Genomic DNA, 111,992 nt, shown 5'->3' on the forward strand with positions numbered 1-111,992 from the left:
GGCGGACAGCAGCAGCGCGTGGCGATCGCCCGCTGTCTCGGCATGCGCCCCAAGATCATGCTGTTCGACGAGCCGACATCCGCGCTCGACCCCGAGATGATTTCGGAAGTGCTCGACGTCATGGTCGCGGTTGCCGAGGAAGGCATGACCATGATGGTGGTGACGCATGAGATGGGCTTTGCCCGCAAGGTCGCCCAGCGCGTGGTGTTCATGGATGCCGGCGCCATCGTCGAAAGCGGCACGCCCGACGAGTTCTTCTCGCACCCCAGGACCGATCGCAGCCGCGCCTTCCTGAGCAAGATCCTGCGGCACTGACCGGCGCCGCCGCCTTCAAGTGACCGCCAGCACCTTGCCTGTATCGTGCTGGCGCACGAAATCCACGCGGCGGCCGTCCCAGTGGTAGCTGTAGTGCCTCCCCTGGACGGGAACGGTGATTGCATCCGGCCAGAAGATGCCGATGCACTGCCCGCTTGGCATGCGCACGCTGTTCCACACCAGCCCGTCGCTGCCGGCCGCACGCAAGGCGCGGCCTTCGGCCTGCGAGGCGGTGTAGTCGTCCGGGTCGAGCGCGCCGGGCACCGCGTTGACGTCATCGAGGTCGCGATCGACGCTGCCGATCAGCACGCGGAAATCCGCGGTCCAGCCCGGCTCCTCCTTGGTGGCGCGCATAAAATTCTGGTGGTGGTGGATGGTTTCGGCCAGCGCCACCTCCTCGCTGTCGCCGGCATAGTAGATGCCGTAGCTGCCATCGGAAAACCGCCCGGGCCGCAAGGTCGAGCAATGCACGAAGGGCGCCATCACGAAACTTGCGCCGGGTCCGGACACCCGCCTTTCGGCAGGAACCTTGCCGAGGTCGCCGAGTTCCAGCCGGATGCGCGGATTGGTCTTCTCCTCGACGGCGGCCAGCGCTTCCCAATCGCGCGGGTCGGCAATGTCCTCGAAGAGGTCGATAGGCGGATGGATGGAGCGGATGATGCGGAAGGTCTGGGGCCAGTGGACGCGGCGCCGGACCGCGAGCCCACTCACCATCCACCACGCTCCGCGTCGAGCCATTCGCGCATCGCGGCAAGGTCGGAGATTTCGCCGCGCAGCATCAGGTCGAGCGCCGATTGGCCGCCGAACGTGGCATTGGGCTTGCGGATCCAGGCATAGCCGCGCGCCGGCTCGGTGAAGAGATAGCGCAAACCCTTGTGGATGCCCATCAGATGCGCCATGCGGGTGCGCAGGTCACGGTCGATCCGGCCGATGCCGCCTTCCTTCCAGCGCGCCCAGGTGCGCGCCGACATGCCGCCGAGCAGGATGCAGGCCTCGAGGTCGGTGAGGCCCCACGCCTTGAACAGATTGACCGTGGTGCGCGCCAGGGCGCCCGCCTCTTCATCCGAGATGGCGCTGCCGACCGCGGCCGGCGTGGTGACGATGGACTGAAGCTGCATTTTCTGCTCCCGCTATTGGCAGACATATAGCATGTATTTGCCAATTGGCAAGGAAACAGGACCAGAGCGGCCACCTAAAAAGGTGGCGCGGCATAACAGACCAGGGTTCCTCGCCCCCACAAAGGTGGGGGAGAGGTGGCTCGGCGAAGCCGAGACGGAGCGGGGGAATGGCGCGGCGTGGATATGCCGTGAAAACCTTCCAGCGCCGCAGCCCCCTCTCCGACCGCTTCGCCGCCACCTCTCCCCCGCTTTGCGGGGCCGAGGAACCCACGTTCTGTAAGGGCGGCTCTTGTCCGCCTACTCCGCCGCCTCATACCCCGCGATACCCTTGATCTCCAGAAAATCCTCCAGCCCGTATTCGGCGTATTCGCGGCCGTTGCCGGATTGCTTGTAGCCGCCGAAGGGCAGGCCGGCGTCCCATTGGGGATAGTTGATGTAGACGTTGCCGGAGCGCATGCGCGCCGCGACGTCGCGCGCCTTCTGGATATCCTTGGCCTGGATATAGGAGGCAAGGCCGTAGACGGTGTCGTTGGCCTGCTCGACCGCCTGCTCGACCGTGTCGTAGGGCATGATGGCCAGCACCGGCCCGAAAATCTCCTCGCGCGCGATGCGCATGTCGTGGGTGACATCGGCGAACACGGTCGGCCTGACATAGTAGCCACGGTTGAGTTCGGCCGGACGGCCGGGGCCGCCCGTGACCAGCGTGGCGCCCTCGTCGATGCCGCTCTGGATCATGTCCTGGATCTTGTCGAACTGGGCCTGGCTGACGACAGGGCCGAGCTTGGTGCCGGGAGCGTCGGCCGGGCCGACCACGAACTTTTCCGCCGCCGCCTTGGCGTAGGAAGTCGCCTCGTCATGACGGTCGCGTGGCACGAACATACGGGTTGGCGCGTTGCAGGACTGGCCGCTGTTGCTGAAGCAGCCGGCGACGCCCTTGGTCACGGCGGTGGCGAGGTCGACATCCGGGAACAGGATGTTGGCCGACTTGCCGCCAAGTTCCTGATGCACGCGCTTGACGGTGTCGGCGGCGGCCTTGGCCACCAATATGCCGGCCCGGGTGGAGCCGGTGAACGACATCATGTCGATATCGGGATGGCTGGACAGCGCCTGGCCGACGCCGGGGCCGTCGCCATTGACGAGGTTGAACACGCCCTTCGGCACGCCGGCCTCGTCGAAGATCTCGGCGAAGATGATGGCGTCGAGCGGCGCGATCTCGGATGGCTTCAGCACCATGGTGCAACCGGCGGCAAGCGCCGGACCCACCTTGCAGGTGATCTGGTTCAGCGGCCAGTTCCATGGCGTGATCAGGCCGACGACGCCGATCGGCTCCTTGACGATCAGCGAGGAGCCCTTGACCTGCCGGAACTGGAAGCTCTTCAGCACTTCCGCCATCTTGGCCAGATGCGCGAGCCCGATGCCGACCTGGCTGTCGAGCGCCATCCGGCGCGGCGCGCCCATCTCGCGTGACACGGCGAGCGCAAGGTCCTGGCTGCGCTTCTTGTAGACCTCGATGACGCGGTTGAGGATGTCGAGCCGTTCCTCGACCGAGGTGAAGCCGAATGTGCCGAAGGCCCGCTTCGCGGCGGCCACCGCCTTGTCGACGTCGGCCTTGGAACCAAGCGAAATCTGCGCGAAGCTATCTTCGTTCGACGGATCGATGACATCGATCGTGTTGGGCACGACAGGATCGACCCACGCGCCATCGATGTAGAACTGCAGATTGTGTGACATGATTTCTCCTGAGGGGCGCCGCACAGCCGTCCGGCGTGATATCTGGTTAGAAATAACGATGCGCGAATGGCGGTGTCAAACGCAACCCCGAACTGGTGAGCGAGCCGCGAGCGGTTGAACCAGCCGGGCGGGCGATAGCTGGAATAGAACGAGTTAAAGCAGAGTATGCCCGGCTTCGCCCAGAAGCCGTGTCGCCGCGACCCGATCGGCGGCTTTCACCAGCAGGTGATCGCCGTCGAAAGTCGACACCACGAAAATGCCCAGCTCGTTTTCCGACAGTGGTCTGATGACCGACAACACGATGCCGGTTTCATCGAAAGCGAAAGGTCCTTGGAGCTTGAAGGCGACCCACTCGTCATCCCGCTTGACGCCATCTGGAACGCGATCCTGCAGACAGACGATCGAAAGTTCATCCTCGGTTCTGGTGATGCTGACGAAGCCTGGCCCGTCCGCCCAACCGGGAACGCTCGCTCCAGGCTCGAGCCGCGAAATCGCGTACAGCCCGGGCAGTTGCTTCAGCCTGATTTTGGCAGCCATTGTCGAACTCCGATTGCGGTCTATCCAGCGAGCCTCTTGCTCATATAGACAGTCGTACCGTTCATGAACGGCTCCTCCCGGTCGATCCTATAGCCGTGCCTCTTGTAAAGCGACACATTGGCCGCGAAGGCGCCATTGGTCAGCAGGCGAAGTTCGTTGCGGCCCGCTTCGGCCGCCTTGCGTTCAGCCCGCTCCAGCAACAGCCGGCCGATCCCCCTTCCCTGCGCATGCGGTGCCACGCAGACATTCTCGATCCAGACATGATCGTCGGCTGGCATGGTTTCGATCGCGCCGACGATTTCGCCCTGGTCGGTCGCAAGGTCGAACTCATGCTCTGCAACCGCTATGTCGTAGTCGGCGCGCATGGGCAGCGGTTCGCGGCCGATCAGCGGCACCCATTTGGCATAGGCCAAGCGCACGATGTCCCGGATGGCTGCGGCGTCCGCCGGCCCGGCCTGCCGGAACTGGATGGAAGGATTGATGCTCATCGAGGGCTCCAGACATGAACAGCCCGCCGACGGTTGCGCGGGCGGGGCTGGGAAGAACGAACCGGAATTAACGGGCCACTCCTCGTCGTCGCGCAATCATGCCGCCTCGCAGTGTACAGGTTCGGCGTCGCATGACATTGGCGCGGGGAAGAACGAACATGGCGCCAAGCTGGCGCAGCATGAGTGGCCCGTCAAGCCGACGCCAAGCCACCTTCTGACGGTGCCCCAGCCTCTTTACCGCGCTGCCTCACCAACCCTGATTAGAGGCATGCCGTATCGGCCCTTGGCCGACGACCGCATTTTGGTCACGTAAGCCGGAAAACCGTCCTGGAAAATCGATCATTCTAACGAAAATAATTCATTGGAAAGATTAGTTGGGGAATGGCATTCCCCGGGCGAAGTCGCCTGGAGCATGACGTTGTCTTCCTTATCCCACATTGCGAACGATATTCCAAAAAGCCTGACTTCCGCCGAACCCGCGCAGCGCCGCAAGGCGCTCGACTCGACCAAGGCCGGACCCGTGCCCGGTATGATATTGGTCGCGATGATCACTGCGGTGGCCTTCTCGGCTCGCAACGTCTCCGGCTTTGCCCTGTTCAGCCCGATGATAATAGCCGTCGTCGCCGGCATGATCTACTCCAACGTGCTCGGCACGCCGACGCACGCCAAGGCCGGCATCGCGTTTTCGCAGCGCCGGCTGCTGCGCTTCGCCATAGTGCTGCTCGGTTTCCAGCTGACGCTCGGCCAGGTGGTGTCGATCGGCGCCGGCGGTGTCGGCATCGTGGCAGCCACCCTTGGTGCCACCTTCGTCTTCACCATCACGCTCGGCCGGCTGATCGGCGTCGACGCGAAACTGGCGCAGCTGATCGCCGCCGGCACCTCGATCTGCGGTGCCTCGGCAATCGTGGCCACCAACATCGTCACCGACGCGCGCGACGAGGACGTCACCTACGCCGTCGCCTCGATCACCTTGTTCGGCACCGTCGCCATGCTCGGCTTCCCGCTGCTGTCGCCGCTGCTCGGCCTCGACCAGCATGCTTTCGGCCTGTGGGCGGGCGCCTCGATCCATGAGGTGGCGCAGGTCATCGGCGCCGGCTTCCAGAACGGCACCCAATCGGGCGAGATCGCCACCGTCGCCAAGCTCACCCGCGTCGCCATGCTGGCGCCGATGATCATCGCGCTGGGCCTGATGGCGCGCCGCAAGAGCAGCAGCGACCAGCAGGCGGCGCGCCCGCCCATGCCATGGTTCGTCGCCGCCTTCGTCGCCGTCGTGGCTCTGAACAGCCTTGTCGCGATACCCGCCGAAGTGAAATCGGCGATGGCGCTCGCCACCACCATCATGCTGACCATGGGGCTGGCCGCCATGGGCCTGCAGGCCGATATCTCGCAGCTGCGCTCGCGCGGCCTGCGCCCGCTCGCGCTCGCCTTCTCGGCCTTCCTGTTCATCGGCGGCTTCAGTCTGATGCTGGTGAAGTTCGCCTAGGCCCCAAAGGTAGCGCTCTACGGCGCCCCTGTCCTGCCGGACAGAGGGGGCGAAGGAACTCGACGGCCGACCGTCGGTCTTTTTGCTGAGCGCCTAATCCTCGAACGAACTGGCCGCGACATAGATCGCGGCCAGCGTTTCGATGCCGGCCTGGTCCGCCTTGTCGAAGCGGCCGGGCAGCGGGCTGTCGAGATCGAGCACGCCGAAGACGCCTTCATCGTCTTCGAGAAGCACGACCAGTTCCGAACGCGAATCGGCGTCGCAGGCGATGTGGCCGGGGAAATCGTGCACGTCCTTGATAAGCATCGAGGTGCCGAGTTCGACCGCCGTGCCGCATACGCCCTTGCCTACGGCGATGCGCACGCAGGCCGGCTTGCCCTGGAACGGACCCAGCACCAATTCCTCGTCCGAGGCCAGGAAATAGAAGCCCGCCCAGTTGAGATCGGGCACCATCTGGAGGATCAGCGCCGCGGTGTTGGCGGCATTGGCGATCGAGTCGCCCTCGCCCTCGAGCAGCGCCTTCAGTTGCGCGGCAAGATCGCGGTAGAACGCGGCCTTGTCCGAAGTGTCGATGGCCTTGGCTGCGAACATGGCTTGTCTCCGAACTGAGAATCGCGGTTCCGTTTTCCGCAGGCGCTCTGCACCAAACGACCACCGGAACAGTCTACCGTGAATCCTACCCGCCACGAAAGCCGCAAGATCAGGATCGCTGCCGGCGTCATCGCGGATGCGTCGGGCCGGCTGCTTTTGGTGCGCAAGCGCGGCACCAGCGCCTTCATGCAGCCCGGCGGCAAGATCGAGCCGCGCGAGGCCCCGCTCGACACCCTGATGCGCGAACTGCGCGAGGAACTCGGATTGGTGATCGACCCCGCCACCACCTCCTGGCTCGGCCTGTTCTCGGCCACGGCCGCCAACGAGCCGGACAGCACGGTCGAGGCGGAATTGTTCGCGCTCTCCATCGACGGCCAGCCGATAGCCGCCGCCGAGATCGAGGAGATCATCTGGCTGGAGCCCGGCTCGACCAATTCCGTCGAACTTGCGCCGCTGACGCGCGATGTGGTGCTGAGGTTGAGCGGAATGTAGCGGCGGCGGCGCCGCTATTACATCGGACGCTTGGGTTCGCCCTTTTGTGGCGTTGCCGGATCGGGCTCGGATTTCTTGTGCTTGTCGGCGGCAATCCTGCGGATGCGGTCGAAGCGGCTTTCCTCTGTCGTTTCGGTCGTGACGACCGTCTGTGGCTTCTGCACGAACACGATCATGGATCGATCTCCTGGGCCAGAGGCCTGCGCGCCGGGGGAGAATCCCCCGGCGGTAGTCGTCTCGCCTGCGGCAAAGACCGGTTTGGCGAGATACGGATCAGGTCTGAAAGATGGCTTTTATGAAACCACCTTCGCGAGCCGGCCGAATCCTAGTAGCCGCCCATGCCGCCACCGCCGCCCGCAGGCGCGGCATCCTTGGCCGGAATGTCCGAGATCATCGCTTCGGCGGTGATCAAAAGCGCGGCGATCGAGCCGGCATCTTGCAACGCGGTGCGCACCACTTTCGCCGGATCGACGATGCCCGCCTTGATCATGTCGACATACGCCTCGTTCTGGGCATCGAAACCCTGGTTGTGGTCCTTGCTGTCGGAGAGCTTGCCGACGACAACAGAGCCTTCAACGCCCGAATTCTCGGCGATCTGGCGGAGCGGCGCTTCGAGTGCCCTGAGCACGATCGAGATGCCGGCGGTGACATCGGCGTTGGCGCCGCCCAAGCCGGCAAGCGCCGTCCTGGCACGCAGCAGAGCCACGCCGCCGCCTGGCACGATGCCTTCCTCGACCGCCGCGCGCGTGGCGTTCAGCGCGTCGTCGATGCGATCCTTCTTTTCCTTGACTTCCGACTCGGTGGCGCCGCCGACGCGGATGACGGCAACGCCGCCGGAGAGCTTGGCCAGCCGCTCCTGCAGCTTCTCCTTGTCATAGTCGGAGGTGGTTTCCTCGATCTGGCCCTTGATCTGGGCGACGCGCGCCTGGATGGTCGCCTTGGTGCCGGCGCCGTCGATGATCGTGGTGGTGTCCTTTTCGATCAGCACGCGCTTGGCGCGACCGAGCATCTCGATGGTGACGTTCTCCAGCTTGATGCCGAGATCCTCGGAGATCATCTGGCCGGATGTGAGCACCGCGATGTCTTCCAGCATCGCCTTGCGGCGGTCACCGAAGCCCGGCGCCTTGACGGCCGCGACCTTGAGGCCGCCGCGCAGCTTGTTGACGACCAGCGTCGCCAGAGCCTCGCCTTCGACGTCCTCGGAGATGATCAGCAGCGGCTTGCCGCTCTGCACCACCGCTTCCAGGATCGGCAGCATTGCCTGCAGATTGCCGAGCTTCTTCTCGTGGATGAGAATATAGGGCTCTTCCAGCTCCGCGCGCATCTTGTCGGCATTGGTGACGAAATAGGGCGAGAGATAGCCGCGGTCGAACTGCATGCCTTCGACGACGTCGAGCTCGGTGTTGGCGGTCTTGGCTTCCTCGACGGTGATGACGCCGTCATTTCCGACCTTGTCCATCGCCTTGGCGATCATCTCGCCGACGCTGGCATCGCCATTGGCGGCGATTGTGCCGACCTGCGCGATCTCGGCCGACGACTTGACCTTCTTGGCCTTCGCCTTGATTTCCACGACGACGGCCGCGACGGCCTGGTCGATGCCGCGCTTGAGGTCCATCGGGTTCATGCCGGCGGCAACCAGCTTGGCGCCTTCGCGCAGGATCGAGGCGGCCAGCACCGTGGCAGTGGTGGTGCCGTCGCCGGCGAGGTCGTTGGTCTTCGAGGCCACTTCGCGCACCATCTGCGCGCCCATGTTCTCGAACTTGTCGGCAAGCTCGATTTCCTTGGCGACGGTGACGCCGTCCTTGGTGATGCGCGGCGCCCCATAGGCCTTGTCGATGATGACGTTGCGGCCCTTGGGGCCGAGCGTGACCTTGACCGCATTGGTGAGGATCTCGACGCCGCGCAGCATACGGTCGCGCGCATCGGTGGAGAATTTGATTTCCTTGGCAGACATGATTTTATCCAGTTCGCATTTGGAGTGGAGCCGTCACCGCGCAGAGGCGCGGCGCTTCAGTCAGGCGGCCTTCTTGGCTTCGATGCTCTTTTCGATAACGCCGATGATGTCGGCTTCCTTCATGATCAGAAGATCCTCGCCGTCGATCTTGACCTCCGTGCCCGACCATTTGCCGAACAGGATCAAGTCGCCGGCCTTGACGTCGAGCGGAACAAGTGCGCCGTTTTCGTCGCGGGCGCCGGGACCAACCGCGATCACTTCGCCTTCCTGCGGCTTTTCCTTGGCATTGTCGGGAATGATGATGCCGCCCTTGGATTTGATATCGCCTTCGGCGCGCCGGATGACGACGCGGTCGTGGAGTGGCCGAAATTTCATGAGAACTTCTTTCTGGGGCCGGCATAGGCGGCCGCCCCCTTCTATAGGCTCTTTGGCACTCGATAGATAGGAGTGCCAAAATTTATTCCGAGCGGATATTGAATAATCATAGTATTATTTCGGCGCCTGGGTTCATCGGGTCGGAAAAACGACCAAATATTTCAAAAATTTGAATTTTCCCGGCAGAGTACCTATTTATCGGACAAGTTCATTTTCACGATTTCAGACTCAAGGGAGATTTCCTCGATGGCCGACGGCAACCAGACGATCATGGAAAAAGCTGAAGCGCGCTTTGTCGACAAGCAGAAGAAGACGGCGGAGCGCAACAAGGCAACAGCCGAATATATGTCCGAAGCGAGGGCCAGGGAGATCAAGACGGCAAGGCTGAGGCAATTGCGGCTGGCCAAGGAAGAAGCCGACCGCGTGGCCGAGGCCCTGAACCCGACGCCGAAGAAGAAACGCGCGGTGAAGAAAACGACGGAGGCAAAATCATGAGCCTGACCTTCCCCAACCGCAGCCGCAGCTACGACGAGGCCGGCAAGCGCATCCGGTTCGTCGGCTATGACGGCATGTTCCAGATTTCCTTCTCGGTCGCCGCCGATGCCATGACGAGGATGCAGCCGGCGACGGCAGCCAATGAAGCCGGCTATCTCGCCACCTTCGACACCGAGAGCAGTGTTATCCGCGACGTAGCGTCAAAGGCCTATGACCGCACGCGCAAGAGCATGTATGTGCTGACGGCCGACGACTTCCGCTGAGACGACAGGCGAACGGCGCTGGATCAGGATTTACGCTCCGCCTTCTCCCGGCGCTTGACGTCCCGGACATTCATCTGATCGACCATGGCGTTGGCGTCGCGCGGGCTCATGCCGACCATCGCCCTTTGCCTGACGACGACGGGCTGGCCGGTGAAGACGTCGATGATGGCCCAGCTTTGGGGCAAGTCCATGCGCAGTGCGTAGCGGTTGGCCATTTGCCTCAGCCCTGCAACATGAAGAAGACCATGCCCAGGACCGATATCGTCCAGGCGACGACCGACAGCTTCAGCACCATGCCGCCATGGGCGGCCAGGGCCTCCCGCAGCCGTGGGGCGATACCTGCCGACGGGACCGGTTCCACCGCGACGACACGGGGTCCCTTGGCGCCAAGTTTTCCAAAGACGGGCAACAGCGACGGTTCACGCACGAAAATGGCCTCGAATGTCGGGGAAAGTCGGAGCGGGCAAGCTCTCGCCCTTCCATAGCACTCTTTTGGCGAGTGCCCTGCATGCCAAATGCAAATAGGCTGCTTTAACGCCGGCCGCATGCCACGTGACCCCGATCGTCAGATGCTGAAAGCGCGCAAGTCGGCTGGGTAGCAGTCTTCTTGCCGGCGCGTCAGCGTCACAACGAAGACGAGGACCTGTCCGGCCCAGGCCGCAAATGCAAGCTGGCAAGACCCATCGCCCTTGATGGTCCGACGCAGGCTCTACGTCATATGATTTTTGGAGGCCTCGCCTCGGGATCGAACCGAGGCTTCAGAGATTTGCCGTCTCCAGCGTAGCCGCTCCGCCACGAGGCCATGACTAGCGAACTAACCGATAATATTTGCGCAAGCGTTAAGACCGAAGAGTCGTTTGTAGACATGTCGCCGATTGCTGCTTTGGCCGGCTCGCGCCGTGGGCAGCACTGACGGCTGCCGATCAGCGCCTGATGAACTCGCCGGGCGCCGAGCCCGTGAGCCCGCCCTCCGGCGGCCACTTCGCACCACCGGAGGACCAGCCACTTTTCCTCTTGAACAGCCTCTGGATCTGGCCTAGTTTGGGTTGAGAAAAGGTTTTTCCAAACATTTCCGAGCGGGCTCGGCCATTGGCCGGGTCATTCCGGCCTGTAAGAGAAAACCTTTTCCCAATCGGGATTTTCGCCGCAATGGCATTGGACGATCAGCCAGCCTTTCCCAAGCCCGTCACCTTGCGTGACGTGGCGGCCGAGGCTGGCGTCAGCGTCGCCACCGCCTCGAAGGCGCTCAACGACCAGGGCCGCATGACCGCCGAGACCCGCGAGCGCATCCGCGAGACCGCGCAGCGCCTCGGCTTCCGGCCCAACAGCCTGGCACAGAGCCTGCTGCGGCGACGCTCCTTCACCGTCGGCCTGCTCACCAACGATACCTATGGCCGCTTCTCGCTGCCGCTGATGTCGGGCATTTCCGACGCGCTGGTCGACGCCGGCGTTTCGGTGTTCCTGTGCAATGTCGAGGAGGATCCGCGTCTCGGCCAGCTCCATGTCGAGGCCATGCTCGACAAGCGCGTCGACGGCATCATCGCCACCGGCAAGCGCATCGACCGTCTTCTGCCGGTCGATCTGTCCAATCTGCGCATTCCGGTGATCTATGCCTTCACCCAGCCCGATCCCGACGCCGTCGCCTTCGTCTCCGACGACGCTGGCGGCGCGCGGCTGGCAGTGGAGCATTTCTGTCGGCTCGGCCGCAGGCGCATCGCCCATGTCTCGGGACCGGCGAGCTTTGCCGTGGTGCACGCCAGGGCCCAGGCCTATCGCGATGTTCTGACCGAGAACGGCCTGTCGGTCACCGAGCCGCTGCTCGGCTCGTGGTCGGAGGCCTGGGGACACGAAGCCGTGGCGAGGCTGTTCGACAGCGCGGCCGAGGACGCAAGCGAAAGACCGGACGCCGTCTTCTGCGGCAACGACCAGATCGCGCGCGGCGTCATCGATGCCTTGCGCGAACGCGGTCTCGACGTGCCCGGCGATGTCGGCGTCATCGGTTTCGACAATTGGGAGATCGTGGCCGAAGCGACGCGCCCGCCGCTGACCTCGGTCGACATGAACCTAGCTGCGCTCGGCCGCGAAGCGGGGCTGACCTTGCTTTCCCTGGTCGGCGGCAAGCCCGCCGCGCCAGGCATCCGGAAACTGCCGTGCCGGCTGGTGGTGCGTCAGTCCTGCGGCCGCCTGCCGGACGGCTGAAGAACCAAACGCCGCAATCGGCGGCAAGCCGCGCGTCGCGGCCAAAACGTGGAGGAGGAGAATATGAGGACTTTGATTGCCAGGCTGGCCTTGACGGCCGCCGTATTCGGCTGCGGGCTGCAATTTGCCGCCGCCGAGACCGCCAACATCTGGGTGCGCGCCGACGGCTCGAACTTCATGCCGCGCATCGTCGATGCCTACAATAAGGGCCACACCAACCAGATCAAGCTCGACATCATCCCCAACGCCGAGATCATTCCGAAATACGGTGCTGCCGCCGCCGGCGGCACGGCGCCCGACGCGCTATCGCTCGACCTGATCTACACGCCCTCCTTTGCTGCCGCCGGTCAGTTGGAGGACATCACCGACTGGGCCAAGTCGCTCCCCTATTTCGCCAGCCTGTCGCCGGCTCATGTGAAGACCGGCACGTACAAGGACCGCATCTACGGCCTGCCCTTCTCCGCCGACGCCTCGGTGCTGATCTGGAACAAGAAGCTGTTCAAGCAGGCCGGCCTCGACCCCGAAAAGGGCCCAGCCAATTGGGCCGAGATCGAAGCCGACGCCGAAAAAGTCAACGCGCTCGGCGGCAACATCAAGGGCTTCTACTTCTCCGGCAATTGCGGCGGCTGCAACATCTTCACCTTCACGCCGCTGGTCTGGGCCTCGGGCGGCGACATCCTCTCGCAGGACGGCTCCAAGGCGACGCTGGACAGCCCGCAGCTGCGCGGCGCCATCGATCTCTATCGTTCGATGGTCAAGAAGGGCCTGGTGCCGGAAGGCGCCCAGACCGACACCGGCGCCAATTTCTTCGCCGCCTTCGCCGGCGGCAACATCGGCATCTCGCCGTCGGGTGCCTTCGCTATCGGCGCGCTCAACACCCAGTATCCCGATATCGACTACGGCATCACCTTCCTGCCGGGCAAGGATGGCGGCTGGTCGTCCTTTGCCGGCGGCGACAATTTCGTCGTCACCAAGGGCACCAAGAAGATCGATGTGGTGAAGGAGTTCCTCGACTTCGCCTATTCGCTGGAAGGCCAGACGATCCTGGCCAAATATGGCAGCCTGCCGGTGCGCGGCGACATCGCCAAGGACGCGCTGAAGGACCTCGACCCGCGCTACCAGGTCGCAGCCGAGGCCATGGCCAAGGGCAAGACGCCCTATTCGGTGGTCTTCAACGACCTGATCAACTCCGCCAACGGCCCGTGGACGCAGATGGTCAACGAGGTGTTCTTCGGCGACGACGTCGACGGCGCCATCGCCAATGCGCAGGAGACTATGCAGTCGATCATCGACCAGGCGCCGCAGAAATAGGCGCCTGCCGGCCGGCCGGCCGTCTCCCTGAGCGGGTGGCTGGATATTGTTTGGTTCAGATACAGGGCTATCGCGTTGAGAAGACTCACTAGCATCGACAGCTTGGGACCTAGCGCACTTCGCCTCCCCTTCTCCCCTTGTGGGGTGAGAAGCAGTCCGCGCAGGGGACGAAAAGCCAACTGCTTGGCTTTTCGAGCTTCGAACGCCCTGAGCCTGCGAAGGGCCGGGTGGTGGCCGATCCACTCTGCCGGGTCCCCGCTGCTTCGCAGCCTCCCGGTGTTCGCCGGCCTTTCATCGTGCCACTGGCACGATGAATTCGCCTCCGGCGAACCGGCCGCTCACCCCACAAGGGGAGAAGGAAAAGCGGGCCAGCCATGACCACCATCACAGCAACCACCGCCCCGCCCCGCGCCCGAAAACTCGTCGGTGCCGGTCGCCGGCAATGGATCGGTCTCATCTACGTCGCGCCGGCCGTGGCGCTGGTCATGGTGTTCTTCGTCATCCCGCTCGGCATGACGGCGTGGATGTCGCTGCACAACTGGCCCCTGATGGGCGGGCACTCCTTCATCGGCCTCGACAATTACGTCGCGATCCTGCGCGACACCAGGTTCTGGAATGCGCTGAAATTCACCGGCTACTACACTGTGATCGTCACCATCGCGATCTTCGCCGTCGCCTTCCCGCTGGCCATCTTCATCGAGCGGCCGCGCCCGCTGACCAATCTCTACCGCACCGCCTTCTTCATGCCGGCGGTGGTCGGTTTCGCCTCGGCGAGCCTGCTCTGGTCATGGCTGCTCAACGTCGATTCCGGCCTGTTCAGCCCGGCCGCCTACAACCTCGGCCTGATCGACAGGAAATTCAATCTTCTGGCCACCTTCCAGCCGGCCTTCTGGTCGATCATCGCGATGGTGGTGTGGAAGGTCGCCGGCTTCACCATGATCATCCTGATGACCGGCCTGCAATCGATCCCGCAGGATTTGCAGGAAGCGGCCGTCATCGACGGCGCCGGCCCGTTCGCAAGATTCCGGGCCATTACCTTGCCGCTGATGCGCCGCACCCTGGCGCTGGCCCTGATCCTGTCGGTGGCCGGCTCGGTCCTCGCCTTCGACCAGTTCTACATCATCCTGCGCGGCGGCCCGCGCAACCAGACGCTGACGGCGGTGTACTGGATTTTCAACCAGTCCTTCGTGTCGTTCAAGCTCGGCTATGGCGCGGCGCTCTCCATGGTGCTGCTGGTGATCCTGGTGGCGCTCAGCCTCGTGCAGCTCTGGCTGCTGAGGAAGCCCGAGGGCCTCGACTGATGGCGCAGGCAATGTCCGCTCAAGGCAAGCTCGCCGCCAGCGTCGTCAGGCACTCCACCGGCATCGTCGCCTCGGTGCTGTTCGTGGCGCCGATCGTGTGGGCCGCGCTGTCGGCCTTCAAGCCGGCGCAGGAGGCGCGCCAGCCGCCGCTGCCGCCCTGGCCGACGACAGGCTTCTCGCTGGAGAACTACGCCACGCTCAACACGTTCGGCGACGGGCTCTGGGTCTCGGCGCAGAACAGCATCTACGTCTCTGTCATGACGGTGCTGGTCTCGGTCGTCGTCTCCGTGCTCGCCGGCTACGGTTTCTCGCGTTTCCGATTTCCGCTCAAGGACCTGTTCTTCGTCCTCATCCTGTCGACGATCATGATCCCGTTCCAGTCGATCCTGACGCCGATCTTCCTGGTGCTCACCAAGCTTGGCCTGCACAACACGCTGACCGGGCTGGTCGGCGTCTATGTGACGCTGCAACTGCCGTTCTCGATCTTCATGATGCGCAACGCCTTCGACGCGGTGCCGCGCGAGATCGAGGAGGCCGCGCGCATGGACGGCGCCGGAAACGCCACCATGCTGTTGAAGGTGATGCTGCCGCTGGTCTGGCCGGGCGTCGTCACCATCGCGCTGTTCGCCTTTCTCGGCGCCTGGAACGAGTTTCTCGCCGCTTTGGTGCTGATGACCGACCAGTCCAAGTTCACGCTGCCGGTGATGATGACCGCACTCCAGTCCGGCCGCTTCGGCGCCATCGACTGGGGCGCGGTGCAGGCGGGCGTCACCGTGATGATGGTGCCGTGCCTGATCCTGTTCCTGGCTTTGCAGCGCTTCTACATCCGCGGCCTGATGGCCGGGGCCGTCAAGTGATCGATCGAATGGAGTAAGTTCATGACCGCATCGTCTTCTGCCAGGCCTGCCAGCGCCTCCAGGCCCAAACTCGCCTTCCGGCCGCTACCGGTGCCGCAGGTCGACGTGCACGGCTTCTGGGGCGACCGTGCCGATGCCGTCGCCGCGCGCACCGCCAATATCCTCTACGACCGCTGCGTCGAGGCGGGCATGCTGGAGCAGATCGATCCGGACCGGCCCTCGCCCGGCGTCGTCATCCCGTTCCATTCCCCTTCGCCCGACGAGGCGGCTTCCCCCGGCTTCACCGGCTCGACGGTGACGACGCAGATGTTCTGGGACTCCGACTGGGGCAAGACGATCGAGACGGCGGCCTATTCGCTCTACCGCGCCAAGAACCCGGAGCTGGAGAAGAAGATCGACGCCGTCATCGACCTCTACGAAAAGCTGCAGCAGCCGGACGGCTATCTCTCGAGCTGGTACCAGCGCATCCAGCCCGGCCTGCGCTGGACCAATCTGCGCGATTGCCACGAGCTCTATTGCGCCGGCCACCTGATCGAGGGCGCCGTCGCCTATTACCAGGCGACCGGCAAGCGCAAGCTGCTCGACGTCATGTGCCGCTATGCCGACCATATCGCCTCGGTGCTCGGGCCCGAGCCGGGCAAGAAGAAAGGCTATTGCGGCCATGAGGAGATCGAGCTGGCGCTGGTGAAGCTCGCGCGCGTGACTGGCGAGAACAAATACATGGAGCTGGCGAAATACTTCATCGACCAGCGCGGCCAGCAACCGCATTATTTCGACGAGGAGGCGCGCGCCCGCGGCACCGATCCCAAGGCCTATCATTTCAAGACCTATGAATACAGCCAGTCGCACATTCCGGTGCGCGAGCAGGACAAGGTCGTCGGTCATGCGGTCAGGGCGATGTATCTCTATTCCGGCATGGCCGACATCGCCACCGAATATGGCGACGACAGCTTGCGGGTGGCGCTCGACCGGCTGTGGGACGATCTCACCAGCAAGAACCTCTACATCACCGGCGGGCTCGGGCCGTCGGCGCACAATGAGGGCTTTACCAGCGATTTCGACCTGCCCAATGAGAGCGCCTACGCCGAGACCTGTGCCGCCGTCGGCCTGGTGTTCTGGGCCAGCCGCATGCTCGGCATGGGGCCGAACGCCCGCTACGCCGATATCATGGAGCGGGCGCTCTACAACGGCTCGATCTCGGGCCTGTCGCTCGACGGCTCGCTGTTCTTCTACGAAAACCCGCTGGAAAGCCGGGGCCGGCACAACAGATGGAAATGGCACCGCTGCCCGTGCTGCCCGCCCAATATCGGGCGCATGGTGGCCTCCATCGGCAGCTATTTCTACAGCCTGGCGGACGACGCGCTTGCCGTCCATCTCTATGGCGATTCCACCGCTCGTTTCGACATAGCGGGCGTGCCGGTGGCACTGACGCAGGCGAGCCGCTACCCCTGGGACGGTGCGGTCGCCATCACCATCGAGCCGCAGGCGCCGGTCGCGTTCACCCTGCATCTGCGCGTGCCGGCATGGAGCGCCGGCGCGGCGCTCAAGGTCAATGGCGAGACGGTGAAGCTCGAGGACGTCACCAGCGATGGCTACGCGGCGATCCGGCGCACATGGAAGAAGGGCGATAGCGTCCGCCTCGATCTCGAAATGCCGATCGAACGGCTCTACGCCAACCCGCAGGTGCGTCAGGACGCCGGCCGCGTGGCGCTCTCGCGCGGCCCGCTGATCTACTGCGTCGAGGCGACCGACAATGACGGCAGCCTGCACCGCATCGCATTGCCGCGCACCGCAAGCATCGAGGCGCATGACGAGCCGGACCTGCTGGGCGGCGTGGTGGCGCTTTCGACCACAGCGCTGGCCGACACCGATGAGGGCTGGCAAAACGGGCTTTACCGCACCGACCCGCCCGCTGCCAGACAGACGCGGCTGACCGCCATCCCCTATTTCGCCTGGGACAACCGCGAGCCCGGCGAGATGCTGGTATGGCTGAGGGACGGATGAGGCCAGAAGGGCGCGAAGGAGCGCGACAGGCTTAGTTCTGCCCGCCGCGTTCTTCGGCGCCAGTCACACGGAGCTTATCGCCGGGCCTTTGACTTGTTCAGAGCCACGGCGGCGCGGATAAGCGCCTTGAACGCTTCCTCGTCGACCTCCTCGCCCTCTTGGAAATCGATGGCGCGCCTGGTGTTTCCTTCCAGGCTGGAGTTGAACAGGCGCGACGGATCGGGCAGCGCCGCACCCTTGGCAAAGGTCAGCTTGACGACGTTCTTGTAGGTCTCGCCGGTGCAGATCATTCCGGCATGCTCCCACACCGGGACCCCGCGCCATTTCCACTCCTCCACGATCTCGGGGTCGGCCTGCCGGATCAGGCCGCGCAGCCGGCTCAGCATCTCGCCGCGCCAGTCGCCGAGTTCCTCGATCCTGCCGTCTATGAGCTGCGAAGGAGACCTGCCTTCTGGCGACCCGCTCTTCGTCATGTCCGTTCTCCTTCAGCCTTGAGGGCGATCACCGCCCCGTCCGCCCGATCATAGGCGCTCTGTCGCGCGCGGCAAATCCGGGCCCGGCGCGCAAATCTCACATCCGTTCGCCGGGCAGTCGGCTCGCCTGCTTCACCCACTCGGTGAACTGGGCCTCGTCGAACTCGTCGTCCTCATGAATGTCAAGGTAACGCGTGTCCTTGCTTTTGGACTGGCCAGGCGGCACCGGGTCCAGCGAGATGCCGCGGAAGAAGGCCACCTTTATGTATTTCGTGAAGCAATGAAAGCTGAGGAACCAGCCCTCGCCTTCCACGCCATAGAAGGGCGAGTTCCATTTGACGGCCTTGCGCACATCAGGCACGGCACGCTCGATGAGCGCGTCGAGACGGCCGCCGACCTCGCTCTTCCAGTCCGGCATGGCTGCGATATAGGCCTGCACGGGGGCGTTGCCTTCGCCCTTGGCGATCTGCGGGTTGCCGCCAGAAAGCAGGACCGGACCGGCGGTTGCTGGCCTGGCGGCGCCTTTAGCTGATTGCCCCTGCCTCTTCGCCATCCATCCCGTCCTTACTGGCTCGCGCGCTGCCGCCCGTTAAGCCGCTTGGCGGCGTATGGCAGCACGAACATGTAGAGGCCGCTGAACAGCAGCAGGAAAAGCGGCAGCAGCGGCGAATAGACCACCCAGGCAGGCGGCTGCCCCAAGCCCATGGCGACGAAGTTGGCGAGGACAGTCCCCGTGAAGATGATCGATAGCCAGCGATGCGTTTGCCGGACCCATTTGTTCCAATCCATGCTATCTCCTCTTGAAAAATGAACGAAACGCCGCTTACCAGCGCGCCAGCTGCGTGATCTGGATGAGGTTGCCGCAGCTATCGTTGAGCTGCGCTATGGTCGAGCCGGTCACTTCGGTCGGCGCCATGGCGAAGGCCGCGCCCCGCGCCTTGATGCGCTCGTGATCGGCCTTGATGTCGTCGGTGAAGAGCATCAGCGCCGGCTGGCCCTGCTTAAACAAGGCCTGCCGGTAGGCCTTGGCCGCGGGGTTGTCGTTCAGCGCAAGCTGCAGCTCGGTTCCCTCAGGCTCGTCCGGCGAGGCCACTGTCAGCCAGCGAAACGGACCGTTGCTGAAATCGGCCTTCTTGGTGAAGCCCAACACGTCGGTGTAGAAGGCAAGCGCCTTCTCCTGGTCGTCCACATAGACGCGGGTCAATTTGATCTTCATCGCATATCCTCCATAGGTTCGTTTGCTCCGGGCTGCCCTCGAACAGTCTTGCTATGACCGTGCCGACCGACCTCAGTCCGTCCGTGCCAGGAGCTCTTCCAGCTTCTCCAGGAATTTCGGCCATCCCATCTTGGCGCCGCCATAGGCCCGCCTCTGCTCGGGCCGGAAACCGGACTGCTCCATGCGCAGATGGGTCCCGGCAGGCGTCGGGGTGAGCGTAAAGGTCACCACGCTCCTGAGATCGAAGGCCGGGTCCTGGTGCGCGAGGTTCCAGGTGTAGGACAGCGTCTTGTGCGGCTCGACGGCAAGCACCTCGCAATCCAGCACGCCGCCCCAGGCGGTGCTGAGGTTGAAGCGATGGCCCACGACCGGATTTAAATCGTTCTTCATCAGCCACTCCTCGATCAGATGCGGTTGCGTCAGTGCGCGCCAGAGTTTTTCCGGCGGATGCGAAATCTGCCGCTCGACGACGACAGTGCGGGTGTCGGCGGCAGTGTCGTTCACTGGTCCATCCTTTTGAGCAGATCCTCGAGATCGTCGAACCGGCTTTCCCAGAACCCGGCCATCTCACGCGTCCAGTCCATCAGCGGCGCCAGCGCGCCGAGCTGCGCGCTGTAATGCGTCTGGCGGCCTTCATGGCGGTCGCGCACCAGCCCGGCCTGCTTCAGCACGCCCAGATGCTTCGACACGGCCGGCTGCGAGACCCCCGACTGGATCGTCAGCGCTCCCACCGTCTGCTCTCCCTGGCGGCACAGCCGTTCGAAGATGGCGCGCCGCGTCGGGTCGGCGAGCGTCCTGAAGAGCGCATCATGAGCATCCGGCATTTAATCGATAACCCGTTGGCTATTGATCAACGTATAACCGTCGGGATATGTATTCGTCAAGCGGAAGATTTGGAGTGGCGGGAAAGCGTCCGGAACTTCCGGGTCGCGCTGCGCTGGAAACGCCGATCGCTAAACCGGGGCGTGGACGCGGTTGATCTCCTCGGCCACCAATGCCTGCAACTGCCACAGGTTGCGATCGCGAATGCCGCAGGCGTCGAGGTGGCGGATGGTCTCGAACAGATATTGCGCGCCCGAGCCCCAATGGCCGGCGGCCCGGGCCAGCGTCGCCGCGATCGCCCGTTTGTCCAGCCTGCCGACATAGCGCGCATTGGCGGGATCGACGACGAAGCCGAGCGCGCGGCACATGCCGCCCTCGGTCCTGACCCGCAGCCAGCGCGGCACGTTGACGGCGGGCAGGATGGTCATCTCGCGGCGCAGCAGCGCCTCGAGATTGTCGGCAACCGGCTCCGCGATCTCGAACACCATGCCCTGGCATTGGCCACCACGGTCGAGCGCCATCATCAGGCCGGGCTGCTCGATCGTGCCGCGAAACCGCTGCACGGTGAAGCAGAAAGAGCGGTGCCAGCCAGTCGCCACCGCGCGCTCGCCTCCCCTCACCTCGCCCGCCGGCTTCCATAGCAGCGAGCCATAGGCGAACAGTTTCAGCGGCCCGGCCGGCGCATCGGCCAGTATTTCATCGCTGAAACGCGCATAGTCGGCGTCGGTCATGTAGACCATGCCCGGCGTCGGCCCGGCATCCTCGACCGTGCGCAAGGTGCGGGCGACCAGCGCCTCCGTCAGCGCCATCGCCGCGCTTCGCGACGTAGATTGTGATCGTGCGGCGGATATCGGCCTGTTCATTTTCGTACTCCAGCCTCGCCGCCATGTTGCCCAAGGCAAAGGGATTCTCAAGAGCCAGAGCCACTCGGACGCGGACTCAGAAGCTGAGCGAACCTGCCCAAGCGTTTGAAAAGCCTCGGCGCACCGCCGTCGCGACAGAAGTGGCCGAAAGTCCGCCTGGGTCGGCGCCATCCGCCGCCGGCGGAACGAGATCGCGTTCGACGCGTTTCATTGGGTTGGGAGGGAACTATGAACGATGCGCCGGCAACGCCCATCGGCAGGACGCTTTCGCCCAGCGAAATGGTCACCGTGATGTCGCATTTCCATCGCGCCGAGATTGCGCGCATGGCGGGATGGCGCGACCGTATCGACAGGACCAGCAATTGGGCGATCACCGTCGTGGCCGCGATGCTGTCGGTGTCGCTGTCGACGGCCAGTGCCCATCACGGCGTGCTGCTGTTCGCCATGCTGCTGGTGCTGCTGTTGCTGTGGATCGAGGCACGGCGCTACCGCTTCTTCGACGTCTACCGCGCCCGCGTGCGCCAGTTCGAGCGCCACTATTTCGCGCAGATCTTCTCGCCGCAGCCGGACTTCGCCTCGGACTGGCTGCTGATCGTCGGCGAAAGCCTGCGCACGCCGAAATTTCTGGTCTCGCAGCGGGTGGCGCTGGCGCGCCGTTTGCGCCGCAACTACATCCATATGATGCTGATCCTGCTGCTCGCCTGGATCCTCAAACTATCGACGCCGAGCCTGCTCGATCGGGCCGCGCCGGTGGGTTTCGTCGGCACATTGCGCGAGGCCGTCAGCGCCGCCGCCCTGGGTCCCGTGCCCGGCCTGGTCATCGTCACGCTGGTCGCCATCCTCTTTGCCGGCCTGCTGGCCGTCGCCTTACTGACGCCCGACGACAACGGCGAACTCTCCTTCGGAGACGTGCATGTCTAGTCCGCGATGGACAAAAACGCTTTGCGAACAACCGGGTGAGGCGCCATCCTGAATCAAACCGCGAATGAGCGCCTGTGTGCCGGCTTGGAAAATAGCCGCATGGATGCCATCTAGAGGGAGAGAGCCGGCCTCTGGGCGGTCGGCCACGGAGCATCGAAACAAGTGACGCAGCGAAGCGGCAGCGCCGACCTGCCGCTGCATGGCGGACGGGTCCCGAAATGGCTGGGCGACCGCATGACGCGGCTCGGCGCGGTGCTGTGCCAGGCGATCATCCACCATTATGGCCGCGACGAGCTGCTGCGCCGGCTGGCGCATCCCTTCTGGTTCCAGTCCTTCGGTGCGGTGATGGGCATGGACTGGCATTCGTCCGGCATCACCACCAGCGTCATTGGCGCGCTGAAGCGCGGGCTGACGCCGCTGTCGGGCGAGCTCGGCATTCATGTCTGCGGCGGTCGTGGCGCTCATTCGCGCAAGACGCCGCACGAGCTGGAGATGATCGGCGAACGTGTCGGCTTCGACGGCGCGGCCCTTGCCACCGCCAGCCGCCTGGTCGCCAAGGTCGACAGCGCCGCCGTGCAGGACGGTTTCGATCTCTATCTGCATGGCTTCATCGTCACTGACGACAGCCGCTGGGTGGTCGTCCAGCAAGGCATGAACGGCGACAGAAGGCAGGCGCGCCGTTACCACTGGCTGTCGGAAGGGCTGAAGAGTTTCGTCGACCAGCCGCACGCGGCCATCGAGGGCGAGCGGCAGGGCGAGATCGTCAACCTCACCGACCATCGCGCCGAGGCCTCGCGCAGCGGCCAGCTCGATCTTCTGCGCCAGCTCGGTCCCGACCGGATCGTGCACGAATTCGCCGCCATCGAGCCCGCGACGGCTTCGGCAAAGCGCGACAACGCACAGCCAATGCTGCCCAATCTGGTCATGCCGGCGCACCATGACGTGCGCGAAAGCGACATCGTCATGCGCCGGCTGCACGGCAACATCTCCGCCGCCATCGAGAGCGGCCCGACAGATTTTCCCGAATTGCTGCTGGTGCCGGGCGTCGGCGCCCGTACGGTGCGGGCGCTGGCAATGGTGGCGGAGGTGGTGCATGGCGCGCCGTGCCGCTTTTCCGACCCGGCGCGCTTCTCGCTGGCGCATGGCGGCAAGGACCGGCATCCCTTTCCGGTGCCGCTGAAGGTCTATGACGAAACCATCGCCGTCATGAAGTCGGCGGTCGCCAAGGCCAAGCTCGGCCGCGAGGAGGAGCTTGCCGCCTTGCAGCGGCTCGACGGCCAGGCGCGGCGACTGGAGCGCTACGTCACCGGCCCGAGCCTGAAGGAGATCGTCGCCGGCGAGTTCGACCAGTCGCACCTGCTCGGCGGCCGCAGCGTCTTCGGCCCGGAGCCGCCGCCTGAAGGTGCTTTGCCGGGCGGCGCCAAGAAGTCGGGCTAGATCGCCGATCGCGGCCAGCGACGGCGACGGCGACGATTGGCGAAGCAATCTGCGGAGGCGTCCAGCCGGTAGATGGGCCTTTCTCCCCGTCCTATACGGGGAGAAATGTCCGGCAGGACAATGAGGGGCGGCGCCAAGGTTTCGGCAAATAGCATCTGGATCCTGTATTTCTCCCATGTCGGCGCTGCCCCTCATCCGCCTGCCGGCACCTTCTCCCCGTATAGAGACGGGGAGAAGAGGGCTGTCTTTTATGTCGGCACTTACCCAACAGATCGGCCGGAACAGATTGGCCCGACCCGCCGCAACCTTGCGCGGCATTGCACGTTTATGGGCAGCGGACTTGATCCGCGTTGAGGGGTTGGATGACTAGGCACTGGCCGCAAACGGGATTTCTTCCTGCCATTCTCATCCTTTTCGCCGCCTTTACCTCGCCGTGCCCGGCCTGGGCAGCCCAGGCAAGCAGCCACGCCGCGGGCATGGGCGGCTCGGCGGAGGGCGTTTTCGTCGCCGAGATCGTGCTTCTGCTTCTGGTCGGGCGCGGCCTGGGCGAAATCTTCCAGCGCTACGGCCAGCCGGCGATCATGGGCCAGTTGATCGGCGGCATCCTGCTCGGGCCTTCGCTGTTCGGCTGGCTCTGGCCCGATGCGCAGCAGCTGATCTTCTCGACCGACCCGGCGCAGAAGAGCATGATCGAGGCGGTCTCCCAGCTCGGCGTCCTGCTGCTTCTGCTGCTCACCGGCATGGAGACGGACCTGCGCCTGGTGCGCCGGGTGGGCGCTGCGTGTTTTTCGATCTCTGTCACCGGCGTCGTCGTGCCCTTCGCCTGCGGTTTCGCGCTGGCGCAAGTCCTGCCCGGCACGCTGCTGCCCGACCCCAGCGAGCGCGTCGTCGTCGGGCTCTTCCTCGGCACGGCCCTGTCGATCTCCTCGGTCAAGATCGTCGCCATGGTCGTGCGCGAGATGAACTTCATGCGCCGCAATCTCGGCCAGGTCATCATCTCCTCGGCCATCATCGAGGACACGATCGGCTGGCTGATCATCGCCGTCACCTTCGGCATCGCCACCAACGGCAGCCTCCAAATCGTGCCGCTGGTGGTAACGGTGGCCGAAGTGGCGCTGTTCATGGTGTTCTCCTTCACCATTGGCCGCCGGCTGGTGTTCACGCTGATCCGCTGGAGCAACGACTCCTTCCGCAGCGAATACGCCGTCATATCGGTCATCCTGATCATCATGGGCGTGATGGCGCTGATCACCAATCTGATCGGCGTCCACACCGTGCTTGGCGCCTTCGTCGCCGGCATACTGGTCGGCGAATCGCCGATCCTGTCCAGCCACATCGAGAGCCAGTTGCGCGGCGTCATCACGGCGCTCTTCATGCCGATCTTCTTCGGCATGGCCGGGCTTTCGGCCGACCTAACCGTGCTTGCCGACCCGACGCTGGCGCTGCTGACGCTGGCGCTGGTGCTCATCGCCAGCATCGGCAAGTTCGGCGGCGCCTTCATCGGCGGCCGCTTCGCCGGCATGACGCTGAAGGAGGCGACCGCCGTCGGTAGCGCCATGAACGCGCGCGGCTCGACCGAGGTCATCGTCGCCTCGATCGGCCTGTCGATGAACATCCTCTCCCACAACCTGTTCACCATGATCGTCACCATGGCGGTCATCACCACCCTCGCCATGCCGCCGATGCTGCGCTGGGCGCTCGGCCGGCTGCCCGTCGAAGACGCCGAGAAGCAGCGCGTCGACCGCGAGCTGCTCGACGAGCGCGGCTTCGTCTCCAAGCTGGAGCGGCTGCTGCTGCTGGTCGACGACAGCCCGGTCGGCAAGTTCACCGCCTATCTCGCCGGCTTGGTCGGCGGCGGCAGCGGCATGCCGACCACGCTTCTCCACCTCAAGGACGGCAGGCTTGCCGGCCCGGCCCGCGACAAGGGCCCGGAGCGTGCCTTGAAGGAGGTCAAGAAGGGCGCCGCCAGAAGCGCCAAAGCGGTCAGCAAGGCCGAGGACACGCCGGTCGAGAAGGTGCATCTCACCGCCCGCAGCGAACGCGAAGCGACCGCGCGGACGATCGCCGAGGAGGCGCGCAAGGGCTATGGCCTGCTGCTGGTCGGGCTCGAGGCCATGCTGACCGAGAAGGGCTCGTTCACCGAAGCACTCAACGACATGACGAGCGGCTTCGACGGTCCGCTCTGCCTGGTGCTGAACGGGGCCGGCGCCGGGGGCAAGATGCCGGTGCTGCGCGCCGGCACCACCATCCTCGTTCCCGTCAACGGCACGGAAGTATCGCGCCGCGCCGCCGATTTCGCCCTGGCGCTGGCAAGGCCGCACCGGGCGCGGGTCAAGGTGCTCTATGTTTCGCAGGCGCGCAAAGGCGCCCGGCAAGGCACCGTTTCGCATCGTCGCGAGGAGGCGGTGCTCAAGGACGTCGTCGATCTCGCCGACCGCTACGGCGTCGCCGTCGATACCGCCATCCGCGCCCGCGCCACGCCCGACAAGGCGATCGCCAGGGAAGTGGCCAAGGGGGCGGCGATGGTGGTGATGGGCGTCACGCAGCGGCCGGGCGAGGAACTGTTCTTCGGCGACACCGCCATGGCGGTGCTGGCCGCCGTCCCCTGCCCGGTCGTGCTCGTGGCAAGCGACCGCATCCGCGCCGAAGCAAGGCCCGAAGCCGCGGCCGAAACCGGTGCCTGATGGCCGAGCCTATAGGCCGAAGAACTGCCTGCCAATCACATAGCCCAGCGCCACCACGGCCAGCGGAAACAAGGCCGGCGCGACCTTGCCGAGGACCGAGCCTTGCTGCTCCTTTGGCGGCACATAGCGTGCATTGCCGAGATTCTTGGTCATTGCGTACCCCCGCGCGAACCGGTTCATTAGCAGATGCTTATTAACAACACGGCCGAATTAACGGTTCGCGAAGAAATTCGCTCGAAAGCCGGCCATTTGAGTGGATGGCGGGTGAATGCGGTTTGGCTCAGTCTCGATCTCGGAATCGGGTTTGCCTGCGGCCTCGCGCAACGCCGCGGCTTCGGCCGTCGCGGCGGAGCGCTAAATCCGGCAGACCGCCATGACGAAGAACTCGCGGTAGCAGAAGTCCGGATCGTCGAGCAGGCGATCCGGCCGCTGCTTCAGGTCCTGCCAATAGGCCTGGTCGGCATCAGGCAGGGCATAGCTCGGCGCGACGCTGGCAAAATAGGCCAGCAGGTCGCGAACATAGTCGCGCGTGAAGCGAGGCGCGGGCGCCCAGCGCTCGACCAACCAGCCCTTGCGGCTGACGACCTCCAGGCCAGCCTGGCGCAGGCGCGCCGGAAGCGTCGAACCGCAATCGGTGCCGAGCACGCCCCGGTCGCGGAAACCCTGGAGCCTGGCCGCCATGAAGCGCGCCAGCAGCGCCCGGTCCATGGGCAGGATCTGCAGGATGGTCGAATCGAAATCCTTGACGGCGAAGATGCCGCCCGGCTTCAGCACGCGCCTGGCCTCGCCGACGGCAAGCTCGAACTCGGCCGGCGTCAGATACTGCATGACATTGCCGGACCAGACGCAATCGAACGAGGCGTCGGCGAAGGGCAGCGACAGGATGCTGCCGACATACGTGGCGATTTCCTGCGGCTCGGACAACGTGCCCGCGAGCGCCTCGACCCGGGCGATGTTTTCGGGCGCGAGGTCGAGTGCGGCGATGAAGCCGGAGGGGCCGACGGCGCTGGAGATGAGCGGCAGGAAGCCGCCGCTGCCGCAACCGGCATCGAGCACGCGCCAGCCCGGGCGGATGCCGGCATCGAGCAAGGCCGCCACATATTCGGGGCGCGATGATTCAAAATGAAGATCGAGCCACCCGGCCTCGCTCGCTTCGTGACCGGTGGACGTTTGGTTCTTGGCAGACAAATGATTACCCCCCAATGACGCGGCACGGATAGAAGCGTACCGAGCGGCATCACGCAATGCCCTGCGAAGCTGAGTGAATTAGCGCCGGTGATTGCCCTCGTCAGGCCGCGCCAGAGGTTGGTCGTGTTCGGGTGGATGAGGATGCTAAAGCCGCCATGGTTCAGCATCAGCCACGGAACCAGCGGAGCGAAACCTTGTTGGCGAACAAGACCGCCGCCGAAACCTGCGCCTGACGGCGGCGCCTAGAGGCCGAAGAATTGCCTGCCGATCACATAGCCCAACGCCACCACGGCCAGCGGGAACAAGGCCGGCGCGACCTTGCCGAAGACAGAGCTTTGCTGCTCCTTTGGCGGCACGTAGCGTGCATTGCTGAGATTCTTGGTCATTGCGTACCCCTCGCCGACCAGTTCATTAGCAGATGCTTATTAACAGCACTGCCGAATTAACGGTTCGCGAAGAAATTCGCTCAAATAGCGGGGTATTTGGGGTAGATCGCTGGTGGGGGCTGCGGCTTGCTTGTCTAATGACTGCCCCCCACGCGCTCGCACTTAGAGCTCCAGCTCCAATCGTTCCAACCTGAGGGGCCTAGAGATACGATGAGGTTCAGATCGTCCCCGGCGGCGAAATTGGGTGCGGCGAGATCGACACGAAGATGTGCGCCAACCGGATTGGGAGGGCGGACGGAGCACGCATATGCAGTGAGTCGAAGCTGGCGGTTGCTGGCGCGAGTGTCGACGGTGCGATCCGGTGCATTCCGTTCTCGATCTGGCACTTGAGAGGCTCCAGATGACTGTCGATGATCGCTTCGACATGCGTAGCGGTTTCGGAGGAGCCTGGTCGCAAGAAGGCCCACATGGCGCCCTCGGCGGACCGCGGACCATATCTTCCATCCACAAATCGGATCATGCCATCGGTCACATAGGCTTTTGCTGGCCGTCCGTTGCCTATTACCTTGCACTCGATGACGAAGTTCGGCGATCCCGACAACCGCCATTCGATATCTGAGCGGCCGATGATCGCGCGCTTGCCGTCGGACCGGAGATCATAGCGTTTGAGCTCAGCGAAGAATTCGCCATGAAACGGCTGCTTGCCTTCCTGGTATCGGGCATCGAGATAGGCGGCGAGGCCTTCGGTGAGCGCCGGTTCGTCACGGCTCGCAAAGGGCTCGCCGATGCCCGAATACAGAGCTTCATATTCCTGCCATTTGGCGACGAGATAATTGAGAATCTCGGCCGCCGGCGGGCGTCGGACCAAATAGATCCAATCAGAATCGGCCTCCAGTCCCGCTATTTGCATCACGCGCGCGCCCGCTCCTTCGACAAGCTTTGTAGCTGCAACGCTAGGCGGTTGGCGTCCTCGACTGCACAGCGGCGCATCCAAAAGCGCGACACCAACGGTTTGACAAGGAAAATGCGATTGCCGTCCACGACCGCCATATCAGGTATTGTCAGTAGATCCTCGCCGGGACGCTCCATCACCCGCTTGAGCGCGCTTGCGAGTATCTCGATTACGCTGTCATCGCCGAACCGATCAGCGGTGGCGCCGTGGCCAAGCGTCAGAACCGCCGCGCCTACGGGAACGCTGCGGCCGGTCCAGGCCGCGACCCGGATTTCACCGATGCCGCCGGTGGCATTACGCCATTCACAAAGCCTCTTGCACAGGGCTTCGGTATAGCTCTGCATCAGCTGCATCGAGGGCGCCTGGCGCAACGGTTTCATTAGCGATTTGTGTCGCAGACTGGTCGGCTGCAGTGCTGCGCCGGCTAGCGTGGACAACTCCTCGATCATCGCGATCTCATCGGCGGTCAGTCGAAAATAGGCGTAGACCAGCTTGTTGGCGCGGTACTGGATTGCACTCCAGCGGTGTGGTTGGAGAAGCTCTTCCTCGGCTTCCACCGCCGCAAGAAGCTGGTGGACTTCGGTCATAATCGATTTCGCTTCATCAGGTGCGGGATGTCGGTCGATAGGCCAGAACGGCCAATCCAGCGCTTCACGCACGTGAAGCTTCGGCCGTTCGGACGCGACACTACTGCTCAGCAGGAGGAGCAGCCACAAGCCCATTGGGGAGCGCAGGTAGACGGTCAGGAATCGCGCAGTAAGCCGAGCTTGTTCGGTATCTGGCGCAGACAAAACCGCGAGCGAATGCTGAAATGAAAACGACGCTTCGGCATAGACTGCTTTGACGCCGTCTTCCGGATGGGCGCCGTCGGTCCACAACACGCGCGGCCCCCTGAACAGTCGCTCCTCGGGAGCGCGCGCGATCTGGTGGAGCGGGAAGGGGCGCAGACTCTTCTGCGGCACAAACGGAAGATCCCTGGGCAGCGCGGTCGCCGGCAGGAACTTCTCAAGTGCCATCCAGCTCGGTACTTCTTGGTACCAGGATTCTTGCGGCCTGCGGACGTCCTCGTCTTTCGCATGAAAGCCTTTGGCGTCATGCCAGCCCGCCGCCATCAGATCGCGGATGCTGCCGCGGCGCCTTAGCCGCTGTAACAGCGCGATATCCGCATCAGAGCCCCAATAACGGATGGCAAGCTGGGAATCGTCACTGAGGAGTGACGTCGCCGACAAGTCCGCCCGGTCGCCGCCGTGGACGGCCAGCCGTCCAAAGGCGAGCGAGATGTCCGTCTTGGGCGTCCAATATTCGAAACTCTCCTGCTCAACGCTCGCGAACCGTTCGTCGCGAGCGCGGGCCGAGGCGATCAGCACCACAAACGGATGTACCGCATCGGCGAAGATCAGGCGACGCATATCCGAGAAATTGACGATCTTCTCGATTCGGTAGCGGCCGAGAAGATGCGCGCGAAAATCGCGCTGCGTCGCGTCTCCCGATACGAACAATGTGACCGGAAGGATAAGGGCCACCCGTCCATCAGGCTTCAACGTGTCGGCCGCGCCCAAGGCGAAGGCAGCCGCGATCTGCCGCTTGGGTACATGCGGGGTCGGCGCATCCTGACGCTGCTGCCACGCGTCCACCGACTTGGCAGCGGTCTCATTTGCGCGCAGCTCGCGCCACGGCGGATTGGACAGGAAGATCCCGTAGCGCGCGCCGTTTGCCTCTTCGCTCGCCTTGCCGAAAAAGTCGCCCTGGTCCCCGCGCCGGATATTGCGGGCAAGCGTCGGCAGCTTGTGGCCACCCTTACGGAGTTCAGCGAGGTCCCGGGGATTGAGGTCGGAAAGCAGCGCCAGGTAGAGGCTGAACGCCGTCAGTTGGCAGGCATCTTCATCGATATCGCCGCCGAAAATGTGATCGAGGAGCAGCTTTCGCCGTGTTGCAAAATCGGCGTCGGCCGGCTGGCCCTGTCGGGCGTTGCGCGCCTCCAGCGCCCGAATCAGCCGGCGGAAAGCCGCAGTCAGCAACATTCCCGAGCCGCAGGCGCCATCAAAAATCTTCTCCTTGAGGATATCGCGATCCGCGGTCGCCAGCTCGACAACCCAGTCGGCGAGCAGCCGCGGGGTATAATAGGCGCCCTGCTTGCGCTTTGCTTTGTCAGCTCCGGCCTCCTCTGCGCCTGTGTCCTTGGAGGCAAGGAAGGTCTCGTAGACACTGGCAATAAGCTCGATCGGAATCTGACTGAAGTCGTAGCGCCAGAACCCGGCCTGGCCGGTGCGCAGCGTCGTGCGATCGAGGAACTGCAGGATCCAGCCAAAGGCCTGTTCGGACAGGTTTTCCCATCCCGTCTCACTGTCCGCGCTGGTCAGGAAGTCGCCGTTGAAATCGGTACGCAGCTTCTGGATCAGCTTGCGCAAGCCCGCGCGATCGCCCTCGCTCACTAGGTCGTAAAGGGGGCGCACGTCACGCAGCGCGCGATAGGTTTCGCCAACGATCTCGCGGTCCTCGAGATAGGTTATGAAAATCAGCCGCGCGACCAAGCGCCGCGCCGCTGGAGCATTCAGCCCGCATCCGGTAAGCTTTTCGACCAGCACGAGGATGTTGTCGAGCAGCACTTTGTCAACGCGCTTTTGCGGATCGAACCAGCTGTCTCGGTCGCGCAATGCCTCTCCGCCCAGCAATCCGCTCACCGACCAAGCGCGCCGGGCCTCCTCTCGCTCGGTGATCGAATAGCGCTGTGGCGGTGCGTCAGGGTTGTCGACTGACCAAGCCTCAATCCATTGTGCGGCGGCTACGAGCACCACCCTCGCGAGATTCTGGTTCCAGAGCCGCTCGCAAAAGGCTCGCATCTCCTCACGACGCTCACCCGCATGCGGGCTGAGCTGGCGTTGGTCGAGCAGGCAGACTGTCGGGACGCGGTCTATGCAAAATACTGCAACACCGGCAGTGCCACGGTCCGAACTGAAGATTGCGCGCAGCTCGGGGGCGAAGGGATGAACATCGACCGCATCGCTACCGTTCAGAACCAATGCACCCGCCACCCGGTCATAGCCGAGATCGTCTACCCATGGGCCGGCCAGATCGGTGCGTTCGCTCATCTTACCTACTCTGTCGGATATGGGTTCACCCGGCTAGCCCCTATTAAAAAAAAGATAGACTTTTTATTCTAGATTGTCATTTTAAATAGCATGGGCCGCGAACTTTTGTCAGACCGCATTCGGATGCCCGGCAAGCGCGGACGCCCTCGAAAGGCAGCTGGAGCGGAGCCGTCGGCGGACCAGATGCGCAGATTACTGTTCATCGAGAGAGCCGTGCTGTGGACCGGCCAAGTCGGCAGGCGTGCAGTCGCGACGACATTCGATGTCAGCATCAGCCACGTCACGTCGGATTTTCACCGCTACCGGGAGATGGCGCCGCGCAATCTGAGTTACGATGTAGCGGAAAAATGCTTCCGGCCGACCGATGCTTTCAAGCCGCTATTCGAAGCCGAAGATCCGGCGAGCATCCTGAGCATGATCGCCGCCTCGGTGACCTTGCCAAGCCAGGACCGCGGCCGGCTGCTCGGCTTCACGCCGTCGGTGGATGTGGTCCAAGCGCTTCCGGCGGCAATCGATCAGCCGCTGCTCGTGACAGTCTGCCGCGCAATAACCGCCGGCACTGCCCTTGACATCAACTATCAATCGATGGTGACGCCGGAGGCCACCGAGCGATTCTTCGCGCCGCACGCATTGATCTTCACCGGGCAGCGCTGGCTTGTCCGGGGATGGGATGGGCGACATCAGGCGTATCGCGACTTGGCCTTGGCGCGCATTCTCAGTGCCGCCTCGCGCGAGGCCGGGCAACGCTTGCCCCGCGACGATCAATGGCATGATCGGGCAGCGTTGGAGATCAGCTTGATCGACGGTCTGTCACCTGGGCAAATGGAGGTCACCGCGCGCGAATTCGGCATGAGCCGCAAGCCCGACAGGAGCTTTGCGGTGCGGATCGAGCCGCGTCAGGCGATGATCCCCTATGTACTCGATCATCTGCGGCTGCGTCCGGCGGACCATGCCGGCCAAGCGGTCCCCATCCGGCTGCGCAATTATGACACCGTCCGGGAATTTGACCGCCCTGGCGCGGTGGGCTGAGCGATCGAAATCATCTGCTGTTGGCAGACAGCGAATTCTAGGGCGCCCTTCATAAACTAGGTGTTCAGTCCCGGCATTTGATGGATGGGATCGAGTCGAGCCGGTCGAGCTCTTTTTTCCAGACTTTGCAGATGAGCTCATGGGACGTGAGGCCTTTGAGGGTCTTGAGCCAGCAGGTGAAGTTGTAGGCTGAGAGAAAGAGTAAGCCATTTGCCGTATCGGCAAGCGAACGGCAACTAACGTGGTCATGCCGCCAAACAGTTATGGAAGCTCCGTAACTGGCGGTGATCTAGGCGTTGTGCCCTCACCCCCCAGCCAACCTCGGCAACAAAAAAATCTCCGCCCCCTGCGGCAGCTTCTTCCCCCACGTATCCCGGTAAATCACCCCGTCGATCGCCACCGCGATCCCCCGATCGATCAGCGGTTCAAGCCCGGGATACTGTTCAGCCAGTTTCCTGAACAGCTCCCTTATGTCCTTGGCCTCGACCTCGACCTTGCTCTGGCCTCCGGCGGTCGCGGCAAGCGCCCCCCAGAGCGTCACTTGCACCATCAGCCTTCCCGTTCCGCCTCGATCGCCGCCAGGATGCGCGGCGGCGACATCGGGATGTGGGTCATGCGCACGCCGGCCGCGTTCGAGACCGCGTTGGCGATTGCTGCCAGCGGCGGTACGATCGAGGTTTCGCCGACGCCGCGCACGCCATAGGGGTGGTTGGGGTTGGGGATTTCCAGGATCTGCGTGTCGATCATCGGCAGGTCGGAGCAGACCGGGATGCGGTAGTCGAGGAAGCCGGCGTTCTGCAGCCGCCCGTCCTTGCCGTAAATATACTCCTCGTTGAGCGCCCAGCCGATGCCTTGCGCGGCACCGCCCTGGTACTGACCCTCGACATAGGTCGGATGCACCGCCTTGCCGGCATCCTGCACCACGGTGTAGCGGATCACCCTGGTCGAGCCGGTGTCGGGGTCGACCTCGATGTCGCATATATGGGTGGCGAAGGAAACGCCGGCGCCGTCGGCGACGAGCTCGCTATGGCCGGCGATCGGCCCGCCGGTCTTGCCGGATTGCGCCGCGATCTCCTTCAGCGACAGCTTGCCGAGATTGCCGTGCTTCTCGCCCTTGGCCACCGCATGGCCCTGTTCCCAGACCACGTGGTCGACGGAAATGTCCCACATCTGCGCGGCGCGCTCGCGCAGCACCTTGATGGCGTTGCGGGCAGCCGAGATGGTCGCCATGGAGGAGGAGAAGGTGCCGCGGCTGCCGTCGGTCATGTCGTTGTAGCCGAGGCTGGACGTGTCGGCGACGACGGCCTTGACCTGCGAATAATCGATGCCGAGCTCCTCCGCCGCCACCAGCGATAGCGACGCGCGCGAACCGCCGACATCCACCGTGCCGACGGCAAGCGAGACCGAGCCGTCCATGCCGATGTTGAGGTCGGTACAGGTCTGGCCGCCGAAATTGAACCAGAAGCCGCAGGCCATGCCCCTGCCCTGGTTCTTACCAAGCGGCGCCTTCATGTGCGCATGGTTCTTCACCGCCTCCAGCGTCGGGCCGATGCCGATGGGGCCATAGACCGGGCCGTAGGACGATCGCGTGCCTTCCTGCGCCGCGTTCCTGATGCGGAAGTCGACCGGGTCCATGCCGATCTCCTTGGCGAGCTCGTCGACGGCGCTTTCCACCGCGAAGGCCGCCATCGGCGCCGACGGCGCGCGGTAAGCCGCGGTCTTCGGCCGGTTGACCAGCACTTCGAAGCCGACGGTCTTGACGTTCTCCAGCCTGTAGCAGGCAAACGCCGTCATGGCGCCGATCTCGGCCCAGGTGCCGGCATAGGGGCCGCTTGTGTAGCGCAGCGTCGCTTCCGCCGCGGTGATCGTGCCGTCCTTGCGGGCGCCGATCTTGACGTCGATCGAGGTGGCGCTGGTCGGGCCCGAGGCGCGGAACACCTCGTCGCGGGTCATCACCAGCTTCACCGGCCGGCCGGCCTTGCGCGACAGAGCGAGCGCCACCGGCTCGGCCCAGACATGGGTCTTGCCGCCGAAGCCGCCGCCGATCTCGGAGGAGGTGACGCGCAGCTTCGAGGCCTCCATGCCCAGCAGCTGGGCGCAGTGCTGGCGGTAGACGAAATGGCCTTGAGTGCAGACCCACAGGTCCGCCGTGCCGTCGGAGCTGACATTGGCCACGCAGGCATGCGGCTCGATATAGCCCTGGTGCGTCTGCTCGGTCTTGAAGGAGCGCTCGACGATGAAGTCGGCCTGGCCAAAGCCCTGATGCACGTCGCCATGGCCGAACTGGCTGCGCTTGGTGACATTGGACGGCTTGACCGGCTTTTCCTCAAGCCCCTCGGTGAAAACGGTCTCGTTGATCAGCGGGGCGTGGTGCTGCATCGCCTCGTCGACATCGGTGACATGCGGCAGCACCTCGTAGTCGACCTCGATCAGCTTCAGCGCTTGCCTGGCGGTGCGAGCGTCGATCGCGGCGACAGCGGCCACCGCATGGCCGTCATAGAGTGCCTTGGTGCGCGCCATGCAATTGTCGAGGATGTCGTACATGGCGGCATCGCCGTCGGTGAGGTCCGGCAGGTCGGCCGCGGTGATCACCGCCTTCACGCCGGCGAGCTTTTCCGCCTTCGAAGTGTCGATCTTCCTGATCTTGGCGTGCGCGTGCGGGCTGCGCAGCACACGCCCGACCAACTGGCCGGCCATGTTGAAGTCGGCACCGTAGCGGGCGCGGCCGGTCACCTTGTCGACGCCGTCGGGACGGATGGGACGCGTGCCGACCGAAGCGAAATTGCGATTGGAAAAACGCGGATCGAAATTCATCGTCAGGCTCCCTTCATCACGCTTGCGGCGTCCTGGACGGCGCGCACGATCTTGTCATAGCCGGTGCAGCGGCAGAGATTCCCGGCCAGCCCGAAGCGGATCTCCTCCTCGGTCGGGTCGGGGTTCTTGGCCAGAAGATCCTTCGCCGCGATCAGGAAGCCCGGCGTGCAGACGCCGCATTGCAGCGCGGCGTGCTCCAGGAACTTCTGCTGCAGCGGATGCAACCGGTCGCCATGCGCCATGCCCTCGACGGTCTCCACGCGGCGCCCTTGCGCCTCCGCGCCCAGCACCAGGCACGAGCACACCAGCCGGTCGTCGAGGATGACGCTGCAGGCGCCGCAATCGCCGGTGCCGCAGCCTTCCTTGGCGCCGGTCAGCCCGAGCCGGTCGCGCAGCACGTCGAGCAGTGTCTCGTCGGGCTGGCAGAGATACTCGACACTGTCGCCGTTGATCGTGGTTGAAACTGCTACACCGGCCATCACTTGCCTCCTGCACGCTTGTAGGCTGACGTGGCGGCCCGCCTGGCCAGCACGCCCGCGACTTTCCGTCTGAACTCGATCGTGCCCCGCTTGTCGTCGATGGGCCGGCAGGCCCCGGAGCAGACCTTGGCGAGCCGCTCGAGGGCTGCTTCGTCCAGCGTCCTGCCGATGAGGGCCTCGGCGGCCTCCTGCACCAGAAGCACCGTGGGCGCGGCGGCGCCCAGCGCCACGCGGGCCGCCTTGACGACACCTTGCTCGTCGAGCGTCAGATTCACGCCGGCGCTGACCACCGCGATATCCATCTCGGTGCGGGGAATGAACCTGAGATACGCGTCGCCCGAGCGCGGGGCTTGGCTGTCGAGCAGGATCGCCTCGATGATCTCGCCCTTGGCGAGCGACGTCTTGCCCGGTCCGGTCGGCACGGCTTCCACGGCGATGGTGCGCCGGCCCGCGGGCCCGACGATCACCGCCCTGGCTCCGGCCGCCACCAGCGCCGGCACGCTGTCGGCCGCCGGCGAGGCGTTGCACAGATTGCCAACGATGGTGCAGCGTCCCTGCACCTGCTTCGAGCCGATCAGCTTGGCCGCCTCGACGACGCCGGGCCAGGCCTTCTTCAGGGCCGCGTTCTCTCCCAGCACCGCGCAAGGAACCGCCGCACCGATGCTGAAGCCGTCGGGCGTCTCCCTGATTTCGCTCAAGGCCGCGATCGCCTTGATGTCGACGATCAGTTCGGGTTCGATGAAGCCGCCCTTCATCCTCACCAGCAGGTCGCTGCCTCCGGCGAGAATGGCCGCCGTTCCGGCCGATCCGGCCAAGTGGCCAACGGCATCTTCGATTGAAAGTGGACGTATGTAGCGCATCGTCTCCCCTTGGTCACAGCGATCTCAGCGACCGTTATAAACAGTCTCCTCATAATGGCTATCCGGTTCGTCATTTTCGACGATTGGGCCAGCCGCCGCAAAATCGAGTCCCAACCCAGGCTGAACTGGCGTAAGCCAATCGCGCAGGCCACGGCCGAGGCTCTGAAAAAATTCCGGGAGCCGGTGTCGGACTGGCCGGGCCCCGCTCGTCCTTGGGGCATCGAACAGGCATTATGAAAGGATATGATATGCCCGGCACCGTACGTTTGCACCGTGTTCTCACCACCAGCCCGGAAAAAGTCTATCGCGCCTTCGTCGAGGCCGACGCGCTGGCGAAGTGGCTGCCGCCGAACGGCTTCACCTGCACGGTTCATCACTTCGAGGGCAAGGTGGGCGGCACGTTCAAGATGTCGTTCCGCAACTTCACCACCGGCGACAGCCATGCCTTCGGCGGCGAGTATCTCGAACTCGTTCCCGGTGAGCGCCTGCGCTACACCGACAGGTTCGACGATCCCAATCTGCCGGGCGAGATCCAGGTGACCGTAACCCTGAAAAAAGTATCTGTCGGCACCGAGATCGACATCACCCAGGCCGGCATTCCCGACGTCATCCCGGTCGAGGCCTGCTATCTCGGCTGGCAGGAGTCGCTGCGGAACCTGGCAAAGCTCGTCGAGCCCGAGATAAATCAATAGGCCAGACGGTGGCGGTTTCAGCCATTTGCCGCTAGCTATCCTTCCGACGCGCCCGGTCGATCGGGCGCGTCGTGAGCGATACAGCGGAGGCCAAAATCATGACTCTCACCAACCGGGACATCGTCGAGCTGACCGAATGGCGGCGCAAGTTGCACCAGCAGCCGGAAATCTCGAACGAGGAGGAAAAGACGGCGAAAGCCGTCGTCGACTTCCTCGCCGATACCAATCCCGACAAGGTGCTGACCGGATTGGGCGGACATGGTGTCGCGGCCGTCTACGACAGCGGCAAAAACGGACCAACCGTCCTGTTTCGTTCGGAACTCGACGCGCTGCCCATCGAGGAACTGTCCGGCGTGCCGCATGCCTCGCGCGTGCCGGGCAAGTCGCATATGTGCGGCCATGACGGACACACCGCGATCCTGGCGGCGCTCGGACGCCAGCTCGGGCGCGAGCGGCCTGCAAGCGGTCGCATCGTGCTGATGTTCCAGCCGGCGGAAGAGACCGGCAATGGCGCCGCCGGGGTGGTGGCCGATCCCCGCTTCGGCGAGATCGCGCCCGATTTCGCCTTCTCGCTGCACAATCTGCCCGGCGTGCCGTTCGGCGAGGTGCGGCTCAAGCCCGGCGTGGTCAACTGCGCCTCGCGCGGCATGCGCATCGTGCTGGAGGGCAAGACCGCGCATTCCTCCATGCCCGAGACCGGAATTTCGCCGATGCCGGCGATCAGCGCGTTGATGCCTGCCCTGCCCGCGCTCGGGCACGGAACGTTCGCCGACGACGATTTCGGCATGGTCACCGTGACCCACGCCGAGATGGGCGAGGCCGTGTTCGGCATCGCGCCCGCCCACGCCGAGGTCTGGGCGACGCTGCGCACCAGGCGCGACGAGCGCATGGCGGATCTGTGCGCCGCCGCGGAAGCGCTGGTCACGAAGATCGCCGGCCAGCATCGCCTGTCCACAAGCTGGGATTATCACGAGATCTTCGTCGCCAGCGTCAACGCGCCGGACGCGGTGGAGCATCTCCAGCGAGCCCTCCAGGAAGAGGGCGTCGCGCACACGCAAGAAGCCCTGCCGATGCGCGCCTCGGAGGATTTCGGCCTGTTCGGCCACAGCGCGACGTCGGCCATGTTCTTCCTCGGCGCCGGCGAGCGCCACCCTGCCCTGCACAATCCCGACTATGATTTCCCCGACGATTTGATCCCGATCGGGTCGAAGATCTTCATGCGCACGGCGCGCAACTTGCTGGGGTGAGGCAGGCCGGATGGCCGATCGGGGCGAGCCGGCACGCCACGCCCGGGCTGTGGTGGCATGGCTCGCTAAACGTCGAGAACGACCGTCATTCCACGGACCTCGGCCATCTCGAGCAGCAGGTCCTGCAGGCTGTCCTCGGTCACCGTCTCGCCGGTTCGCTCCAGCAATTCGTCAATGCTTTCCTTCATTGAAAGGGCGGCAACCCCGGTTTTTTCGGAGAGCAGCCGCCCTATGGCAGCGCGGATTAGGGCATTCTGGTCAGGCATGATCCCCCTTTCATGCTGGGGCGGCGGCATGAGTTTTCTTCAATGCATGCTTCTGCCGCAACTTCTGCGAGCTTCAGCTTAAGCTTGCAAGTCGCCTTGAGGGACGGATATTCACTATTTGGCGAATAGTTGCCCAAGGACTACACCAGAGGCGCAACTCCTCGTTGCCGGATCCGGACCTCGCCGCTCCAGAAGGCACCTGACGCGCCGTCTCTATTAGAGGTTGCATCGGTCAGCCGCTTTTTGCCAACCGGGATATGCAACCGCGGCACCGCGCCCGACCCGCGCCAGGACCACCGTCAATCGCAATTGGCCCTTGCCGAAGCCGGCGGCCTCGCTCATCCATGCCTGGAAACGATCGCCAGGGGCCAGAAGATGACCGATGCCAGCCTTCACATCGTCGAAGCGACGATCGAACAGTTGCGGCGCGCGCTCGACGACGGCACGGTGAGCAGCGTCGAACTTGTCGGCGCTTATCTCAGGCGCATCGCGCATTTCGACCGGCACGGCATCAGCCTCAATGCGGTCCCGGTTCTCAATCCTGATATGTTCGAGGACGCCGCGGCTTCGGACCGGCGCCGCAGCCAGGGCAAGACGCTCGGCCCGCTCGATGGCATCCCCTACACCGCCAAGGACAGTTACAAAGTGTCCGGCTTGACTGTTGCCGCCGGCTCGCCGGCCTTCGAGCATCTCATCGCCAACGAGGACGCCTTCACCGTCGCCCGGCTGCGCGCCGGCGGCGCGGTGCTGATCGGCCTCACCAACATGCCGCCCATGGCCAATGGCGGCATGCAGCGCGGAGTCTATGGCCGCGCCGAAAGCCCCTACAATGCCGATTACCTGACCGCCGCCTTCGCGTCCGGCTCCTCGAATGGCTCGGGCACCGCGACAGCGGCGAGCTTCTGCGCTTTCGGGCTTGGCGAAGAAACCTGGTCGTCCGGGCGTGCGCCGGCCACCAACAACGCGCTGGTAGCCTATACGCCCTCGCGCGGTGTCATTTCGGTGCGCGGCAACTGGCCCCTTGTGCCGACCATGGATGTCGTCGTGCCGCACACGCGCAGCGCGCCCGACATGCTCGAATTGCTGGATGTGATCGTCGCCGACGATCCCGAGACGCGGGGCGATTTCTGGCGCGCGCAGCCCTGGATCGCGCTGCCGAAGAGTTCCGAAATCCGACCGCCGCGCTATACCGATCTGGCGCTAGCGGGGTCGCTGAAAGGCATGCGGCTTGGCGTACCCAGAATGTATATCGGCCGCGACAGCGGCGCCGACCGGCGGATCGAAACCCGCGCCTCCGTGCTTGATCTCTGGGAGCAAGCGGCGGCGGACCTGAGACGGCTTGGAGCCGAGGTGATGGAGGTTGATTTTCCTGTCGTCTCCAACCACGAGCGCGATCGCCCCGGCGCGCGCACGATGGTCGACCGCGCTCTGGTGCCGCCGGACTTCGCCGATCGCGAGATCTGGGACCTCTGCATCTCAGCCTGGGATGATTTTTTGCGCGCGAACGATGATCTGAACATTCCCGATCTCGTTTCGGTCGACGGCCCGAAAATCTTTCCGCAGCCACCGGGCACGCTGCCCGACCGTTATGAAGGCGGTTTCGACTTGGCACAGTATGTCGAGCGCGCGAAATCAGGCGTCACGCCGTTCCGGGCCATTCCGACGATGGAGGACGGGCTGAAAGGGCTGGAAGCGACGCGGCGGCTCGATTTCGAGGACTGGCTGGACGCGAACAGGCTTGATGCCGTCGTGCTGCCTGCCGTCGCCGATGTCGGGCCCGCCGATGCCGACATCACTGAGGCCTCCGCGGCGCTTGCCTGGCGCAACGGCACCTGGGTCGCCAACGGCAATCTGGTGTGGCGGCATTTCGGCATCCCGACCGTTACCGTGCCGATGGGCACCATGGCCGACATCGGCATGCCGGTCGGCCTGACCTTCGCCGGCAAGGCCTATGACGATGAAAGGCTGTTGCGCATAGCCGGCGATTACGAGCGCTCCACGCGGCGCCGCACACGCCCGCCGCGCACGCCCGAACTGGCCGATGACGTGTTTTCGCGCCGGCCCACTCAAGCCGGCAATGGCGAGGCGCCCGCGCTCGCAATCAAGCTTGCGGCCGAGACGCGCGACAGCGGCGATCAGGACGAGATCGTCATCACGCTCGACCTCCCCGTCGACGCAACCGAGACGGAGCACGCTTGCATCAAGGTGCATGTCAACGGAGAGGCCGTAGCGATGCGGCGAGCCGGCGCGCGTTTGACCGGCCGGGCGTTTGTCCCGGCCGCGGAGCATCAACGGATCCACAGCGTCTGGCGCGGCCCCTACGGCTCGATCGTCACGGCGGTGATGCGGCTGCGGGATGGACGCAGCGCGGGCGCCTATGTGGTCACCGGCGGGATTGAATGACGATGAGCCCACGCGGGCCAATTTCGCGCCGGGCTATGTGAACCTGCGAAATTATGAGGAGCCAGCCATGATCAAGGTCAAACAACTCGCCCATGTCTGCATCTTCGCCAATGATCTGGACGAGACACGGCGCTTCTACGAGGATGTCCTGGGCATTGATATCCAGTTCAATTTCCTGCGCGACGGAAAGATTTTCGGTTTCTACCTTAATTGCGGCGGCCGCAGCCATATCGAGGTTTTTCACAAAGAGGGTGCGCGGTTCAGCGAGACGAACCAGATCAACCATTTCTGCTTGGAGGTGGAGGATATCGACGCCGCGATCACGCATATCGCGTCCAGGGGCGTGGAGGTCACCGCGAAAAAACTCGCCTGCGACGACACCTATCAGGCTTGGCTGCGCGACCCCGACGGCGTGAAGATCGAACTGTTCGAATACACCGGCAAGAGCGCGCAATTCACAGGCGGCGATCGCGTCGCCGATTGGTAGGCTGTCGCGGTTTCAGTGGGCAGCTACCCCCGCGCGGCCCAGAGCAAACCACGCTCGACGATGACAGCCATTTCCGGCATCGCGAACTCATCCGCCGTGTGTCCGAGCGAACTGTAGAAGACCTTGCCTGCGCCATATCTTCGCTTCCAGACAACCGGCATGTCGACGCCGCCGATGCCCGGGAAATGCTCGTCGGTGAAGGTGGTCGTCGCCAGCACCTCGTTGCTCGGGTCGACATGCATGTAGTACTGCTCCGACCGGTAGGCGAAGTCGCTAATGCCTCTCGTGATCGGATCGTCCGGTTTGGTGATGACCACGCGATAGTCGATGATGTCGCCGGGATGCGCGACCCATTGGCCACCGGTCATGAACTGATAGTCCGGCTCGTTGCGGAAACTGTCGCCCATCGTGCCGTGGAAACCGCCGAGTCCCGTTCCCTGTCGAACCGCGCGCGTCAGATTCTGCAGCTCGGACTTTTCGATCTTCGACATGGTGATGACGGGCACGATGAGATCGAATGAGTTCAGCTCCGGATCGGCAAACATCCCCGTGCCCTCGCCGAGCGTGACCGTGTATCCATTGCGCTCCAGCATGTCGCGCACCACAGTGGCGCTGCGCTGGGGCGTATGGCCTTCCCACCCACCCCAGGCAATCAAGGCCTTCTTTGCCATGCAGTGAACCTCCTGAACTGTCCGCAGCAGCGATGGTTACACGGCTCGGCTGTCAGCGCCAACCCAGCGCCGGCGCGACATGGGTCAGGATCGCCTCGATGGCATGGGCGTTGTAGTCGACGCCGAGTTGGTTGGGCACGGTGAGCAGCAGCGTGTCGGCCTCGGCGATCGCCTCGTCCTCGGCCAACTCCTTGATCAGCACGTCCGGCTCGGCGGCATAGCTGCGCCCGAAGATCGCCCGCGTGTTTTCCTCGATGAAGCCGATCTGGTCGCGGCCCTCATTGCCGCGCCCGAAATAGGCGCGGTCCCGGTCGTCGACCAGCGCGAAAATGCTGCGGCTGACCGAGACGCGCGGTTCGCGTTCATGGCCGGCCGCCTTCCAGGCCTCGCGATAGATCCGGATCTGCTCGGCCTGCTGGATATGGAAGGGCTTGCCGCTTTCGTCGAATTTGAGGGTCGAGCTCTGCAAATTCATGCCCAGCTTCGCCGCCCACTCCGAAGTGGCGTTGGTGGCGGCACCCCACCAGATGCGCTCGCGCAGGCCTTCAGAATGCGGCTCCAGGCGCAGCAAGCCGGGCGGGTTGGGAAACATCGGCCGCGGATTGGGCTGGGCGAAGCCCTCGCCGCGCAGCGTGTCGAGGAAGACCTCGGCGTGATGCCGCGCCATGTCGGCGTCGCTTTTGCCTTCCTGCGGCGCGTAGCCGAAATAGCGCCAGCCATCGATCACCTGTTCGGGCGAGCCCCGGCTGATGCCGAGCTGCAGGCGCCCGCCTGCGATGATGTCGGCGGCACCCGCGTCCTCCGCCATGTAGAGCGGATTCTCGTAGCGCATGTCGATGACCGCCGTGCCGATCTCGATGTGGCTGGTCTTGGCGCCGACCGCCGCCAGCAGCGGAAATGGCGAGGCGAGCTGTCGGGCAAAATGGTGGACGCGGAAATACGCGCCGTCAGCGCCGAGTTGCTCGGCCGCGACGGCGAGATCAATGGATTGCAACAGCGCGTCCGACGCCGAGCGCACCTGCGATTGCGACGAGGGCGTCCAGTGCCCGAATGACAGGAAACCGATTTTTTTCATGGCCCTGACGTATATACCGGCGACACGTGCTTCAATGCCAAAAGAGCAGGGTTACACACCGTCGCCCCTGCGTGACACCAAAAGTGTGCCTTACCGAAAGTTTGAATGCCGTGGAGGGTGGGATGCTCAGGGGAATCCGCATCGTCGAGATCGAGGCGTTGGGGCCGGCGCCCTTTGCCGGCATGCTGCTCGCCGATCTCGGCGCCGACGTGATCGTCGTCCACCGCAAGCATGCATCCGTGCCGGGCCTTCCCGAGCGCTCGCTGCTCGATCGCGGCAAGCGCTCTATCGCGCTCGACCTCAGGGATGCCGAGGACGTTGCCGTGCTGATGCGCCTGATCGCCACCGCCGACGGCCTGATCGAGGGCTTCCGGCCGGGCGTGATGGAGCGTCTCGGGCTTGGTCCAGATGTGTGTCTGGCCGCCAACCCTCGCCTGGCCTATGGCCGCATGACCGGCTGGGGGCAGGAAGGCCCGCTCGCCCGCACCGCCGGCCACGACATGAACTATACCGGCGTGTCGGGCGCACTCTGGTATGCTTCCCTGCCGGGCGAGCCGCCAATGGCGCCGCCGACGCTGGTCGGCGACATAGGCGGCGGCGCGCTCTATCTGGTGATCGGCATGCTGGCCGCCATCATGAACGCCCGCGCCGGTGGTGAAGGCACGGTCGTCGACGCGCCGATCGTCGACGGCTCGGCCCATATGATGAACCTGTTGATGTCGCTCGCACCATCCGGCGGGCTTGCCGCCGAGCGTGGCCGGAGCCTTCTGGACGGACCGCATTGGTGCCGCGTGTACCGCACGTCTGATGGCGGCTTCATCAGCGTCCAGTGCGTCGAGCCGAAATTCTATGCGCTGTTCCTCGACAGGCTTGGCCTGGGCGGCGATCCGCAGTTCGCCGCTCAGTTCGACCGCGGCCTCTGGCCTGAGCTCGGCAGCCGGCTTGAAGCGATCTTTGCCGAAAAATCCCGAGACGAGTGGATGAAATTGTTCGAGGGAACGGATGCCTGCGTCGGGCCTGTGCTGAGCCCGCATGAGGCGGCGCTGCATCCGCACATGGCCGCACGCGGCTCCTGGTTGGTCGAGAATGGCGCCCTCCAAGCTGCCTCCGCCCCCCGTTTTTCCAAACGGACGGCAAAGGCACCGGCGAAAAGTCCGGCACACGACGAACATGGTGCGGAGATTCGTGCCGAACTTGCGGATCCAGCCGCAAGTCGTTGAATAGGCTACCCGCCTTTGCTGAGGAAATCGCCGACTGGCCTGCGCCCGGCTCGGACCGAAGACGATATCGTGGCGGCACTTGCGGCAGTCGTGGGCGGCATACTTGAAAAGCATCTCGTATACGAGTATACGAGATGCTTTCATTGGGAGGAGGCTGCGCTCCATGTCCTTCAACTCGACTCGCGTCCAGACACCAATGGATGCCGTGGTCATCGGCGGCGGCATCGCCGGCTGCACGCTCGCCTATGAACTGGCCCGCCACGGTCTCAAGACGACGATCCTCGAGCAGAGCATGATCGCCGCCGAGTCCTCAGGACGAAACACCGGCACCTTGCTCACCGGCCCGCAGAAAGAGGTCGTCGAACTGCTGGACGCCAGCGTCGCGATCTATGCCGAGCTTGCCGACGGACCCGTTCCCTTCGAATTCGCCGCCATCGCACATCTGCTGATTTCCGAAGACGAGGCGAGTTTCGAGGCGGCTGCCGCCGTGGCCGACCGCTACAGGGAAGCCGGCGTGGCAATGGAAAAGATCACGGGCAAGGAACTGGCGCGCGACCACCCGCGTGTCGGCTTCAACGTGGCAGGCGCCTATTCCGTCGGCCGTGCATGGACGCTGGAACCCATGGGCGCGACACATGCCTTCGCCCACGCCGCCCGTGAGGCCGGCGCGACGATCCGTACTGGCCTGCGCGTCGCCCAGATCTTCTCCAGGGGCGGCAAGGTCCAGGGTATCTTGACCGACCAGGGGATCGTTCCCGCCGATCTCGTCTTCATCGCCAACGGATTGTGGATGTCGGACCTTCTGCGCCGCACCGTCGGCGACGGACCGCTGCCCGGCCTGCCCTTCACCGCCGGCCGCGGCTGGTTGATCCAGTTGGGAAAACTCGACTTCGAGCTGCCCTGGATCGTCGAGGAATTGACCTGGCCGGATCAGGAAGAGCTCGGCCGGCGCATGAGGCTCGACGGCCTTGCCGATGTCGCCGCGCAGCGCGACGACCAGCCGGCGGTGGAAGCCATCTGCCTCAACCCGATGGGCGGCGGCGATGCCAGGCTTGGCGCCTCCGTCCAGCCGGCCTTCCGCGATCTCGTCCGCAACACCGACATGGCGAGCCGCATCGCCAGCCGCACGCTGCGCATGCTGCCGGGCCTCGGCGCGCCGCAGGTCAGGAACGTCTATCCCGGCAACCGCCCGATGCTGTCCGATGGCTTGCCGGTCGCTGGCAGGACGGCCGTCGAGGGCCTGTTCGTGCATGGCGGCATGGGTTCCATCGGCATGCATGCCGCCCCCGCCACCGCGCGCTGGCTGGTTAACGCCGTGTTTTCCGGCAATGGCAGCCCAGCCCAGACATGGCTGCGGCCGGACCGCTTTCCCGGATGGGAAGCGTCATGAGCCTGCTTGCGGAGCGGTCGGCCCGCTATTTTCCGCAATGGTGATCGTTGATCTTGTTCAGCGCATTCGCATCCGGCCCCACCCGGTGGTAGGAACAGGCGCCGGCGGCCGTCGTGACAAGCTGCCGGTCATAGTAGCGCGGGCCGCCGAACAGTATGTCGATAATATCGCCGTCAGCAGGAACATAGCGTTCGGGTTCGCCCTGGTGGTGGCGGTGCCTGGCCCCGGCGGACGCCGAAGAGACGATGCCGCAGCCCATCACAAGGGCGAGAGCGCAGATCGCGAAGCGTTTCGTCGTCATCGACAATACCTTCCTGGCCAACCGGATTTCATCTTATATCCAAAAATCGCCGGATAAAGAAAAGTTCCTGAGAACGGGCGCCGGTTGATTTGCAGCCGGCGTGCATGAGCGGCAGCCTGGGAACCGGCGGCGCAGGCCGGCTCGCCTGACAACCGACAAAAGCCTTAGTCGGTCTGGATCCATACCGACTTGGTCTCCAGATACTCGTGCAGATGTTCGATGCCGCCCTCGCGGCCGTAGCCCGACATTTTCATGCCGCCGAACGGCACGGCGGGGTCGATGGCGTGGTACATGTTGACCCAGACGGAACCCGCCTTGACCCGGCGAGCGAGCTTGTGCGCCGTGCCGAGATGGGTGGTGAAGATGCCGGCGGCCAGCCCATAGGGCGTCGTATTGGCGCGGGCGACGGCTTCGTCAAGCGTGTCGAACGGCATGGCGGAAATAACCGGTCCAAAAATCTCTTCGCGCGCGATGGTCATTTGGTCGGACACTGCGCCGAAGACGGTCGGCGCGATGAAGTTGCCGCCGTCATAGAGATCACCGGTCAGCCGCGATCCGCCGGCAACCAGTTCCGCGCCCTCCTCGCTGCCGGCCTTGATGTAGCCCTCCACCTTGCCGGCCTGCCTGGCATTGATAAGCGGCCCTATTTCGGTTTCGGCCTCGATGCCGTGGCCGATGCGCAGCCTGCCGGCGAAATCGGCGAGCCGGCGCACGAACTGGTCATGGATTTCGCGTGCCACGAACAGTCGCGAACCGGCGATGCAGACCTGGCCCGAATGCACGAAGACAGCCATCGCCGCGATCGGAACGGCCTTGTCGATATCGGCGTCGCGGCACACGATGAGCGGCGACTTGCCGCCGAGTTCTAATGAAACGCGCTTTAGATTGGCAACACCCGCCCGGGCGATCGCCTGGCCGGTGAGCGTCGAGCCGGTGAAGACGATCTTGTTGACGTCGGGATGTTCGGCAAGCCGCGCGCCGGCTTCGGCCCCGGTTCCGGTGACGATGTTGACAACGCCGTCGGGAACGCCCGCTTCCTGCATCAGCCGCGCGATCAAAAGCGGCGTCAGCGATGCATCCTCGGAAGGTTTCAGCACGATCGTGCAGCCAGTAGCCAGCGCCGGCGCGATCTTCCAGATCGACGCGGCGGTCGGCGCGTTCCAGGGAATGATGGCGCCGACCACGCCCACCGGCTCGCGCCGGGTGAAGGTGACGATCTCGCCCGGGATCGAATTGTCGATTGATTCGCCATGCAGCGCGGTCGCCATCCCGGCATAGAAGCGCAGCATGCCGATGACCCGGCGCCGGTTGGCGAGCGTGCGCGTGATCGGCAGCCCCATGTCGAGGGTGTCGGAGACGCAGAGCTCTTCCCAGTTCTTCTCGAAGAGATCGGCGATCCTGAGCAGCACGCACTGCCGTTCGTAAGGCGAAAATCCGGACCACGGACCTTCGAAAGCGGTGCGCGCAGCCGCCACCGCCGCGTCGATGTCGGCGGCGCCTCCGCGCGGCACCGTCGCCAGCACCTGCCCCGTCGCCGGGTTGAGCGCCTGCATCTCCTGTCCGGACTGCGCAGCGACCCATTTGCCGCCGATGAACATCGGCCGGAATTCGCCATGGTAGAGCGTCGCGGCCTTCGCCCTTGGGTCGAAGTTCAGCGTCATATCCTCCTCCTCGCCATTCCGTCGCGACTATTACCCCGGTGCAGGCACACCTCAAGCAAGTAAGCCGACAAGTCGTCGAAATGACCGAACTGCGTCCCCTGGCTATCGGCCGCTCAACCGCTGGAGGCGAAGCGGTAGCCCTCCAGCGCCTGCTGAACCGCGGCCACCAACACCGCCTCCGGATCGAGCGGCTGCCCGGCAAAGCGGTCGAGCGCGGGCAGATGCTGATGGAACAGCGTCACCGGCACGGCCTTGCCCGACAAGGCGGCCGTCAATCGCTGGACAGCTTCCATCGCCTCCTGATGGTTCCAGTAGTAACGTATGCGGTCCGACAGCGAATAGTGCCGCTGCACGCGCTGTTGCGCCGCAGAGCCGTGGTAGTGGCTGTGCCAGTCCTTGGCATCGGCCGTCATCAGCGCTTCCATGGTCTGATAAAGCGGGCGCGCGCCGTAGTCGGGCAACAGATCGGAGGCGATCAGGTCCAGCCCATAGAGCGCTTGGCGCAGTTCGAAAGTCAGCTGCGGCCCCACCTTGAGGATGGCAAAGCCGTCCTCGACCAGTTCGCGTAGGGCCGCTTGCGTCTGATAGTCGGTGGAATGGGCTTCGTAGACCAGGCCCGCTTCCTGGTCGAGCAATTCGCGCAGATGCAGCGCCTTGGCGCGATCGTAGAAGACCACGTTCTCGTTGCCGAACTCCACGCCCGGCTGCACCACCACGGCGATGACCCGCGAGAAGGCGTCTGCGAGGCCGTTCTCGTGGAAGATCTGCCGATGCACCGCCAGTGTGTGCTGGACCGCGGACAGGCTTGTGGGGCTGATTTCGCCGATGAGATGATCCGCTCCGCCCGGCGGCGGAACCTCGGTGCCGATCACGTAGAGTGGCCGGTCGGTCCCGCTGGCGGCGTCCTCGGCCTTGCGCGCCAGGCGGGCGGCGCGCCTGGCAATCGTAGCGTCATCCAGCGCCGCCGGCTCGCCCGCGCATCCCATGGAGGCATCGAGATGGATCTTGCGGAAACCGGCCCGGACATAGGCGGACACCATGTCCTCGGCCTTCGCCATGGCCGCGCCGGCATCTTCCTTTCGCCATGGATTGGGACCGAGATGATCCCCGCCGAAGATGACCCGCTCGGGCGCAAGGCCTTCGGAGCCTGCAATAGCGGTCACCGCCGCGACGAAGTCAGCGGGCTGCATGCCGGTATAGCCGCCGAACTGGTTGACCTGGTTGCAGGTCGCCTCGATCAGCAGCGGCCGCGAGAACAGCGCGGCGTCGCGCACTGCGGCCCGGATCACGACCGGATGGGACGAGCAGACGGAGGTGATGCCTTCCGCCGCGCCCCGCCGCCGGGAATTTGCAAGTTTCAGCAATGGATCGGTCACGGGCGTCGCCTCGGCGTGTTGGCAATGAACAGATCGAGTTCGGCGCGCGTACCGGCTCCTTCCATCGGGCCTTGCCGCGTGACGTTGCGCGCGCCTGCCGCATTCGCGTAATCGAGCGCGGTCACGGCAGGCATGCCGAGCCTGCGGCAGGCGATGTAGGCACCGCCAAAACAGTCGCCCGCGCCGGTCGGATCGATCTCCTCGACCAGGAAGCCGGGCGACTCGACGCGGCTGCCGTCGGCGCCGAACAGGGACGCGCCCAACGCGCCGCGCTTGACGACGACCTCGCCGGCGCCGCGGGCAAACAGCGAGGCGAGCGCGTCGGCTTCATTGTCGTTGCCCGAAGCGGTGTGGAGTTCCTCACCCGACGGCAGGATCAGATCCGCAATGTCGAGAAGCCGCGCGAAGCGCTCGCGCGTCTGGCCATGGCCGAGCAGTTCCTTGCGAAGATTGGGATCGAGCGAGATGCTTCCGCCACGCGCCTTGACCACATCGATGGCATGGTCGAGCACCTGCCAAATGGCGGGAATGCTGAGTGCGGTGCCCATGACGTGCAGGTGGCCTGAACGCGCCAGCAGCGCCCTGGCCTCAGGGGTCAAGCCGACCCGCGCCGCGGCCGATTTGCCGATATTGTAGACGAAGTCGCGCGAACCGTCCTCACGGTAGCGCACGAAGGCGCTGCCCGTCGGATAGTCTGGGCTGACGGCGATGGCCGAGACATCCGCACCGTCCCGGCGCAGGCGCTCGACATTGATCCTGCCGAAATCATCGTCGCCGACGCAGGCGATGATGCCGGCCCGCCCGCCAAGCCTGGCGCATTGGTCGACGAAGATCGCCGGCGCCCCGCTCGGATAGGGTCCGGTCAGCGCGATGGGCTCGAGAAAGCCGTTGCCACGGCTGGTGGCCATGATCTCCACCAGGATCTCGCCCACGGTGACGGTCGGCCCGAGTCCATCGGGCGCCAGTGTCTTCAATGGGGATTTGCTTGGCATGGCGAAGGCCCCGTGTGAAAGGCAAGGGAAATGCGGATTCCAAAAAACGGATAGAGCGGTTCCGCGATTCTATCAAACGTTGGACGGCCCTGGCTCCGGCCTTCCGAACGCCCCGGGCGTCGGCGTCGTCACGATGACGGCGTCGCCGGCCTGAAGCACCGTCTGGTCGCAGGCTTTCAGCACCTCGACCGTGCCGTCCTTGCGGCGCACCTTGGTCGAGCCGGCCTCGCCATCGCCACCGCCGCCCAGCCCTTGGGGCGGCCGGTTGCGATGCGAGGACAGGATGGCGCATTCCATCTTCTCCAGGAAGCGGATGGTGCGCTTCGTGCCGTCGCCGGCATTCCACCTGCCCTTGCCGCCGGAGCCTTCGCGGATGTGGAAATCCTCCAGCATCACCGGAAACCGCAGCTCCAGTATTTCCGGATCGGTAAGGCGCGAATTGGTCATATGGGTGTGAACGCCCGACGTGCCGGCAAAGCCGCGGCCGGAATTCATCTGGCCGGCGGGCGAACCGGAACAGATCGTTTCGTAATACTGGTACTTGCTGTTGCCGAAGGTCAAATTGTTCATGGTGCCTTGCGCATTGGCCATGGCGCCCATGGCGCCGAACAGCGCGTTGGTGACGTGCTGCGAGGTCTCGACGTTGCCCGCGACGACGGCGGCGGGATAAGCGGGTTTCAGCATCGAGCCGTCCGGGATGATGATGTTGATCGGCCTCAGGCAACCGGCATTCATCGGGATCATGTCCTCGACCATGACGCGGAAGGCATAGAGCACCGCGGCCCGGGCGACAGGCTCTGGCGCGTTGAAATTGTTCTTCATCACCGGCGACGTGCCGGTGAAATTGACCGTCGCCTCGCGCTTTTGCCGGTCGACCGATATCTTCACCTTGATCACCTGGCCGGTGTCGGTGGGATATTCATAGGCCGATGTATCCGGCAGCCGCTCGATCACGCGCCGCACGCTCTCGGCCGCATTGTCCTGCACATGGCCCATATAGGCCTCCACGACATCGAGCCCGAAATGCGCCACCATCTTGCGCAGCTCCGCCACGCCCTTTTCGTTGGCAGCGAGTTGCGCCTTGAGATCGGCGATATTCTGGTGCGGATTGCGGGCCGGATAGCGGTGATCGGTGAGCAGCGTCTGCAGCTCATTCTCGCGGAACTTTCCGCGATCGACGATACGGAAATTGTCGAACAGCACGCCTTCCTCGTCGACCGTGGTGGCAAGTGGCGTCATCGAGCCCGGCGCGGTGCCGCCGACGTCTGCGTGGTGGCCGCGCGAGGCCACCCAGAAGAGGATCTTGGGCGATTGGCTAATCTCCCCTCTTGTGGGGGAAATCGGCCGCTCTTCCTCGAAAACCGGCGTTACCACCGTGATATCGGGCAGATGCGTGCCGCCATTATAGGGGGCATTGAGGGCAAAGACGTCGCCGGGATGAATGTCGCCGGAATTCAGCCGGATGATGGTCTCGACCGAGCGGTCCATCGAGCCCAGATGCACCGGCATATGCGGCGCGTTGGCGACCAGCGCGCCGTTCCGGTCGAAAACGGCGCAGGAGAAATCCAGCCTTTCCTTGATGTTGACGGAATAGGCGGTGTTCTGCAGCGTCACGCCCATCTGCTCGGCGATCGACATGAACAAATTGTTGAACACTTCCAGCATCACCGGATCGGCCTCGGTGCCAAGTGCCGCCTGCCGGCCTTTCTTGCTGGTGCGCCGCATCAGCACGTGGTTCCTGGCCGTGATCTCGGCCTGCCAGCCCGGCTCGACGACGATCGTCTGGTTGGGCTCGATGATCAGTGCGGGGCCAGCGACCCGATCGGACGGCCGCAACGCCTCGCGCCGACAGACGTCGGCTTCGTGCCATTTTCCTTCCGTATAGATCCGCCGGACCTCCTCGGCTCTGGCTTTTGATGGCTGCCCCGCCTGCGCATAGGCTTCGGTATTCTGCTCGCCGCCCGCCTCCGTCCCCTCGACGCTCACAGCTTCGACGATCATCGGCTTGTCCTCATAGACGAAACCGAATTGCGCCTTGTGGGCAGCCTCGAAATCGGCCCTCGCCCGCAACATCGAGCCATGGTCGAAATGCACCGGAAGTGCGGTGTCGGTGCCGTCATAGCGGATCTGCAGCGCCGGTCTGGCGGCCACCGCGTCCTCGGCGATGCCTTGCGCGGCGAGTTCCGCGACGACGGCGGTTTGCAAGGCCGCGATCAGGCCTTCGATCGCCGGCCTGGATTCTTCCGCGAGCGGTGCAAGCAAGGCCTGCTGGCGTGAGGCAAAGACCGAAGACAGGCCGATGCCGTAGGCCGACAGCAAGCCGGAAAACGGATGGATCAGCACCGCCTCCATGCCGAGTGCGTCGGCGACCAGGCAGGCGTGCTGGCCGCCTGCGCCGCCAAAACAGTTCAGAAGATATTCGGTGACGTCGTAGCCGCGCTGCACCGAGATCTTCTTGATGGCGTTGGCCATGTTTTCCACCGCGATTGTGACGAACCCTTCGGCCACCGCTTCGGCCGAGCGGCCGTCGCCGATTTTAGCGGCGAGCGCGGTGAATTTCTGGCGCACGATCTCCGCGTCGAGCGGCTCGTTCTGGTCGGGGCCGAAGATGGCAGGGAAAAAATCCGGCAGCAGCTTGCCGAGCATGACGTTGGCGTCGGTGACGGCGAGCGGGCCGCCGCGCCTGTAGGCGGCGGGGCCTGGATTGGCGCCGGCGGAGTCCGGGCCGGTGCGAAAGCGGCCTGCTTCGTAGTGCAGGACCGAGCCGCCGCCGGCCGCGACGGTGTGGATGCGCATCATCGGCGCGCGCACGCGCACGCCTGCGACCTCGGTATCGAAGGCGCGCTCATATTCGCCGTCATAATGGGCGACATCGGTGGAGGTGCCGCCCATGTCGAAACCGATCACCTTTTCGAAGCCGGCGAGCCTGGCCGTCTCGACCATGCCGACGACCCCGCCGGCCGGGCCAGACAGCAGCGCATCCTTGCCCTGGAACAGGTCCGCGGCGGTCAGCCCGCCAGAAGACATCATGAACATCAGGCGGGGATTTTCCCTTCCCCTCGAGGGGAGAGTGGCGGCGAAGCTGCCGGGTCGGGTCGGGTCGACGGGGTTCGACGTCTTGGTGGTGCCTTCTGCGGCGATCCCCTCTGCCGGCTTCGCCGACATCTCCCCCTCGAGGGGGGAGAGAACACCGAGTTCCTGGCCTACCCTTTGCACATATCTCGACAGGATCGGAGACAGATAGGCGTCGACCACGGTGGTGTCCCCGCGGCCGACCAGCTTGATCAGCGGCGACACCTCGTGGCTGACCGAAACCTGGCCGAAACCGAGCTTGCGGCAGACCTTTGCGACGGCCTTTTCGTGATCGGGATATTTCCAGGCGTGCATGAAGACAATGGCGACCGCATCAATGCCGTCCGCCTTTGCCTGTTCGATCGCCGGGCGACAGGCAGCGATGTCGAGCAGCCGTTCGACGCAGCCGTCGGCAAGCACGCGCTCGTTGACCTCGATGACGCGCTCGTAGAGCTGTTCGGGGAGGACGATCTCCTTGGCGAAGATGTCGGGCCGCGCCTGATAGGCGATCCTCAGCGCATCGCGAAATCCCTTGGTGATGAGCAAAAGCACGCGGTCGCCCTTGCGCTCCAGCAGCGCATTGGTGGCGACCGTTGTGCCCATCTTTACGTCGCCTATCAGCCCGGCGGGTATAGGCTCGCCGGGGCGCAGGCCGAGAAGGTCGCGAATGCCCTGGATGGCCGCGTCGGCATAGGCCTCGGGATTTTCGGACAGAAGCTTGCGCGGATGCAGGCCGCCCTCGGGATCACGGCCGATGACATCGGTGAACGTGCCGCCGCGGTCGATCCAGAAATCCCATTTTTGTTGCATTCCGACACCCTCTTTATCGCGAGTATGGCAGCAAAGTCATACTCTTTGATACCCGAGTTCGCGCCGGAACAAGTCGTCGCGCCGGCGCCTCTTCGATGACGGTGGCTTTGGATGTCTGAGGCGATGGCAAGGCACGTGCCGCCGCGACGCGCCGGCCGGAGCCGTGAGCGCGGCCGGGCTGGCTCGCCGGCCGCTATCTGGATCCAGGGTGGAAGAATGCGAGATAGGTCCAATCCTGCCCGCCGTGCAGGCCGACCCTTCCGTTAGTCGACCAATGCGGCAACCACCGAGACGCAGTCCCCGGCCTTGACCAGGCCGGGGAAATGCCGCGCCGCCAACATGCCCGACATTTTTGCCCGGATCTCCTGGGGGGCGATGCCGGTTCGGCCGGTGGAATGGATGCGCGCCAGCACCGCGCCCTTCTCGACAGGCTCGCCGAGATCGACCATCGTCTCGACCATGCCGTCTTCCTCCGCGAAGGCAAAGCAATCGCCGGACGGCATGTCGAGCCATTGGGTTGGCGTCTTTTCGACCGCACCGGCAACGATGCCGGCATGCCTCAGCACGTTGAGCATGCCGCGCCGGGCGATCCGCACCGTCTCGGCTCTCGACGTGCCTCCACCGCCGAGCTCGGTGGTGACGAACACCTTGCCCATGTCCTCGGCGGCGGTATCGTACATGCCGACGGCATCGATTTCGATCATGCGCATCGAGAACGGCGCCGCGAAGGCTTCGACCGCCGCGAAGGCCCTCTGCTCCAGGGCCTTGTTCGGCAGCGTATGGGCGGCGCAGAACGGCACGAAGTCCAGCGTCTTGCCGCCGGAATGGAAGTCGAACACGATATCCGCGCGGGGAAGCAGCTCCCGCTGGAAATAATCGGCGATCTTTTCCGTCACCGTACCGTCTGGCCGGCCTGGAAAGCTGCGGTTCATGTTGCCCTTGTCGATCGGCGAGGTGCGCGTGCCGGCGCGGAAGGCCGGATAGTTCATCGCCGGCACGATGATAACCGTGCCGCTGACTTGGGCGGGATCGAGCGTGCGCGCCAGATCATAGAGCGCCAGCGGCCCTTCATATTCGTCGCCATGATTGCCGCCGGTCAGCAGGGCCGTCGGCCCCTTGCCGTTGCGCAGGACGCAGATCGGGATCATCACCGAGCCCCACGCCGAATCGTCGCGGCTGTAGGGCAGGCGCAGGAAACCGTGCTGTGCGCCGTCGCGATCGAAATCGACCGAGGGCGAGACCGGCGACGGACGAAGGTCGGACATCGGTTTCAATTCTTCACCACCAGCTTGCGCGGCACATTGGCCAGGCACTCGACGCCCGTCTCGGTGATCAGGATGGATTCGGTGATTTCCAGCCCCATCGTCTCCAGCCACAGGCCGGTCATGAAATGGAAGGTCATGCCGGGCTTCAGCTCGGTGCGATCTCCGGGGCGCAGGCTCATCGTGCGTTCGCCCCAGTCCGGCGGATAGGAAAGGCCGATCGGGTAGCCGGTGCGGTTGTCCTTGACGATGCCATATTTCTTCAACACCGCGAAGAAGGCGTTGGCGATGTCTTCGCACGTGTTGCCGGGCTTGGCTGCCGCGAGCCCCGCGTCCATGCCTTCGAGCGTCGCCTTCTCCGCATCGAGGAATTCCTGTGTTGGCTTGCCGAGGAACACTGTTCGCGACAGCGGGCAATGATACCTGTTGTAGCACCCGGCGATTTCGAAGAACGTGCCCTCGCCCGACTTCATCGGCTTGTCGTCCCAGGTCAGGTGCGGCGCCGAGGCGTCGGCGCCCGACGGCAGCAGCGGCACGATCGCTGGATAGTCGCCGCCGATGCCGTCGACGCCACGCGTGCCGGCATCATAGATCTCGGCGACGAGATCGCATTTGCGCATGCCGACCTCTATCTTGTCGACGATGCGCTGGTGCATCGCCTCGACGATGCGGGCGGCCTTGCGCATATAGTCGATCTCGGTCGGGCTCTTCACAGCGCGCTGCCAGTTGACCAGCGCGGTGGCGTCGACGAAACGGGCATTGGGCAGGTGCTTCTGCAAAGAGGCGAAGGCGGCGGCCGAGAACCAGTAATTGTCCATCTCGACGCCGACGGTCAGCTTGCCCCAGCCGCGATCGGCAAGCACGCTCGACAGGAAATCCATCGGATGGCGCTCGGTCGACTGCACATAGTGATCGGCATAGCCGACGATGTTGTCATGCGCGAGATAGGCGGTGCGCTTGGCGCCGTTGGCGTCCTGACCGCGGCCATACCAGACCGGCTCGCCCGACGGCGGCACGATGACGGCCTGATGCACGTAGAAGGACCAGCCGTCATAGCCGGTGAGCCAGGCCATGTTGGAGGGGTCGCTGACAATAAGCAGATCGACGCCTTTCGCCGCCATGGCTTTCCGCGTTTTGGCGAGGCGATCCGCATACTCGCTTCGCGAGAATTTCAAATTCGGTTGCATTTTGTTGGTCCTCGTTTGTTGGGCCCTGGAACCCGCTTCAACTTCCGTTGAATCTGGCTCCAGGTAATTTTTTGTTTGAGCATGATCTCCTCGGAAAACCGGTTCCCACTTTTCCGGATCATGCTCTTGCGGCCAGCATCAACTTTCAAAAATGGTTCCGGCTTTCGCGACCCGGGCCCGGTCACGGGCTAGCGTGGCGATCGCGGTGTCCTGCACGCCGGTGCCGGTCAGGTCGGCGATGGTGATGTCGTCCGCCGCACGCCGGCCATGCCGTTCGCCGGCGATGATCTGACCGAGTTCGGCCACCTCCGTGTCCGCCGCCATCACGCCGGCGGAGATGGCATGGTGCAATTCACCGAGCCGGCGCGTCTGCCTTGCGCTGTCGGCGACATAGAGATCGGCCATGCGCAGGATTGCCGGTGCGATCTCGTTCTTGTGCTCGGCGTCCGAGCCCATGGCGGTGATGTGCTGGCCGGCCGAGACGAAGCCGGCCTTGATCAATGGTTCTGTCGAGGGCGTGGTGGTGACGATGATGTCGGCGCCGGCGACCGCCTTGGCCGCATCCGGTTCTGCGCGCACCACGATGCCCAGTTTTTCGCTCAAGGCGCCGGCCGCGGCTTGCGCCTTGGCCGCGTCGCGCGCCCAGATGCGGGCTTCTTCGATCGGCCGCACCAGGCGCAGCGCCTCAAGCTGCAATCCGGCCTGCACGCCGGCGCCGAAGATGGCGGCAATGGATGAGTCCGGCCGCGACAGGTGTTTTGCGGCGACCGCCCCGGCGGCTGCGGTGCGGACGTCGGTGAGATAGCCATTGTCGAGCAGCAACGCCTCGACCAGACCGGTTTTTGCCGACAGCAGCACCATCATGCCGTTGACGCTGGGCAGGCCGAGCTTGGGATTGTCGAAGAAGCCGGGGCTGATCTTGATGGCGAAGCCATCGATGCCAGGCACATAGGCGGTCTTCACGTCGACCTCGCCGCGATGCTCGGGGATGTCGAGCCGCAGGATCGGCGGCATCGCCACCGGCAGGGTAGCGAGCGCCCGGAAGGCGTTTTCGACGCAAGCGACGGCGTCGAGATCGAGAGCTACGATCTCGCGTAGTTCTTTCTCGGTAAGGATGGTCATCCGGTTCATCAGGCGCGCTCCGCAACTACTTCGCCGCAAACGATCTTTCTGTGCAGGCTCATATCGATATTACGACCGGAAAGCAGAACGACCACCGGTCCGTTTGGCTTCACCTTGCCGGCAAGCAGCGCAGCGATACCGACCGCGCCGGCGCCCTCGACGATCTCGCGCTCCTGTTCATAGGCATGGCGGATGCCGGCGGCGATCTCGTCTTCGGAAAGCAGCACGACGTCGTCGAGCAGGTCTCGGCACATGGAAAAGGTCAGCCGGTTGTCGAGGCCAATGCCGCCGCCGAGCGAATCCGCCAGCGTCGGCAGCTCCTCCACCTGCACCGGGCGCCCCGCATCGAGGCTGGCTTTCATCGCCGCGCCGCGCGCCATCGAGATGCCGACGACCTTTGTGCTCGGCCTGACGCCCTTGACCGCTGCGGCAATCCCGGAGGCCAACCCGCCGCCGGAGAGCTGCACCAGCACCAGAGCGGCGTCAGGAACCTGCTCCATGATCTCCAGCCCGAGCGTGCCCTGCCCGGCGATGATGTCGGGATGGTCGAAGGGTGGCAGCATCACGAGACCCTCTTGCGCCACCAGCCGCTCGACCTCCTGCTGCGCGTCGTCCTGGCTGTCGCCGACAATGCGGATTTCCGCGCCGAGGCAGCGGATGGCATCGAGCTTGTTCCGAGGCACCAGCCGCGACATGCAGACAACCGCGCGCATGCCTTCGAGCCTGGCGGCATGGGCGAGTGCGCGGCCGTGATTGCCGGTCGAAGCCGCGACAACACCGCGTGCCCGCTGCTCGGCATTGAGCGAAGCAATGGCGTTCGAGGCGCCACGCAGCTTAAAGCTGCCCGTGGTCTGGCGGTGCTCCAGCTTGAGGTGAACGGGAAGGCCGAGCCGCTCCGACAGGCTCTCGGATGGCACGACCGGTGTCGGCTCGACCTTGCTGGTGATGCGTTGGCGCGCGGCGCGGATGTCTGAAAGGGCGACGGCGTGCGTCATGGGTCGCTCGTGCATGCAGGACATGACCTTACTGTCCAAGCGACAAGGTCGTCAGCCGCCCGAACTCCGGACGCGGCACATCATCGCCACACAGTCGCAGGCAATTCCACGCGCTCGCCTGGTTGCTGGTGACGACCGGGCGGCCGATAGCCTGTTCCATCGCGGCAACCGCCAGCGCCGAGCGCAGCGCCGTGCAGGACACGAACAACGCCTCGGCCTGCGGGTCAGTCGCCTCGCACGCCAGATCGACGAGGGCTGCCGGCGCAATGCGCGCCATCTCGCGGTCATCCTCGAAGCCGAGACAGGTGAAGCTGGCGATCTCGAAGCCGCGTTCGGCGAAATAGGCCGCCATCGGCCGGCTCGTCTCGACGGTGTAGGGGGTGAGAATACTGATCCTCTTCGCGCCCAGAGCCCTCAGTCCGCGCACGCCCGCCATCGGCGGCGTGACCACGGGCACGCCAGGCTTGGCCGCCTGGATCGCCGCCTCGATCTCGGCATCGCCGATCACCACGGAGGCCGACGTGCAGGAGTAGCAGATGGCATCGAGCGGTTCGTCCGGCAGGATCAGCGCCGCGCCAGCCGTCAGTTCGGGCTGCATCTTGCGCAGATTCTGAGGTGTGGTCGGATTCTTATAGGGGATGCGGGCGACATAGATGCCGATCCTCTCACTCGCCACCATGCGACGGAAGTCCGGCTCGCTGGTGTGGTCGGTGGCCAGGATGATCAGGCCGACGCGCTTTTCCAACGGGCGCACCTCGAGTGCGGGCCTTGTCGGCATCAGCCTGATTTCGGGAAGCGGCTTCATGGGAACTACCTTTCGATCTTGCCGTAGCGATGTTCCAGCCAGCGCAGCAGCATAACCGAGAAAAGGCTGATGATCAGGAAGAAGGCGCCGACCAGCGTCATCGGCTCGACATAGCGGTAATAGGTGTTGGCGACGCTCTTGGCCTGGTTCATCAGCTCCAGCACGGTGATCGCCGACAGCAGCGGCGTCTCCTTGAACATGGCGATGAAATAATTGGCCAGCGCCGGGATCATCGGCGGGATTGCCTGCGGTATGACGATGTGGGTCCAGGTCTGGCGAGCGCTGAGATTGCAGGCTTTGGCCGCCTCCCACTGGCCGCGCGGCACGTTCTCGATGCCGGCGCGATAGACCTCCGCCGTATAGGTGCCGTAGTGCAGCCCAAGACCGATGACGCCGGCCACCAGCGGCGGCAGCAGGATGCCGAAATCGGGCAGCACGTAGAAAATGAAGTAGAGCTGCACCAGCAGCGGCGTGCCGCGGATGAATTCGGCCGCCCAGCCGACCGTGCGCGACATCATCTTGTTCGGCGAGCGGCGGGCCAGTGCGATGCCCAGCCCGACGATTGCCGCCAGCACCGAGCCGAGCACCGTCGCCAGGATGGTGATCTTCACCCCCTCGATCAGCGTCGGCAGGATCTGCCGGACGAAATCCCAGTCCCAATCCATTACAGGGCCCAATCCATCAGACGCGCACTCCGTCGAGGCCGCGCGCCATGCGCCGCTCCAGCGACCGCACGCCCCAGGAGATGACGAGCGCGAGCGCGAAATAGATCACCAGGATGGTGGTGAACGGCATCAGCGTGCTGCCGGTCTGCGAGCGCACCACCTGCGCCTGGAAGGTGAGATCGGCGAGCGAAATCAGCGAGACGACGGATGTCGCCTTGAGCAGTTCGATGGCGTTGTTGCCGAAGGTCGGCAGCATCACAAGAAGCGCCTGCGGCAGGATGACATGGCGCATGCCCTGCCAGCGGCCGAGATTGAGAGCCGTGCAGGCCTCGTACTGCTCGGCGCCGACCGACTGGATGGCACCGCGTACCACTTCCGCCGCATAGGCGCCGACATTGAGGCCCAGCGCCAGCACGCCGGCTTGCAGCGGAGTGAGTTCGACGCCCGCCAGGGGCAACACGAAATAGGCCCAGAACAGCTGTACGAAAATCGATGTGCCGCGGAAGAACTCGATATAAGCGGTGGCGAGCGCCCGCAACGCGAAGAAGCGCGACAGCCGCCCCATGCCGGCCAGGAAGGCCATCACGAGGGCCAGCACCGACCCCATCAGCGTCAGCTCGATGGTGACAAGCGCTCCCTGCAATATCAGGCCGAGATAGCCGGACCATTGGGTCATGTATCAGAGGCTTCCAACGTTTGGTTTTAGCAACTTCTCCTCTCTCACGGGGAGAAGTTGCCGGTTCACCCTCCTTAGCTGCAGCGCAGCTGCCGCGAAGGACGGGCAGGCGGATGAGGCGCGGCTCCAAGCTCGCAAAAACGCGCGCTGCCCCTCATCCGGCCCTTCAGCCACCTTCTCTCCGTGGACGGGGAGAAGGGAAAAGCGCTTATTTCGCCGCGCAGAGCTTGTCGCGCGTCGTCGACATCGCCGCCGCCGCCGAGAAGCCGTAGGGCTCGATGATCTTGGCGAACTCGCCCGACTTCTTCATCTTGGCGAGCTCGACGTCGAAGGCGTCGCGCAGCGCCTCGTCACCCTTCTTGAAAGCGGCGCCGTCGCAATAGACGGGCGCGCCCTGCACGGGTGCTATGACTTCGAGGCTCGGGTCATTGGCCTTCTTCATCAGATCGTTGATCGACAGGACGGGGAGCGAATAGGCGTCGATGCGGCCGTCCTGCACCATCTTCAGCCCGCTCTGGCCGTCGGGCACGACGATGACGCGGTCACGCGGCACGCCGGCGTTGAGCGCGAGCTTCTCCTCAGTGCCGCCGCCGGGCGCGCCGATGGTAGCGGAGGTGTCCTTGGCGACATCCTCATAGCTCTTGAAGCCCTTCGGATTGCCCTTCTTCACCAGCATCGCCTCGGCGTCGCACAGCACCGGCTCGGAATAGGCAACCGCCGCACAACGCTCCGGCTTCATGAACAGGCCGGCGGTGACGACGTCGAAGCGGCCGGCCTGCAGGCCGGGGATCATGGCACCATATTCCGAGATCGAGGCGGCGACGTCGGCGACGCCCAGCCGCTTGAAGATTTCCCGCGCCACGTCGGGCGCGGCGCCCGAAACCTTGCCGTCGGCGGCGACCGCCGTGTAGGGCGGCTCGTTGGCGATGGCGAGGCGGGCGAAGCCTTGCGCCTTCAGCTGCTCGAGCTTGCTGTCGTCGGCCGATCCGATGTTCGAGGCCGCGAGCACCGCGGTCAGCGCAAGACCGGCGACGCCGGCCAGAATGCCAAGTTTTTTCATTGTTCCCAACTCCATGTTTGTGTTCTTGGTTGCAGTCATTTCAGGACGGCAATGCCGCCCTTGCGGACGGTGTCGCCGCCTCTGGCATGGCGGTCAGACGCGATGTCCGGCCGCGATGATCTTCTTCAGGAAACCTTGCGTGCGCTCCTGTTTGGGATGGCGGAAAATCTCATCGGGTTTGCCCTCCTCGACGATGCGGCCGCGGTCGAAGAACAGCACCCGGTCGGCGAAGTCGTGGGCAAAGCCCATTTCATGGGTGACGAGCAGCATCGTCATGTCGGTTTCGGCCGCGAGCTTGCGCATCACGTTGAGCACCTCCTCGACCAGTTCGGGATCGAGCGCCGAGGTGACCTCGTCGAACAGCATGATCCGGGGCGACAGTGCCAGCGCGCGGGCAATCGCGACGCGCTGCTTCTGGCCGCCCGAAAGCTGTGCCGGCATGGCCTTGGCCTTGTCGGCCATGCCGACCATGTCGAGCAATTCCATCGCCCGCTTCTCGGCGGCAGCGCGCGGCGTGCCCTTGGTCAGCATCGGCGCCAGCGTGACATTGTCGATGACGCATTTGTGCGGGAACAGATTGAACAGCTGGAAGACCATGCCGATCTTCTGGCGCATCCTGGCCAGATGCCGCTCGTCGGCAGCCAGCAGCTGGCCGTTTCGCTCCATGTGATAAAGATGCTCGCCGTCGATCTGGATGTGGCCGCCATCGATGCGCTCCAGCGTCATCAGGATGCGCAGGATCGTCGTCTTGCCCGAGCCGGACGGGCCAATCAGCGCCAGCTTCTCGCCGGGCATGACCTGCATGGACAGGCCGTCCAGCACCTTGAAAGTGCCGAAGCTTTTCGAAATGCCATCGACCTTGATGATAGGCGCGGATGCGGACAAACGAATTTCCCGTGCTGGAGAAGCCTATGCCCTTAACGATGCGGAACCCGCCAAATCATGTCAATTGGGAAAATAATATCATGACAATTATTCTGATCCCGCACAATTCTTAGACATTCAGTGCCTAGCAATGTGCCGAGATCGAAATCAAGTCGAACCGAAAATGACAGCACCGGGGACGCCTTTGGCGGTCGGCATCGTCTGGATAGCGGCACATCTCGCTAGATTGCGAGCAGCAGATGCTCGGGGTCGCCTAGCAGCAGCTTGGTGACAACGCCGAGGCCGGCGCGCAGTTCCCCCTCGGTGGTCGAGCCCAGCGAGATGCGCACCGCCGGTTGCCAGGGCGCTTGCGAGATGCGGAAGGAGGCGCCGGGCGCGATCGCCACGCCTTGCAGGCGCGCCTGGGCGACGAAGCTCTCCTCGGCACGGTCGGCGGGCAGCTGCAACCAGACATGCAGTCCGTCGCGCCGGGTGCGATAGTCGACGCCGGCCAGCACCTCGGCGACGATGTCCTGGCGTCGCCGCAATGCTGTGCGCTGCCAGCGCACCAGTTCCATCGCGGTGCCGTCGGTCACCCATTTGGTGGCGATCTCCGCCACCAGCGGCGTCGCCATCCAGTTGGAAACCAGATGCCGGTTGGCGACCGCGGCGACATAGCGGTCGGGGGCGGCGAGATAGCCGATGCGCAGGCCCGGCACCACGATCTTGGTGAAGGACGTGACGTAGAGCGTGCGTTCAGGCGCGAAGGCGGCGACCGGCGGCGGCCGGTCCTCGACCAGCGGCCCCAACACATCGTTCTCGATGATGGCTATGTCGTGCCTGCGCGCAACCGCCGCAATCTGCTCGCGCCGCGCCGCATCCATCAGCGTCGCCGTCGGGTTGATCACCGAAGGCTGCACGAACACGGCGCGGATGTCGGAGATCCGGCAGGCCTCGTCCAGCGCTTCCGGGATAAGGCCATTGCCGTCTATCGGCAGGCCTTCGAGGTTGAAGCCGAGATAGCGGGCGAGCGGCACCAGCGTATGGTGGCCGATCGCCTCGGTGGCGACGGTCGAGCCGGGCGGCGCCACGCTCATCAGCGCCACCGTCATGCCGGCGGTAGCGCCATTGGTCAGGCTGATATTCTGCGGCGAGGCATCGAGACCGCACAGCTTCAGCCACTCGACCGCCACGGCGCGGTGACGGGGAAACACCATGTTGGGCCGGAACGACAGCGCCGAACTCGACGGCAGGTTGTCGGCCAGCCAGCCCAGCGCCTGCTTCAGCCGCTCCAGATGCATCGGCTCGCAGACCGGCTTCAGGATCGAGAGATCGATCACTTCGCCCAGCCGCTCCGGCAGATAGGGCGGCTCAGGCTCGCGCCGCTGCGTCTGGACGAAGCTGCCGCGGCCGATCTCGCCCGAGATCAGGCCGCGGCGAATCAGTTCCTCATAGGCGCGACTGACCGTCTGCACCGATAGTTTCAACTCGTCGGCCAGCCGGCGATGCGTCGGCAGCCGCGCGCCGTTGGCGAGCCGCCCATCATGAATGGCGCGTGCGAACTGGTCGGCCAGCGACTGGTAGGCGGGCCGCCGGATGAGCGCGGGATCAGGTTGCCATAATGTCATGACTTATTAGAGATCGAAATCAGTGCAATTGACAATCGAAATAATGCGCCGTCATGGTACGGCGGGACCAAAAAGTGGATACAGATGGCCGCCGCGAAACTCGACCCGATCGACCTCAGAATCCTCGACGCGATCCAGCGTGACGGGCGCATCACCAAGCTGGCGCTGGCCGACAAGGTCGGCCTGTCACCGACGCCGTGCTGGATGCGGCTGCGCAAGCTGGAAAAGGCCGGCATCGTCTCCGGCTATCATGCCTCGATTGCCATGCGCGTCGTCGCACCCGTCGCCACCGTGCTGATGGAGGTGACGCTGGCCAGCCATCGCCAGGCCGATTTCGACCGCTTCGAGCGTGTCATCCGCGACATACCTGAGATTGTAGCCTGCTGGTCGGTGGGCGGCGGCGTCGACTACGTTCTGAAGGTGATGGCGCGCGATATCGATACCTATCAGCGGCTGGTCGATGCCTTGCTCGAACGCGAAATCGGCATCGATCGCTACTTCACCTACATCGTCATCAAGACGGTGAAGGACGAGACCGTGCTACCGCTTGCCGATCTGTTGCCGGTGCAGTCCTGAGATCGAAACCAGCGTTCATCTGGCACCGTACGCTCGGAGAACGCGCGAAAGCACCCGCCCCACCCCTGCGGCTAGACAGATCGTCCTGCTCTCCGGCCGAATAGAGAGAATCTCTCTATATAGCTGCACCTAAACAGCCTCATCCTTCGCGCCGACGCCCCTAGTCTTGCGGCGTCACCCCAATCGGGAGCAATCGATGATGTCCGCGCACTTTGCCCGTTCGCACCGCCATGAGGCGCTCGACCGCCTCGCCGACCGCCGGCTGCTGCGCGAGCTTGCCTATGTCGACGGGCACTGGACGGCAAGCGAGGCGGCGGAGAGCTTCGAGGTCACCGATCCCGCGACCGGCGCCACGGTGGCCTTCGTCGCCGCGCTCGATGGCCGCCAGACGGCAAGTGCGATCGACGCGGCGGCGCGCGCTTTCCCTGCCTGGCGGGCTCTGTTGCCGCAGGAGCGCTCGAAAATCCTGCGCAAATGGTTCGACCTCATCATCGCCGCGAAGGATGACCTCGCTCTGCTGATGACGCTGGAACAGGGCAAGCCCTTGAAGGAATCGCTCGGCGAGATCGATTATGCCGCCTCCTTCGTCGAATGGTATGCCGAGGAAGCAAAGCGCCTCAACGCCGAAAGCGTAACCAGCCATCTGGCGAACGCGGAAATGACGGTGCGGCGCGAGCCGCTCGGCGTCGTCGGCGTCGTGACGCCGTGGAACTTCCCGTCCGCCATGCTGACCCGCAAGGCGGCTGCGGCCCTTGCCGCCGGTTGCACCATCGTCGCCCACCCTTCTTCGGAAACGCCGCTCTCGGCGCTGGCGCTGGCCGAACTCGGCGAGCGCGCCGGCCTGCCCGCCGGCGTCTTCAATGTCGTCACAGGCAAGGCGTCGATCATTGTCGGGCGAATGTGCGAGGACCCGCGCGTGCGCGCCATGAGCTTCACCGGTTCGACCGAGATCGGCAGGCTGATCGCGGCCCAGAGCGCGCCGACGATGAAGCGGCTGGTTATGGAGCTTGGCGGCCACGCGCCGCTGATCGTCTTTGCCGACGCCGATCTCGACAAGGCCGTGCGCATCGCCGTCGACGCCAAATTCGCCACGTCCGGCCAGGACTGCCTCGCGGCCAACCGCATCTATGTCCAGCGGCCGATCTACGATCGTTTCTGCGCCGCCTTCGCCAAGCGCATCGAGGCGCTGCGGACCGGCAATGGCCTTGCCGACGAAAGCGACATCGGCCCGCTGATGCATGAGCGCGCCGTCAAGAAGGTCGAGGAGCAGGTCACCGACGCGCTCGCCCATGGCGCCCGCTGCCTCGTTGGCGGCATAAGGCACCAGGCCGGCCCGTTGTTTTACCAGCCGACGCTGCTGGCTGACGTATCTGACGAGGCACTGATCATGCGCGAAGAAACGTTTGGTCCGGTCGCAGCCGTGACGCCGTTCGACAGCGAGGACGAGGTGACCGCGCGCGCCAACGCCTCCGAATATGGTCTGGTCGCCTATGTCGTGACCGAGAACGGCGCCCGCCAGCAGCGCCTGGGCAGGGCGCTGGACTACGGCATGGTCGCCATCAACCGCGTCAAGATCACCGGTGCGCCGATCCCGTTCGGCGGCGTCAAGCAGTCCGGCATTGGCCGCGAGGGTTCGCGTCAGGGGCTCGAAGCTTTCACCGATCTCAAATATCTTTGCCTGGACGTCGCTTAAGCCGCGTCCACGTTCCTCAAGGAGTCAAAAGAATGCTCGACCAGTCCAACGAACTCGCCGCCTGGGATCGTGATCACTTCTTCCATCCCTCGACGCATATGGGCACCCACGCGCGCGGTGAATCGCCGACGCGCATCATGGCCGGCGGTGAAGGCGTCACCGTCTGGGACAGCAACGGCAGAAAAAGTATCGATGCCTTCGCCGGCCTCTACTGCGTCAATGTCGGCTATGGCCGCCAGAAGATCGCTGACGCCATCGCCGCCCAGGCCACGAACCTCGCCTATTACCACGCCTATGTCGGCCACGGCACCGAGGCCTCGATCACGCTGTCGAAGATGATCATCGACCGTGCGCCGAAGGGCATGTCGAGGGTCTATTTCGGCCTCTCCGGTTCGGATGCCAACGAAACCAACATCAAGCTGATCTGGTACTACAACAACGTGCTTGGCCGCACGGAGAAGAAGAAGATCATCTCGCGCTGGCGCGGCTATCACGGCTCCGGCATCATGACGGGATCGCTGACCGGGCTCGATCTTTTCCACAATGCCTTCGACTTGCCGCGCGCGCCGATCCTGCACACAGAGGCGCCCTATTATTTCCGCCGCGCCGACCGCTCGATGAGCGAGGAGCAGTTCTCGCAGCATTGCGCCGACAAGCTGGAAGAGATGATCCTGGCCGAAGGCCCCGAGACCGTCGCCGCCTTCATCGGCGAGCCGATCCTCGGCACTGGCGGCATCGTGCCGCCGCCCGCCGGCTACTGGGAGAAAATCCAGGCGGTGCTGAAGAAGTACGACGTGCTCCTGGTCGCCGACGAAGTGGTGACGGGCTTCGGCCGGCTGGGCACCATGTTCGGCTCCGACCATTACGGCATCAAGCCGGACCTGATCACCATCGCCAAGGGCCTGACCTCCGCCTACGCGCCGCTGTCGGGCGTCATCGTCGCCGACAAGATGTGGCAGGTGCTGGTGCAGGGCTCCGACAAGCTCGGCTCGCTGGGGCACGGCTGGACCTATTCGGCGCATCCGATCTGCGTCGCCGTGGGTGTGGCCAACCTCGAACTGATCGATGAGATGGATCTGGTGAGGAATGCCGGCGAGACCGGCGCCTATTTCCGCGCCGAATTGGCCAAGGCCGTCGGCGGCCACAAAAACGTCGGCGAGGTGCGCGGTGACGGCATGCTGGCGGCGGTCGAGTTCGTCGCCGACAAGGACGACCGTGTGTTCTTCGATCCGGCGCAGAAGATCGGACCGCAGATCGCCACGGCCCTCGCCGCAAGCGGGGTCATCGGCCGCGCCATGCCGCAGGGCGATATTCTGGGCTTCGCCCCACCGCTTTGCCTGACGCGCGAGGAGGCTGACACCGTGGTGGCCAAGGCCGCCGATGCCGTGAGGAGCGTGTTCGCCAATCTCTAATTGTCGAGATCGGCGCTGCCCCTCATCCGCCTGCCGGCACCTTCTCGTCGTTCACGGAGAGAGGGTAAAGGTGAGGGGCAGCGCCAACGTACAAAGTATTCGGAAGTGAACGCGATGACCTCTCATCCCACCCTCCCCGCCACCATGGCGGCCGTGCAGCTTACCGGCCACGGCGGCCCGGAAAAGCTCGTCTACCGCACCGACGTGAAAGTGCCTGTGCCCGCCGCCGGCGAAGTGCTGGTCAAGGTCACCGCCTGCGGCATGAACAATACCGACGTCTGGGTTCGCCAGGGCGCCTATGGCACGGAGGAGGACGCAGGGGCCGTGTCGACATGGCGGCGTCAGGGCAACACGCTGACCTTCCCCCGCATCCAGGGCACCGACACGGTCGGCACCATCGCCGCCGTTGGCGCAGGCGTCTCGCCGGATCGCATCGGCGAGCGAGTGATGGTCGATTTCTCGATCTACAATCGCGACGACGATTCGCTCGCCGACATCGACTATATGGGCCACGGCCGCGACGGCGGTTACGCCGAATACCAGGCTGTGCCGGCCGAGAACGCCCATGTCGTCGACACCGACTTGAGCGACCTCGAACTCGCCACCTTCTGCTGCGCCTATCTCACCGGCGAGCAGATGCTGGAACGTGCAGGGCTCAAGGCCGGCGAACGCGTGCTGGTCACCGGCGCCTCGGGCGGCGTCGGCTCCGGCATCGTGCAATTGGCGCGGGCGCGCGGAGCCATTCCCTATGCCGTCGTCGGCAAGGGCAAGGAGCAGGCAGTGCTCGACATCGGCGCCGAAGCCGTGATCACCCGTGGCGTGGCCGACCTGCCGCAAGCCGTGGCCAAGGTGACCGGCGGCCAGCCCATCGACGTCGTGGCCGACCTTGTCGGCGGCGCGATCTTCAACGATCTGTTGCGCATCCTGAGGCCCGAGGGCCGCTACACCACCGCAGGCGCCATCGCCGGCCCGGTCGTCCAGCTCGATCTCAGGACCATGTATCTCAAGCAGCTTCAGCTTCACGGCTCGAGCCAGGGCACACGTGCGGATTTCCGCCGTATCGTGCGCTATATCGAGGAAGGCAAGATCCGGCCGCTGGTCGGCGGCGTCTACAGGCTTTCCGATTTCCACCGCGCCCAAGCCGATTTCATCGCCAAGGATTTCGTCGGCAAGCTGGTGGTGGTGCCTGACGCCGTGGCTGAACAGCGGCACCCTAAATAAAGAGGACGGAGCAGCAGCGCTTCTCGGCGCCAGGATGACAAGCTGCGTCACCGTGCCAAAGGACGACCGTCAGGTCTTGCCGTCAAATTCATCATGTCGGCCGGCATGGCGCACCATGCGCCGAAAGCTCATCGAGATATGGGCTCGCCTGATGTGCCCGATCGATTCCCAATCCCCGATTTCCGCCGCGGCCAGCACTTCCTCCATTTCGCGCCGGAAGGCCGTGAACTCCTCCACAAGGCCGAGTTGCGGCATCATCTTGAGGACTACGCGCGCAACCTGAAAATACAGTCTTTCGCTTATTTCGCGCAGGGGCTGGTTCCCGGTCATGCCGGATAGTTCAGTGAAGAAGTCCATGTTCAGCTGCAGAAAGGCACGCTGATCCGGGTTGAGCATATCGGAATCGCAGCGCGCGATGAGCGCTCGGATGCGATCGAGGTCGACCGCCGTTCGGGGAATTGGCGAAAGCTTGCCGACAAGCAGCGCGAGTTCCAGTCGCAGATGATAGACCTGCTGCAACTCCTCGATGTCGACGTCGGTGACGATCGTACCGACGCCGTGAACCGATTGCACAAGGCCTTCGGCCTCGAGCCGCGCCAGCACGCGTCGGACCGGTGTGCGGCTGATCTCGAATTCCTGGGCGAGTTCTTCTTCGGAGAGCCGGCTCCCCGGCGGATAATCGAGCAGGCAGATACGGTCGCGCAGGATTAGGTAGATGCGTTCGAACCGTTCGCGCGCCGAAAGCGGACGCGAAGGCGGCACTGTCTTGGCCGAGGCATCCGTATCAAGCGTCATCCAGCCTCCAGGACAGCGTGCAGGAACTGCCGCGTCCGCTCATTCTTGGGTGCGCCGAAAAGCTCTGCTGGCGGCCCCTGCTCGCAAATTTTGCCCTGGTAGAAGAAGCAGACGCGATCGGAAAATTCCTTGGCGAAGCCCATCTGGTGGGTGACCATGAGCATCGTCAGATCATGCTCGCGGCCGATTTGCCTTATCACTTGCAGCACTTCGCCGACAAGTTCCGGATCGAGCGCGGACGTCACCTCGTCGAACAGCATTATCTTGGGCCGCATCGCCAGCGCCCTGGCAATGGCGACGCGCTGTTGCTGGCCGCCGGAAAGCTGGGAAGGATAATGATCCTTCTTCTGCGACAGCCCGACCATGTCGAGAAGCTCGGCCGCCCGTGCCTCGGCATCGGCCCGCTTCATGCCAAGCACGGTCATCGGCGCCTCGATGCAATTGGCCATCGCCGTCATGTGTGGAAACAGGTTGAAAGACTGGAACACCATGCCGATCTTCGCCCGGATGCGGCGGATATGGGCAAGATTGGCGGGCACCAGCTTTCCGCCTTGCTTCATATGCGTCAGTGGCTCGCCTTCGACCCAGATGACGCCGTCATTGATCGTCTCCAGCGTCATCAGCATGCGCAAGACCGTGGTCTTGCCGGAACCGGACGGTCCGATGACGGAAACCTTCTCGCCGCGCGCGATTTCAAGGTTCAGCCCGTCGAGCACGGTGAGCGCGCCATAACGCTTCGAGACATTGTCGAAACGGACCATCGGTTGTTCGGTCATCGCGCGGTCCTTCGGTTGAGCAGGCGTTCGAGGGCACGGATGAGCGCGGCCGAAACCAGGCTCATGGCCAGGAAGAACAGGCCGACCAGCGTGATCGGTTCGGTGTAGCGGAAAGTCTCGGAGCCGATGATCTTGGCCGTCTGCATGAGTTCCAGCACGGCGATGGCCGACAGCAGCGGCGTCTCCTTGAACAGCGCGACGAGATAGTTGCCGAGCGCCGGCACGATCGGCGGTATCGCCTGCGGGATGATGATGTCGCGAAAGGTCGTCCAGGAGGAGAGGTTGAGTGCGATCGAGGCTTCCCACTGGCCGCGATGGATGTTGTCGAAGCCCGCGCGGTAGACTTCCGAGCAATAGGCGGCGTAGTGAATGCCGATGGCCAGAACGCCGGCCGTGAATGCGTCGAGCACGACGCCGAATTTCGGAAAGACGAAATAGAGGAAGAAGATCTGGATGAGCAGCGGCGTCGAGCGGATCAGTTCGACCAGCACCGAGATCGTCCAGCCGGTCCAGGGCACCGCGATACGGATTACCGCGAGGACCAGCCCGAGCAAAGCCGCGATGACGAAGCCGAGCAGCGTCGCCTCGATCGAGACGACGGCGGCGCGTGCGAGCACCGGCAGGATCTCGGCGGCAAAACTCCAATCCCAGATCACGCCGCCCTCCCCCGCGCCAGACCGAGCGAGGCCCGCCTTTCGAGAAGCCGCATGCCGATAGAAACGGTGAGCGACATGGCGAGATACATCAAAAGCACCAGCGTGAAGATAGGAATGGTCTTGAAGGTGTTCTGGTTCATCTGCTGCGCCTTGAAGGCGAGGTCCGTGAGCGTGATCAGCGAAACCAGCGCCGTCGATTTCAAAAGCTCGATGAACAGATTGCCCCAGGGCGGGATCATGGCTACGAAGGCTTGGGGCAGGATGATCCGGCGCAGCATTTGCGCGCGGCTCATGTTGAGCGCCGTTCCCGCCTCCCATTGGCCGCGCGCGACCGACTGGATTGCGCCGCGCACGCATTCGGATCCATAGGCGCCGACATTCAAGCCAAGCGCCAGCACCGCGACGGGAAACGCGTCGAGCGTGACCCCGAATTGCGGCAGCACGAAAAACAGCCAGAACAATTGCACCAGCGCCGAGGTGCCGCGAAAGATTTCGACATAGACCGTCGCCAGCCATCTGAGGGGCGCTGGACCATACATGCGCGCCAGCGCGGCGAGCACCCCCATCACGACCGCCAGCAGGCTGCCGAGGACGGCGATCTCGATCGTCAGGACGGCACCCTGCAATAGTCCCGGTAGGAACAGCCTGTATGTTTCCTGCGTCGCCAGCACCGCGATCACGGCCAGCGAAACGACCAGCATGGCAACGAGCGTGCGGATACCCATCTGCTTCTCCGAGGAAAAAAGAGGGCGGCGTTTTCACGCCGCCCAGCAGTTGGGAATTTATTCGCCCTTGCAGAGCTCTGCAGTCGTCTTGTTCGGCAGATAGTCCTTGCCGAAGCCGAGCGGCTCGACCAGCGCGATATGCTCCGGCGTACCGAGGAACTTCTTCAGTTCGGCGTTGAACGCTTCCTGCAGATCGGTGTCCTCCTTGCGGAAGCCGAAGCCGCCATGGCCCTTCACCGACTTGCCGGCAACTTCACCGAAGGGCTTGGTCGATTCGACGCCATCGGCCTTCTTGGCCATGTCGGCGATCGAGAGCGCGGTTAGCGCGGCAGCATCGGCACGGCCAGACTGGACCGCGGCGACCAGGCTGGATTGGTCGGGCAAGGAAACGACTTGTCCTTGGGCAACGCCGGCGTCCTTCGCATATCCCCCCTCGACGGCGCCCGCCATCACGGCGAGCTTGAGATCGGGATTGTCCTTGATGCTCGAATAGTCCTTCACGCCTTTCGGATTGCCCTTCGCGACCAGCATGGCCTGGCCGATGCCATAGGACGGTTCGGAAAAATTGATCTCGGCGCAGCGCTTGGGATTGATGAACATGCCGGCGGCGATGATGTCGAAGCGGCCGGCCTTGAGACCCGGAATGAGCGAGCCGAATTCGGTCAGCACGCCGTCGACCTGCGCAATGCCCATCTTGGCGAGCACCGCCTTGGCGACTTCCGGCGCTTCGCCGGTCAATTTGCCGTCAGGCGTGGCGAAACCGAACGGCGCCTCATTGGCGAAGCCGACGCGGATATAGCCGTCCTTCTTGGCGCGTTCGAGCGTCGTTTCGGCATGGGCCGGCAGTGACGTGAATGCGGTCGCGGCGAGCGCAAGACAGGCGGCGGCCTTCACGAGCGCGCGGCGGGATATCTGTGACGTGAACATGCTTTCCCCTTTTCTTCTTCGATAATTATCGGGCTCGAACGATGTTTCTCCACCATCGCGTCAAGCGCACTAAGACGTATACAACTCATCTGGACATATCGCAAGACGCACTGTACGAATCTGGAAAAATCGCCATTGGGCTTGATTGTGCGGCTTTGTGATGCGCAAGTTGTGCACAATTAAGGTGTGCTTTCTCGATGCGATACGAACCGCCTTTGGATGAGAGCAGGAAGGAAAACGGCTTTGGACGCGTCGGGCGGGCCCACCAAGGCGGAATACGCGCGGCGCCTGGCCGACGTGAAGCAACGCATGGCAAAGGCCGGCTTCGATCTCAATCATCTGCCAGGATCCCAGCGCCAGCGAAGGCGGCGGCGAGCGGCTCTGCGACGTGACCCGCGATCCCATCTTCATCGACTGACCATCAGCCCAGGACCGGCAACTCAAGGACACCTCAATGGACCGCAATCCCTTTTCCGAAGCCGAGATCGCCGGCCGCTTGTCGAAAGTTCGCACGGCATTGGCAGAGCGCAAGCTCGACGCCGCCGTCTTCGCCTCGCCGGAGACTGTTTTCTATCTCACCGGCCTCGACCATTGGGGTTATTTCGCGCCGCACCTCCTGATCGTCACGCTCGACCGGCGTCCTATCCTGGTCACCCGGTCGATGGAGAAGGTGACGATCGAGAATCAGGTGAAGGCAGCAGAATTCCGCGGTCACTCCGACAGCGAGACCGCGGCCGACCTCGCCGCGCGCGTCATTTCCGAACTCGGCCTGGCCGGCAAACGGATCGGCATCGAAAACTGGACGTCCGGCCTCAGCCACGGCCTCGCCCTGAAGCTTGAGGCGCAGGCCGACGCCAAGTGGAGCGACGTCTCGGGACTGGTCGACAAGATGCGGTTGGTGAAGAGCGCCGAGGAACAGGTGCTGATGCGCCGCGCCGCCAAGGTCACGGATGCTGCGGCAGGTGCCGCCATCGCTGCCATCTCCGACGGCGCCGCCGAGCAGGAGGTTGCCGCCCAATGCGTGGCGGCGATGGTGCGCGCCGGCGGCCACGCGCCGGGCTTCGGCCCGTTCATCCGGCCCGCCGCCCGGCTCGGCGAGGAGCACACGACCTGGGGCGACGGCATCTATCGCAGCGGCGAGCCGGTCTTCGTCGAACTGTCGGGCTGTGTCTCGCGCTATCACGCGCCGCTTGGCCGGCTGATCCGCATCGGCAACATCAAGGACGAAGATGCCGCCATGGCCGAGGTCACGGCCAAGGCATTCGAGGCCGTCGTCAGGGCGCTCGAGCCAGGTGCCAGGGCGCGCGATGTCTACGCCGCCTGGCAAGGCGTCGCCGACGAGGCCGGCCTGTCGCATTATCGCCGCCATCATTGCGGCTATCTCGTCGGCATCGGCCAGCCGCCCTCATGGACCGGCGGCAATTCGGTGACGGGCCTCAGGCACGATTCCGATCTCGAAATCGAGACCGGGATGAGCTTCCACATCCTGTCCTGGCTGATGGGCACCGGCCGCGGCGACCATTTCATCTCCAACACCGTGCTGCTGACCGATGCGGGGGCCGAAGTGCTGACCCGCACCCCGGCCGGCCCGATCGTCCGCTAGACCATGAACATGGCGCGCTATTCGGCGTTTTCGATTTTCCGCAATGCCCTTTCCGGCCAGAAGAACTGGCGGCGCGCCTGGCGCGCGGCCGAGCCGAAGCCCGCCTATGACGTGATCGTCGTCGGTGGGGGCGGGCATGGCCTTGCGACGGCTTTCTACCTCGCCGAGAACCACGGCATCCGCAATGTCGCCGTTCTGGAAAAGGGCTATGTCGGCGGCGGCAATGTCGGCCGCAACACCACCGTCATCCGCTCCAACTACCTGCTCGACGGCAACACCCAGTTCTACGAATTCTCGGTCAAGCTGTGGGAAGGCTTGTCGCGGGCGCTGAACTTCAACGTGATGTTTTCGCAGCGCGGCCAGATCGTCACTGCCCATTCGGTCGATCAACTCGACACATTCAGCCATCGCGCCAACATCATGCGTCTGAACGGCATCGACGCCGACATACTCGACCGCGACGCTGTGCGCCGGCTGGTACCCTATCTCGATTTCTCCGAAACCGCGCGATTTCCGATCCATGGTGCGATCTTGCAAGGCCGCGCAGGCACCGCCCGCCATGATGCCGTCGCCTGGGGCTATGCGCGCGTTGCCGACGGCCACGGGGTCGACATCATCCAGAATTGCGAGGTGACCGGCTTTGTCCGCGACGGCGAAAGGATCGTCGGTGTCGAGACCAGCAAGGGCCGCATCGGCGCCGGCAAGGTCGGCCTCGCCGTCGCAGGCCATACTTCGCTCCTCGCCGCCAGGGCCGGCCTGGAACTGCCGATCGAAAGCCACGTGCTCCAGGCTTTCGTCACCGAGCCGCTCAAGCCGCTGGTAGATCACGTCGTCGCTTATGGCGCAGACCATTTCTATGTCAGCCAGTCGGACAAGGGCGGGCTGGTCTTCGGTGGCAATCTCGACGGCTACAATTCCTACGCCCAGCGCGGCAATCTCGGCGTCGTGGGCGAAGTGGCGGAGGCGGCGATAGCCCTGATGCCCTGCATCTCGCGTGTCAGGCTGCTGCGCCATTGGGGCGGCGTCATGGACATGACGCCGGACGCCAGTCCGATCATCTGCCCGACCCCGATAGAAGGGCTCTATCTCAATGGCGGCTGGTGCTATGGCGGCTTCAAGGCGACGCCGGCCTCCGGCTGGTGCTTTGCCCATATGCTGGCCACCGGCAAGCCGCATCCGCTGACCGCCGCCTACGCGCTCGACCGTTTCCGGACCGGCCACACGCTCGACGAAGCCGGCGCCGGCCCCTCGGCCTGGCTGCAATAGAGAACGAGAGAAATGCTTCGCATCGACTGCCCATGCTGCGGCCTGCGCGACCATGACGAGTTCCGCTATGGCGGCGACGCTTCCGCGGTGCGTCCGGCGCATGACGATCCCGATCCGGAGGCGTGGTATCGCTATGTCTACGTGCGCAAGAACCCGGCGGGACCGCACCGTGAATTCTGGCAGCATGTGACCGGCTGCCGGCAATGGCTGGTCATCGAGCGCGACACGAGGAACCACGCTATCGCATCGGTCGGCTTCGCCAGGAAAATGCCAGCATGAAAATGATTGGAAATCGTCTGGCCGCCGGCGGCCGCATCGACCGCACGCAGCCGCTCCGCTTCACATTCGACGGCCGCGAGCTGGGCGGCTATCGAGGCGATACGCTTGCTTCCGCGCTGCTTGCCAATCGGCTCATGCTGACAGGCCGCAGCTTCAAATACCATCGGCCGCGCGGCATCTTCTCGGCCGGCCCGGAAGAACCCAACGCGCTGGTTACGCTCGGAAGCGGTGGACGGCGCGAACCGAACCTTCCGGCCACGACACTGGAACTGGCTGAAGGTATGACTGCCGAAAGCCAGAATCGCTGGCCGTCCCTTGCCTTCGACGTGCAGAGCGTCAACGGCCTGTTTGCGCCCCTTCTTTCTGCCGGCTTCTACTACAAGACCTTCATGGGTCCGACCCGCCGCGCCTGGATGTTCTACGAGCATTTCATCCGTAAAGCCGCGGGATTGGGCCGGGCCGGCACCGAACCCGATCCCGACCGTTACGAGACCCGGCATGCATTTGCCGATGTTGCAGTCGTCGGCGGCGGCCCTGCCGGCCTGTCGGCGGCGCGCGCCGCGGCAGCCAGCGGCGCCAGGGTCGTCCTCGTCGAACAGGACTTTCTGCTCGGTGGCCAACTTCTTGCCGAGCGCACCGATGGCAAGGCGGCAGCCTGGCTGACAAAGATCGAGGCGGAGCTTGCAGGCCAGCCCAACGTCACCCTGATGCGCAAGACAATGGCGTTCGGCACCTATGACGGCAACACGCTGGGGCTGATCGAGAGGCATGACGGCCAGGTCGCGCAAGGCGCTGCTCGGCAGATTTTCATCGTGCTTCGCGCCGGCTCGATCATCTTTGCGGCCGGTGCTATCGAACGGCCGCTGGTGTTCTCCAACAACGACCGGCCAGGCATCATGCTGGCGTCCGCCGCCCGGACCTATCTCAACCGCTTCGCCGTGCTGCCGGGGAAGAATATCCTCGTGGCCACGATGAACGACGGTGCCTATCGCGCTGCTTTCGACCTCGCCGCCGCCGGCGCGCGAGTGACGGTCGCGGACCAGCGCGGCGCTCCGCCCGCCGGTCTGGCGGCGGAAGCCGGACGCCTGAACGTAGAGATCCGCTCCGGAACCCGGATCGCCGATCTGCGCGGCAGCCATGCGGTGAAGGCCGTACGGCTTGCCGGCCCGAGCGCCAAATCGGAAATCGCCTGCGATTTCGTCTGCGTCTCCGGCGGCTGGTCGCCGACCGTGCATCTCACCTCGCATCTTGGCGTCAGGCCCGTCTATCGCGACGACATCGACGGCTTCGTTCCGGGCGGCTTTCCGGCAGGCCAGTTCGGCGCCGGCGCGAGGATGGGGCGCTTCTCGACCGCCGACGCGATCGAGGACGGCCACCGCGCCGGCGTCGAAGCGGCATGCTTCTGTGGAAAACCGGCGGCCATGCCGGCGCCGGATGAACTCGATCTCGAAGGGGCCCCGGCCGCTCCCTTTCGTGCGATCTCTTCCGCGGGGCGCGGCAAGGCCTTCGTCGATCTACAGATGGATGTGACCACCAAGGACATCGAGCTCGCCCATCGCGAGGGCTATGAATCGGTCGAACACCTGAAGCGCTACACCACGCTCGGCATGGGGACCGACCAGGGCAAAACCAGCAATTTCGCAGCACTTTCGGCCATGGCGGCGCTGCGCCGGGCGACGATTGCGCAAACCGGAACCACGACCTTTCGCCCGCCCTACGCGGCGGTCGCGATCGGCGCGCTGGCCGGTCGCGCCGTCGGTCATCACTTTAAGCCGGTCCGTCGCACGCCGATGCACGACTGGCACCTGGCAAACGGTGCCGAGATGCTCGAGGTCGGTCTCTGGATGCGTCCGTATTTCTATCGCGATGCCGGACGCGACGTGAATGAAGCCTATGTCGCGGAGATGCGGATCGTGCGCGGCGGCGCCGGGCTGATGGACATTTCCACCCTCGGCAAGATCGACGTGCAGGGGCCGGACGCGGCCATATTCCTCGACCGTGTCTACGCCAACGGTTTCGCCAAGCTTCCGGTTGGCCGCGCGCGCTACGGCGTCATGCTGCGCGACGACGGCGTCGTCTTCGACGACGGCACCACCACGCGCTTGTCGCAAAATCGCTTCTTCATGACCACCTCTACCGCCAGGGCCGCCGATGTCCTGTCGCGGCTGGAATTCCTGCTCGACACCGCCTGGCCGGATTTGCGTGTCGCGGTCTCTTCGGTAAGCGACGAGTGGGCGGCGATGTCGATCGCCGGGCCACGAAGCCGCGATGTCCTTGCCGCCGCCTTTCCCGCGCTCGATGTCTCCAACGAGACGCTGCCGCATATGGGCGTCATCGAAGCCGGGTTCGACGGACGGGCCCTGCGCGTTATTCGCCTCAGCTATTCCGGCGAGCGCGCCTACGAGATCTATGTCGGCGCCAGCGCCGGCGAACAGGCCTGGAGCCGTCTCATCGAAGCAGGCGCGCCGTTCGGCCTCAAGCCCTATGGCGTCGAGGCGCTTGGTGCGCTGCGCGTCGAAAAGGGCCATGTCGCCGGGCCCGAGATCGATGGCCGCACCACGCTCGATGATCTCGGCCTCGGCCGCATGGTTGGCAAACGCAGCGGATTCGTCGGCGACGTCCTCCGACGCCGCCCGGCGTTTCAGGCGCCCGACCGCCAGCGCCTCATCGGGCTGGAATGCATCGAGGACGGCAAGCGGCTGCGCGGAGGCGCCATATTGTTCCTGCCTGGCGATGCCGTCACCGGCCACGGGCGCGGCCGGATCACGTCGGTTACCTTCAGCCCGGAACTCGGCCACTATGTCGGACTGGCGCTGTTCGCGGGCAATGCCGCGGCCGAAGGAGACGAGGTCATCGCGGTCTACCCGATGCGGACAGAGACGGTTCGCGCCCGCGTCGTGCCTTCTGTCTTCCTAGACCCCAAGGGAGAGCGCATGCATGGTTGAACCTGTGCTGTCGAAGGACTTCAACCTGTGGGCCTCCGATTGCCCGATCATTCAGATCGAGGGCTGGGACGGAACACTGGCAAGATTCGAAACGAGCGTCTCGCAGGCCTTGGACGCGAGGCTCCCTGCCAGCGTCGGCGAGACGGTTCGGCACGCTGGCGCCCTCATCGTCAGGATCGCGCCCTGCCGTCTTTGGCTGATCGTCGAGACAGGCGCGGAACCGCCCGCCATTGCGATCGATCCGGAATTGGGCTGCTCGGTTCTGCTTGGTGAAGGCCGGGTGCGGTTCAGGATGGAGGGTGCGCGTCTTCAGGACACTCTCTCTGCCTGCATGCCGGTCGACTGGTCGTCCGCCGCTTCGGCCCCCGGCCGTGCTGTACAGACGTCCATCCATCACGTGCCGGCGCTCTATCTGCGAACGGGCGAGAGCAGCTGCGACCTGATCGTGCCGCGAAGCTTCGCCATCAGCCTTGCCGACTGGATTGCCGCCGCGCGTTAAAGCAATCCCAGGAAAAGTGCGTAACGTTTTTCCGCTCGCGATTGCGTAAGGAAAAAGCTGGACCTGTCCGGCGCAGCGGCCGCTAAACCGGCAGGACGCACCGCGCGCATACCTTTTGCACGACGGTCGATATAGTTGTCCGCATCGGCGAAGGCCTCGGTATCACTGTGGAGGCCGACACGCCACGGCAGCGCGCCCGGCCTCCACCTGGTTCGTGGCTCAGTTGTGGCGGATTTCCGTGCCGAGCACCTTCAGGCACTCACGGATAAAGGCGGCCAGCGCCGTCCATCCCTTGGCCGACACCATCGTGCCATCGACATAGGCTTCCGTCGGCGAGAGGTCGATATAAGTTCCGCCCGCGAGAGTGACTTCCGGCTCGCAAGCGCCCAGCGCACCAACCTTCTTGCCGCGCACGACACCGTCGACCGCGATCAGGATCTGCACGCCATGGCAGATCGTGAAGATCGGCTTCTTGGTCTCGTGAAAGTGTCGAACGATCGTCTGCACCCGCTTGTCGGTGCGGATGTATTCCGGTCCGCGTCCGCCCGCGCAGTAGACCGCGTGGTACTGGTCGAGCTGCTTTTCCGCATCCGAGAACGTCTTGTTGATCAGCGCGTAGTGCCCGAGCTTTTCGGTGTAGGTCTGGTCCCCTTCGAAATCGTGCAGCGAGGTCTTGATCAGGTCGCCCGCATTCTTGTCGGGGCAGACGACATGGACCGTGTGACCAACGGCTTCCATCGCTTGCTGGTAAACGAAAATCTCGTATTCCTCGGTGAACTCACCGGTCAGCATCAGTATCTTCTTGCCTGGCATAGCTTTTCCTCTCTGTTGTTGGCAGGCAAGGCGCGTGACGCGCCTTGCCTCATTCGGATTGCGCGCCTCAGAACGGGGAGTCGGGGAAATAATATTCCTTGGCGTTGGCCTGGGTTATGAGCGGGGCGTCGAGTTTGACGGCACCGCGAACCGGAGCCTGGCCGATCAAGTTGGCCACGGTCATGTAGATAGCGGTCTTGATCATCGCCGGCGGATACGGCGTCTCGACCGGTGTCATCGCATCCCCGTCTATCACCTTCTTCACGATGTCCTTCATGCCGTTGCCGCCAAGCGCCAGCTTGACGTCGGTTCGGCCGGACTGCTTGACAGCCTCGAGCACACCGAGAAGCATGTCGTCGTCATTGGCCCAGACCGCATCGATGTGCGGGTGCTTGGCCAGGTAATCCTGCATGAGCTTGAAGGCCTCGTCGCTGTTCCAGTGGGCATACTGCATGTCGAGCACCTTCAGGCCGGTGCCCTTGATGGTATCCTCGAAGCCCTTGATGCGCTCGTCGTCGATGACGGTGGGAATGCCGCGCAGCACGACGATGTCACCTTTGCCGCCCAGTTTGTCGATCATGAATTTTGCCGTGTTGGTGCCAACCGCGATGTTGTCGCCGGCAAGATACAGGTCCTGGATGGAAGGGTCGGTCAATCCCCTGTCGACGACGGTGATGAACGTACCCATCTCCTTGATGGCTTTCACCGGCTGGGTCAGTTCCTCGGAGGTGTAGGGCAGTATCACCAGCGCATCCAGCTTGCGGCTGGCCGACAGATCCTCCAGCGCGCTTACCTGGTCGGCCGCCGAGGGCGACGTCTTCACGACGACGTCGACATCCGGGAAGGCCGCGTTGATTTCCTTTGCGGCGGCCTGCGCGTGATAAACGATGCCGGCCGTCCAGCCATGATCCGCCGCCGGGATCGACACCGCGACCACCTTCTTGTCGGCTGCAAGCGCCTGGCCGGCCACCATCAGTGCGCCGACTGCCGCTACGGCAACCCATTTCCTGCTAAACATAAATACCTCCCAGAGATATGGACCACACAACAGGCGCCCGTCCGGTCCGAAGACGGGCTATTTCGAAAATCTTTGCACGAGCATGGCGATGATGATGATGACGCCCTGCACCGCGGCGACGAGGTATTCGGAAACGAAATCCGACAACACCATCAGGTTGGCGATCAGTTCCAGGATCACCGCACCGGCGATGGTGCCCCAGATGCGGCCCTTGCCGCCCCGCAGCGCCGTTCCGCCAATGACAACGGCCGTTATCACCTGCAGCTCCCAAAGCTGTCCGGTGGTCGGGGTGGCGGCTCCCAGACGAGGCACGTAACAGATGGCGGCGACCGCCACGCATGCACCCTGGATGACATAGGCAATGGTGCGCGTCTTGACGACCGAGATGCCCGAATAGCGGGCGACGTCTTCGTTCGCGCCCACCGCCGCGCATTTGCGGCCATATTTGGTCTTGTAGAGGACAAATGCGCCGATCACCGCAACGAGCGCCGACAGAAGGATCGGCACCGGAATGCCCGCGACGGCGCCGAAATAGACCGGCCGGTACGCGTCCCGCAGCGAGCGATCGATCGGGATCGTGCCGCCATCGGTCATATAGGTGATCAGTGCGCGGAAGATACCCATTGTGCCGAGCGTGGCGATGAACGGCTCGATCCTTCCGACCGTGACGATGAGACCGTTCGCGAGGCCGCATAGAAGCCCCGCGACGACTGCTATCACCATGCCTGCCGGGATGGCCCAAAGGCCGAGGCTGGGGGCCATCATGTTCATGAACATGATCGTGACGCCGGCGATGAAGGCGACCATCGAGCCGACCGAAAGGTCGAGCCCGCCTGATGAGATCACGAATGTGGCGCCGACGGCTATGATGGCGACATAAGCGCTGCGCGTGATCACGTTGCCTAGGTTTGTCGCGGAAAGAAAATCCGGATTGATGAGGAATCCCGCCACCAGCAGTGCGAACAATGCGAGGAAAGGGCCGGCATCCGTCCACGAGAAATGGTGCTGCCTGTCGCTTCGGGCAGACATGGAATGGGTAAGCGCCGTCACTGTCTTCCTCCTTGGGCCGTGCCATGGCCTTTGTCACTGGTCGCCAGCAGCGCGATGTTGCTTTCGATCATCGTTTCGCCCGAGACCTCGCCGCTGATCCTGCCTTCGCGCATGACCAGGACGCGGTCGCAGATGCCGACCAGTTCCTGCATCTCCGACGAGATGACGATGCAGGCTTTGCCTTGGCCCACGAGTTCCTGGATGAAGGCGTAGATCTGCGCCTTGTTGGCGATGTCGATCCCGCGCGTCGGCTCATCGATGATCACGACCGAAGGATTGGTCAGGAGCACCTTGGCCAGCAGAAGTTTCTGCTGGTTTCCGCCCGAAAGCTGCCCTGCCCTGGCGTTGTGGCTCTTCACCCGGATGTCGTAGCTGGAGACGGCCCGCGCGAGCGCCTCGGATTCGCGGCCGCGCAGAACCAGAAGTCCCGGATGCAGAAGGCCAAGCGACGAGAGGGTCAGGTTCGGCGCCAGCCGCTCCTGCAAAAGCAGGCCCTTGCCCTTGCGATCTTCCGTCAGATAGCCGATGCCCGCCTCTATGGCCTCGCGCTGTGAACGTATCTGTATCGGCGAACCGTTGAGCTCGATCGTAGCCGTCGCCGGCCTAAGCCCCACAATGCCTTCGAACAACTCGGTTCGCCCCGCCCCGATCATGCCGGCGAAGCCAAGAATCTCGCCTTTGTGAACGGTAAAGGACACGTCCCGTGCATAACCTGGAACAGTCGCGTTTCTGACGGTCAGCATGGGCCGGCTCGTCTGGACCTCGCGCTTGTGAGGATAAAGCGCGGCGAGTTCGCGCCCGACCATAAGCTGCGCCATGTCGGCCTGGCTCAACGCATGGCCGGGATAGGTGCCGATCATCTTGCCGTCGCGCAGGACCGTGACCTTGTCCGCCAGCCGCTGCACCTCGTCGAGGCGATGGCTGATGTAGAGAACCGCGATGCCCCGCGCCCTGAGCCCGAAGATGATGGCGAGCAAACGCTCGACCTCCCCACCGGTCAGCACCGCTGTTGGCTCGTCGAAGATGACGACCCTGTGGTCGTCGAGCAACGCGCGGGCGATTTGCACGAGTTGGCGATCCGCCAGCGAAATGTCTCGGACCAGCGCGGTCGGCGACACCTCGCAACCGATCTCGGCCAGTTTCGCGGCCGCTATGCGGCGCATGGCGCCATCATCGACGATTCCGCGCCTGGAGAGCTCGCGGCCGAGAAAGAGATTGTCGGTCACCGTGAGCGCTTCGGCCAGGAGGATTTCCTGATGCACCAGCGCGATGCCTGCCGCCTGCGCCTGGTGAGGTGTCCTGAAACTCACGCGGTCACCGGCCATGGACAGGCTGCCGGCGGTTGGCTCGATGTAACCGGAAAGCAAGCGCATGAACGTCGACTTGCCGGCGCCATTCTCGCCGATGACGGCATGGATCTCGCCAGGGAAAATATCCAGCGTGATGTCCGACAACACGGTCACCGGGCCGTATTGTTTGCAAAGCCCTTCCGCGCGCAGCACCGGAGCCACAGCCGGTGTGGGCTCCGGCGGCAAAGCGGTGAGGCTTCCGTCGATGCGAGTGGCAACTGACATCGCGGCCTACTCGAATGCAGGCAGGAGCCTGTCCCGCGAATTCTCTATGTGCACGCGCATCGCCTTTTCGGCGGCAACCGGATCGCTGGCCGCGAAAGCGGCGAGGATGGCTTCGTGCTCGTCGAGCGCCTCCTCGGTGACCCGCGAGTGATACATCAGGCGGAAAATGTGGAAGTGGGTGTGCTGGTGGTTCAGCGTTTCGCGGATGAGCTCGTTCTGCGCGAACTCCATGACCTTGTCGTGGAAGATGGCATCCTGGCGGGCGAAGTTCGAATAACGCAGGCGTTCGTCCTTGCCCACCCGCCTGGCCATCACGCCAGCCGCCTCCTGCAAAATCATCAGCCGGGCTTCATCGAGCGCAGCGGCTGCCTTGGCGGCGGCTGCGGGTTCGAGCAGCAGGCGCAGTTCATAGAGTTCGTCGAAACGGCGCCGTGTGATCTGGGGCGCGGCCCGGTACCCGATCAGATGGGTTTTCACCACCAGGCCCTCGCCTTCCAGCCGCCCAAGAGCTTCGCGGATGGGCGTATGCGAGACGTTGAACTCCTTGACGAGGTTATCGACGGTGATCCGCGATCCCGGAGCTATCTTCAGCGACATCAGCTGCTGGAAGATCGCCTCGTAGACGTCGCCCGACAGGCTGTTGGCGCGCTGAATGCGGCCTGTCAACCGAGCGTCATTGTCGACGGTAAGGTCTGGATTCTGCATGTTTTGCCTCTTGACAGGGGCGACCTCTAACACGATGCTCCGCGCAATTCAATCCTATATCCTATACGATTTTATAGAGGATATTTCGTGAGGCAGGAAAACTCGACGACGGCTCTGGCCCGTGCCTTGCCCGAACCACGCCACGCACGCTGGGCAAGCGGTGATCTCCGATCCCCCGCTCCCCAATCCATATTCGAAGGACACACTTCATGACGCTATTTGCAGCAGCCCGGTTGCCGCATGAGATTCTTTTCGGCAAAGGCCAGCGCCACGCGCTGCCTGATATTGCCGCCAGATATGGCCGGCGCGCATTCATCTGCACGGATGAGCGTTTCGCCGGGACGCCAATGTTCGCGCAGATCAGCGCGGCACTGAGAGCAGGCTCGATCGAAACGCTCGTGTACGATCGCATCCTCCCGGATGTCCCTCGTGACAGCGTTGCCGTCTGTGCCGCCCATGCGAAGGACTTCAAGCCGGACATGGTGATCGGGATCGGTGGCGGCAGTTGCCTGGACATGGCCAAAAGCGCCGCGCTGCTGATCAGTCACGGCGGGTCGCTTCAGGACTACTACGGGGAGTTCAAGGTGCCCGGCCCCACGCTTCCGGTAATCGCGGTCCCGACCACCGCCGGCACCGGTTCGGAAGTGACGCCGGTGGCGGTGATCTCCGATCCGGAGCGGACGCTTAAGGTCGGCATTTCCAGTCCCCATCTCATTGCCGCGGTCGCGCTCTGCGATCCGGAACTCACCTCGACATGCCCGCCCTCCCTCACGGCAATTGCCGGAGCCGACGCGCTCACCCACGCGATCGAAGCCTTTACGTCCGCCAAACGCGGCGCCGATCCGCACTTGCCGCAGCGGCATGTCTTCGTCGGCAAGAGCGCCCTTACCGATCATTTCGCGCTGCTGGCCATCCAGCTCCTGGGCCGCAGTCTCGAAAAGGCGTACAGGGACGGCTCGGACGAAGACGCACGCGCCGATGTCATGATGGGAGCGCTGGCGGCCGGCTGCGCTTTCGGCACGGCCGGAACGGCGGCTGCCCACGCCGTGCAATATCCCGTCGGCGCGCTTACCCACACGCCGCACGGATTGGGCGTGGCGACGATGCTTCCCTACGTGATGAGCTACAATCTGCCCGCCGCGACCGACGAAATAGCGGCGGTCGGCGCCGCTCTGGGGGTGACGGAGACAAAGAGCGCCGAGGCGACCGCGCGCGCCACCATCGATGAGGTGGCCCGGCTGTTCGCGGCGATCGGCATCACCCGCACGCTGGCCGATCTGGGTCTTCCACACGACAAGATCGACTGGACCGCCGAGCAGGCGCTCGGCATCGATCGGCTGATCAAGAACAACCCTCGTCCTTTCGACATCGCCGCGATGCGGCGGCTGGTGAGGGCCGCCTATGACGGCGACATGGCCGCAAGCTCAGTCTGACCAGAGGTGATGAGATGAACGTACCCCAAGGGCAACTCAACGAAGATCCGGACATGTTCGACTACACCACATTCTCGCACGGCCTCTATATCGACGGACACTGGCGACCGTCTTCCGACGGTCGTCTCATTGAGGTGATCGATCCTTCCACGGAGGCCGTGATTGCGGCTGTCCCGGACGCCACGATTGCCGATGCCGCCGCTGCCGTCGAGGCGGCTGCGAAGGCGGCGGCAGGCTGGCGCGCAACCGCGCCGCGCAAGCGTTCGGAAATACTGCGGCGTTGTTTCGAATTGATGGTCGAACGGTCCGATACGCTGGCGGCGCTGATCTCGCTGGAGAACGGCAAGGCGCTGCGCGACGCGCGCGGCGAGGTCGCCTATGCGGCTGAATTCTTCCGCTGGAATGCCGAGGAAGCGGTGCGCATCAGCGGCGAGTTCGGCCTGGCGCCGTCAGGCGCCAACCGGATCGTCGTCGATTATCATCCGATCGGCATCTGCGTGCTCATAACGCCCTGGAATTTCCCCGCCGCCATGGCGACACGCAAGATCGCGCCGGCGCTGGCCGCCGGCTGCACCGTCATTCTGAAGCCCGCCAGCGAGACGCCCCTGACCGCCTACGCGCTCGCCGCGCTGTACGAGGAGGCGGGTGTGCCTCCCGGCGTCGTCAATGTGCTCACCACTTCGAACCCCGGACCAGTGACCTCCGCCATGCTCGCCGACCCGCGCGTCCGGAAGCTATCCTTCACCGGTTCGACCGGCGTGGGTCGTGTTCTGCTGGCCGAAGCCGCCAAGCACGTCATCTCATGCTCGATGGAACTCGGCGGCAACGCCCCGTTCATCGTCTTCGATGACGCCGACCTGGACGCGGCCCTCGACGGCGCGATGGTCGCCAAGATGCGAAACGCCGGCGAGGCCTGCACGGCAGCCAACCGCATCTACGCGCAGGCCGGCATCCATGACGCGTTTGCCGAAGGTCTGCGCCAACGCATGGCCGCGCTCAAGCTCGGTTCAGGCACCGACCCGGACACCGAATGCGGTCCGATGATTACCAGGAAGGCCGTCGAGAAGATCGATCGGCTGGTCAAGGACGCGGTCGGCCGTGGGGCCAGGATCCTGTGCGGCGGCGCGGTCGCCGACGACAAGGGCTATTTCTATCCGCCGACCGTCCTTCGGGACGTGCCCGCGAATGCCGAGATGGCGCAGGAGGAGATATTCGGTCCGGTGGCCCCGATCAGCCGCTTCGAGAACGAGGACGAAGTCATCGCGCGCGCCAACGACACGGAATACGGCCTTGCCGCCTACATCTACACGCGTGATCTGGCCAGGGGCATGCACGTGGCATCGAAGATCGAAACGGGCATGGTCGCGCTCAATCGCGGCCTGATGTCGGATCCGGCGGCACCTTTCGGCGGCGTCAAGCAGAGCGGCCTTGGCCGCGAAGGCGGACAGAAGCACGGCATTGCCGAGTTCATGGAGGCGAAGTACATCGCCGTGACCATGTGAACGGGCACCCCATGCAGAATGATCCTTTCCGCATCCGCGATCACGTCGCCGAGTTCGACGACATCGTCGCCGAGATCGTTCGTCGCAGCACGGAGGTGCGGGCAACCATGCCGATGGTTGCCGATATCGCCTATGGAGCGGATGCCACCGAGACCATCGACCTGTTCTTTCCGGAGGGCAAGCGCGACCGCCTGCCGGTCCATATGTTCATCCATGGCGGCTACTGGCGCATGTTCTCCAAGCGCGACTATTCCTATGTCGCCGAGACGGTGACGCGCGCCGGCGCAATCGCGGTCATCGTCGATTATGCGCTGATGCCGGCTGTGAGGATGGCCACGATCGTCGACCAGGTGCGGCGCGCCAAAAGCTGGGTGCTCGACCATATCGGCGATCACGGCGGCGATACCGAGCGCCTGACCGTGAGCGGACATTCAGCCGGCGCCCAACTTGCGACGATGCTTTTCAATGACGACGGCCGGACTTCGACAATCAAAGGCGCGTTGCTGCTTGGCGGTCTCTACGACCTGAAGCCCCTTCAGACCTCTTTCCTTGCCGCCGAGATCGCGATAACGGACGAGGACGCAGCCAGGTTCTCGCCGCTCACCCGCCGTTTCGATCCGTCGGTGTCGGTCGAGATCGCTGTCGGCACCGATGAAACGCCGCCATTCCACAGCCAGGCCGAGGCGTTTACGCGGCATCTGAAGGAGCAGGGACTACAGGTCTCGCAGACCGCCCTTCCTGGAGCCAATCACATGAGCAGCGTTCTCGACCTCGGCTTGGCCGGCACCGAGGCGGCAACCATGCTGACAAACCTGGTTTCCGGCTGAGGCCATTGGCGTTCCGTCAAAAGCTGGCACTTTCAGCTGTCACCCGCGTCCCGAGCGCTTTACCTGTCTCCATCGGATCTGCTCTCACCGCGCGGGGTTGGAAACGATCGCTCATGCGATGCCAGCGCCAGCTGGCTGAGCATGACGAATTGACGGACATCCACCGGCCGCGCAACGAGGTCGTCGAGCTTCCCGAACAGCGGCATCAGATGTGGCATGGAGAGGTGCCTGTCGAGATCGTCCTTCGAACGCCAGTTCTCGTAAAACATGAATACGCAGGGGTCAGCCGGGTCGACATGGAAGTCGTAGTTGATGCAGCCCTCCTCGGCACGTGTCGGTTCGACGAGGCCCGACAGGATTCTTTGCAGTTCATCGCGGGTTTCGGGTTTGGCAACCACGGTGCCGATGACCGTATAGGGAACCGTCATCTCATTTCCTCCCCTGGCTGAGTGCAACGGCAAGGATGATGATGGCGCCGCGCGCGATTAGCTGCTGGCTGAACTCCAACCCCATCAGAATCAGGCCGTTATTGATGAGGCCGATCATCAGCGCGCCGACAATTGTCCCGATCACCGTGCCGGAGCCGCCGAACAGGCTGGTGCCGCCAAGCACCGCCGCGGCTATCACCGACAGTTCGTCGCCTTGGCCGAGTTGGAAGCGCCCCGATTGCAGCCGGCCGGCGTAAAGCATTCCGGCCAGCGCCGCCGCCATGGCCGAGATGGTAAGCACGCGGAACTTGACCGACTTGGTGTCGATGCCGGAATAACGCGCCGCGATCTCGCCGCCGCCGGTGGCCAGCACGCGGCGGCCAAAGCTCGTTCGCCTCAAAACGACGTGGCCGACGGCTCCCAGCACCAGCATCCAGATCAGCAGCACCGGCACCGGCCCGACATTGCCGCCGCCGAAGATCCAGGAGTAGCTCTTCGAGATGATCGGCACCGCAGCCGTATCGCTGATCCACATTGCGGTGCCGGTAGCGATGCCCATCATAGCCAACGTGGTAAGGAAGGATGGAATTCCGACCCGCGTCGTCAACAGGCCGTTGAAGGTGCCGACGACGGCGCCTGTGGCGAGCCCCGCCATCACACCGGTGATCGGTCCGCCGGCGTCGATCGCCATCGCCGTCGTCACCGAGGCGAGACCCGCGACGGCACCAACGGACAGGTCGATCTCGCCTGCCGACAGAACATAGGTCATGGCGATCGCCATCACCGCGATCATCGCCGTCTGCCGCACGATGTTGAGCAGGTTGTTGAGGTTGAGGAAGCCCTTGTCGAACAACGTTATCGCGAAAATGATGAAGATGACGACGAAACCGATGTAGATGATGTTCTGCCGCCAGTTGGTGAGCCCAAGCCTCGCTGCCAGCGAGGACTGGGACGCGGCAGCCTGACTAGTGGACATGTATTCCTCCCTGGCTCTTGCTCAGCGCTTTCTGGATGACGATCTGCAGCTTGCGCTCGGCCGCCTGGAGTCGCGCAACCGGATCGTTCTTTGGCGCCGAGGGATCGTCGAGATCGGCGCGGCTGACATCGTTCACGACGCGCCCCTCGGAGACGACGATGATACGGTCGCAGGCCGACAGCATCTCGGACAGCTCCGACGAGATCATGATGATTGCCTTGCCGGCGTTGGCGAGCTGGCGAACCAGCAGGATGATTTCCGACTTCGAACCGATATCGATGCCGGAGGTCGGCTCGTCGAGGACCAGGATCTCCGGATTCCTCGAAAGCCATTTGCCGATGACGACCTTCTGCTGGTTGCCGCCCGAAAGTGTGCGCACCGGGCTGTCGCGCGATGCAGTCTTGATCCGCAGCTGGGCGATCTGGCGATCAGTCAGCTCGCGCATCTTTTTCGTCGACACAAAGGCCTTGCTGCTCAACTGGTCGAGCACGGCGAGCGTCATGTTGGAGGCGACCGAATGCTCCGCGATGACGCCCTGCCGTAGCCGATCCTCCGGCACCAGCGCCACACCGGCCTCGATGGCGTCACTTGGTCTGGCGATCGCCACCGGCTCGCCGGCAATGCGGATCTCGCCTTCGACGATCGGATCTATGCCGGCGATGACGCGCGCGATCGCCGACCGCCCGGAGCCCAGCAGCCCGGCTAGGCCGACCACTTCGCCGCTGTGGACGACGAAGCTGACGTTCTTCGGTTTCTCCACCCCTGAAACACCGTCGAGCTCAAGCAGCGGCGCCCCGACATTCGATTCGCCGCGTACCACGTCGGACAGACCACGCGAGCGTTTGCCGACAATATGCTCAATCATCGTTTCGATCGGCAGTTCCGACATCGGCGCGGTGATGACGTTGCGGCCATCGCGCAAGATCGTGGCGCGGTCGGCGATGCGGGCTATCTCGTCCATGCGGTGCGAGACATAGATGATGGCGACGCCTTCCGATCTCAGTTTGCGCAGGAAGGCAAACAGCCGCTCGACATCGGATACCGCCAGCGCCGTCGACGGTTCATCCAGGACCAGCACTTTCGCATTCTGCGAGATCGCCTTGACGATCTCCGTCAACTGCCGTTGGCCGGCGCCGAGATTGCCGACCGTCGCTTTCGGATCGACCTCGACCTGCAGCATGTCGAACAGGTCCTTGGCGCGCTTTTCGGCGGTGCGATCGTCGATCAGGCCGAACGCGACCTTGGCTTCGCGGGTCAGGAAAACATTCTGCGCCACGGTCAGCGTGGGGATGAGGCTCATTTCCTGGAAGATCATGGCGATGCCCGCCCGCCTTGAAGCTTCGGGCGAGATTTCGGCGAGTGGCTTGCCATCGACTAGAATGGTACCGGTGTCCGGCACATGAACGCCGTTCAACACTTTCAGGATGGTCGACTTACCGGCACCATTGCCACCGAGCAATGCGTGGATTTCGCCTTTCTCTACCCGCAGGTCGACATCGACCAGCGCCTTGACGCCGCCGAAGGATTTGGTGACGCCTTTCATTTCCACCGCATGAACAGGCGCCGCGATTGTCATGGTCGGACCTTGGTCCACTGGCCGGATTGGCCGGATTCGATCAGCGCGTCGGCCACCCGCTCGGTCTTGTAGCCATCCTCGAAATTGGGCAAGGGCTGCTTGCCCGAAACAATAGCCGAGAAGAAATCGAAACACTCCACGATCTTGGTTTCGGAATAGCCGATGCCGAGCGCCGGGATTGGCCACAGACCCGACCCATAGGGGTGCGCCGGACCGGAATAGACGGACCTGAAGCCGCGTGCATCCGCAGGATCATCGGCAAACATCACCTGCAATTCGTCGCGCCGTTCGTAGTTGAAAGCAATGGAGCCTTTGGTGCCGTGGATCTCGAAAGTGATGAAATTGTTGCGGCCATAGGCGTTGCGGGTCGCCTCCAGCGAACCGATCGCGCCGTCGGCGAATTTCAGCAGCGTCATCACCTCGTCGTCGACGTCGACCTCAGCCCGCTCGGTATCGGTATTCCTCTCTGCCGCGCCGAGCCTGTCGAGATTGCCGCGTTGGATCGGTCGCGTTTTGTTGTAGGTGCGCACCAACGCGCTGACCTCGGCGATCTCGCCGACCAGATAACGGGCAAGGTCGACGACATGGGTGCCGATGTCGCCGATCGAGCCGGACCCGGCGATCTTCCTCTGAAAGCGCCAGGACAGAGGCGAATCCGGATCGGCCGACCAGTCCTGCAGATAGGTGCCGCGGAAGTTGAGAATCTTACCGATGCGGCCTTCCTCTATGTACTGGCGGGCAAGCGCCACTGCCGGCGTGCGACGATAGTTGAAGGCAACCATGTGGATGACGCCGGCTTTGTTCACCGCGTCGAGCATGGTCTTTGCCTCGTCGCCGCCGCGCGCCAGCGGCTTTTCGCAGATGATGTGCTTGCCGGCTTCAGCGGCCGCGATCGCGATCGCGGCATGGCTGTCGTTCGGGGTGACGATGTCAATGACGTCGATGTCGGATCGCGTCACCACCGAACGCCAGTCAGCGGATGATTCCTCGAATCCGTAGCGACGGCGGCCTTCGTCGGCCAGTGCCTCGGTGATGTCGACCACCACCTTGCGCACGGGGATGGCGGGGGCGGGCCAGAAGAACATCGGCATCGTCGCATAAGCGAGCGCATGGGCTTTACCCATAAAGCCGCCGCCGATCATCGCCACGTTGAGCGTCTTGGTCATGATGGTCTCCTGTCGAATTGAGAAGAGGTGCGGCCGGCTGGGAGTGCGCCGGCCGCAGGGCGCGCTACATGCTGCCCTTGATCTTGTCGGTCGCCTCGGCGTGATAGACGGCTTTCCAGCCCTCGAGCAGCGTGTCCTTGGTGACGGGCAGCGCCGGCAAGGCGACGAAGGCCGGAGCCTCCTTGCCGAGCAGACCGTAGCCTGCGAGCAGGGCTTCGGTGACGCCCTGGTCAAACGGACGCTGGGCGCCCAGGCCCTTCACGAAGCCCCCGCCCGCCATATTGATTGCGACGTTCTCGCCGAGGTCGCAGGTGGTGATGACAAGGTCGTCGCGACCAGCGGTGCGGGCCGCCGAGATGACGCCTTCGGCCGGCACGTCCCACACCGCCCAGATGCCGTTGATGGCAGGGTTGGAAGTGAGGATGGCCGATGCCGCCTTTTCGGCGTCGCCGGTGAAGTCCGGGCCGCCAATGCCTTGTTCGGCGACAATCTTGATATCGGGGTAGTTGTCGGCGATCGTCTTCTTAAAGCCATCATAACGCTGTTTGGTGACAAAGAAGTCGGCGGCGTGGAAGACCAGACCAATGTCGCCCTTGCCCCCCAGCGCCTTGGCCAGCAGATGCGCTGCGGCGACGCCGTTGCCATAATTGTCGGCCGAGACTACGGAGACGTAATCCTTGCCCGCGACGAAGCCGGCCGGCACGTTGTCCATGAACACCAGCTTCACGCCCTTATCGGCAACTGCCCTGTACGCGGACGCCGTCGCCGACGGGTCGGTGGGAATCGAAACGATGATCTTGGGGTTCTGGGCCATCACAGTTTCGAGGTCGGCGACCTGCTTTTCCGGCTTGAATCCGGCATCGGTCGTGGCGATCACCTCGATGCCCATCTTGCCAAACTGGTCTTTGAGGCCGGCGATCTGCGCGCGTGACCAGTCATTGCCGCCATAGTGCATGACGATCGCCGCCGTCGCCTTCATGTCCTTGATCTTGGCCAGTTCCTCCTGCGTCAGATTGACGGACGCCGCCGACGCTGGAGCTTCGCCGTTCGGCCCCTTGGAGAGCACTGTCTTCTGCAGTTCGGCGAGTGCTGAATCGGGGTCGGCGAAAGCGGGAGCTGCGGTATAGAGGCTGGCGGCCAGCAATGCCGCCGTGAACGTCCCGGCTATTGTGTTGAAACGTGTCATTTGGGTCTCCTCCCTGATGACAGGCTTGGTACCTGTCGGTTCAACTCTGCTTCAAAGCGCTCTTCAGATATTTCATGCTGAGTTCCGCCCCTTGCTTGGGGTCTGGCCAGGCATCCAGCTCGGTTGCGATCCAGCCGGAAAATCCGGTGTCCTCGAGCGCCTGGATGATCGGCTCCATATCAAGGTCGCCGCGGTCGAGCGGCGTGAAGGCGAAGGGATCGCGCTGCCAGCCCTTCAAATGCACATAGCTGATGCGCTTGCTGAATTCGCGAATCTGCGCGGCCGGATCACCGCCAGCGGCTGCCAGATGCGCGGTGTCCGGACAGAAATCGATCGCGGTATGTTTGAAAATCTCGCGAACTTCGTCGGGACCTTCGACGATGGTCGACAGATGCGGGTGATAGTGCGCGCGCAAGCCCGCCTTGGCTGCGATGTCGATGACCTTGTCGAGCGCCGCGCCGAGGCGCTTGAAATCATCTGGCTGCCGGCCTTTGGCTCGCTTGGCGCCACCGCCGACGACCAGATGCTCGCCGCCGAGTTCGGCCACGGCAGCCGCTCCGCGTTCGATCCGCGCCAACTCCTCGCCAAGGATATCGTCGAAGATAAAGTTGGCACCGGAGTAGCCGGCCACGAGCACGACGCCGGACTGGTCCAAGGCAGCGCGCAGCGCGCCATTGCGTCCTTGATAGTCGAGGAGATTGCCGTCGAAGAGTTCTGTTCCGGTATATCCGGCCGATCCAATGTCGCGGATCGCCTGCTCCATGTCACCGAAGGTGCGATAGGTAAGCTGGGTGATCGAAGTGACGCCGACGGCGTTGCCACCGAGCGCACCCCAGCAATTGGCGTGATAGGCCAGTTTCACCGGCATCTCGTATCCTCCCTGCCTGTAGCCGATGCATCACCGCGCGCAGCGCGGGGCCGGCATCTTTGGCTGGAGAAGAATTCGGACAACGGACGTGCGACATCCTTCGCCTTCGCGAGGGCTGTCGACGTTAGGAGCCCTCCTCCGAGCCTGGCTGATACTTATGCCCGCCTTTCGCCGCTCGTCAATCATTAAAATGCAAAAGTCGGCATACTTTTGTTTGTAAAATACATAAGTTCCTGCTTGATCCGTAAATGAGGCCACGGTACCCATGGCTAACGGCGTGATGACCCTGAGCCGGCAGCGATAGAGATCGGGAGATGAGCCTCGGCAAGACTATGGACGAGCGCAGCGCCACAGACCCCGTACAGTCGGACCAACCGCGCCGCGCCGCCGGCCGGCCGCGTGCCAGCGAATCCGCGCATGGCAGCCTGGCCACGCTGCTCAACCTTATACGGACCGAGGCGGCAACGACCCGCCAGGAGCTAGAGAACCAGTCGGAACTGGGGCGCGCCGTCGTCACGGATCGTCTCGCCACGCTGCTTCGGCTAGGGCTGATAGAAGAAGGCGAACTCGGCCCGGCGATCGGCGGACGCGCACCACGCCATGTCCGCTTCCGGCCGCGCATTGGCATGATCCTGGCCGCCGTGCTCGATCATTCCTCGCTGGCAGTCGGTGTATCAGACCTGTCCGGCCGCCTGCTGGCCGAACATCACGAAGCGGTGGAACTGGCCGCAGGTCCCGAGCCGGTGGTCCAGCGGCTAGCAACGCTGTTTGCCTGGATGCTGGAAGAGCATGGCAGTGAGGCCAGCATCTGGGGCATCGGGCTGGCGGTGCCCGGAGCCGTTGAGAAATGCGATGATCAGCGGCTGTTCGCGCCGGCGCTGAATGCGTTCCAGAACTGGGATGGATTCCCTTTCGTCGAGCAGTTGGCCACGCTTGTCGGCGCGCCGGTATGGGTGCGAAGCGGCGTCCAGACGATGACGATGGGCGAACTGAAGTCCGGCAGCGGCCTCGCCGACATGATCTTCGTCAAGCTCGGCCGCTCGATCAGCGCCGGCGTGGTTTCGGAGGGAGCGTTGCACCGTGGCGCGCAGGGCGCTGCCGGCATGATCGGTCATACTTTCATCGAGGGCAGAAATCTCGAAGCTGTTGCCGGCAGCGAAGCGCTCGGACGCGAGGCCCGCCAGGCGGCCGAGAGCGGGAGCAGCCCCTATCTGGCCGAGATGCTTGCGCGCGCCGGCGAAGTGACGGTCACCGACGCTGGCCACGGCGCCCAATTGGGCGATCCGTTCTGTATCGACCTTCTCGGGCGTTGCGGCCGTGCGGTCGGCGAGGTACTGGCGCCATTGGCCAATCTGCTGAACCCGTCATTGATCGTACTCGGCGGCAGCGTGGCCCAGACCGGGGACATACTGTTGGCAGCCGTACGCGAGGCGGTCTATCGCCAGTCGCATCCGATCGTCACCCGCGACCTGCGCATCGTCCGTTCGCAGATGGGCGGCTCGGCCGGACTGGTCGGCGCCGCCCAAGTCGTTGCGGAAGCACTGTTCGATGCGAAATTTCTGCAGGGGTGGATTACGCTCGGTTCACCGCGTGAGCATCCGGAATTCAAGGATTTTCTCGCGCGGGCCGCACTCGGAACCAGCGCTCGCCCGGCAAAGCCACGGCCACCGGGAGGAGCGCTTGCATAGCATCGCCAAGTCGGCCGGGCCGCGTGAACCTGGGGAGGGTTGAGGAATGGCGATCACCGGCCTTGGGCCGCATGGCGAACGGGCGGTTCCAGCCGACCAGGTCGGGTTGTCGAATGCCGACGCCGATCTCGCCCGCAACCGGCGCTTCTCGGTCGCCATCGTTCTCCACACCACCAAGAGCGACTGGGCTAAGGAGGAATTGGCCGGGATCGTCACCACGCTTGGCCGCTACGGAGCGGCGGTGGTCGAGGTCGTCGACTGCGGCTTCGACATCGAGCGGCAAATTTCGGAACTGAAACGGCTGGCCGGCGAAGCCGTGGATGCGGTGGTCTCCATTCCAATCGGCAGCAACCGTGCCGCCGACGCGCATCGTGCAATATCGGCGGCCGGAAAGAAGCTGTTGCTGCTCGACAATGCCCCAACCGGCATGCTGCCCGGCAAGGATTACGTCAGCGTTGTTTCCAGCGACAATTTCGGTCTCGGTCAGATCGGCGCAGAACTCCTGGCGCCACATATACCACAGGGCGGAAAGGTCGGCGTTCTGGCCTATGGCATCGATTTCTTCGCGACGCATGAGCGCGAGATTGCTTTCCGAAAATGGATGGCTGCTCGACGTCCCGACCTGACGCTGGTTCGCGGCAAGTTTGCCGACGTGTCGCAAGCGAGAGCCGCGACCGCCGACTTGCTGCAGGCCAATCCGGAGCTCGCCGGACTGTTTGCCGTCTGGGACGTGCCGGCAATCGCTGCCGTCGCGGCGATCCGCGATGCGGGCAAGGCTATTCCGGTGACGACAGTCGACCTCGGCAACGACGTCGCCACGGACCTCGTTGGTGGAGGCCTGATCAAGGGCATCGCCGCGCAACTGCCTCACGATCAGGGCGTTGCTACGGGCATTGCCACAATTCTCGGCCTGCTCGAACGCCAGCCGCCGGCCTGGATCGCGCTTCCCGGGCTCAGTGTCACGGCCAGCAATGTAGTAGAAGCCTATCAAGTCGTCTGGCGCACACCAGCGCCCGCCGCCTTGCTAATGGCGCGCAAGCCACGAAACAGCCTGCCTTGACCGACAATGTCGTCTTCGCGAGGGACCGCGCGGCAAAGAGCAACGGCACGCTGATCACAAGCGGTCCGCGTCTCGTCGGCGCCATCATGGCGTCAAATGTTTGCCTGGGCATCCGCAAGCAGGAGCCCGAGCTTCAGGCGATCCTCAACAAGGCGCTCGGCGAGATGGCCGCTGACGGTACGCTCGCGCAGATGTCGAAGAAGTGGTTTGAAGTGGGCTTGAGCCCGAAGAGCTAAAACAATTCCAGGAAAAGTGTAGAGCGGTCTTCCCGGAAAAGCGTGTAGCGCTTTCCCTGGAGAATTGCATAAAAGTGATAGAGCGCTTCGTCATTTCCATCGAACGATGAACCGCTTTAGGATATCGAGCCGCGCGCCGCTCGGCGCCGCAGCTATTGCGAGGCGGACATTCGGCCGCAGGTTCTGCGAAAACTCAGCTGGATACGGCCGTGATCTGGGCGGCCTTGTCGGCGCGCAGCAGCATGCCGAAGAGGTCGCGTGGCTCATCCGGGTCCGCCAGCAGATCGAGCTCCTCGTAGAGGCCGGTGCGCTGAAGCTGGTCGCGGACGTAGCGCAGCGCGGAAAAGTCCTCGATCGCAAAGCCGACGGAATCGAACAAGGTGATCTGGCTGGCATCCCGGCGGCCGGCGGCCTTGCCGGTCATCACTTGCCACAACTCCGTCACGGGATGGTCCGGCTCGAGTTGCTGGACTTCACCCTCGATGCGCGACTGCGGCGGGTATTCGACGAATATGTCGGAGCGCAGCAGAATATCGCGATGCAATTCCGTCTTGCCGGGGCAATCGCCGCCGACGGCATTTATGTGCACGCCCGATCCGACCATGTTATCCGTCAGGATGGTCGCGGAGCGTTTGTCGGCGGTGACCGTCGTGATGATGTGAGCCCCTTCCACCGCCTCCTGCGCCGAAGCGCAGATCGCGATGTCGAAACCGAACCCCGCAAGGTTTTTCGCGCACTTCAAGGATGCCGACCGATCGATGTCATAGAGGCGAAGCCTGTCGATGCCGAGCAGGGCCTTGAAGGCGATGGCCTGGAATTCCGACTGGGCGCCATTGCCGATGATTGCCATGCAGTCCGCCGCATTGGGAGCAAGGTATTTGGCCGCGACGGCCGACGTCGCCGCCGTGCGCAACGCGGTCAGGATGGTCATTTCCGAAAGCAGCATCGGATAGCCATTGCCGACATCGGCCATCACGCCGAACGCCGTCACGGTCTGGCGCCCGTCGCGCGTGTTTTTTGGATGACCGTTGACATACTTGAAGCCGTAGAGCTGTCCGTCGCTCGTAGGCATCAGTTCGATGACGCCGTCGATGCTGTGCGAAGCGATGCGCGGGGTCTTGTCGAACAATTCCCAGCGTCGGAAATCCTCTTCGATATAGGCAGCGAGATCGATGAGAAAGCGATCGATGCCGACGGCAAGAACCAGCTTCATCATGTGATCGACGCTGACGAAGGGCACGATGTTGAGATGGGGGGTCACAGTTCAATAACTCCGTGTGGGACGGTCCATGATCCGCCGGCCCATCAGGCTCGCGGTCAGGTCCACGAGAAGGGTTGCGGTGCGGTTGCGTTCGTCGAGTGCGGGATTGAGCTCGACCAGGTCGAGGCTGGTGACGAGATGGCTGTCGTGCAACATCTCCATCACCAGATGAGCCTCGCGGAAGGTGGCGCCGCCCGGCACGGTGGTGCCGACGGCAGGCGCGATCGAAGGGTCGAGAAAATCGACATCGAGGCTGACATGCAGCATGCCGTTTTCGGCACTGACCCGCTCGAGAAAGGCGCGAAGCAGCGGGGCCATGCCGTATTCGTCAATCATCCGCATGTCGTGCACGGTGACGCCCGCCTTGCGTAGCGCTTCGCGCTCCGCCGGATCGACGCTGCGGATGCCCAGTGTGCAGATACGGGCCGGATCCACGCAAGCCGCCAGGCTGGGGAAGTAGCCTTCGAAGCCGGGTTGCCCGCTGGCATAAGCCAGCGGCACGCCATGCAAATTCCCGCTGGTCGTGGTGTCGAGCGTGTGAAAATCAGGATGTGCGTCGAGCCACAGCACGAACAGCGGGCGGCCGGCTTCCGCCGCCCGGCGGGCGATACCGGCCAGCGTGCCGGCGGAAATGCTGTGGTCGCCACCAAGGAAGATCGGCATGGCGCCGGCGCTGGCTGCATAGGCCGCCTCGGTAATCGCCGCCGTCCATGCGACGATTTCCGGCAGCGCCTTCAAGGCGGCATTGCCGTGGCTGATCGGGCGCAGATCGGCAGAGGCGACGGTGCCAAGGTCGGCCAGCGTATGCCCGAGTTCAGTGAGCGCTGCCGCCAGGCCTGCGGTACGCAGCGCACTAGGCCCCATCTCGCAACCCATCCGGCCCGAGCCGACCTGGATCGGTGCCCCGACGATCGTACAATGCATCCGTATTTCCCCGCGCGTTTTCTAGGCCTCATTGGAGCGCGGATAACTGGCAGGATGAACATATCAAATTGGCAAATTTGTCGAAATGGGCTATCAAAATGGAATGATTTGATTGCATTCTGAGCCATGGATCAGCTTGACGAACAGCTCATCACGCTTTTGCGGCATGACGCGCGGCGCAGCATCTCGGACCTTGCCATGGATGTCAGCGTCTCGCGGGCAACGGTCAGGTTTCGCATAGAGCGCCTTGAAAAAGCCGGCGCGATCATCGGTTATACCGTCATCCTGCGAGCCGATGCCGTCGACCAGCGTGTACGCGGCATCATGATGGTGGAAATCGAAGGGCATGCCGCCGATCGTGTGATCCGCGCTCTTGGCGGCTTCTCGGAGGTTTCGACGATCCATACCACCAACGGCCGCTGGGACCTGGTGATAGAACTGGGGACGCAGACACTGACCGAATTCGACGCCGTGCTGCGGCGCATCCGCCTGATCCCCGGCATCACCGGCAGCGAGACCAGCCTGTTGTTGGCGACACCCCGGAGCACCAAGGCGCGGCTTTGATCGCTGTCTGCGAATAGCCTAGCTGGCCAAACCGGCAGTGCTGCTCCTGCACCGTTGTGCGGCGCAACCCTAAATGAGCTCGGACTTGGCCAACCTGTGGCAACCTCCAGCGGGGGCGGACCTTGCTGAGAAGAACAGAGCTGCGTGAGCGGCGAGATCTGTCATCGACCCGCGTCACGCGACACCGATTGAGCGAACGCGTCAAGTCGCGCAAGTCTGCCCCGTCCTAGTGTTGGTGGCCTTCCGGCTCAACCATCTTGAACGGCAGGACCTGTTGCTTGCCCTTAGAGGTCAGGATCAGCCTCGCCTCGAACTCGTGCGGCTCGGCGGGGGCGACGCTGCTTTCACGGCGGTGGTGATTGCCGGCGACAGGCCCGAGCGAAAGCGTCTCGGGACCTTCGGACCGGTCGATGATCACGGTCGCCCCCAGATCGTCGGCATGGCTGTCGATGGTGAGACGCAAGCGCTCGCCAGCGGGCGTATCGACGATTTCGAGCGTTCCCGTTGCCAGGTCGCTGACGACCTTGAAAGGCTCCGGCGCATGATCGGCGTGGGCCGAACCGCCCGCCACGGATCCGCCTTCGCCTTCCAGACGGATGTTCGCCTCCGAGAGCGCCGGCAGGTGGTCGAACAGCTCCCCTCTCAAAGCCTCCGCGATGCCGACCACATCCTTTGCGCTCGCTGTCTCGGCCACCTTGATGGCGACATCCGCATGCAGCCTGTGGCCGATCCAGCGCGCCCGCACCTGGGCGACCCGTTGGATGCCCCTCACATGTTCAGCCGCATGATGGATTTCCTCGACGATGCCCGGCTCGACGCCATCCAGCATGCGTGTCAGCACCGCCTTTGAGGACTGCCAGACGATGGCGAGGATAGCCACAGTGATCAAAAGGCCGATGATCGGGTCCGCGAGCGGGAAGCCTAGCCAGACGCCGGCCGCGCCAAGCACCACCGCAAGGCTGGTGAAGCCATCGGTGCGGGCGTGATAGCCGTCGGCGATCAGGGCCGCGCTGTTTATCTCGCGGCCGACGCGGATGCGGAATACCGCGACAGCCTCATTGCCCAGGAAACCGACGAGGCCGGCGGCGGCAACCCAGCCGAGGAAGCTGATGGCTTGGGGATGGATCAACCTGTCGATCGCCTCATAGCCGGCGACGATGGCACTGAAGAGGATAATCAGGACGATGATGATGCCGGCCAGGTCCTCGACCCGGCCAAGGCCGTAGGTGAAGGTCTTGCTGGGCTTGCGCCGCGCCAGCATGAAGGCGATCCACAGCGGGATGGCGGTGACCGCGTCGCCGACATTGTGGATGGTGTCGGCAAGCAGCGCCACGCTGCCCGAGAGGAATACGATGACCAGTTGCAGCACCGCTGTGAGGGCTAGCAGCACGAACGACCATTTGATCGCCCAGATGCCGCGTGTGGTCGTCGCGATTGTGGGATCGACCACGCCATGCGTGTGGCCGTGTCCGCCCTCGCCATGGTCATGGCCATGCCCGCCGAAGCCTTGAGCTGCCGGGCCGAAGCCGAACCAGCCGCGAATGCCGTCCATCATGGAGCGTGTCTCACAAGTATTTGGTGATGTCCTTGAATTCATCGATCGAGCGGCGCTGCTCACGCGGCAGCGGCCCCACGACATCTTCCAGGCAGTGGTTTAGGTGATCCTGGATGAGCGTCTTCTTGGCCTGGGAAACAGCCCTTTCGACCGCATGAAGCTGCTGGGCAATGTCAAGGCAAGGCCGGCCTGCTTCGATCATCTCAATAACGCCCCTCAGATGACCGTCGGCCCGCTTCAGCCGTTTGACGATGTCGGGATGGGTCTCGTGAATGTGGGGACGCTCTTTCATTCTGAAGTGCTATCCCCCCGGAGGGGATATTGTCAATTCGGGATGCTCGATTCCCCGCAGCGTCCCGAACGCTACTTTCGACGGTTGCATGGCTGGTTCTGGCGATCGCGGCGCCAGCGACATCGCCCTGACGCTGCGCACCACTGTTAAAATGCACCGACGCGATGACGTAGCGCGGTGCCCCTAAATGTGATCATGCCGCATCGACTGCGGGCGCACTCAAAACCCCGTGCGGCAAAGGTTTTCAAGATCCGCCTTTGCTATTCCCTCGAGGCCGAGCGCAGGAAGAATATCGTTATCTCCCCTGAGATCGCGACCGTAAGCCGCCGATAATATCGAAACTCCAGACTCGTGGAGCGTCGCCGGTTTCTCGGTGATCTTACCCAACAATACGGTCGGCAGCAGTCCGAACGGAACATCCTCGAGAATGTAGCGGCTTTCGATTGTTGTCGGACCAAAGCCGCCACGGCCTTGACGATCCATCTCCTGGTTCATCTCCGAAACGGTTCCCTTCGGAACATGGAACGACAATGAAAAATGCTCCTGGACGGTGCGAACCGCGATACCGAAATGGGCCGCGATGGCTAGCCGTTCGGCATCCAGAGCCTCGATAAGGCGGCCAGCGGCAGGGGTGACGTTTCCCCCCTGGCTCCATTGCTCGGCTTTTTCCATGCGTGTCAGGTTGAGGAGGGCAATTCCCAAGTGGTTTTGCGGATTGAGGTTGCTGAGCGCGATCGCAAGCATGCCGTCGCGCTTGACGAAACGATCACCAAATAGGCTCGTGCAAAATCCGTATCCTTCATCCTGAGCTTTGAAAGGCAGCGTCGCGACGTCAAGCTTCTGGCGAATGGTGGTGACATGGACCTCGGTTGGCCCGAGTTGCCGCCCGGTCAACAGTGTTGTGCCCCAAAGGACGATCGGCAAGCTGACCTTGCGCTCCGCCAACCGCTTGGAGAGATACAGTGCCCCGAACGAACAATGCGAACTGATGATGACCGGAATTCCATCGATCAGATGGGGGGCGGCAGCATCCATCACCATCCTGTGGCCGTAAGCCGGAAGTGCAATCACCACCACGTCCGCGTTGGCGATGGCATCCTTGCAATCCTTGGCGATGCGCACGGGTACCGTCGCCGCGATATCCCCCGTCGCTTTCAACAATTCGCCGGTAGCCAACGCCCTTGTGCGCTGTCCCGACGGTGACCAAAGCGTTGGCGAATGCCCCGATCCTGCCAAATAGGCGGCAAGGCCATAAGCAATTGCTCCGGCGCCCAGAATACTCACGCGCATAACATTCCTCCGCAGGCTTTGTGGTTCGAGAATCCTTGCCGCCGTCACCTGAATTTTTTCTTCAGCAGGTTTCGCAAGCTGGAGCCGCGTCTGACGTCCCTGTCCGCCTCCGATCCGGATTCTGGCGCTGAAGCCGGCATATGCACAAAGCCCGTAACGAACATTCGTTTCCGCTTGACATATATCAAAAACGAATGAGACGATGTCAATCATACGGATTACGCATGTAGGAGAAACATGGAAACCCGGGACCTTCAGACCTTCCTTGCGGTTGCTGCCAGCGGCAGCATCACCAGGGCGGCTGACATGCTCGGACGTTCCCAGCCTGCGGTGACGCGCACCATTCAGGAGCTTGAGGCCGAACTTGGCTTCGAATTGCTGCATCGGATCGGTCGACGGGTGCAGTTGTCTGAAGAAGGAGTCGCGTTCGAGGAGGAAGCACGACGCCTGCTGATGTCTTTCACCGAACTCGCAGCGCGGGCCAAGATGATCGCCGCCGGCAGAGGGCGAATCCTGCAGATCGTCACCACCTCCGCGATCGGCACCGGCTTGATCCCTACGGCCTTGGCTGAACTCCAAGGTGCCGAGCTTCCGCACGAGACGCATCTCGGGCAGTTTCTTCCCTCGACCGTCGCTCAGGAAGTGCGTAGCGGACGTGCCGAGGTCGGGTTTTCAAGCCTGCCGCTCGATACGCCCGGTCTGGATGTCCTGCGGCTCTATTCGGCGCCTGATGTTGCTGCCGTGCGGGAGGATGATCCGCTGGCCGAACTAGATGTCATACCGCTTTCCGCTTTTGCCGGCCGCCGCGTCGCCACGTTGCTCAACCCGCTGCGTTTCCAGCTGCATGTCTCCAAGGCGTTGGCGGCCAGGGGCATCGACACCGGGCCAGTAATCCGCACGAATACCGCCTATGGCGCGTTGCAGATCGTACGCCGGACTGGTGTTGCGGCTGTCATCGATCCCCTCACCGCCTATGGCGTGGGCTTGCCTGGGGTCGTCATTCGCCCGATCGATGTAACCGTCCTCTTTTATTGGGGTGTTGTGGCTGGCGAAAAACGCCCCCTTCGTCCAGTCGCGCAGGCGTTGGTGGATGCGGTCGAGGCGGTGGCTGAACGGTCGATCGTCGGCTTCAAGAAACTCGATCCGACCCTGGCCGGGCAATTGGTGGCCGACCCCGCCTCCGGCACAAATCACGGAACGGGAATATGAAGCACACCCCCAGTTCGCTCCCCCCGAGAGGTCTTGCCGCGCTCGAAGCACAACTTGCTCAGGATCTCGATGTCCTCGAACTACCCGCCAAGCCATGGGTCCCCGCGCGCTCGCGCGATGGGGTGCCGGTCCGTGACGTCGTGGTGATCGGCGCCGGCATGTGCGGACTTGCTGCCACCGCAAAGCTGATGCTGACGGGGATAACCAATGTCGTCGCCTATGACGCGGCTCCGGCCGGCTTCGAAGGGCCATGGATAACGTTTGCCCGCATGCAAACGCTCCGGTCGCCGAAAACGCTGCACGGTCCGTCGCTCGGTCTGCCGCAACTGACATTCCGCGCCTGGTTCACGGCACAATGGGGCGTCGAGGCATGGCGGTCGCTGGACAAAATCCCCAAGGGCCAGTGGATGGACTACCTGGTCTGGTACCGGAACGTGCTTGGTCTGCCAGTGCGCAACAGCGTGCGCATGACAGGCGTTGCAGCCGTTGGCGATCTGATTGCGATCGATGTCGAGGGCGCGGAAACCGGCCGGGTTCTCACCCGTCGTCTCGTTCTAGCCACCGGTCGGTCCGGTCTCGGCGGTTTTGCCGTGCCCGATTTCCTCAGGGGCATCGATCGCTCCTATTGGGCCCATTCTGCCGACGATATCGATTTCGATGCACTGAAGGGCAAGCGTGTGGCGGTTATCGGCGCCGGCGCCTCTTCGATGGACAATGCCGCGACGGCGCTCGAGGCGGGCGCCGGTTCAGTCGACATGTTGATCCGGCGCAAGGAAATGCCGCGCATCAACAAGCTGACCGGGATCGGCAGCCAGGGTGTCATCCTCGGCATGTATCATTTGCCTGACGCCTGGAAGTGGAGATTCTTCGACTACACCGCCTCGACCCAGACGCCGCCGCCGCGTTCATCGACGCTTCGCGTGTCTCGTCATGCGAATGCCCGCTTCTTTCTCGACTGCGGCGTGGTCGCAGTGAAGGAAGATGCCGGAGGCCTTCTGGTCGAAACCACGCAAGGACCGATGCGCTACGATTTCATGATCGCTGCGACCGGCTTTTCAAATGACTTCAGTGGTCGCCCGGAATTCGCTGCCCTCGCCCCACACATTCGCACCTGGTCGGATGGTCGATATACGCCGGACATGGGGCCGCCGCGCGCAGGCATGTTGGAGGCACCGGATCTCGGCCCCGCCTTCGAATTCCGCGAGCGCGTCCCCGGTTCCTGCCCGATGCTGGCGCATGTCCACTGCTTCAACGACGCCGCCATGCTGACCCATGGCAAGGTCTCCGGCGATATCCCGGCCGTCAGCGCCGGTGCCGACCGTCTGGTCCGCGGCATTGCCGCGTCGCTGTTCGCCGAAGATGTCGAAACCCACTTCGCCAATCTGATCGCCTATGACACCCCGGAACTTCTGGGCGACGAATGGGTCGATTCAACACCCTTGTTGCATAAGGAGGCCGCACTGTGATCGACGCAATGGACAAGGCTGCAGGTCTTTCACCGGACGATGCCCTTTTCGCTGCACGGCGGTTTCGGCCCGAATTTGTGCGAGGGGCCGAGGAATGTCGCCTCTCCGTCCTGCAGCCGGCAAACGATCAGGGGCTGGCGCCGAATTTGCGGGTCGCTCTGGCCCGTCGAATGGCAGCTCTGAACGCCGATCCCGTCCTGATGGCCGAATATGATGTGCAACTGGCTCAGCTTGGTCCCACGGAGCAGCTTCTGTCCTTGGCCCGGGGGGAAACGGATTTGAATGAACCTCTGGCGACCATCGCCCGACATGTTGACCTGATCACCCTGACGCCGAAAAAGGCGGAGGCGAGCCACATTGCCCTGCTCGCCCAAGCCGGATTGAACGATCCCCAGATCGTTGCGCTCTCCGAATTGATTGCCTTCATCAACTTCCAGACCCGGGTCGCGACCGGCTTGCGATTGATGAGGTCGGCATGATTTCCTCGGTGCGCCTGAAGCCGCTGAATTGGCGTCCCTATATCGCACCGGTCGAGCTATCGGAGGCAACGCCGGAACAGCTCGAAGCAATGAAGGTTACGCCGTCGGCCAAGAAAGTTTCGGAATATGTGCGCACCCTTGTGCATGATCCCGAGAGCTATCTTGCCCGCACGGTGTTGTTCAACGCGATCATGTACGTCGAGGGCGGGCTTGCCCGTCCCGACCGCGAGCTTGGCGCATTGGGTGCCTCGATCGTCAATGGCTGCAAATTCTGTGCCGTTGTTCACGCCCGCCGGCATGCAGAGCTGACCAAGAGCGATGAAGTGGTCACCGCGCTGTATCTCGACAAACCTGAAAAGCTCGGGTCGCGCGATGCGGCAATCTACAACTTTGCCCGCCGCCTGTCGGCGGCGCCGTCGGAAGCGACGGCAGACGACGTCGCCTCGCTGCGATCAGTCGGCATGAATGATGCCGAGATCATCGACCTCGTCCACACCATAGCGATCTTCGGCTGGGCAAACCGGCTGATGCATGTCCTGGGCCATGCGGAGAGCGAGTGATGACGTCGCATACGGTCAAGCCAGTCCGTCCCACACTTTCCGAAGGGCCAACCAGCAATGCTTGAACTCAAAGATATAAAGCTGTCTTACGGAAGCACGCAGGTCCTGAACGGCGTCAATCTCTCGGTAAAGCGGGGTGACGTGGTGTCGATCATCGGCCCCAGCGGCACCGGCAAGACCACGCTGCTGAAATGCATCAACTATCTGGCCAAGCCGTCGTCAGGAACCATCGCGTTCGATCAGATTCGGATGGATTACCAGCGTGCCGACAAGGCCGCTGTCCAGGCGATCCGGTTGAGGACCGCGATGGTCTTTCAGCAGTTCAACGTCTTCAAGAACATGACGGTCCTCCAGAACGTGATGGATCCGCTCGTTGTGGTGCAGCGCAAATCCAGGGAAGAGGCGCAGGAAATCGCGCTCAGAGAGCTCGATCGGGTCGGTCTCTCGTCGAAGCGAGACAGCTATCCATCCCAGCTCTCGGGCGGCCAGCTCCAGCGCACCGGCATCGCACGCGCGCTGGCGGTGCGTCCTGACGTCATCCTCTTCGATGAGCCTACGTCATCGCTGGACCCTGAACTTGTCGGTGAAGTTTTGAAGGTGATCAAGGATGTCACGTCGTCAGGGATCACGTCGCTGCTTGTGACCCACGAGATGCAATTCGCAAAGAACATCTCGAACCGGATCGTTTTCATGGACCGTGGCGTGGTTGCCGCCGACGGCAATCCGGCTGAAATCTTCGACGCGCCTTCCAGTCCACGACTGGCTCAATTCCTGCAGTCAGAACTCGCTTTTCAATAGCTCAACAAGAAGGGAACCCAAGAAATGTCTGCAATCACATCCGGTTTTTCCCGCCGCTATGTCCTGGCCGTCGCTGGTGGCATCGCAATTGCCCTTGCAACCGCGGGGACCAGCTATGGTCAGACCGTCCGGACGATCAAGATCGCGACGTCTGCCGAATCCAAGCCGCTGGCCTGGGGCGCCATCGGCGTCGAACCGCAAGGCTATGAGCCCGATCTTCTGAGGGCGATCAATGCGAAGCTGCCGCAATACAAGTTCGAAATGGAAGGTGTCTCTGATATCGCCCAGGAAACCGGCCTTGCCACCGGGAAGTACGACATCGCCGTAGGTGGCTACTACAAGTCGCCCGAGCGAGAGAAGCAATTCATCATTCCAGAGAACCCGATGGGCGCCAGTCTGATGAAAATCTACAGCAAGAAAGACAGCGGCATAAAGGAAATGAAGGACCTGGTCGGCAAGAGGATCGTTCCGACCACAGCCGGTGGCGGAACCTACAAGTTCATCATGAACTGGCAGAAAGAGAATCCGCAATACAAGCTCGACGTCACGGCATCGAGCGCCGGGATCCCCTACCCGAACCGCCTGGATGAAGTTCAGAACGGCAAGTTCGACGCATTGGTTCTACCGTCTAACCTCGGTGAGCAGGCGGTCATCGACAACAAGAAGCTCGATATCGTCGCATCCGATCCGGTCTACAGCAACAACACGTACATGCTGATTCACCGGTCAGCGGAAAACAAGATCCTGGCCGAGGACGTCAACAAGGTGCTCAAGGAACTGAAGGACGACGGCACGATCGACAAGCTCTCGCAGAAGTGGTTCGGCGAGGACATCGTGAAATACATGAAGTAACAAGGCGTCCTCAGCTGCATCTGGACAGCCGGCGTTGAGGCAGAACTGCAAGAAGGAGTGTTCCAAGTGGACGTTTCTGCTATGATTCCCGAGTTGCTCTCGGCGTTGCCGCTGACGCTGGCCATCACTTTTACGGCCCTCATTGCTGGGTTCTGCCTAGCTCTCCTTGCGACAACACTCCGGGTCCGCAGGGTGCCAGTGATCAGTCACCTGGCGGATCTCTACGTATCCTATGCCCGGAGTGTTCCCGTCGTCCTCCAATTGTTCGTTGCGTTTTACGGGCTTCCCTTGCTGGTAATCCTGTTCGGCTCCGAAGATTTTTTCTCGCCGACGATCGCTGCGATGGTGGCATTGAGCTTTTATCACGGCGGCTACCTGTCAGAAGTCCTGCGACCTGCATATCTGGCCGTCGATCGCGGCCAGCATGATGCGGCAGACAGTCTTGGATATACCTTTCGCCAGAAAATCACGCGGGTCATCGGGCCACAAGCAGTGCACTTCGCATTGCCGGGCTACGGGAACTCCGTCATCTACCTGATCCATAACGTTGCGCTGGTGATGTACATCGGGGCGGCGGATGTCATGGCGACCGCGCATTTGATCATGGAGCGCGACTATAATCAGTACCAGTTCGAAACCTATCTCGTGCTGGCGGTCATCTATTCGGTGATGTGCCTGATCGCATGGCTCATCGTCCGCTTCTTCGAGCTTCGTTCCCCGATGCAGGCACCGGAGGCTACGACATCTGCTCAGATCAAGAACACACTGATCGCGAGCGTGTGACCTAACAAGGGTATTTGACCATGTTTGAGACCGATATCCTGCTCCAGGACTCGCGGGAAATTCTGGGCGCCGTACCCGTAACGCTTGCAATGGCCCTCACGATCTTCGTGCTCTCGACGATGGTCGGCAGCCTGTTTGCGCTTGTGGAATATAGACGGATTCCCGCACTGCGAGAGCTCGTCATGGCCTACAAGGTCGTCTTCAAGGGCGTTCCGATGGTGATCGTGATCTTCCTCGCCTATTTCGGTCTTCCCCCCGCGCTTCAGTTTCTGTTTTCATTGGTTGGCATAGACTTCAACGCCCACCAAACGCCCAATTGGGTTATCCTTGTCATTGCGGTGACCGGCTGTGTCGCCGCGTTCCAGGCCGAGATTATCAAAGGAGCCCTCAACGCCTTTGACACCGGTCAGGCAGACGCAGCCTATTCGCTTGGCTATACAAGGGGCCAATTGTTTCGACGGGTGCTATTTCCCCAGGTCGCCCTGACAGCAATTCCCGATCTGACAACCTCGATGATGGTTATCATGAAGGCGCTTTCACTCGGATTCGCCATCGAGGTTGTCGATATCTTCGCGCAATCACAACTGACCGCCGCGTTGAATTTCTACTATCTCGAAGCCTTCGTGATTGCCGTCGTGATCTACATGGTGATTGCCTATATCGTCACACAGATCGCCGACAGGATGGAGCAAGCGCTTAGGGTACGGACCTGAGGATGTGGAATAGAATCTTCTAGCAAGATCGACTTGTCTTCCGCGGAAGCATCCTGGTAGTCGATGCCGCAATCGATGCGCGCCTCGAGCCGTGCGGCGTTCCGCGAACCGTCACGGCGGCCGACCTTATCTGGTGCGGAATCGAGGGATAGAGCCGAGACAATTTGAGGCCTCTCGTTAAGAATGCGATAACCAATTGGTAACGGTGCCTGCCTAGCTTCGTGATCCGATGGCCGGATCGCCCGGCCACATTTTACACGGAGCGGCGACGGGCGGGCGAATGTATCTGGTATTGGAGAAGCTTGTCGCCTTGCCGGCGTCATTGTTGAAATTCGCCTTGAGGATCTCGGTCGTCATCGTGTTTTGCGCCGCCTCTGCTTCCGCCGTGCAGGCCAATTCCAGATTTTCAGCCATTGTCATCGATGCCAAGACCGGCAAGACCCTCTACAGAGATCATGCGGACGTTCCGCGCTATCCAGCATCTCTCACCAAGATGATGACGCTCTACCTCATCTTCGACGCCCTCGAGAGCGGCAGGATCTCGAAAGGCACGGCAATACCGGTATCGGCCAATGCTGCCAACGAGGCGCCCTCCAAGCTCGGACTGAAGCAGGGTCAAACGATCACCGTCGAACAGGTCATATTGGCCCTGGTAACGAAGTCCGCCAACGATGCCGCGACGGCCATTGGCGAGTTCCTCGGCGGGTCGGAGGTCGGCTTTGCACGTCTCATGACGCAAAAAGCACGACAGTTGGGAATGACCTCCACCACGTTCAGGAACGCTAACGGACTGCCCGACACAGCCCAGAAGACCACGGCGCGCGACATGGCACGCCTTGGCCTGGCGCTCAGGGATCATCACCCTGGCTATTATTCCTACTTCAACACCCGATCCTTCAAATACAAAGGTCGGCGCTTCGGCAATCACAACCATCTGCTCGGCCGGGTGAAGGGCGTGGATGGGATCAAAACGGGATACACGAATGCCTCGGGCTTCAACCTGGTTTCTTCCGTCGAGGCGCAGGGCCGCAGCATCGTCGCGGTGGTGATGGGCGGACATACGGTCAGGAGCCGAGATGCACGCATGAAGCGTCTCATCAGCCGCTATCTGGC

At 63.7% G+C, this 111,992-nt stretch carries 111 protein-coding genes and 2 pseudogenes (2 of these 113 cut by a window edge); 45 read left to right on the forward strand and 68 right to left on the reverse strand.

Annotated elements, in window-relative coordinates; genetic code table 11:
- A protein-coding gene (locus tag LB545_RS14440; RefSeq protein WP_140499166.1) for an amino acid ABC transporter ATP-binding protein crosses the window boundary here: on the forward strand, positions 1–315 show its final stretch. 429 nt of this gene lie to the left of the window's left edge; 315 of the gene's 744 nt are visible here — the last part of the coding sequence; its start codon lies off the left edge, out of view; it ends in the stop codon at positions 313–315.
- A gap of 15 nt (positions 316–330) precedes the next feature.
- Here the strand turns inward: LB545_RS14440 and LB545_RS14445 are convergent, their stop codons facing one another.
- The 5 genes from LB545_RS14445 to LB545_RS14465 all read right to left on the reverse strand — a co-directional run bounded on the left by LB545_RS14445 (position 331) and on the right by LB545_RS14465 (position 4,189).
- Positions 331–1,029: an RES family NAD+ phosphorylase gene (locus LB545_RS14445; protein WP_140516231.1), complete on the reverse strand. Its 699-nt coding sequence runs from the start codon at positions 1,027–1,029 to the stop codon at positions 331–333.
- Positions 1,023–1,433 (reverse strand): MbcA/ParS/Xre antitoxin family protein, encoded by a 411-nt coding sequence (locus LB545_RS14450; RefSeq protein WP_140559857.1) that lies wholly within the window; start codon positions 1,431–1,433, stop codon positions 1,023–1,025. The genes LB545_RS14445 and LB545_RS14450 overlap by 7 nt, the downstream gene beginning before the upstream one ends.
- Before the next feature lie 297 nt (positions 1,434–1,730).
- Positions 1,731–3,164, reverse strand: a complete 1,434-nt coding sequence (locus tag LB545_RS14455) for an aldehyde dehydrogenase family protein (RefSeq protein ID WP_224705319.1) — start codon at positions 3,162–3,164, stop codon at positions 1,731–1,733.
- Between the two features lie 153 nt (positions 3,165–3,317).
- On the reverse strand, positions 3,318–3,701 hold the full coding sequence (locus LB545_RS14460; protein ID WP_140516236.1) for an ACT domain-containing protein: 384 nt from the start codon (positions 3,699–3,701) through the stop codon (positions 3,318–3,320).
- Between the two features lie 20 nt (positions 3,702–3,721).
- The gene (locus LB545_RS14465; protein WP_140499176.1) at positions 3,722–4,189 is read right to left on the reverse strand and encodes a GNAT family N-acetyltransferase; all 468 of its coding nucleotides are present in this window, start codon (positions 4,187–4,189) and stop codon (positions 3,722–3,724) included.
- Positions 4,190–4,607: 418 nt separating this feature from the next.
- Between LB545_RS14465 and LB545_RS14470 the strand changes: the two genes are divergently transcribed.
- Positions 4,608–5,672: a YeiH family protein gene (locus LB545_RS14470; protein ID WP_224705320.1), complete on the forward strand. Its 1,065-nt coding sequence runs from the start codon at positions 4,608–4,610 to the stop codon at positions 5,670–5,672.
- Positions 5,673–5,765: 93 nt separating this feature from the next.
- Here LB545_RS14470 and LB545_RS14475 read toward each other — a convergent pair whose 3' ends face one another.
- Positions 5,766–6,263, reverse strand: a complete 498-nt coding sequence (locus LB545_RS14475; protein ID WP_224680676.1) for a GAF domain-containing protein — start codon at positions 6,261–6,263, stop codon at positions 5,766–5,768.
- Between the two features lie 78 nt (positions 6,264–6,341).
- On the opposite strand from LB545_RS14475, the gene LB545_RS14480 reads away from it, so the two are divergent.
- Positions 6,342–6,755, forward strand: a complete 414-nt coding sequence (locus LB545_RS14480) for an NUDIX hydrolase (protein ID WP_140559861.1) — start codon at positions 6,342–6,344, stop codon at positions 6,753–6,755.
- Between the two features lie 17 nt (positions 6,756–6,772).
- Here LB545_RS14480 and LB545_RS14485 read toward each other — a convergent pair whose 3' ends face one another.
- The 3 genes from LB545_RS14485 to LB545_RS14495 all read right to left on the reverse strand — a co-directional run bounded on the left by LB545_RS14485 (position 6,773) and on the right by LB545_RS14495 (position 9,084).
- Positions 6,773–6,931, reverse strand: coding sequence for a hypothetical protein (locus LB545_RS14485; protein ID WP_181167670.1), 159 nt, complete (start codon positions 6,929–6,931; stop codon positions 6,773–6,775).
- Between the two features lie 149 nt (positions 6,932–7,080).
- Complete coding sequence (gene groL / locus LB545_RS14490) at positions 7,081–8,709, reverse strand: chaperonin GroEL (RefSeq protein ID WP_224680694.1); 1,629 nt, start codon at positions 8,707–8,709, stop codon at positions 7,081–7,083.
- Positions 8,710–8,769: 60 nt separating this feature from the next.
- Positions 8,770–9,084, reverse strand: coding sequence for a co-chaperone GroES (locus LB545_RS14495; RefSeq protein WP_140565483.1), 315 nt, complete (start codon positions 9,082–9,084; stop codon positions 8,770–8,772).
- A gap of 246 nt (positions 9,085–9,330) precedes the next feature.
- Between LB545_RS14495 and LB545_RS14500 the strand changes: the two genes are divergently transcribed.
- Both LB545_RS14500 and LB545_RS14505 read left to right on the forward strand, forming a co-directional pair.
- Positions 9,331–9,579, forward strand: a complete 249-nt coding sequence (locus LB545_RS14500; RefSeq protein WP_140499188.1) for a hypothetical protein — start codon at positions 9,331–9,333, stop codon at positions 9,577–9,579.
- Complete coding sequence (locus tag LB545_RS14505; RefSeq protein WP_140499190.1) at positions 9,576–9,842, forward strand: DUF1488 domain-containing protein; 267 nt, start codon at positions 9,576–9,578, stop codon at positions 9,840–9,842. The genes LB545_RS14500 and LB545_RS14505 overlap by 4 nt, the downstream gene beginning before the upstream one ends.
- Before the next feature lie 23 nt (positions 9,843–9,865).
- Here the strand turns inward: LB545_RS14505 and LB545_RS14510 are convergent, their stop codons facing one another.
- Both LB545_RS14510 and LB545_RS14515 read right to left on the reverse strand, forming a co-directional pair.
- Positions 9,866–10,057, reverse strand: a complete 192-nt coding sequence (locus LB545_RS14510) for a hypothetical protein (RefSeq protein WP_140521391.1) — start codon at positions 10,055–10,057, stop codon at positions 9,866–9,868.
- A gap of 5 nt (positions 10,058–10,062) precedes the next feature.
- Complete coding sequence (locus LB545_RS14515; RefSeq protein ID WP_140499194.1) at positions 10,063–10,269, reverse strand: hypothetical protein; 207 nt, start codon at positions 10,267–10,269, stop codon at positions 10,063–10,065.
- Between the two features lie 722 nt (positions 10,270–10,991).
- Between LB545_RS14515 and LB545_RS14520 the strand changes: the two genes are divergently transcribed.
- The 5 genes from LB545_RS14520 (at position 10,992) to LB545_RS14540 (ending at position 17,514) form a co-directional block, all read left to right on the forward strand.
- Positions 10,992–12,041 (forward strand): LacI family DNA-binding transcriptional regulator, encoded by a 1,050-nt coding sequence (locus LB545_RS14520; protein ID WP_140879059.1) that lies wholly within the window; start codon positions 10,992–10,994, stop codon positions 12,039–12,041.
- Between the two features lie 63 nt (positions 12,042–12,104).
- Positions 12,105–13,352, forward strand: a complete 1,248-nt coding sequence (locus LB545_RS14525) for an ABC transporter substrate-binding protein (RefSeq protein WP_140516254.1) — start codon at positions 12,105–12,107, stop codon at positions 13,350–13,352.
- 374 nt (positions 13,353–13,726) lie between these two features.
- Positions 13,727–14,653 carry a carbohydrate ABC transporter permease gene (locus LB545_RS14530; RefSeq protein WP_140499200.1) on the forward strand — a complete coding sequence of 309 codons (927 nt, stop codon included), beginning with the start codon at positions 13,727–13,729 and terminating at the stop codon, positions 14,651–14,653.
- On the forward strand, positions 14,653–15,510 hold the full coding sequence (locus LB545_RS14535) for a carbohydrate ABC transporter permease (RefSeq protein WP_140521386.1): 858 nt from the start codon (positions 14,653–14,655) through the stop codon (positions 15,508–15,510). The genes LB545_RS14530 and LB545_RS14535 overlap by 1 nt, the downstream gene beginning before the upstream one ends.
- Before the next feature lie 21 nt (positions 15,511–15,531).
- The gene (locus tag LB545_RS14540; RefSeq protein ID WP_224705322.1) at positions 15,532–17,514 is read left to right on the forward strand and encodes a glycoside hydrolase family 127 protein; all 1,983 of its coding nucleotides are present in this window, start codon (positions 15,532–15,534) and stop codon (positions 17,512–17,514) included.
- Positions 17,515–17,588: 74 nt separating this feature from the next.
- On the opposite strand, the gene LB545_RS14545 is transcribed toward LB545_RS14540, so the two are convergent.
- The 7 genes from LB545_RS14545 to LB545_RS14575 form a co-directional block, all read right to left on the reverse strand.
- The gene (locus LB545_RS14545) at positions 17,589–17,987 is read right to left on the reverse strand and encodes a DUF1801 domain-containing protein (RefSeq protein WP_140674385.1); all 399 of its coding nucleotides are present in this window, start codon (positions 17,985–17,987) and stop codon (positions 17,589–17,591) included.
- Between the two features lie 97 nt (positions 17,988–18,084).
- Positions 18,085–18,540 carry a DUF1801 domain-containing protein gene (locus LB545_RS14550; protein ID WP_140565501.1) on the reverse strand — a complete coding sequence of 152 codons (456 nt, stop codon included), beginning with the start codon at positions 18,538–18,540 and terminating at the stop codon, positions 18,085–18,087.
- 11 nt (positions 18,541–18,551) lie between these two features.
- Positions 18,552–18,776 (reverse strand): hypothetical protein, encoded by a 225-nt coding sequence (locus LB545_RS14555; RefSeq protein WP_140499210.1) that lies wholly within the window; start codon positions 18,774–18,776, stop codon positions 18,552–18,554.
- 34 nt (positions 18,777–18,810) lie between these two features.
- A complete protein-coding gene (locus tag LB545_RS14560; RefSeq protein ID WP_224705324.1) occupies positions 18,811–19,203 on the reverse strand; it encodes a VOC family protein in 393 nt (130 codons plus the stop codon).
- 72 nt (positions 19,204–19,275) lie between these two features.
- Positions 19,276–19,707: an SRPBCC domain-containing protein gene (locus LB545_RS14565; RefSeq protein WP_140582629.1), complete on the reverse strand. Its 432-nt coding sequence runs from the start codon at positions 19,705–19,707 to the stop codon at positions 19,276–19,278.
- Complete coding sequence (locus tag LB545_RS14570; RefSeq protein ID WP_140499215.1) at positions 19,704–20,027, reverse strand: ArsR/SmtB family transcription factor; 324 nt, start codon at positions 20,025–20,027, stop codon at positions 19,704–19,706. Before LB545_RS14570 ends, LB545_RS14565 begins: the two co-directional genes overlap by 4 nt.
- 129 nt (positions 20,028–20,156) lie before the next feature.
- Positions 20,157–20,888 (reverse strand): gamma-glutamylcyclotransferase, encoded by a 732-nt coding sequence (locus LB545_RS14575; protein WP_140582632.1) that lies wholly within the window; start codon positions 20,886–20,888, stop codon positions 20,157–20,159.
- 228 nt (positions 20,889–21,116) lie between these two features.
- On the opposite strand from LB545_RS14575, the gene LB545_RS14580 reads away from it, so the two are divergent.
- The 3 genes from LB545_RS14580 to LB545_RS14590 all read left to right on the forward strand — a co-directional run bounded on the left by LB545_RS14580 (position 21,117) and on the right by LB545_RS14590 (position 25,930).
- Positions 21,117–21,809, forward strand: a complete 693-nt coding sequence (locus tag LB545_RS14580) for a DUF2270 domain-containing protein (RefSeq protein ID WP_140499219.1) — start codon at positions 21,117–21,119, stop codon at positions 21,807–21,809.
- 162 nt (positions 21,810–21,971) lie between these two features.
- A complete protein-coding gene (locus LB545_RS14585; protein WP_140657470.1) occupies positions 21,972–23,246 on the forward strand; it encodes a DUF763 domain-containing protein in 1,275 nt (424 codons plus the stop codon).
- A 476-nt stretch (positions 23,247–23,722) separates the two neighbouring features.
- Positions 23,723–25,930 carry a cation:proton antiporter gene (locus tag LB545_RS14590; protein WP_411971084.1) on the forward strand — a complete coding sequence of 736 codons (2,208 nt, stop codon included), beginning with the start codon at positions 23,723–23,725 and terminating at the stop codon, positions 25,928–25,930.
- Between the two features lie 9 nt (positions 25,931–25,939).
- On the opposite strand, the gene LB545_RS14595 is transcribed toward LB545_RS14590, so the two are convergent.
- The 6 genes and pseudogenes from LB545_RS14595 to LB545_RS14620 all read right to left on the reverse strand — a co-directional run bounded on the left by LB545_RS14595 (position 25,940) and on the right by LB545_RS14620 (position 31,545).
- Positions 25,940–26,083 carry a hypothetical protein gene (locus tag LB545_RS14595; protein WP_181167671.1) on the reverse strand — a complete coding sequence of 48 codons (144 nt, stop codon included), beginning with the start codon at positions 26,081–26,083 and terminating at the stop codon, positions 25,940–25,942.
- A gap of 201 nt (positions 26,084–26,284) precedes the next feature.
- Positions 26,285–27,118 carry a class I SAM-dependent methyltransferase gene (locus LB545_RS14600; protein WP_224705328.1) on the reverse strand — a complete coding sequence of 278 codons (834 nt, stop codon included), beginning with the start codon at positions 27,116–27,118 and terminating at the stop codon, positions 26,285–26,287.
- A 116-nt stretch (positions 27,119–27,234) separates the two neighbouring features.
- Positions 27,235–27,309 (reverse strand): annotated as a pseudogene (locus LB545_RS31200) (DOPA 4,5-dioxygenase family protein); the annotation flags it as partial.
- A 51-nt stretch (positions 27,310–27,360) separates the two neighbouring features.
- The gene (locus LB545_RS14610) at positions 27,361–27,504 is read right to left on the reverse strand and encodes a hypothetical protein (RefSeq protein WP_224705330.1); all 144 of its coding nucleotides are present in this window, start codon (positions 27,502–27,504) and stop codon (positions 27,361–27,363) included.
- A gap of 217 nt (positions 27,505–27,721) precedes the next feature.
- Positions 27,722–28,417 (reverse strand): hypothetical protein, encoded by a 696-nt coding sequence (locus LB545_RS14615; RefSeq protein WP_224705332.1) that lies wholly within the window; start codon positions 28,415–28,417, stop codon positions 27,722–27,724.
- Positions 28,414–31,545, reverse strand: coding sequence for an N-6 DNA methylase (locus LB545_RS14620; RefSeq protein ID WP_224705335.1), 3,132 nt, complete (start codon positions 31,543–31,545; stop codon positions 28,414–28,416). Before LB545_RS14620 ends, LB545_RS14615 begins: the two co-directional genes overlap by 4 nt.
- A 183-nt stretch (positions 31,546–31,728) precedes the next feature.
- On the opposite strand from LB545_RS14620, the gene LB545_RS14625 reads away from it, so the two are divergent.
- Complete coding sequence (locus LB545_RS14625) at positions 31,729–32,574, forward strand: WYL domain-containing protein (RefSeq protein WP_224705336.1); 846 nt, start codon at positions 31,729–31,731, stop codon at positions 32,572–32,574.
- Positions 32,575–32,630: 56 nt separating this feature from the next.
- On the opposite strand, the pseudogene LB545_RS14630 reads toward LB545_RS14625, so the two are convergent.
- From LB545_RS14630 to LB545_RS14650, 5 genes and pseudogenes are all read right to left on the reverse strand, one after another.
- Positions 32,631–32,773: pseudogene (locus tag LB545_RS14630) on the reverse strand (IS481 family transposase); the annotation flags it as partial.
- A 105-nt stretch (positions 32,774–32,878) separates the two neighbouring features.
- A complete protein-coding gene (locus LB545_RS14635) occupies positions 32,879–33,124 on the reverse strand; it encodes a MoaD/ThiS family protein (RefSeq protein WP_140556300.1) in 246 nt (81 codons plus the stop codon).
- Positions 33,124–35,388 carry a xanthine dehydrogenase family protein molybdopterin-binding subunit gene (locus tag LB545_RS14640; protein ID WP_224705338.1) on the reverse strand — a complete coding sequence of 755 codons (2,265 nt, stop codon included), beginning with the start codon at positions 35,386–35,388 and terminating at the stop codon, positions 33,124–33,126. The genes LB545_RS14635 and LB545_RS14640 overlap by 1 nt, the downstream gene beginning before the upstream one ends.
- Positions 35,389–35,390: 2 nt before the next feature.
- On the reverse strand, positions 35,391–35,867 hold the full coding sequence (locus tag LB545_RS14645; protein ID WP_140517305.1) for a (2Fe-2S)-binding protein: 477 nt from the start codon (positions 35,865–35,867) through the stop codon (positions 35,391–35,393).
- Positions 35,867–36,727 (reverse strand): FAD binding domain-containing protein, encoded by an 861-nt coding sequence (locus LB545_RS14650; RefSeq protein ID WP_140521371.1) that lies wholly within the window; start codon positions 36,725–36,727, stop codon positions 35,867–35,869. The genes LB545_RS14645 and LB545_RS14650 overlap by 1 nt, the downstream gene beginning before the upstream one ends.
- A 248-nt stretch (positions 36,728–36,975) precedes the next feature.
- Between LB545_RS14650 and LB545_RS14655 the strand changes: the two genes are divergently transcribed.
- Entirely contained in the window at positions 36,976–37,419 is a 444-nt protein-coding gene (locus LB545_RS14655) for an SRPBCC family protein (RefSeq protein WP_140499234.1), read from the forward strand.
- 98 nt (positions 37,420–37,517) lie between these two features.
- The gene (locus LB545_RS14660) at positions 37,518–38,666 is read left to right on the forward strand and encodes an amidohydrolase (protein WP_224705339.1); all 1,149 of its coding nucleotides are present in this window, start codon (positions 37,518–37,520) and stop codon (positions 38,664–38,666) included.
- A gap of 65 nt (positions 38,667–38,731) precedes the next feature.
- Here LB545_RS14660 and LB545_RS14665 read toward each other — a convergent pair whose 3' ends face one another.
- Positions 38,732–38,932, reverse strand: a complete 201-nt coding sequence (locus LB545_RS14665; RefSeq protein ID WP_140499238.1) for a hypothetical protein — start codon at positions 38,930–38,932, stop codon at positions 38,732–38,734.
- Between the two features lie 375 nt (positions 38,933–39,307).
- Between LB545_RS14665 and LB545_RS14670 the strand changes: the two genes are divergently transcribed.
- Complete coding sequence (locus LB545_RS14670) at positions 39,308–41,335, forward strand: amidase (RefSeq protein ID WP_224705340.1); 2,028 nt, start codon at positions 39,308–39,310, stop codon at positions 41,333–41,335.
- 67 nt (positions 41,336–41,402) lie between these two features.
- Positions 41,403–41,822, forward strand: coding sequence for a VOC family protein (locus LB545_RS14675; protein ID WP_140499242.1), 420 nt, complete (start codon positions 41,403–41,405; stop codon positions 41,820–41,822).
- A gap of 23 nt (positions 41,823–41,845) precedes the next feature.
- Here LB545_RS14675 and LB545_RS14680 read toward each other — a convergent pair whose 3' ends face one another.
- Together LB545_RS14680 and LB545_RS14685 are read right to left on the reverse strand one after the other, a co-directional pair.
- The gene (locus tag LB545_RS14680) at positions 41,846–42,493 is read right to left on the reverse strand and encodes a ThuA domain-containing protein (protein WP_140499244.1); all 648 of its coding nucleotides are present in this window, start codon (positions 42,491–42,493) and stop codon (positions 41,846–41,848) included.
- A gap of 52 nt (positions 42,494–42,545) precedes the next feature.
- Complete coding sequence (locus tag LB545_RS14685) at positions 42,546–43,568, reverse strand: LLM class flavin-dependent oxidoreductase (RefSeq protein ID WP_140622805.1); 1,023 nt, start codon at positions 43,566–43,568, stop codon at positions 42,546–42,548.
- 122 nt (positions 43,569–43,690) lie between these two features.
- Between LB545_RS14685 and LB545_RS14690 the strand changes: the two genes are divergently transcribed.
- On the forward strand, positions 43,691–44,788 hold the full coding sequence (locus tag LB545_RS14690) for a CaiB/BaiF CoA transferase family protein (protein WP_224705341.1): 1,098 nt from the start codon (positions 43,691–43,693) through the stop codon (positions 44,786–44,788).
- 163 nt (positions 44,789–44,951) lie between these two features.
- On the forward strand, positions 44,952–46,178 hold the full coding sequence (locus LB545_RS14695; protein WP_224705342.1) for an NAD(P)/FAD-dependent oxidoreductase: 1,227 nt from the start codon (positions 44,952–44,954) through the stop codon (positions 46,176–46,178).
- A 25-nt stretch (positions 46,179–46,203) separates the two neighbouring features.
- Here LB545_RS14695 and LB545_RS14700 read toward each other — a convergent pair whose 3' ends face one another.
- The 15 genes from LB545_RS14700 to LB545_RS14770 all read right to left on the reverse strand — a co-directional run bounded on the left by LB545_RS14700 (position 46,204) and on the right by LB545_RS14770 (position 64,654).
- Positions 46,204–46,479 carry a hypothetical protein gene (locus LB545_RS14700; RefSeq protein WP_140517323.1) on the reverse strand — a complete coding sequence of 92 codons (276 nt, stop codon included), beginning with the start codon at positions 46,477–46,479 and terminating at the stop codon, positions 46,204–46,206.
- 164 nt (positions 46,480–46,643) lie between these two features.
- A complete protein-coding gene (locus LB545_RS14705) occupies positions 46,644–48,140 on the reverse strand; it encodes an aldehyde dehydrogenase family protein (protein ID WP_224705343.1) in 1,497 nt (498 codons plus the stop codon).
- Between the two features lie 113 nt (positions 48,141–48,253).
- Positions 48,254–49,516: a D-tagatose-bisphosphate aldolase, class II, non-catalytic subunit gene (locus LB545_RS14710; protein WP_140517327.1), complete on the reverse strand. Its 1,263-nt coding sequence runs from the start codon at positions 49,514–49,516 to the stop codon at positions 48,254–48,256.
- Positions 49,513–50,508, reverse strand: coding sequence for a sugar kinase (locus LB545_RS14715; protein ID WP_140565554.1), 996 nt, complete (start codon positions 50,506–50,508; stop codon positions 49,513–49,515). Before LB545_RS14715 ends, LB545_RS14710 begins: the two co-directional genes overlap by 4 nt.
- A 72-nt stretch (positions 50,509–50,580) precedes the next feature.
- Positions 50,581–54,390, reverse strand: coding sequence for a hydantoinase B/oxoprolinase family protein (locus tag LB545_RS14720; RefSeq protein ID WP_224705344.1), 3,810 nt, complete (start codon positions 54,388–54,390; stop codon positions 50,581–50,583).
- Positions 54,391–54,653: 263 nt separating this feature from the next.
- Complete coding sequence (gene doeB / locus LB545_RS14725; RefSeq protein ID WP_140499259.1) at positions 54,654–55,655, reverse strand: N(2)-acetyl-L-2,4-diaminobutanoate deacetylase DoeB; 1,002 nt, start codon at positions 55,653–55,655, stop codon at positions 54,654–54,656.
- A gap of 5 nt (positions 55,656–55,660) precedes the next feature.
- Positions 55,661–56,839 carry an ectoine hydrolase DoeA gene (gene doeA / locus LB545_RS14730; protein ID WP_140499261.1) on the reverse strand — a complete coding sequence of 393 codons (1,179 nt, stop codon included), beginning with the start codon at positions 56,837–56,839 and terminating at the stop codon, positions 55,661–55,663.
- 138 nt (positions 56,840–56,977) lie between these two features.
- The gene (eutC, locus tag LB545_RS14735) at positions 56,978–57,970 is read right to left on the reverse strand and encodes an ectoine utilization protein EutC (RefSeq protein WP_140521360.1); all 993 of its coding nucleotides are present in this window, start codon (positions 57,968–57,970) and stop codon (positions 56,978–56,980) included.
- Complete coding sequence (eutB, locus tag LB545_RS14740) at positions 57,970–58,956, reverse strand: hydroxyectoine utilization dehydratase EutB (RefSeq protein ID WP_224705346.1); 987 nt, start codon at positions 58,954–58,956, stop codon at positions 57,970–57,972. Before eutB ends, eutC begins: the two co-directional genes overlap by 1 nt.
- 28 nt (positions 58,957–58,984) lie before the next feature.
- Complete coding sequence (eutA, locus tag LB545_RS14745) at positions 58,985–59,761, reverse strand: ectoine utilization protein EutA (protein WP_224705347.1); 777 nt, start codon at positions 59,759–59,761, stop codon at positions 58,985–58,987.
- A gap of 5 nt (positions 59,762–59,766) precedes the next feature.
- A complete protein-coding gene (gene ehuD / locus LB545_RS14750) occupies positions 59,767–60,426 on the reverse strand; it encodes an ectoine/hydroxyectoine ABC transporter permease subunit EhuD (protein ID WP_140521357.1) in 660 nt (219 codons plus the stop codon).
- Positions 60,427–60,442: 16 nt separating this feature from the next.
- Positions 60,443–61,102, reverse strand: a complete 660-nt coding sequence (gene ehuC, locus LB545_RS14755) for an ectoine/hydroxyectoine ABC transporter permease subunit EhuC (protein WP_140499272.1) — start codon at positions 61,100–61,102, stop codon at positions 60,443–60,445.
- Between the two features lie 208 nt (positions 61,103–61,310).
- Entirely contained in the window at positions 61,311–62,162 is an 852-nt protein-coding gene (ehuB, locus tag LB545_RS14760) for an ectoine/hydroxyectoine ABC transporter substrate-binding protein EhuB (protein WP_140499273.1), read from the reverse strand.
- 93 nt (positions 62,163–62,255) lie between these two features.
- A complete protein-coding gene (gene ehuA, locus LB545_RS14765) occupies positions 62,256–63,047 on the reverse strand; it encodes an ectoine/hydroxyectoine ABC transporter ATP-binding protein EhuA (RefSeq protein WP_140499274.1) in 792 nt (263 codons plus the stop codon).
- A gap of 221 nt (positions 63,048–63,268) precedes the next feature.
- Positions 63,269–64,654: a PLP-dependent aminotransferase family protein gene (locus tag LB545_RS14770; RefSeq protein ID WP_140499275.1), complete on the reverse strand. Its 1,386-nt coding sequence runs from the start codon at positions 64,652–64,654 to the stop codon at positions 63,269–63,271.
- Positions 64,655–64,738: 84 nt separating this feature from the next.
- Here LB545_RS14770 and LB545_RS14775 point away from each other — a divergent pair, with 84 nt between their 5' ends.
- The 4 genes from LB545_RS14775 (at position 64,739) to LB545_RS14790 (ending at position 69,556) form a co-directional block, all read left to right on the forward strand.
- A complete protein-coding gene (locus LB545_RS14775; protein WP_140517347.1) occupies positions 64,739–65,230 on the forward strand; it encodes an Lrp/AsnC family transcriptional regulator in 492 nt (163 codons plus the stop codon).
- Positions 65,231–65,429: 199 nt separating this feature from the next.
- On the forward strand, positions 65,430–66,923 hold the full coding sequence (locus LB545_RS14780; protein ID WP_224705396.1) for an NAD-dependent succinate-semialdehyde dehydrogenase: 1,494 nt from the start codon (positions 65,430–65,432) through the stop codon (positions 66,921–66,923).
- 32 nt (positions 66,924–66,955) lie between these two features.
- The gene (locus LB545_RS14785; protein ID WP_224705349.1) at positions 66,956–68,335 is read left to right on the forward strand and encodes an aspartate aminotransferase family protein; all 1,380 of its coding nucleotides are present in this window, start codon (positions 66,956–66,958) and stop codon (positions 68,333–68,335) included.
- Between the two features lie 105 nt (positions 68,336–68,440).
- A complete protein-coding gene (locus LB545_RS14790; RefSeq protein ID WP_140657502.1) occupies positions 68,441–69,556 on the forward strand; it encodes an alcohol dehydrogenase family protein in 1,116 nt (371 codons plus the stop codon).
- Positions 69,557–69,625: 69 nt separating this feature from the next.
- Here LB545_RS14790 and LB545_RS14795 read toward each other — a convergent pair whose 3' ends face one another.
- From LB545_RS14795 to ehuB (LB545_RS14815), 5 genes are read right to left on the reverse strand one after another with little or no spacing between them, the layout of a single operon-like run.
- A complete protein-coding gene (locus LB545_RS14795; protein WP_140499279.1) occupies positions 69,626–70,351 on the reverse strand; it encodes a GntR family transcriptional regulator in 726 nt (241 codons plus the stop codon).
- Positions 70,348–71,127 (reverse strand): ectoine/hydroxyectoine ABC transporter ATP-binding protein EhuA, encoded by a 780-nt coding sequence (gene ehuA / locus LB545_RS14800; protein ID WP_140499280.1) that lies wholly within the window; start codon positions 71,125–71,127, stop codon positions 70,348–70,350. Before ehuA (LB545_RS14800) ends, LB545_RS14795 begins: the two co-directional genes overlap by 4 nt.
- Positions 71,124–71,783 (reverse strand): ectoine/hydroxyectoine ABC transporter permease subunit EhuD, encoded by a 660-nt coding sequence (gene ehuD, locus LB545_RS14805; protein WP_140499281.1) that lies wholly within the window; start codon positions 71,781–71,783, stop codon positions 71,124–71,126. The genes ehuA (LB545_RS14800) and ehuD (LB545_RS14805) overlap by 4 nt, the downstream gene beginning before the upstream one ends.
- Positions 71,780–72,508: an ectoine/hydroxyectoine ABC transporter permease subunit EhuC gene (ehuC, locus tag LB545_RS14810; protein ID WP_140499282.1), complete on the reverse strand. Its 729-nt coding sequence runs from the start codon at positions 72,506–72,508 to the stop codon at positions 71,780–71,782. Before ehuC (LB545_RS14810) ends, ehuD (LB545_RS14805) begins: the two co-directional genes overlap by 4 nt.
- 57 nt (positions 72,509–72,565) lie before the next feature.
- The gene (gene ehuB / locus LB545_RS14815) at positions 72,566–73,435 is read right to left on the reverse strand and encodes an ectoine/hydroxyectoine ABC transporter substrate-binding protein EhuB (RefSeq protein ID WP_140499283.1); all 870 of its coding nucleotides are present in this window, start codon (positions 73,433–73,435) and stop codon (positions 72,566–72,568) included.
- Between the two features lie 454 nt (positions 73,436–73,889).
- On the opposite strand from ehuB (LB545_RS14815), the gene LB545_RS14820 reads away from it, so the two are divergent.
- The 5 genes from LB545_RS14820 to LB545_RS14840 are packed head-to-tail and all read left to right on the forward strand — an operon-like array spanning position 73,890 to position 80,027.
- Positions 73,890–75,038: a M24 family metallopeptidase gene (locus tag LB545_RS14820; RefSeq protein ID WP_140499284.1), complete on the forward strand. Its 1,149-nt coding sequence runs from the start codon at positions 73,890–73,892 to the stop codon at positions 75,036–75,038.
- A gap of 9 nt (positions 75,039–75,047) precedes the next feature.
- Positions 75,048–76,304 (forward strand): sarcosine oxidase subunit beta family protein, encoded by a 1,257-nt coding sequence (locus LB545_RS14825; RefSeq protein WP_140499286.1) that lies wholly within the window; start codon positions 75,048–75,050, stop codon positions 76,302–76,304.
- Positions 76,305–76,316: 12 nt separating this feature from the next.
- Positions 76,317–76,583 carry a sarcosine oxidase subunit delta gene (locus tag LB545_RS14830; RefSeq protein WP_140499288.1) on the forward strand — a complete coding sequence of 89 codons (267 nt, stop codon included), beginning with the start codon at positions 76,317–76,319 and terminating at the stop codon, positions 76,581–76,583.
- A complete protein-coding gene (locus LB545_RS14835; protein WP_318012541.1) occupies positions 76,580–79,528 on the forward strand; it encodes a sarcosine oxidase subunit alpha family protein in 2,949 nt (982 codons plus the stop codon). The genes LB545_RS14830 and LB545_RS14835 overlap by 4 nt, the downstream gene beginning before the upstream one ends.
- Positions 79,521–80,027, forward strand: coding sequence for a sarcosine oxidase subunit gamma (locus LB545_RS14840; protein ID WP_224705352.1), 507 nt, complete (start codon positions 79,521–79,523; stop codon positions 80,025–80,027). Before LB545_RS14835 ends, LB545_RS14840 begins: the two co-directional genes overlap by 8 nt.
- Before the next feature lie 219 nt (positions 80,028–80,246).
- Here LB545_RS14840 and LB545_RS14845 read toward each other — a convergent pair whose 3' ends face one another.
- The 5 genes from LB545_RS14845 to LB545_RS14865 form a co-directional block, all read right to left on the reverse strand.
- A complete protein-coding gene (locus LB545_RS14845) occupies positions 80,247–80,840 on the reverse strand; it encodes a DJ-1/PfpI family protein (protein ID WP_140499290.1) in 594 nt (197 codons plus the stop codon).
- A gap of 67 nt (positions 80,841–80,907) precedes the next feature.
- Complete coding sequence (locus LB545_RS14850) at positions 80,908–81,858, reverse strand: substrate-binding domain-containing protein (RefSeq protein ID WP_224705354.1); 951 nt, start codon at positions 81,856–81,858, stop codon at positions 80,908–80,910.
- A 57-nt stretch (positions 81,859–81,915) separates the two neighbouring features.
- The gene (locus tag LB545_RS14855) at positions 81,916–82,887 is read right to left on the reverse strand and encodes an ABC transporter permease (protein ID WP_224705400.1); all 972 of its coding nucleotides are present in this window, start codon (positions 82,885–82,887) and stop codon (positions 81,916–81,918) included.
- A 17-nt stretch (positions 82,888–82,904) separates the two neighbouring features.
- Positions 82,905–84,482: a sugar ABC transporter ATP-binding protein gene (locus tag LB545_RS14860; RefSeq protein WP_224705356.1), complete on the reverse strand. Its 1,578-nt coding sequence runs from the start codon at positions 84,480–84,482 to the stop codon at positions 82,905–82,907.
- A 6-nt stretch (positions 84,483–84,488) separates the two neighbouring features.
- Positions 84,489–85,187: a GntR family transcriptional regulator gene (locus LB545_RS14865; protein WP_140499296.1), complete on the reverse strand. Its 699-nt coding sequence runs from the start codon at positions 85,185–85,187 to the stop codon at positions 84,489–84,491.
- Between the two features lie 209 nt (positions 85,188–85,396).
- Between LB545_RS14865 and LB545_RS14870 the strand changes: the two genes are divergently transcribed.
- Genes LB545_RS14870 through LB545_RS14880 form a run of 3 tightly spaced genes read left to right on the forward strand, consistent with a single transcriptional unit; the run spans position 85,397 to position 88,949 of the window.
- Entirely contained in the window at positions 85,397–86,620 is a 1,224-nt protein-coding gene (locus LB545_RS14870) for an iron-containing alcohol dehydrogenase (protein WP_140499298.1), read from the forward strand.
- Positions 86,621–86,634: 14 nt separating this feature from the next.
- Positions 86,635–88,122, forward strand: a complete 1,488-nt coding sequence (locus LB545_RS14875; protein ID WP_140622777.1) for an NAD-dependent succinate-semialdehyde dehydrogenase — start codon at positions 86,635–86,637, stop codon at positions 88,120–88,122.
- A gap of 11 nt (positions 88,123–88,133) precedes the next feature.
- Positions 88,134–88,949 (forward strand): alpha/beta hydrolase, encoded by an 816-nt coding sequence (locus LB545_RS14880; protein ID WP_140622775.1) that lies wholly within the window; start codon positions 88,134–88,136, stop codon positions 88,947–88,949.
- Between the two features lie 59 nt (positions 88,950–89,008).
- Here LB545_RS14880 and LB545_RS14885 read toward each other — a convergent pair whose 3' ends face one another.
- From LB545_RS14885 to LB545_RS14910, 6 genes are all read right to left on the reverse strand, one after another.
- A complete protein-coding gene (locus LB545_RS14885; protein ID WP_140499304.1) occupies positions 89,009–89,377 on the reverse strand; it encodes a putative quinol monooxygenase in 369 nt (122 codons plus the stop codon).
- A 1-nt stretch (position 89,378) separates the two neighbouring features.
- Positions 89,379–90,353, reverse strand: coding sequence for an ABC transporter permease (locus LB545_RS14890; RefSeq protein WP_140499306.1), 975 nt, complete (start codon positions 90,351–90,353; stop codon positions 89,379–89,381).
- Positions 90,343–91,896 (reverse strand): sugar ABC transporter ATP-binding protein, encoded by a 1,554-nt coding sequence (locus LB545_RS14895; RefSeq protein ID WP_224671391.1) that lies wholly within the window; start codon positions 91,894–91,896, stop codon positions 90,343–90,345. Before LB545_RS14895 ends, LB545_RS14890 begins: the two co-directional genes overlap by 11 nt.
- 29 nt (positions 91,897–91,925) lie before the next feature.
- Positions 91,926–93,095 carry a Gfo/Idh/MocA family protein gene (locus LB545_RS14900; protein WP_140556250.1) on the reverse strand — a complete coding sequence of 390 codons (1,170 nt, stop codon included), beginning with the start codon at positions 93,093–93,095 and terminating at the stop codon, positions 91,926–91,928.
- A gap of 64 nt (positions 93,096–93,159) precedes the next feature.
- Positions 93,160–94,281 (reverse strand): substrate-binding domain-containing protein, encoded by a 1,122-nt coding sequence (locus tag LB545_RS14905; RefSeq protein WP_140622773.1) that lies wholly within the window; start codon positions 94,279–94,281, stop codon positions 93,160–93,162.
- Between the two features lie 40 nt (positions 94,282–94,321).
- Positions 94,322–95,149 carry a sugar phosphate isomerase/epimerase family protein gene (locus tag LB545_RS14910; RefSeq protein ID WP_140499312.1) on the reverse strand — a complete coding sequence of 276 codons (828 nt, stop codon included), beginning with the start codon at positions 95,147–95,149 and terminating at the stop codon, positions 94,322–94,324.
- Between the two features lie 314 nt (positions 95,150–95,463).
- On the opposite strand from LB545_RS14910, the gene LB545_RS14915 reads away from it, so the two are divergent.
- From LB545_RS14915 to LB545_RS14925, 3 genes are read left to right on the forward strand one after another with little or no spacing between them, the layout of a single operon-like run.
- The gene (locus LB545_RS14915) at positions 95,464–96,837 is read left to right on the forward strand and encodes an ROK family protein (RefSeq protein WP_224519041.1); all 1,374 of its coding nucleotides are present in this window, start codon (positions 95,464–95,466) and stop codon (positions 96,835–96,837) included.
- Positions 96,838–96,883: 46 nt separating this feature from the next.
- Positions 96,884–97,897 carry a substrate-binding domain-containing protein gene (locus LB545_RS14920; protein ID WP_140499314.1) on the forward strand — a complete coding sequence of 338 codons (1,014 nt, stop codon included), beginning with the start codon at positions 96,884–96,886 and terminating at the stop codon, positions 97,895–97,897.
- A complete protein-coding gene (locus LB545_RS14925) occupies positions 97,894–98,133 on the forward strand; it encodes a transporter substrate-binding domain-containing protein (protein ID WP_181167255.1) in 240 nt (79 codons plus the stop codon). Before LB545_RS14920 ends, LB545_RS14925 begins: the two co-directional genes overlap by 4 nt.
- Positions 98,134–98,326: 193 nt before the next feature.
- Here LB545_RS14925 and LB545_RS14930 read toward each other — a convergent pair whose 3' ends face one another.
- Complete coding sequence (locus LB545_RS14930) at positions 98,327–99,394, reverse strand: ornithine cyclodeaminase (protein ID WP_140565591.1); 1,068 nt, start codon at positions 99,392–99,394, stop codon at positions 98,327–98,329.
- A gap of 3 nt (positions 99,395–99,397) precedes the next feature.
- Positions 99,398–100,318, reverse strand: coding sequence for an arginase (gene rocF / locus LB545_RS14935; RefSeq protein ID WP_140499318.1), 921 nt, complete (start codon positions 100,316–100,318; stop codon positions 99,398–99,400).
- A gap of 126 nt (positions 100,319–100,444) precedes the next feature.
- Here rocF and LB545_RS14940 point away from each other — a divergent pair, with 126 nt between their 5' ends.
- On the forward strand, positions 100,445–100,882 hold the full coding sequence (locus tag LB545_RS14940) for an Lrp/AsnC family transcriptional regulator (RefSeq protein ID WP_140622771.1): 438 nt from the start codon (positions 100,445–100,447) through the stop codon (positions 100,880–100,882).
- Between the two features lie 226 nt (positions 100,883–101,108).
- Here the strand turns inward: LB545_RS14940 and LB545_RS14945 are convergent, their stop codons facing one another.
- From LB545_RS14945 to LB545_RS14955, 3 genes are all read right to left on the reverse strand, one after another.
- Complete coding sequence (locus LB545_RS14945; RefSeq protein ID WP_140622769.1) at positions 101,109–102,437, reverse strand: cation diffusion facilitator family transporter; 1,329 nt, start codon at positions 102,435–102,437, stop codon at positions 101,109–101,111.
- A gap of 10 nt (positions 102,438–102,447) precedes the next feature.
- Entirely contained in the window at positions 102,448–102,729 is a 282-nt protein-coding gene (locus tag LB545_RS14950) for a metal-sensing transcriptional repressor (RefSeq protein WP_140499324.1), read from the reverse strand.
- Positions 102,730–102,948: 219 nt separating this feature from the next.
- Positions 102,949–104,019 carry an NAD/NADP-dependent octopine/nopaline dehydrogenase family protein gene (locus LB545_RS14955; protein ID WP_224705402.1) on the reverse strand — a complete coding sequence of 357 codons (1,071 nt, stop codon included), beginning with the start codon at positions 104,017–104,019 and terminating at the stop codon, positions 102,949–102,951.
- 237 nt (positions 104,020–104,256) lie between these two features.
- Here LB545_RS14955 and LB545_RS14960 point away from each other — a divergent pair, with 237 nt between their 5' ends.
- The 9 genes from LB545_RS14960 to LB545_RS15000 form a co-directional block, all read left to right on the forward strand.
- On the forward strand, positions 104,257–105,228 hold the full coding sequence (locus LB545_RS14960; protein WP_140499328.1) for a LysR family transcriptional regulator: 972 nt from the start codon (positions 104,257–104,259) through the stop codon (positions 105,226–105,228).
- Positions 105,225–106,694, forward strand: a complete 1,470-nt coding sequence (locus LB545_RS14965) for an NAD(P)-binding domain-containing protein (RefSeq protein ID WP_224705358.1) — start codon at positions 105,225–105,227, stop codon at positions 106,692–106,694. The genes LB545_RS14960 and LB545_RS14965 overlap by 4 nt, the downstream gene beginning before the upstream one ends.
- Positions 106,691–107,173 (forward strand): CMD domain-containing protein, encoded by a 483-nt coding sequence (locus LB545_RS14970; protein ID WP_224705359.1) that lies wholly within the window; start codon positions 106,691–106,693, stop codon positions 107,171–107,173. The genes LB545_RS14965 and LB545_RS14970 overlap by 4 nt, the downstream gene beginning before the upstream one ends.
- Positions 107,170–107,733 carry a peroxidase-related enzyme gene (locus LB545_RS14975; RefSeq protein ID WP_224705360.1) on the forward strand — a complete coding sequence of 188 codons (564 nt, stop codon included), beginning with the start codon at positions 107,170–107,172 and terminating at the stop codon, positions 107,731–107,733. The genes LB545_RS14970 and LB545_RS14975 overlap by 4 nt, the downstream gene beginning before the upstream one ends.
- Before the next feature lie 57 nt (positions 107,734–107,790).
- A complete protein-coding gene (locus LB545_RS14980) occupies positions 107,791–108,531 on the forward strand; it encodes an amino acid ABC transporter ATP-binding protein (protein WP_140565601.1) in 741 nt (246 codons plus the stop codon).
- A 24-nt stretch (positions 108,532–108,555) separates the two neighbouring features.
- A complete protein-coding gene (locus LB545_RS14985) occupies positions 108,556–109,383 on the forward strand; it encodes a transporter substrate-binding domain-containing protein (protein ID WP_140499338.1) in 828 nt (275 codons plus the stop codon).
- A gap of 66 nt (positions 109,384–109,449) precedes the next feature.
- Entirely contained in the window at positions 109,450–110,166 is a 717-nt protein-coding gene (locus tag LB545_RS14990) for an amino acid ABC transporter permease (protein WP_140499340.1), read from the forward strand.
- A gap of 20 nt (positions 110,167–110,186) precedes the next feature.
- The gene (locus LB545_RS14995) at positions 110,187–110,879 is read left to right on the forward strand and encodes an amino acid ABC transporter permease (RefSeq protein ID WP_140499342.1); all 693 of its coding nucleotides are present in this window, start codon (positions 110,187–110,189) and stop codon (positions 110,877–110,879) included.
- Between the two features lie 280 nt (positions 110,880–111,159).
- Positions 111,160–111,992 carry the 5' portion of a D-alanyl-D-alanine carboxypeptidase family protein gene (locus tag LB545_RS15000; protein ID WP_140763606.1) on the forward strand. The gene runs 472 nt beyond the window's last position, so 833 of the gene's 1,305 nt are visible here — the first part of the coding sequence; its start codon is at positions 111,160–111,162; the stop codon falls past the right edge of the window.

Origin of the sequence: Mesorhizobium sp. BR1-1-6 (genome assembly GCF_020165355.1) — a bacterium.
In the GTDB taxonomy this organism is placed as follows: domain Bacteria; phylum Pseudomonadota; class Alphaproteobacteria; order Rhizobiales; family Rhizobiaceae; genus Mesorhizobium.

What these genes read in the sequence shown, in the direction of transcription:
- LB545_RS14445 (WP_140516231.1), bottom strand. Translation starts at nt 1,029, where the DNA reads ATGGTGAGTGGGCTCGCGGTCCGGCGCCGCGTCCACTGGCCCCAGACC.
- LB545_RS14450 (WP_140559857.1), bottom strand. Translation starts at nt 1,433, where the DNA reads ATGCAGCTTCAGTCCATCGTCACCACGCCGGCCGCGGTCGGCAGCGCC.
- LB545_RS14455 (WP_224705319.1), bottom strand. Translation starts at nt 3,164, where the DNA reads ATGTCACACAATCTGCAGTTCTACATCGATGGCGCGTGGGTCGATCCT.
- LB545_RS14460 (WP_140516236.1), bottom strand. Translation starts at nt 3,701, where the DNA reads ATGGCTGCCAAAATCAGGCTGAAGCAACTGCCCGGGCTGTACGCGATT.
- LB545_RS14465 (WP_140499176.1), bottom strand. Translation starts at nt 4,189, where the DNA reads ATGAGCATCAATCCTTCCATCCAGTTCCGGCAGGCCGGGCCGGCGGAC.
- LB545_RS14475 (WP_224680676.1), bottom strand. Translation starts at nt 6,263, where the DNA reads ATGTTCGCAGCCAAGGCCATCGACACTTCGGACAAGGCCGCGTTCTAC.
- LB545_RS14485 (WP_181167670.1), bottom strand. Translation starts at nt 6,931, where the DNA reads ATGATCGTGTTCGTGCAGAAGCCACAGACGGTCGTCACGACCGAAACG.
- groL (WP_224680694.1), bottom strand. Translation starts at nt 8,709, where the DNA reads ATGTCTGCCAAGGAAATCAAATTCTCCACCGATGCGCGCGACCGTATG.
- LB545_RS14495 (WP_140565483.1), bottom strand. Translation starts at nt 9,084, where the DNA reads ATGAAATTTCGGCCACTCCACGACCGCGTCGTCATCCGGCGCGCCGAA.
- LB545_RS14500 (WP_140499188.1), top strand. Translation starts at nt 9,331, where the DNA reads ATGGCCGACGGCAACCAGACGATCATGGAAAAAGCTGAAGCGCGCTTT.
- LB545_RS14505 (WP_140499190.1), top strand. Translation starts at nt 9,576, where the DNA reads ATGAGCCTGACCTTCCCCAACCGCAGCCGCAGCTACGACGAGGCCGGC.
- LB545_RS14510 (WP_140521391.1), bottom strand. Translation starts at nt 10,057, where the DNA reads ATGGCCAACCGCTACGCACTGCGCATGGACTTGCCCCAAAGCTGGGCC.
- LB545_RS14520 (WP_140879059.1), top strand. Translation starts at nt 10,992, where the DNA reads ATGGCATTGGACGATCAGCCAGCCTTTCCCAAGCCCGTCACCTTGCGT.
- LB545_RS14525 (WP_140516254.1), top strand. Translation starts at nt 12,105, where the DNA reads ATGAGGACTTTGATTGCCAGGCTGGCCTTGACGGCCGCCGTATTCGGC.
- LB545_RS14530 (WP_140499200.1), top strand. Translation starts at nt 13,727, where the DNA reads ATGACCACCATCACAGCAACCACCGCCCCGCCCCGCGCCCGAAAACTC.
- LB545_RS14535 (WP_140521386.1), top strand. Translation starts at nt 14,653, where the DNA reads ATGGCGCAGGCAATGTCCGCTCAAGGCAAGCTCGCCGCCAGCGTCGTC.
- LB545_RS14540 (WP_224705322.1), top strand. Translation starts at nt 15,532, where the DNA reads ATGACCGCATCGTCTTCTGCCAGGCCTGCCAGCGCCTCCAGGCCCAAA.
- LB545_RS14545 (WP_140674385.1), bottom strand. Translation starts at nt 17,987, where the DNA reads ATGACGAAGAGCGGGTCGCCAGAAGGCAGGTCTCCTTCGCAGCTCATA.
- LB545_RS14550 (WP_140565501.1), bottom strand. Translation starts at nt 18,540, where the DNA reads ATGGCGAAGAGGCAGGGGCAATCAGCTAAAGGCGCCGCCAGGCCAGCA.
- LB545_RS14555 (WP_140499210.1), bottom strand. Translation starts at nt 18,776, where the DNA reads ATGGATTGGAACAAATGGGTCCGGCAAACGCATCGCTGGCTATCGATC.
- LB545_RS14560 (WP_224705324.1), bottom strand. Translation starts at nt 19,203, where the DNA reads ATGAAGATCAAATTGACCCGCGTCTATGTGGACGACCAGGAGAAGGCG.
- LB545_RS14570 (WP_140499215.1), bottom strand. Translation starts at nt 20,027, where the DNA reads ATGCCGGATGCTCATGATGCGCTCTTCAGGACGCTCGCCGACCCGACG.
- LB545_RS14575 (WP_140582632.1), bottom strand. Translation starts at nt 20,888, where the DNA reads ATGAACAGGCCGATATCCGCCGCACGATCACAATCTACGTCGCGAAGC.
- LB545_RS14580 (WP_140499219.1), top strand. Translation starts at nt 21,117, where the DNA reads ATGAACGATGCGCCGGCAACGCCCATCGGCAGGACGCTTTCGCCCAGC.
- LB545_RS14590 (WP_411971084.1), top strand. Translation starts at nt 23,723, where the DNA reads ATGGGCGGCTCGGCGGAGGGCGTTTTCGTCGCCGAGATCGTGCTTCTG.
- LB545_RS14595 (WP_181167671.1), bottom strand. Translation starts at nt 26,083, where the DNA reads ATGACCAAGAATCTCGGCAATGCACGCTATGTGCCGCCAAAGGAGCAG.
- LB545_RS14610 (WP_224705330.1), bottom strand. Translation starts at nt 27,504, where the DNA reads ATGACCAAGAATCTCAGCAATGCACGCTACGTGCCGCCAAAGGAGCAG.
- LB545_RS14620 (WP_224705335.1), bottom strand. Translation starts at nt 31,545, where the DNA reads ATGAGCGAACGCACCGATCTGGCCGGCCCATGGGTAGACGATCTCGGC.
- LB545_RS14625 (WP_224705336.1), top strand. Translation starts at nt 31,729, where the DNA reads ATGCGCAGATTACTGTTCATCGAGAGAGCCGTGCTGTGGACCGGCCAA.
- LB545_RS14635 (WP_140556300.1), bottom strand. Translation starts at nt 33,124, where the DNA reads ATGGTGCAAGTGACGCTCTGGGGGGCGCTTGCCGCGACCGCCGGAGGC.
- LB545_RS14640 (WP_224705338.1), bottom strand. Translation starts at nt 35,388, where the DNA reads ATGAATTTCGATCCGCGTTTTTCCAATCGCAATTTCGCTTCGGTCGGC.
- LB545_RS14645 (WP_140517305.1), bottom strand. Translation starts at nt 35,867, where the DNA reads ATGGCCGGTGTAGCAGTTTCAACCACGATCAACGGCGACAGTGTCGAG.
- LB545_RS14650 (WP_140521371.1), bottom strand. Translation starts at nt 36,727, where the DNA reads ATGCGCTACATACGTCCACTTTCAATCGAAGATGCCGTTGGCCACTTG.
- LB545_RS14655 (WP_140499234.1), top strand. Translation starts at nt 36,976, where the DNA reads ATGCCCGGCACCGTACGTTTGCACCGTGTTCTCACCACCAGCCCGGAA.
- LB545_RS14660 (WP_224705339.1), top strand. Translation starts at nt 37,518, where the DNA reads ATGACTCTCACCAACCGGGACATCGTCGAGCTGACCGAATGGCGGCGC.
- LB545_RS14665 (WP_140499238.1), bottom strand. Translation starts at nt 38,932, where the DNA reads ATGCCTGACCAGAATGCCCTAATCCGCGCTGCCATAGGGCGGCTGCTC.
- LB545_RS14670 (WP_224705340.1), top strand. Translation starts at nt 39,308, where the DNA reads ATGACCGATGCCAGCCTTCACATCGTCGAAGCGACGATCGAACAGTTG.
- LB545_RS14675 (WP_140499242.1), top strand. Translation starts at nt 41,403, where the DNA reads ATGATCAAGGTCAAACAACTCGCCCATGTCTGCATCTTCGCCAATGAT.
- LB545_RS14680 (WP_140499244.1), bottom strand. Translation starts at nt 42,493, where the DNA reads ATGGCAAAGAAGGCCTTGATTGCCTGGGGTGGGTGGGAAGGCCATACG.
- LB545_RS14685 (WP_140622805.1), bottom strand. Translation starts at nt 43,568, where the DNA reads ATGAAAAAAATCGGTTTCCTGTCATTCGGGCACTGGACGCCCTCGTCG.
- LB545_RS14690 (WP_224705341.1), top strand. Translation starts at nt 43,691, where the DNA reads ATGCTCAGGGGAATCCGCATCGTCGAGATCGAGGCGTTGGGGCCGGCG.
- LB545_RS14695 (WP_224705342.1), top strand. Translation starts at nt 44,952, where the DNA reads ATGTCCTTCAACTCGACTCGCGTCCAGACACCAATGGATGCCGTGGTC.
- LB545_RS14700 (WP_140517323.1), bottom strand. Translation starts at nt 46,479, where the DNA reads ATGACGACGAAACGCTTCGCGATCTGCGCTCTCGCCCTTGTGATGGGC.
- LB545_RS14705 (WP_224705343.1), bottom strand. Translation starts at nt 48,140, where the DNA reads ATGACGCTGAACTTCGACCCAAGGGCGAAGGCCGCGACGCTCTACCAT.
- LB545_RS14715 (WP_140565554.1), bottom strand. Translation starts at nt 50,508, where the DNA reads ATGCCAAGCAAATCCCCATTGAAGACACTGGCGCCCGATGGACTCGGG.
- LB545_RS14720 (WP_224705344.1), bottom strand. Translation starts at nt 54,390, where the DNA reads ATGCAACAAAAATGGGATTTCTGGATCGACCGCGGCGGCACGTTCACC.
- doeB (WP_140499259.1), bottom strand. Translation starts at nt 55,655, where the DNA reads ATGTCCGACCTTCGTCCGTCGCCGGTCTCGCCCTCGGTCGATTTCGAT.
- doeA (WP_140499261.1), bottom strand. Translation starts at nt 56,839, where the DNA reads ATGCAACCGAATTTGAAATTCTCGCGAAGCGAGTATGCGGATCGCCTC.
- eutC (WP_140521360.1), bottom strand. Translation starts at nt 57,970, where the DNA reads ATGAACCGGATGACCATCCTTACCGAGAAAGAACTACGCGAGATCGTA.
- eutB (WP_224705346.1), bottom strand. Translation starts at nt 58,956, where the DNA reads ATGACGCACGCCGTCGCCCTTTCAGACATCCGCGCCGCGCGCCAACGC.
- eutA (WP_224705347.1), bottom strand. Translation starts at nt 59,761, where the DNA reads ATGAAGCCGCTTCCCGAAATCAGGCTGATGCCGACAAGGCCCGCACTC.
- ehuD (WP_140521357.1), bottom strand. Translation starts at nt 60,426, where the DNA reads ATGGATTGGGACTGGGATTTCGTCCGGCAGATCCTGCCGACGCTGATC.
- ehuC (WP_140499272.1), bottom strand. Translation starts at nt 61,102, where the DNA reads ATGACCCAATGGTCCGGCTATCTCGGCCTGATATTGCAGGGAGCGCTT.
- ehuB (WP_140499273.1), bottom strand. Translation starts at nt 62,162, where the DNA reads ATGAAAAAACTTGGCATTCTGGCCGGCGTCGCCGGTCTTGCGCTGACC.
- LB545_RS14770 (WP_140499275.1), bottom strand. Translation starts at nt 64,654, where the DNA reads ATGACATTATGGCAACCTGATCCCGCGCTCATCCGGCGGCCCGCCTAC.
- LB545_RS14775 (WP_140517347.1), top strand. Translation starts at nt 64,739, where the DNA reads ATGGCCGCCGCGAAACTCGACCCGATCGACCTCAGAATCCTCGACGCG.
- LB545_RS14780 (WP_224705396.1), top strand. Translation starts at nt 65,430, where the DNA reads ATGTCCGCGCACTTTGCCCGTTCGCACCGCCATGAGGCGCTCGACCGC.
- LB545_RS14785 (WP_224705349.1), top strand. Translation starts at nt 66,956, where the DNA reads ATGCTCGACCAGTCCAACGAACTCGCCGCCTGGGATCGTGATCACTTC.
- LB545_RS14795 (WP_140499279.1), bottom strand. Translation starts at nt 70,351, where the DNA reads ATGACGCTTGATACGGATGCCTCGGCCAAGACAGTGCCGCCTTCGCGT.
- ehuA (WP_140499280.1), bottom strand. Translation starts at nt 71,127, where the DNA reads ATGACCGAACAACCGATGGTCCGTTTCGACAATGTCTCGAAGCGTTAT.
- ehuC (WP_140499282.1), bottom strand. Translation starts at nt 72,508, where the DNA reads ATGGGTATCCGCACGCTCGTTGCCATGCTGGTCGTTTCGCTGGCCGTG.
- ehuB (WP_140499283.1), bottom strand. Translation starts at nt 73,435, where the DNA reads ATGTTCACGTCACAGATATCCCGCCGCGCGCTCGTGAAGGCCGCCGCC.
- LB545_RS14820 (WP_140499284.1), top strand. Translation starts at nt 73,890, where the DNA reads ATGGACCGCAATCCCTTTTCCGAAGCCGAGATCGCCGGCCGCTTGTCG.
- LB545_RS14825 (WP_140499286.1), top strand. Translation starts at nt 75,048, where the DNA reads ATGGCGCGCTATTCGGCGTTTTCGATTTTCCGCAATGCCCTTTCCGGC.
- LB545_RS14830 (WP_140499288.1), top strand. Translation starts at nt 76,317, where the DNA reads ATGCTTCGCATCGACTGCCCATGCTGCGGCCTGCGCGACCATGACGAG.
- LB545_RS14835 (WP_318012541.1), top strand. Translation starts at nt 76,580, where the DNA reads ATGAAAATGATTGGAAATCGTCTGGCCGCCGGCGGCCGCATCGACCGC.
- LB545_RS14840 (WP_224705352.1), top strand. Translation starts at nt 79,521, where the DNA reads ATGGTTGAACCTGTGCTGTCGAAGGACTTCAACCTGTGGGCCTCCGAT.
- LB545_RS14845 (WP_140499290.1), bottom strand. Translation starts at nt 80,840, where the DNA reads ATGCCAGGCAAGAAGATACTGATGCTGACCGGTGAGTTCACCGAGGAA.
- LB545_RS14850 (WP_224705354.1), bottom strand. Translation starts at nt 81,858, where the DNA reads ATGTTTAGCAGGAAATGGGTTGCCGTAGCGGCAGTCGGCGCACTGATG.
- LB545_RS14855 (WP_224705400.1), bottom strand. Translation starts at nt 82,887, where the DNA reads ATGTCTGCCCGAAGCGACAGGCAGCACCATTTCTCGTGGACGGATGCC.
- LB545_RS14860 (WP_224705356.1), bottom strand. Translation starts at nt 84,482, where the DNA reads ATGTCAGTTGCCACTCGCATCGACGGAAGCCTCACCGCTTTGCCGCCG.
- LB545_RS14865 (WP_140499296.1), bottom strand. Translation starts at nt 85,187, where the DNA reads ATGCAGAATCCAGACCTTACCGTCGACAATGACGCTCGGTTGACAGGC.
- LB545_RS14870 (WP_140499298.1), top strand. Translation starts at nt 85,397, where the DNA reads ATGACGCTATTTGCAGCAGCCCGGTTGCCGCATGAGATTCTTTTCGGC.
- LB545_RS14875 (WP_140622777.1), top strand. Translation starts at nt 86,635, where the DNA reads ATGAACGTACCCCAAGGGCAACTCAACGAAGATCCGGACATGTTCGAC.
- LB545_RS14880 (WP_140622775.1), top strand. Translation starts at nt 88,134, where the DNA reads ATGCAGAATGATCCTTTCCGCATCCGCGATCACGTCGCCGAGTTCGAC.
- LB545_RS14885 (WP_140499304.1), bottom strand. Translation starts at nt 89,377, where the DNA reads ATGACGGTTCCCTATACGGTCATCGGCACCGTGGTTGCCAAACCCGAA.
- LB545_RS14890 (WP_140499306.1), bottom strand. Translation starts at nt 90,353, where the DNA reads ATGTCCACTAGTCAGGCTGCCGCGTCCCAGTCCTCGCTGGCAGCGAGG.
- LB545_RS14895 (WP_224671391.1), bottom strand. Translation starts at nt 91,896, where the DNA reads ATGAAAGGCGTCACCAAATCCTTCGGCGGCGTCAAGGCGCTGGTCGAT.
- LB545_RS14900 (WP_140556250.1), bottom strand. Translation starts at nt 93,095, where the DNA reads ATGACCAAGACGCTCAACGTGGCGATGATCGGCGGCGGCTTTATGGGT.
- LB545_RS14905 (WP_140622773.1), bottom strand. Translation starts at nt 94,281, where the DNA reads ATGACACGTTTCAACACAATAGCCGGGACGTTCACGGCGGCATTGCTG.
- LB545_RS14910 (WP_140499312.1), bottom strand. Translation starts at nt 95,149, where the DNA reads ATGCCGGTGAAACTGGCCTATCACGCCAATTGCTGGGGTGCGCTCGGT.
- LB545_RS14915 (WP_224519041.1), top strand. Translation starts at nt 95,464, where the DNA reads ATGAGCCTCGGCAAGACTATGGACGAGCGCAGCGCCACAGACCCCGTA.
- LB545_RS14920 (WP_140499314.1), top strand. Translation starts at nt 96,884, where the DNA reads ATGGCGATCACCGGCCTTGGGCCGCATGGCGAACGGGCGGTTCCAGCC.
- rocF (WP_140499318.1), bottom strand. Translation starts at nt 100,318, where the DNA reads ATGCATTGTACGATCGTCGGGGCACCGATCCAGGTCGGCTCGGGCCGG.
- LB545_RS14940 (WP_140622771.1), top strand. Translation starts at nt 100,445, where the DNA reads ATGGATCAGCTTGACGAACAGCTCATCACGCTTTTGCGGCATGACGCG.
- LB545_RS14945 (WP_140622769.1), bottom strand. Translation starts at nt 102,437, where the DNA reads ATGATGGACGGCATTCGCGGCTGGTTCGGCTTCGGCCCGGCAGCTCAA.
- LB545_RS14950 (WP_140499324.1), bottom strand. Translation starts at nt 102,729, where the DNA reads ATGAAAGAGCGTCCCCACATTCACGAGACCCATCCCGACATCGTCAAA.
- LB545_RS14955 (WP_224705402.1), bottom strand. Translation starts at nt 104,019, where the DNA reads ATGCGCGTGAGTATTCTGGGCGCCGGAGCAATTGCTTATGGCCTTGCC.
- LB545_RS14960 (WP_140499328.1), top strand. Translation starts at nt 104,257, where the DNA reads ATGGAAACCCGGGACCTTCAGACCTTCCTTGCGGTTGCTGCCAGCGGC.
- LB545_RS14965 (WP_224705358.1), top strand. Translation starts at nt 105,225, where the DNA reads ATGAAGCACACCCCCAGTTCGCTCCCCCCGAGAGGTCTTGCCGCGCTC.
- LB545_RS14975 (WP_224705360.1), top strand. Translation starts at nt 107,170, where the DNA reads ATGATTTCCTCGGTGCGCCTGAAGCCGCTGAATTGGCGTCCCTATATC.
- LB545_RS14980 (WP_140565601.1), top strand. Translation starts at nt 107,791, where the DNA reads ATGCTTGAACTCAAAGATATAAAGCTGTCTTACGGAAGCACGCAGGTC.
- LB545_RS14985 (WP_140499338.1), top strand. Translation starts at nt 108,556, where the DNA reads ATGTCTGCAATCACATCCGGTTTTTCCCGCCGCTATGTCCTGGCCGTC.
- LB545_RS14995 (WP_140499342.1), top strand. Translation starts at nt 110,187, where the DNA reads ATGTTTGAGACCGATATCCTGCTCCAGGACTCGCGGGAAATTCTGGGC.